The 115,343-nt window shown below is 59.9% G+C and carries 87 protein-coding genes and 5 pseudogenes (1 of these 92 cut by a window edge); 39 read left to right on the forward strand and 53 right to left on the reverse strand.

Annotation, left to right across the window (positions count from 1 at the left end):
- Positions 1-83, reverse strand: the start of a protein-coding gene (locus tag LB568_RS15495; RefSeq protein ID WP_224730588.1) for a PfkB family carbohydrate kinase. Its footprint begins 868 nt before the window's first position; only the first 83 of its 951 coding nucleotides appear in the window; its start codon is at positions 81-83; the stop codon falls past the left edge of the window.
- Between the two features lie 510 nt (positions 84-593).
- Between LB568_RS15495 and LB568_RS15500 the strand changes: the two genes are divergently transcribed.
- From LB568_RS15500 to LB568_RS15515, 4 genes are all read left to right on the forward strand, one after another.
- On the forward strand, positions 594-1,424 hold the full coding sequence (locus tag LB568_RS15500; protein ID WP_224730589.1) for an alpha/beta fold hydrolase: 831 nt from the start codon (positions 594-596) through the stop codon (positions 1,422-1,424).
- A 3-nt stretch (positions 1,425-1,427) separates the two neighbouring features.
- Entirely contained in the window at positions 1,428-1,949 is a 522-nt protein-coding gene (locus LB568_RS15505; RefSeq protein WP_224730590.1) for a hypothetical protein, read from the forward strand.
- Positions 1,950-3,966: 2,017 nt separating this feature from the next.
- Positions 3,967-4,287, forward strand: coding sequence for a thioredoxin (trxA, locus tag LB568_RS15510; RefSeq protein ID WP_064995677.1), 321 nt, complete (start codon positions 3,967-3,969; stop codon positions 4,285-4,287).
- A 278-nt stretch (positions 4,288-4,565) separates the two neighbouring features.
- The gene (locus LB568_RS15515) at positions 4,566-9,695 is read left to right on the forward strand and encodes a shikimate kinase (protein WP_064995676.1); all 5,130 of its coding nucleotides are present in this window, start codon (positions 4,566-4,568) and stop codon (positions 9,693-9,695) included.
- A gap of 583 nt (positions 9,696-10,278) precedes the next feature.
- Here the strand turns inward: LB568_RS15515 and groL are convergent.
- The 3 genes from groL to LB568_RS15530 form a co-directional block, all read right to left on the reverse strand.
- Entirely contained in the window at positions 10,279-11,943 is a 1,665-nt protein-coding gene (gene groL, locus LB568_RS15520) for a chaperonin GroEL (RefSeq protein ID WP_086081374.1), read from the reverse strand.
- Between the two features lie 61 nt (positions 11,944-12,004).
- Positions 12,005-12,301, reverse strand: a complete 297-nt coding sequence (gene groES, locus LB568_RS15525) for a co-chaperone GroES (RefSeq protein WP_064994876.1) — start codon at positions 12,299-12,301, stop codon at positions 12,005-12,007.
- Positions 12,302-13,972: 1,671 nt separating this feature from the next.
- Complete coding sequence (locus LB568_RS15530; protein ID WP_064994871.1) at positions 13,973-14,695, reverse strand: Crp/Fnr family transcriptional regulator; 723 nt, start codon at positions 14,693-14,695, stop codon at positions 13,973-13,975.
- A 1,240-nt stretch (positions 14,696-15,935) separates the two neighbouring features.
- Here LB568_RS15530 and LB568_RS15535 point away from each other — a divergent pair.
- Positions 15,936-16,181: a DUF982 domain-containing protein gene (locus LB568_RS15535; RefSeq protein WP_041163934.1), complete on the forward strand. Its 246-nt coding sequence runs from the start codon at positions 15,936-15,938 to the stop codon at positions 16,179-16,181.
- A 1,037-nt stretch (positions 16,182-17,218) separates the two neighbouring features.
- Here the strand turns inward: LB568_RS15535 and LB568_RS15540 are convergent.
- A complete protein-coding gene (locus tag LB568_RS15540; RefSeq protein ID WP_064994870.1) occupies positions 17,219-17,527 on the reverse strand; it encodes a hypothetical protein in 309 nt (102 codons plus the stop codon).
- Positions 17,528-17,942: 415 nt separating this feature from the next.
- Here LB568_RS15540 and LB568_RS15545 point away from each other — a divergent pair, with 415 nt between their 5' ends.
- The 4 genes from LB568_RS15545 (at position 17,943) to LB568_RS15560 (ending at position 22,630) form a co-directional block, all read left to right on the forward strand.
- Entirely contained in the window at positions 17,943-18,236 is a 294-nt protein-coding gene (locus LB568_RS15545) for a calcium-binding protein (protein WP_224655969.1), read from the forward strand.
- A gap of 635 nt (positions 18,237-18,871) precedes the next feature.
- Positions 18,872-19,093 (forward strand): hypothetical protein, encoded by a 222-nt coding sequence (locus tag LB568_RS15550; RefSeq protein ID WP_318013086.1) that lies wholly within the window; start codon positions 18,872-18,874, stop codon positions 19,091-19,093.
- A gap of 295 nt (positions 19,094-19,388) precedes the next feature.
- Entirely contained in the window at positions 19,389-19,616 is a 228-nt protein-coding gene (locus LB568_RS15555; RefSeq protein WP_084016088.1) for a YodC family protein, read from the forward strand.
- Positions 19,617-19,618: 2 nt separating this feature from the next.
- Positions 19,619-22,630 (forward strand): DEAD/DEAH box helicase, encoded by a 3,012-nt coding sequence (locus LB568_RS15560; protein WP_064994868.1) that lies wholly within the window; start codon positions 19,619-19,621, stop codon positions 22,628-22,630.
- Positions 22,631-22,808: 178 nt separating this feature from the next.
- Here LB568_RS15560 and LB568_RS15565 read toward each other — a convergent pair whose 3' ends face one another.
- The 3 genes from LB568_RS15565 to LB568_RS15575 are packed head-to-tail and all read right to left on the reverse strand — an operon-like array spanning position 22,809 to position 27,470.
- A complete protein-coding gene (locus LB568_RS15565; protein ID WP_064994867.1) occupies positions 22,809-23,888 on the reverse strand; it encodes a hypothetical protein in 1,080 nt (359 codons plus the stop codon).
- A 9-nt stretch (positions 23,889-23,897) separates the two neighbouring features.
- On the reverse strand, positions 23,898-26,321 hold the full coding sequence (locus LB568_RS15570; RefSeq protein WP_064994866.1) for a caspase family protein: 2,424 nt from the start codon (positions 26,319-26,321) through the stop codon (positions 23,898-23,900).
- Positions 26,322-26,372: 51 nt separating this feature from the next.
- Positions 26,373-27,470, reverse strand: a complete 1,098-nt coding sequence (locus LB568_RS15575; protein WP_064994865.1) for a CHAT domain-containing protein — start codon at positions 27,468-27,470, stop codon at positions 26,373-26,375.
- 512 nt (positions 27,471-27,982) lie between these two features.
- On the opposite strand from LB568_RS15575, the gene LB568_RS33670 reads away from it, so the two are divergent.
- Positions 27,983-28,954, forward strand: a complete 972-nt coding sequence (locus tag LB568_RS33670; protein ID WP_064994875.1) for a CHAT domain-containing protein — start codon at positions 27,983-27,985, stop codon at positions 28,952-28,954.
- 882 nt (positions 28,955-29,836) lie between these two features.
- Here LB568_RS33670 and LB568_RS15585 read toward each other — a convergent pair.
- Positions 29,837-30,443 (reverse strand): annotated as a pseudogene (locus LB568_RS15585) (carbamoyltransferase C-terminal domain-containing protein); the annotation flags it as partial.
- 203 nt (positions 30,444-30,646) lie between these two features.
- On the reverse strand, positions 30,647-31,219 hold the full coding sequence (locus LB568_RS15590; RefSeq protein ID WP_064994874.1) for a periplasmic heavy metal sensor: 573 nt from the start codon (positions 31,217-31,219) through the stop codon (positions 30,647-30,649).
- A 1,022-nt stretch (positions 31,220-32,241) separates the two neighbouring features.
- Here LB568_RS15590 and LB568_RS15595 point away from each other — a divergent pair.
- Positions 32,242-32,442 carry an IS110 family transposase gene (locus LB568_RS15595; protein ID WP_224655973.1) on the forward strand — a complete coding sequence of 67 codons (201 nt, stop codon included), beginning with the start codon at positions 32,242-32,244 and terminating at the stop codon, positions 32,440-32,442.
- 869 nt (positions 32,443-33,311) lie between these two features.
- Here the strand turns inward: LB568_RS15595 and LB568_RS15600 are convergent.
- Complete coding sequence (locus LB568_RS15600; protein WP_064994862.1) at positions 33,312-33,512, reverse strand: ATP-binding protein; 201 nt, start codon at positions 33,510-33,512, stop codon at positions 33,312-33,314.
- Positions 33,513-33,883: 371 nt separating this feature from the next.
- On the opposite strand from LB568_RS15600, the gene LB568_RS15605 reads away from it, so the two are divergent.
- Positions 33,884-34,597 carry a GntR family transcriptional regulator gene (locus tag LB568_RS15605; RefSeq protein WP_064994861.1) on the forward strand — a complete coding sequence of 238 codons (714 nt, stop codon included), beginning with the start codon at positions 33,884-33,886 and terminating at the stop codon, positions 34,595-34,597.
- A gap of 643 nt (positions 34,598-35,240) precedes the next feature.
- On the opposite strand, the gene LB568_RS15610 is transcribed toward LB568_RS15605, so the two are convergent.
- Positions 35,241-35,432 (reverse strand): hypothetical protein, encoded by a 192-nt coding sequence (locus LB568_RS15610; RefSeq protein WP_013533545.1) that lies wholly within the window; start codon positions 35,430-35,432, stop codon positions 35,241-35,243.
- Positions 35,433-36,144: 712 nt separating this feature from the next.
- Complete coding sequence (locus tag LB568_RS15615) at positions 36,145-36,456, reverse strand: dihydrodipicolinate synthase family protein (protein WP_140688030.1); 312 nt, start codon at positions 36,454-36,456, stop codon at positions 36,145-36,147.
- Here LB568_RS15615 and LB568_RS33780 point away from each other — a divergent pair.
- A pseudogene (locus tag LB568_RS33780) lies at positions 36,380-36,564 on the forward strand (hypothetical protein); the annotation flags it as partial. The gene LB568_RS15615 and the pseudogene LB568_RS33780 overlap by 77 nt on opposite strands.
- A 31-nt stretch (positions 36,565-36,595) precedes the next feature.
- Here the strand turns inward: LB568_RS33780 and LB568_RS15620 are convergent.
- A pseudogene (locus tag LB568_RS15620) lies at positions 36,596-37,734 on the reverse strand (trans-sulfuration enzyme family protein); the annotation flags it as partial.
- Between the two features lie 110 nt (positions 37,735-37,844).
- Here LB568_RS15620 and LB568_RS15625 point away from each other — a divergent pair.
- The 5 genes from LB568_RS15625 to LB568_RS15645 all read left to right on the forward strand — a co-directional run bounded on the left by LB568_RS15625 (position 37,845) and on the right by LB568_RS15645 (position 44,291).
- Positions 37,845-39,350, forward strand: coding sequence for a PLP-dependent aminotransferase family protein (locus tag LB568_RS15625; protein WP_064994856.1), 1,506 nt, complete (start codon positions 37,845-37,847; stop codon positions 39,348-39,350).
- Positions 39,351-39,565: 215 nt separating this feature from the next.
- On the forward strand, positions 39,566-40,288 hold the full coding sequence (locus tag LB568_RS15630; protein ID WP_176479568.1) for a B3/4 domain-containing protein: 723 nt from the start codon (positions 39,566-39,568) through the stop codon (positions 40,286-40,288).
- A 478-nt stretch (positions 40,289-40,766) separates the two neighbouring features.
- Positions 40,767-41,387: an FMN-binding negative transcriptional regulator gene (locus tag LB568_RS15635; RefSeq protein WP_064994855.1), complete on the forward strand. Its 621-nt coding sequence runs from the start codon at positions 40,767-40,769 to the stop codon at positions 41,385-41,387.
- A gap of 565 nt (positions 41,388-41,952) precedes the next feature.
- Entirely contained in the window at positions 41,953-42,795 is an 843-nt protein-coding gene (locus LB568_RS15640; RefSeq protein ID WP_064994854.1) for a TIM barrel protein, read from the forward strand.
- 821 nt (positions 42,796-43,616) lie between these two features.
- Positions 43,617-44,291, forward strand: a complete 675-nt coding sequence (locus LB568_RS15645; RefSeq protein WP_224655970.1) for a transposase — start codon at positions 43,617-43,619, stop codon at positions 44,289-44,291.
- Between the two features lie 209 nt (positions 44,292-44,500).
- Here the strand turns inward: LB568_RS15645 and LB568_RS15650 are convergent, their stop codons facing one another.
- The 8 genes from LB568_RS15650 to LB568_RS15685 form a co-directional block, all read right to left on the reverse strand.
- The gene (locus tag LB568_RS15650) at positions 44,501-47,677 is read right to left on the reverse strand and encodes an efflux RND transporter permease subunit (protein ID WP_095790674.1); all 3,177 of its coding nucleotides are present in this window, start codon (positions 47,675-47,677) and stop codon (positions 44,501-44,503) included.
- A gap of 80 nt (positions 47,678-47,757) precedes the next feature.
- Positions 47,758-48,933 carry an efflux RND transporter periplasmic adaptor subunit gene (locus LB568_RS15655; protein ID WP_086081372.1) on the reverse strand — a complete coding sequence of 392 codons (1,176 nt, stop codon included), beginning with the start codon at positions 48,931-48,933 and terminating at the stop codon, positions 47,758-47,760.
- Positions 48,934-49,071: 138 nt separating this feature from the next.
- The gene (locus LB568_RS15660; protein WP_064993564.1) at positions 49,072-49,809 is read right to left on the reverse strand and encodes a sulfotransferase; all 738 of its coding nucleotides are present in this window, start codon (positions 49,807-49,809) and stop codon (positions 49,072-49,074) included.
- A gap of 116 nt (positions 49,810-49,925) precedes the next feature.
- Entirely contained in the window at positions 49,926-50,714 is a 789-nt protein-coding gene (locus LB568_RS15665) for an ABC transporter permease (RefSeq protein WP_064993578.1), read from the reverse strand.
- Between the two features lie 3 nt (positions 50,715-50,717).
- Positions 50,718-51,632 carry a nodulation factor ABC transporter ATP-binding protein NodI gene (gene nodI / locus LB568_RS15670; protein WP_064993563.1) on the reverse strand — a complete coding sequence of 305 codons (915 nt, stop codon included), beginning with the start codon at positions 51,630-51,632 and terminating at the stop codon, positions 50,718-50,720.
- A 222-nt stretch (positions 51,633-51,854) separates the two neighbouring features.
- A complete protein-coding gene (nodC, locus tag LB568_RS15675; protein ID WP_064993562.1) occupies positions 51,855-53,207 on the reverse strand; it encodes a chitooligosaccharide synthase NodC in 1,353 nt (450 codons plus the stop codon).
- A gap of 14 nt (positions 53,208-53,221) precedes the next feature.
- On the reverse strand, positions 53,222-53,863 hold the full coding sequence (nodB, locus tag LB568_RS15680) for a chitooligosaccharide deacetylase NodB (protein ID WP_064993561.1): 642 nt from the start codon (positions 53,861-53,863) through the stop codon (positions 53,222-53,224).
- Entirely contained in the window at positions 53,860-54,450 is a 591-nt protein-coding gene (locus tag LB568_RS15685; RefSeq protein ID WP_064993560.1) for a NodA family N-acyltransferase, read from the reverse strand. The genes nodB and LB568_RS15685 overlap by 4 nt, the downstream gene beginning before the upstream one ends.
- A 299-nt stretch (positions 54,451-54,749) precedes the next feature.
- On the opposite strand from LB568_RS15685, the gene LB568_RS15690 reads away from it, so the two are divergent.
- Positions 54,750-55,733: a LysR family transcriptional regulator gene (locus tag LB568_RS15690; protein ID WP_064993559.1), complete on the forward strand. Its 984-nt coding sequence runs from the start codon at positions 54,750-54,752 to the stop codon at positions 55,731-55,733.
- Here the strand turns inward: LB568_RS15690 and LB568_RS15695 are convergent.
- The 5 genes from LB568_RS15695 to LB568_RS15715 all read right to left on the reverse strand — a co-directional run bounded on the left by LB568_RS15695 (position 55,721) and on the right by LB568_RS15715 (position 59,770).
- On the reverse strand, positions 55,721-56,218 hold the full coding sequence (locus LB568_RS15695; RefSeq protein WP_064993558.1) for a hypothetical protein: 498 nt from the start codon (positions 56,216-56,218) through the stop codon (positions 55,721-55,723). The genes LB568_RS15690 and LB568_RS15695 overlap by 13 nt on opposite strands.
- 234 nt (positions 56,219-56,452) lie before the next feature.
- On the reverse strand, positions 56,453-57,190 hold the full coding sequence (gene fabG / locus LB568_RS15700; protein WP_064993557.1) for a 3-oxoacyl-[acyl-carrier-protein] reductase: 738 nt from the start codon (positions 57,188-57,190) through the stop codon (positions 56,453-56,455).
- 285 nt (positions 57,191-57,475) lie between these two features.
- Positions 57,476-58,684, reverse strand: a complete 1,209-nt coding sequence (locus LB568_RS15705; protein WP_064993556.1) for a beta-ketoacyl-[acyl-carrier-protein] synthase family protein — start codon at positions 58,682-58,684, stop codon at positions 57,476-57,478.
- Complete coding sequence (locus LB568_RS15710; RefSeq protein ID WP_064993555.1) at positions 58,685-58,966, reverse strand: acyl carrier protein; 282 nt, start codon at positions 58,964-58,966, stop codon at positions 58,685-58,687. It abuts the gene before it with no gap.
- A 213-nt stretch (positions 58,967-59,179) separates the two neighbouring features.
- Positions 59,180-59,770, reverse strand: coding sequence for a NodA family N-acyltransferase (locus LB568_RS15715; RefSeq protein ID WP_064993554.1), 591 nt, complete (start codon positions 59,768-59,770; stop codon positions 59,180-59,182).
- A gap of 157 nt (positions 59,771-59,927) precedes the next feature.
- Between LB568_RS15715 and LB568_RS15720 the strand changes: the two genes are divergently transcribed.
- Positions 59,928-60,845, forward strand: coding sequence for a LysR family transcriptional regulator (locus tag LB568_RS15720; RefSeq protein ID WP_064993553.1), 918 nt, complete (start codon positions 59,928-59,930; stop codon positions 60,843-60,845).
- A gap of 14 nt (positions 60,846-60,859) precedes the next feature.
- Here the strand turns inward: LB568_RS15720 and LB568_RS15725 are convergent, their stop codons facing one another.
- The 3 genes and pseudogenes from LB568_RS15725 to LB568_RS15735 all read right to left on the reverse strand — a co-directional run.
- The gene (locus tag LB568_RS15725; protein WP_064993577.1) at positions 60,860-61,699 is read right to left on the reverse strand and encodes a TIM barrel protein; all 840 of its coding nucleotides are present in this window, start codon (positions 61,697-61,699) and stop codon (positions 60,860-60,862) included.
- A gap of 162 nt (positions 61,700-61,861) precedes the next feature.
- A complete protein-coding gene (locus tag LB568_RS15730; RefSeq protein ID WP_064993576.1) occupies positions 61,862-62,926 on the reverse strand; it encodes a LacI family DNA-binding transcriptional regulator in 1,065 nt (354 codons plus the stop codon).
- A 181-nt stretch (positions 62,927-63,107) separates the two neighbouring features.
- A pseudogene (locus LB568_RS15735) lies at positions 63,108-64,514 on the reverse strand (dicarboxylate/amino acid:cation symporter); the annotation flags it as partial.
- 1,286 nt (positions 64,515-65,800) lie between these two features.
- Here LB568_RS15735 and nifA point away from each other — a divergent pair.
- Complete coding sequence (nifA, locus tag LB568_RS15740; RefSeq protein ID WP_064993575.1) at positions 65,801-67,561, forward strand: nif-specific transcriptional activator NifA; 1,761 nt, start codon at positions 65,801-65,803, stop codon at positions 67,559-67,561.
- A gap of 368 nt (positions 67,562-67,929) precedes the next feature.
- Positions 67,930-68,148, forward strand: coding sequence for a hypothetical protein (locus LB568_RS15745; protein ID WP_064993551.1), 219 nt, complete (start codon positions 67,930-67,932; stop codon positions 68,146-68,148).
- 418 nt (positions 68,149-68,566) lie between these two features.
- Here the strand turns inward: LB568_RS15745 and LB568_RS15750 are convergent, their stop codons facing one another.
- From LB568_RS15750 to nifB, 10 genes are all read right to left on the reverse strand, one after another.
- On the reverse strand, positions 68,567-68,767 hold the full coding sequence (locus LB568_RS15750) for a hypothetical protein (RefSeq protein ID WP_176479567.1): 201 nt from the start codon (positions 68,765-68,767) through the stop codon (positions 68,567-68,569).
- A 46-nt stretch (positions 68,768-68,813) separates the two neighbouring features.
- Entirely contained in the window at positions 68,814-69,335 is a 522-nt protein-coding gene (locus LB568_RS15755; RefSeq protein ID WP_064993549.1) for a hypothetical protein, read from the reverse strand.
- The gene (locus LB568_RS15760) at positions 69,332-69,532 is read right to left on the reverse strand and encodes a hypothetical protein (RefSeq protein ID WP_064993548.1); all 201 of its coding nucleotides are present in this window, start codon (positions 69,530-69,532) and stop codon (positions 69,332-69,334) included. The genes LB568_RS15755 and LB568_RS15760 overlap by 4 nt, the downstream gene beginning before the upstream one ends.
- Positions 69,533-71,152: 1,620 nt before the next feature.
- On the reverse strand, positions 71,153-73,051 hold the full coding sequence (locus LB568_RS15765; protein WP_064993547.1) for an ABC transporter ATP-binding protein: 1,899 nt from the start codon (positions 73,049-73,051) through the stop codon (positions 71,153-71,155).
- Complete coding sequence (locus tag LB568_RS15770) at positions 73,051-74,913, reverse strand: ABC transporter ATP-binding protein (protein WP_064993546.1); 1,863 nt, start codon at positions 74,911-74,913, stop codon at positions 73,051-73,053. Before LB568_RS15770 ends, LB568_RS15765 begins: the two co-directional genes overlap by 1 nt.
- A gap of 86 nt (positions 74,914-74,999) precedes the next feature.
- Positions 75,000-75,884 (reverse strand): SIR2 family NAD-dependent protein deacylase, encoded by an 885-nt coding sequence (locus LB568_RS15775; RefSeq protein WP_064993545.1) that lies wholly within the window; start codon positions 75,882-75,884, stop codon positions 75,000-75,002.
- Between the two features lie 39 nt (positions 75,885-75,923).
- Positions 75,924-76,136 (reverse strand): putative nitrogen fixation protein NifT, encoded by a 213-nt coding sequence (nifT, locus tag LB568_RS15780; protein WP_064993544.1) that lies wholly within the window; start codon positions 76,134-76,136, stop codon positions 75,924-75,926.
- The gene (locus tag LB568_RS15785; RefSeq protein WP_064993543.1) at positions 76,136-76,453 is read right to left on the reverse strand and encodes a nitrogen fixation protein NifZ; all 318 of its coding nucleotides are present in this window, start codon (positions 76,451-76,453) and stop codon (positions 76,136-76,138) included. The genes nifT and LB568_RS15785 overlap by 1 nt, the downstream gene beginning before the upstream one ends.
- A 76-nt stretch (positions 76,454-76,529) precedes the next feature.
- A complete protein-coding gene (locus LB568_RS15790) occupies positions 76,530-76,724 on the reverse strand; it encodes a 4Fe-4S dicluster domain-containing protein (protein ID WP_013533512.1) in 195 nt (64 codons plus the stop codon).
- Positions 76,725-76,755: 31 nt separating this feature from the next.
- The gene (gene nifB / locus LB568_RS15795; RefSeq protein WP_064993542.1) at positions 76,756-78,237 is read right to left on the reverse strand and encodes a nitrogenase cofactor biosynthesis protein NifB; all 1,482 of its coding nucleotides are present in this window, start codon (positions 78,235-78,237) and stop codon (positions 76,756-76,758) included.
- Positions 78,238-78,630: 393 nt separating this feature from the next.
- On the opposite strand from nifB, the gene LB568_RS15800 reads away from it, so the two are divergent.
- Positions 78,631-78,831: a hypothetical protein gene (locus LB568_RS15800; protein WP_064993541.1), complete on the forward strand. Its 201-nt coding sequence runs from the start codon at positions 78,631-78,633 to the stop codon at positions 78,829-78,831.
- A gap of 164 nt (positions 78,832-78,995) precedes the next feature.
- Here LB568_RS15800 and LB568_RS15805 read toward each other — a convergent pair whose 3' ends face one another.
- The 8 genes from LB568_RS15805 to LB568_RS15840 all read right to left on the reverse strand — a co-directional run bounded on the left by LB568_RS15805 (position 78,996) and on the right by LB568_RS15840 (position 85,968).
- The gene (locus LB568_RS15805; RefSeq protein WP_064993540.1) at positions 78,996-79,295 is read right to left on the reverse strand and encodes a ferredoxin family protein; all 300 of its coding nucleotides are present in this window, start codon (positions 79,293-79,295) and stop codon (positions 78,996-78,998) included.
- A gap of 12 nt (positions 79,296-79,307) precedes the next feature.
- Positions 79,308-80,615 carry an FAD-dependent oxidoreductase gene (locus LB568_RS15810; protein WP_064993539.1) on the reverse strand — a complete coding sequence of 436 codons (1,308 nt, stop codon included), beginning with the start codon at positions 80,613-80,615 and terminating at the stop codon, positions 79,308-79,310.
- An 11-nt stretch (positions 80,616-80,626) separates the two neighbouring features.
- Positions 80,627-81,736 carry an electron transfer flavoprotein subunit alpha/FixB family protein gene (locus LB568_RS15815; RefSeq protein WP_064993538.1) on the reverse strand — a complete coding sequence of 370 codons (1,110 nt, stop codon included), beginning with the start codon at positions 81,734-81,736 and terminating at the stop codon, positions 80,627-80,629.
- A gap of 18 nt (positions 81,737-81,754) precedes the next feature.
- A complete protein-coding gene (locus tag LB568_RS15820; protein ID WP_013533507.1) occupies positions 81,755-82,603 on the reverse strand; it encodes an electron transfer flavoprotein subunit beta/FixA family protein in 849 nt (282 codons plus the stop codon).
- A gap of 174 nt (positions 82,604-82,777) precedes the next feature.
- On the reverse strand, positions 82,778-83,158 hold the full coding sequence (nifW, locus tag LB568_RS15825) for a nitrogenase stabilizing/protective protein NifW (RefSeq protein ID WP_064993537.1): 381 nt from the start codon (positions 83,156-83,158) through the stop codon (positions 82,778-82,780).
- Between the two features lie 51 nt (positions 83,159-83,209).
- Positions 83,210-84,256, reverse strand: coding sequence for a pyruvate carboxyltransferase (locus LB568_RS15830; protein ID WP_224655971.1), 1,047 nt, complete (start codon positions 84,254-84,256; stop codon positions 83,210-83,212).
- Positions 84,253-85,470: a cysteine desulfurase NifS gene (gene nifS, locus LB568_RS15835; RefSeq protein WP_064993536.1), complete on the reverse strand. Its 1,218-nt coding sequence runs from the start codon at positions 85,468-85,470 to the stop codon at positions 84,253-84,255. Before nifS ends, LB568_RS15830 begins: the two co-directional genes overlap by 4 nt.
- Positions 85,471-85,647: 177 nt before the next feature.
- Positions 85,648-85,968: a HesB/IscA family protein gene (locus tag LB568_RS15840; RefSeq protein ID WP_064993574.1), complete on the reverse strand. Its 321-nt coding sequence runs from the start codon at positions 85,966-85,968 to the stop codon at positions 85,648-85,650.
- 317 nt (positions 85,969-86,285) lie between these two features.
- Here LB568_RS15840 and LB568_RS15845 point away from each other — a divergent pair, with 317 nt between their 5' ends.
- A complete protein-coding gene (locus LB568_RS15845) occupies positions 86,286-87,347 on the forward strand; it encodes a hemin-degrading factor (protein ID WP_064993535.1) in 1,062 nt (353 codons plus the stop codon).
- 689 nt (positions 87,348-88,036) lie between these two features.
- On the opposite strand, the gene LB568_RS15850 is transcribed toward LB568_RS15845, so the two are convergent.
- Positions 88,037-88,234: a hypothetical protein gene (locus LB568_RS15850; protein WP_064993534.1), complete on the reverse strand. Its 198-nt coding sequence runs from the start codon at positions 88,232-88,234 to the stop codon at positions 88,037-88,039.
- A gap of 368 nt (positions 88,235-88,602) precedes the next feature.
- Here LB568_RS15850 and LB568_RS15855 point away from each other — a divergent pair, with 368 nt between their 5' ends.
- The 6 genes and pseudogenes from LB568_RS15855 (at position 88,603) to LB568_RS15880 (ending at position 95,056) form a co-directional block, all read left to right on the forward strand.
- On the forward strand, positions 88,603-89,820 hold the full coding sequence (locus LB568_RS15855; RefSeq protein WP_064993533.1) for a cytochrome P450: 1,218 nt from the start codon (positions 88,603-88,605) through the stop codon (positions 89,818-89,820).
- A gap of 41 nt (positions 89,821-89,861) precedes the next feature.
- Positions 89,862-89,984 (forward strand): annotated as a pseudogene (locus tag LB568_RS15860) (ferredoxin); the annotation flags it as partial.
- Between the two features lie 153 nt (positions 89,985-90,137).
- A complete protein-coding gene (locus LB568_RS15865; protein ID WP_064993573.1) occupies positions 90,138-90,722 on the forward strand; it encodes a nuclear transport factor 2 family protein in 585 nt (194 codons plus the stop codon).
- Between the two features lie 375 nt (positions 90,723-91,097).
- Entirely contained in the window at positions 91,098-92,699 is a 1,602-nt protein-coding gene (locus LB568_RS15870) for an SDR family oxidoreductase (protein WP_064993531.1), read from the forward strand.
- A 265-nt stretch (positions 92,700-92,964) separates the two neighbouring features.
- Positions 92,965-94,017 (forward strand): LLM class flavin-dependent oxidoreductase, encoded by a 1,053-nt coding sequence (locus LB568_RS15875; protein WP_064993530.1) that lies wholly within the window; start codon positions 92,965-92,967, stop codon positions 94,015-94,017.
- 436 nt (positions 94,018-94,453) lie between these two features.
- Positions 94,454-95,056 (forward strand): nitrogen fixation protein NifQ, encoded by a 603-nt coding sequence (locus LB568_RS15880; RefSeq protein ID WP_064993572.1) that lies wholly within the window; start codon positions 94,454-94,456, stop codon positions 95,054-95,056.
- A 13-nt stretch (positions 95,057-95,069) separates the two neighbouring features.
- Here LB568_RS15880 and rpoN read toward each other — a convergent pair whose 3' ends face one another.
- From rpoN to LB568_RS15895, 3 genes are all read right to left on the reverse strand, one after another.
- Positions 95,070-96,419 (reverse strand): RNA polymerase factor sigma-54, encoded by a 1,350-nt coding sequence (gene rpoN / locus LB568_RS15885; RefSeq protein ID WP_084015736.1) that lies wholly within the window; start codon positions 96,417-96,419, stop codon positions 95,070-95,072.
- A gap of 170 nt (positions 96,420-96,589) precedes the next feature.
- Positions 96,590-97,123 (reverse strand): peroxiredoxin, encoded by a 534-nt coding sequence (locus tag LB568_RS15890; protein WP_064993528.1) that lies wholly within the window; start codon positions 97,121-97,123, stop codon positions 96,590-96,592.
- A 1,878-nt stretch (positions 97,124-99,001) separates the two neighbouring features.
- A complete protein-coding gene (locus LB568_RS15895) occupies positions 99,002-100,222 on the reverse strand; it encodes an MFS transporter (protein WP_064993570.1) in 1,221 nt (406 codons plus the stop codon).
- Between the two features lie 578 nt (positions 100,223-100,800).
- On the opposite strand from LB568_RS15895, the gene nifH reads away from it, so the two are divergent.
- The 9 genes from nifH (at position 100,801) to LB568_RS15940 (ending at position 110,659) form a co-directional block, all read left to right on the forward strand.
- Positions 100,801-101,694, forward strand: coding sequence for a nitrogenase iron protein (gene nifH / locus LB568_RS15900; protein ID WP_064993527.1), 894 nt, complete (start codon positions 100,801-100,803; stop codon positions 101,692-101,694).
- A 91-nt stretch (positions 101,695-101,785) separates the two neighbouring features.
- Entirely contained in the window at positions 101,786-103,288 is a 1,503-nt protein-coding gene (gene nifD / locus LB568_RS15905; RefSeq protein WP_064993526.1) for a nitrogenase molybdenum-iron protein alpha chain, read from the forward strand.
- A 132-nt stretch (positions 103,289-103,420) separates the two neighbouring features.
- Entirely contained in the window at positions 103,421-104,962 is a 1,542-nt protein-coding gene (nifK, locus tag LB568_RS15910) for a nitrogenase molybdenum-iron protein subunit beta (protein ID WP_064993525.1), read from the forward strand.
- Positions 104,963-105,025: 63 nt separating this feature from the next.
- Positions 105,026-106,528: a nitrogenase iron-molybdenum cofactor biosynthesis protein NifE gene (nifE, locus tag LB568_RS15915; RefSeq protein WP_064993524.1), complete on the forward strand. Its 1,503-nt coding sequence runs from the start codon at positions 105,026-105,028 to the stop codon at positions 106,526-106,528.
- On the forward strand, positions 106,525-107,907 hold the full coding sequence (nifN, locus tag LB568_RS15920) for a nitrogenase iron-molybdenum cofactor biosynthesis protein NifN (protein ID WP_064993523.1): 1,383 nt from the start codon (positions 106,525-106,527) through the stop codon (positions 107,905-107,907). The genes nifE and nifN overlap by 4 nt, the downstream gene beginning before the upstream one ends.
- Entirely contained in the window at positions 107,882-108,370 is a 489-nt protein-coding gene (gene nifX / locus LB568_RS15925) for a nitrogen fixation protein NifX (protein WP_084015734.1), read from the forward strand. The genes nifN and nifX overlap by 26 nt, the downstream gene beginning before the upstream one ends.
- 14 nt (positions 108,371-108,384) lie before the next feature.
- Positions 108,385-108,864: a NifX-associated nitrogen fixation protein gene (locus LB568_RS15930; RefSeq protein ID WP_064993521.1), complete on the forward strand. Its 480-nt coding sequence runs from the start codon at positions 108,385-108,387 to the stop codon at positions 108,862-108,864.
- Positions 108,857-109,675 carry a response regulator transcription factor gene (locus LB568_RS15935; RefSeq protein ID WP_064993520.1) on the forward strand — a complete coding sequence of 273 codons (819 nt, stop codon included), beginning with the start codon at positions 108,857-108,859 and terminating at the stop codon, positions 109,673-109,675. The genes LB568_RS15930 and LB568_RS15935 overlap by 8 nt, the downstream gene beginning before the upstream one ends.
- Before the next feature lie 291 nt (positions 109,676-109,966).
- The gene (locus tag LB568_RS15940; RefSeq protein ID WP_224655972.1) at positions 109,967-110,659 is read left to right on the forward strand and encodes a universal stress protein; all 693 of its coding nucleotides are present in this window, start codon (positions 109,967-109,969) and stop codon (positions 110,657-110,659) included.
- Positions 110,660-111,175: 516 nt separating this feature from the next.
- On the opposite strand, the gene LB568_RS15945 is transcribed toward LB568_RS15940, so the two are convergent.
- Complete coding sequence (locus LB568_RS15945; RefSeq protein WP_064993569.1) at positions 111,176-113,143, reverse strand: acyltransferase family protein; 1,968 nt, start codon at positions 113,141-113,143, stop codon at positions 111,176-111,178.
- Positions 113,144-115,343 lie beyond the last annotated feature (2,200 nt).

A 115,343-nucleotide genomic window follows, 5' to 3' on the forward strand; every position in this document is an offset into this window, starting at 1 on the left:
GCGTCACCGCTGAACGGTTTGTCGACCTCGAACCTCAGGTCGGCATTAATGCTGCCCAGAGATAGAACCAGCGGCTGTGCCAAACTTCAAACTCCGCTTTTCGGGTTATTGGCTGGTATGATCCACAACCCTGCTTGCTCGCACGATCACCCGGTCGGATCCGTCGTAATGAGCTTTGCTTCGCGTCCGCGAGCCTCTGCGTCGACCATATCTAAGACGCCCGAGACCGCGGCGTTCGCTCGACCGCAGATCGTTGCCAAAACTGGTCCCGGGCGAGAATGGTTCCGCAGCGACGTTCTCGGAGATCGGCTCTTGTCCCAGGCGACCGTCTCACGGCCGGATTTTGGACGACCGCGTTTGGCGGATTCAGTTGAAGTGCTGCGGCACAAGCGCAGATAAAGCCGCAACAGGACGCGGCCTCGGTGCTGTCTCCGCCGGCTCAACCGGTCGAGTAGAATCGGGAACGCAGGCCGATCCGGTACGTTGCGGTGACATCTGCCTATCGATGATCTAGGCCGTCGACAAGTCGGGCAGAGCTTCTCGACGCCGATAGCTCGTGGTTTTCCAATCGCAGGTTCAGAGGCTTCCTGGTGATGGCGCAATGGAGTTTAGTTGACCGGTTCTCGTTTGATGGACACTCGATCGCTTGGGGCGCGATCGGTGAAGGGCCGCCGGCAGTTGTCATCCACGGCTCGCCTTTCTCCTCGTACGAATGGCGCCGGATCGCTTCTTGGCTCGGGCGACACCGGCGCGTCTTCTACTACGATCTTCTGGGCTACGGCCAATCGGCCAAACCTGATGCGGACGTCCTGCACGGCGCCCAGAACAGGTTGTTCGCAGCGCTCGCGAACCATTGGAATGTCGACCGGCCCGACGTCGTCGCCCACGACTTCGGCGGTTCGGCGGCGTTGCGAGCACATCTGCTGGACGGGATCGACTACCGCAGTCTCGTGCTGATCGATCCCGTGGCGATCAGCCCGCAAGGCTCGGCGCTCGTCCAGGCGGCAAAGGCGCATCAAAACGCGTTCTCCGGTTTGCCTGGCTATATCCATGAGGCGATCCTGCGCGCCTACATTGGCGCCTCCGTGAAGCACGCCCTACGCGAGGAGGAGATGCGTCCGTACCTTGAGCCTTGGTTGGATAAAGAAGGGCAGAAGGCCTTCTGGCGGCAAATTGCGCAAATGGACGACAAGTACTCGGAGGAGGTGGAATGGCGGTACGGCGAAGTCCGATGCCCTGTCGCCATCTTGTGGGGCGCCGAGGACGAATTCATTCCACTGCAGGACGGCGAGGAACTCGCCCGCCGTATCCCGGGCGCGTCGTTGACCACGATCTCCGACGCCAAGCACCTTGTTCAGGAGGACGCGCCCGAAGCAATCGTCGCCGCCGTTCTGGACTTTTGGAGCGGGCTGGAGGTGGCGTAGGCCATGAACGCAGCGCAGACAGTTGCACGGGGCGCTATGTTGAATTCCGTTGGCTCAACTCAATACGCGCCCTGCCACCAGCACCGCAATGGTGCGGCCGGCGCCTTAATCTTCGGCAACGCCTTGGTGCATCACCGCTTTGCCGGAGGTCACAATAGTCGCCACGACTTTTCGAAGGTTTTCCCGGCAGCTGGTTGCGCGACCGGCCCGATCCGACGCTTCGATCTCCGCCATTACGCACGGGCTGGCGTCGCGTTCGCGGCGACGTCAGCCCATGCGTTTGCAGCTGCCGCCGTGCGTGAGGCCGTTGCCGCCGGGCTGGGCGCGGGTATCGTCTCGAAGACGGAATTTCAACCGGATGAGCGCCTGAGGCCGCTGCGGATTGCCGATCACAAGCCGTTCACGGAGTCATTCGCGGCCTGTCTGAAGGGGCGACAAGAGCTTCGCCCGATCAAGGCATTTATGAAACTCGTGTCTGAGCTTGTGACTCTGGGGCCCGTCCAGGAAAGTGTTGCGGATATCTGATGACGCTTCGGTGAGAAGAGTGACGGCACTTTTTCAAGTGCTGGGAAGGCCGAAATGGGAATCGAATTGATATTACAAGTATATGAAAAATATGGATAATACTGCCAAAACAGGCAATGGTGCCCAGAGGCGGAATCCAAGCAGAGAAAATAGCACTTGGTTTCTCAATTGCATAGTTATGAAGCAGCAGCAGCGCTGACCAACAAAAATACCAACAAAATATTTCTGTGGATTGGTTCGGTTCCCGAACATTGCCTTTCGGTCCGACGCCGCCGCACCCTAGATGCAGTCGAGCATCGCAGCGACTTATCACCTATCCATCGACAATCAAGTCACATGTATTTGCCATGCGATGTTTGCAACTTGGACAGAGTGTCCCCTGCGGACAAAATTCCTGAACGACTGCTTCGCCCTCATCGCAGCCATTAAAGTGAGTTTTGGTCACCTGGACGCGGACACTTAGACCAAATTCGGCAATGGAGGGCTCTTACCTGGGATGTCGAAGTGCCTAACGCCTCACTCGAGCCGTACTTTCCCTGACGGTCAACCTGATCGCCAACTCGCATTGCGATGGTGATGTGATCGGCAGCAATTCGGCCCATGTCGCGTGCCGCACTGGACTCTGTTGCTGGGCCACAGACCCGATCGACACTCGGAGTATGACCGTTTTCTGTTCGACTACCATCAAATCACGGGCGAACTGCCAACCGCATGCTCGAACTGTTTGAACGCCACGGTCGCGTGACCAATCGTTTCTCGGTGCTAAGCACGGACGATCATAATCAGATACACGCGGCGTTTTCGCCCGAGGACCTGATGGGGTCGAATTCATCCTGCGGGGCAAGGACGGGCCGATCGCAAAGGCTTTCACCGGGCGCGCACGCGCGCGGAGGAGGGCGTCCGGCAAAGATGCCGCAATCGCCGTGCCGGAGGGCTGTCCCACGACTATCGCCTGTGTTTCTGGCTCTCTGGCAAATATGCGGCAGGGACGTTTACAACTGGTGACGCCGGTAACGAACGCTGGCCTCTCGGGTACCGAATAATGTCTCAACGTGTCTTCAGCACGCCCGACGAGTTCCGGGAGGGTCTCGATGGCATCGTCGACGAATATGCTCGAAAACCCGCCTCCCAACCGGCCAATTCGCTTCCGCGGAGACCTGCAACACGAGGCGGGGGACCACTGCTTCCATCTCCGCTCACGGAACATTCAGCATCGAGTGCTCGACGGGGTGGTTCCGATTTCCATTGTCATCTAATCGCGAGCGGGAACTGTACAGCCTCGGAGCTGATTATGGGGGTCACGGATGCAGCGAGCGTCCTTGCCATCGCCGACCTGCTCGATCAGCTATACGCGGCTGGGGTGATCGAAGAGGATCTCGACGACATTTCGCTTGGCAGAACGGGATGACGGGCGCGGGCCGCAGGCCGCGAGCTTTTTTGTCGCAACGCCACTGCCCTGCGTTCCACTCCGATAAAGCGGGCTATCGCGGCCGGTCCTCGACGAAATCGTGGTGCTCGCCGACGGCTTCGCCAATGACAATGGCGCCAAGCTTACCGGACCCCTCTATGCCGTGGGTTGGCATTGAAGTCATTGGCAAGCCAAGCCGGCGTGGCGTTTCCCCTCGCAGATCATCTGGTCGCACCGTCCGTTGCGCTGTCACGTCATGGTTATCGTGCGCGATGCCGTCCGGCGACAGGGGCAGACTATCTGCCAGGCCTTGCCGCGGGCTTCCAATTGTAGATCGTCGCTTCGGAGATCCCATGCTTGCGAGCCGGTCCAGCATGTCCGATCTATCCACATTACGAATGTAACCCGTTTCGACGTTGACCCTTCAGAACTTTGGATCTTCATTGCAGGACACGCTCCAATCGGCGCATTCGATGTTGAACGAAGGTCCATTTGCCGCTGGCAAAACTTACATCATCTAACTCGGGCTCAGTCAAAGTGGAAACAGCGTTCGGCTAAGCCGGAAACCGTCACATTTGATTCAACAATTCTTCGGTCAAAGGAGCAGCCATGGCTACCGTGAAAGTCGATATCGATAACTTCCAGTCGGAAGTTCTGGAATCCGCAGCACCCGTCGTCGTCGATTTCTGGGCCGAATGGTGCGATCCCTGCAAGATGATTGCTCCGAGCCTCGAGGAAATCTCCGTCGAGATGGAAGGCAAGATCAAGATCGCCAAGCTTAACATCGATGAAAACCCGGAACTCGCCGCCCAATTGGGCGTGCGCTCCATTCCGACGCTTGCGATCTTCAAAGGCGGCGAAGTGGCCGATTTCTCGGTCGGCGCCAAACCGAAGACAGCTCTTTTGAACTGGATTTCGAACGCTGCCTGATCGAGGTCGCTCAAATGAAGAAACCGTAGATCCGCCCCGTGGGTTCATAGTGATTTATTGGCATTTGTACAGGGCTCAGCCCTTTGTGCTTCCGCTTTATGCCGGAACGAACGAGTGGCGAGGAAGCTTTTCACTGGGGCGTTGTCGAGGCAGTTGCCGTTGCGTGAATGCCGCAGCTTTCACGCATGCCGTTGCAGGTTCGCGTGACCGCACTCAACCAATGACGCCCTGTTGTTGACAGGCTTAGGCGATGCGTCTTGCTGGATCGGAGAGGGAATATGGGCAGTACCGGAGAGTTGGTCGGACAAGCAGGGCGTCCTGATAGCGAAGAAGGCCCGCACCGCGTCTCCGACGCAATGTCGGACCAGCAGAAGACGCGCGAAGAGACGCTTGCCAGCGCCGGCGCGGTGGTTGCCCGCGACGGCAATCTCGACGGATTTTCGGATTCAGAGTTGGCCAATTTGGTGAACGGCTTCAGCAGATGGCCGGACCAGCAGGAGACGCGCGAAGCGACGCTTGCCATCGCAGGCGCGGTGGTTGCCCGCGACGGCAATCTCGACGGATTCTCTGATCCAGAGTTGGCCAATCTGGTGAACGGCTTCAGCAGATGGCCGGACCAGCAGGAGACGCGCGAAGCGACGCTTGCCATCGCCGGCGCGGTGGTTGCCCGCGACGGCAATCTCGACGGATTCTCTGATTCAGAATTGGCCAATCTGGTGAACGGTTTCGGCAAGTGGCCGGAAGAAGAAAAAGCACGCAAGGCGATCGTTGCCATCGCCAGCGAGCTCGGTTCCAAGGGCCGTCGCTTCAGTGCTTTCGGCACGCCCGCACTAGTCAGGATCGCCAATGGCCTGTCGCGGGGTATCGAGGCGGGAGAGACCGCCGGCGAGGTCGCCGAACCGGCCTTGCTGAAGGACCGGCTGCATCAGCTGGCGCACTACCTGCAATATGCCGAGGATCGGCTCCAGCAGGCCGATGTCCATGCCGTCGCGGGTATATTCAAGGCGTTGGGCAAGGCGCAGTTGTTGGATGATCTGGGTATGCTGGCACAGCCGGGGCTGGACAGGCTCGAGGTGTTACGTGCCGCTCCCGGGTTTAAGCTCGACAACAACCTCGAGACGATGGGCAATCTTTGCAGCTCCCTGCTGCCACTAGCTCGCAGCCCGAAGCCGGCGTTGCGCTGGCACCGCAAGTCGACGCTGAACCTGCTCAACGCCATCCAGCCGGTGGTGGAACACAAGATAGATGCCTATCTCGCAGCAGGCCAGGCCGAGCGTACCAGCGGCGCCAATGCAAGCCGCCGCCCGGCGCTTTCGATCCATCAGGTGCTCAAGACCCGGGCGGTGCTGGAGACGCTCTACCGGCGGCCCTATGTCGACGGCGACGAGCTCGCCTTGCGGGCCAGGCAGGAAGAGCTGCATGGCAAGACTAGGCAGATACTGAAGAGCGCCCGCACCCTCATCGACGCCGACCTTTCCTACAAGAGCTGGAACGTGATCGCCTCTATCGAGGCGAAGGAACCGCTCGAAGCGCTCGACACCTTCATGGCGCAGAACGCATCGATGATCCAGGCCCAGCATGCAGCCGCCAGCTTCGATGTTCATCGGGTGCTTCAGGCCATGGACCAAGAGCCGAGACCGCCGCAAGGCGATGCCGGACTAATGCGGCTGCCGGTGGTCGACATGCAAGGCCAGCCGCTGGCCAGCGAAGCCGAGTTGCGCTATTCCATTTTCCATCGCTTGACCTCGGGCGCGGTGAACGTGGTGGCGGTGCAGCTAAAGGGAACTCCGACTGGCGCCATGTTGACACGCACGGTGGCCGTGGAGGGCGTGCCCTACCGCATGGACCTGTTCGGCGGCAGCAAACTGAAGCCGCCGCAAAGGAGCCTTAACCAGCTTGCCTCTGACCTGCCCTTCACGGCCGCAGAGGCCCCAAGCGGCAAGCTTTTGGCGATCCCCTATGCCGAGACGGCTCCGGGTACGGCCTTTGAGCAGCTGTCGCGGGCCTGGGCGCCGTTCAAGGAAGCCTATTACTATACCCAGCGCCGCGGATTTGCCGCGCCGCCGGGCATCCCCGACGTTGGCCCGCATGATTATGCGCTGGAAGGGTGCTTCAAGCTGTCCCTTCTGCCCGACCGCCCCGCAGGCGCGGTGCATCCCTTCCGGTTCGAGGGGCGAGACGGCGAGATCGCCTTGCGGCCGCATGACGGCTGCGGCTTCATCAGGGCGTCGCTGGCCGAGCGCATGCCGTCCGTTGCCCGGGCTCGCCACGACGCTCCCGAGCGGATGCCTGCCTTTGCCGATAAAAGGCAATCGGCGGTACCGCCCACGGCGCTGCAACATTATCCGCGCAGCGTCGAGGTGGCACAGGAGACCCGCGAGAAGGCTCTGGCGTGGCTCGAAACCCATCAAAGCCTCACCACCGAGGAGCTGTTTCGGACGGTCACGGGCGGGCATATCGAGGGTTCGAACGCTATCGCCGTGCCGTCCAGTGACGAATGCCTGTATGTGCCGACGGGCAAGAGCAAGACCTTGACCCGTGACGCTGGCGTACTTGTCGGACGCTCCCCCTATGACAAGCCCAACCTGCGCCCGTTCGCCGCCGACCGGGTCAGGTCGGCGCGCGATGGCGACCGCACCGCGGCGTTCCTGGATCGGTGCGTGGCCTTCCAATACAGCTTCAACGTCGCGCACAGATCGGGGGCTAGGCTTGCCGCCGACGATCCGACCTTCTTTGCCAAAGGCGTCTTGATCGTTGTGCCCGACGAAATGTGGCCGGCGGACTTCGCCGACCGCGGGATGGTGATGTCTGCCGAGGACGTAAAGTGCCATTCGCGCTGGCTGGAGGAAAAGGACCGGGTTAAGACCGACACCGCGCTCGAGTGCGTCGGCATCCTGCAGGCGACGGAGGTGTTCGCGCCCGGCTCTTTGGTTGCGGTTCCGACCGTCCAACAAAAAATGCTCGACGGCGATTTTGATGGCGATGCCGTCATCATCATCGGCGACCAGCCTCGCCTTTACGAGCATGTGCGCCAGTTCGACGCGCAGCTGCAGGCGCGCGGCATCGCCTCGATGAAGCCGCCGAAGTCGCACACGCCGGCCATTGAGAAAGGCGGCTACCAGTTCAGCCGGTCCAAGCAGATCCTGTCGGCCACCGGGCTGGTGCTGGAGACCTACAGCTGCCTGCAGCGCAACGTGCTGGCGCAGCCGCTGGAGGCGCAACGCTGGTTTGCTGAGCGTGCCATCTTCGGCACCTACGAGGGCATTCATCAAGAGCTCAAGGCCGACATCCGTGCATTGTTGCAGGAAGATCGGCCGAATGGCCAGACCCTCCATGAGCTGATCGCCAGGGCGGGGGAAGACAGCAAGACCGCCCGGCATCCGGTGGCCTGCGAACTGGCCGCGTTGCTAGTGGCCGAGCTCCAGGACTGGAACCTGCAGCTCAATAGCGAGCCGGCTCATGAGCAGTCGGACGTCAAGCAGAAGTTTGCGCGATCCGTGGCCTCAACCGGCGCGAAGCCTGCCGTCAGCGCCGAGGCCGCCGCGCTCTTCCCGAAACTCAGCGAATCCTATCCGGCAACCGCTGATGCCAGGAAACGCGTCGACTTCCTGCTCAACCGCTATCAGGCGCGCATTGATCCGCGGCCCGACGGCTACAACCCGGTCGATCTGCATGAAAGCGCGATCAATCTGTTGAGCGTCGGCATCAAGGTCGGCACGGACGCCTACAAGTCCGAAACCGGTGCGCGAGTGTTCATGCAAAAAACCACCGAATTGCAGCGGCTCATAGAGCAGAGGCCGGGCTTCAAGTCGGCGCCCTATGTCAAGTCGCAGGCGGCAAAGCTCCAACAGGGCCGGTTCGACGTCGATGGCAGCCTGGCGGATCTGAAGGACAACCCCACGCTGGCGGCGTCGGTCATGGAGGCCTCGATCAGACTCGCCGTCGAAAACCGAATACTGCCCAGCGCCTTAGCAATTCCGGCCTACGACGACCCCGCCAGCAGGATAGCGCCGAACAGCGAACAGGCCCTGGAGCGCGCCAGGCTCGAAGCCGCCCTCGCCCAAGCGCAAGAAAGCGCGATTACCGAAACTGTGCATGCGGTTGCCGAGCTTTTGCGGCAGGACGGCATCGAGGTGCAGGTGCCGCATCTTGATCAACGGTCGCGTGGGCAGATCGGGACAGCCAACGAGTTGACCGGCCAGGGCGTGAGCGCGGCGCCGGATGCCCAACTGGTCACCAGTGCAGTGCGCCATGTCTTTGAGATCCCGGACGAGGCTTTTACGCGCGCCTTCAGGAAGGCGGCACTGGCCTTCGAGGAGCGTGACTGCAGCGAGGTCGAGACCACCAACTGGTTCATCAGGATGGACACGCAGGGGTTACGCGGCGTTCACACGGCGTTCAGAACCGCACAGAACTATCGCTTCGAGGTCGAGTTCCATACGCCGGCCAGTTACCGGGCCGAGCTCGCGCAGCGCGCGCAGAGCGAATGCGAGCTGGTCCCCATTCCCCGTGGTGCCTGGGACATATTACACTGGGGCTCGTCAGGAGAAAGCAGGTCGAGGGCGGCAGGGACCTCCAGGTCGCCCACCGTCGCAAGACAACAGAGTGCGGTCATTCTCTCGCCGCATGCCGGCAAGATCGTCGCGGCCCTCGGTACGAGGCCGGTCGTGCTCGTCGGCATGCCGGCGAGCGGCAAGTCGAGCATCGGCCCCCGCCTTGCCAGGGAGCTGGGGGTGGAGTTTGTCGACATCGATAAACTTATCATCAAAGGGCACGGCGATATTAAGGATATATTCGAGCGCCGTGGCGAGCCCTACTTCAGGGAGCTGGAGACTAGAGAGCTCGCCGAGCAGTTGAAGAAAGGCCCCATGGTCATCGCAACCGGCGGCGGCGGCTTTGTCAAGCAGCCCAATCGAGACCTGATCCGCGAGAAGGCGGTGTCAATCTGGCTCAACACCGACCTGGATGAGATCGGCAGGCGCCTCCACCTGCAGCAGCGCTCCACGGGCGACACCGGCCGGCCGCTGCTGCAAGGCCCCGACATCAAGCAGCAGCTCGAAAACATGTTAGAAAAGCGCGGGCCAGACTACCAACAGGCCGATATCAAGGTGGTCCCGACCTTTAGAAAAGACAAGAAGAACGCCGGCATTTGCGTGGAGGCGCTCCACGATTTTCTGTGCAGCAGGGAGAGAGAAGCCGCCCTGACGCCCGCTGCCGAGATGTCACATGTCTCCGGTGCTTCCGGCACAGTCGTGGAAACCATCCAGGCGCCGGCGGCACCAATGAGTCAAGGTGAACTGCCGCCTCTCGACACCCTCACCGCCGACCCGCAGCCTTTGCTGGCCGGCAATAACGCACGAGCGGATTTAGCATCTTCCATGAGAAGCAGAGAACGCTCAAGTCGATGACAACAAGCTTTAGGCGACAACGATCAGGTCCTTTCGCAGGTTTGGTGCAGGGGGCGGGTTCGCGCCGAATGCTAACAAAAGTGGGAATCGCATGCATAAAGTCGTCAGAAGCCTCTGGCCGAGTCGATCTGGTCCTAGATGACACAGGAGATTCGTTGACCGCCCAATGGCCCGCCCTTCACAGCAGTGATGCGGCAGCAGGGCTTCGTTCGCGGTCTGGCAAGGTCTCGAGATGACAGGCTGCTTGTGCTTGGGATCGAGGTCATGGCCGAGGGCGTGGAGACAGAGGCAGACCGACAAATTCTGCACAGCTTGGCTGCAGAACCGCTCAGGGCTTCCTGTCCCTATGCCCCAATCACTTGAATTTGCAGTAAAAGAGTACGCGAAAGAGTTGTGACCGGTACCAGCTGTTGCTGACTGCATCAAGAAGAGCGTCAAAGGACGAGATGGGTGCTGGAAATGGACATGAGGTAATAGGCGGTATCAAGCGGCCAGTACGACGATGTAGCTGTGGTTCCGCGAAGTTGTGCAAAAAAAGGGCGGCATCGCTGCCGCCCTTTCCGTATTGCGCAGGTAGCGTGGATTAGAAATCCATGCCGCCCATGCCGCCCATGCCGCCCATGCCGCCGCCGCCCATGCCGCCAGGCATGCCGCCGCCAGCCGACTCCTTCTTGGGAGCCTCCGCGATCATGGCTTCGGTGGTGACCAGCAGGCCGGCGACCGAGGCCGCGTCCTGAAGAGCCGTACGGACAACCTTGACCGGATCGACGATACCCATGGCGATCATGTCGCCATATTCGCCCGTCTGGGCGTTGTAGCCGAAGGTCGCGCCCTTGTTCTCAAGGATCTTGCCGGCAACGATCGAGGCTTCCGCACCGGCGTTGGCCGCGATCTGGCGGGCCGGAGCCTGCAGCGCGCGACGAACGATGTTGATGCCGGCGGCCTGGTCGGAGTTGACGCCGACAGCGTTGATGCTCAGCGAAGCGCGCAGCAGCGCGACGCCACCACCAGCAACGATGCCTTCTTCGACGGCCGCGCGGGTCGCGTTGAGGGCGTCATCGACGCGGTCCTTCTTTTCCTTGACTTCGACTTCCGTCGCACCGCCGACGCGGATCACCGCAACGCCGCCGGCGAGCTTCGCCAGACGTTCCTGCAGCTTCTCCTTGTCGTAGTCCGAAGTGGTCTCTTCGATCTGCTGCTTGATCTGGGCAACGCGGCCCTGGATCTCGGCCTTCTTGCCGGCGCCGTCGACGATGGTGGTGTTCTCCTTGGAGATCGACACCTTCTTGGCGCGGCCGAGCATGTTGAGGCCGACGTTCTCGAGCTTGATGCCGAGGTCTTCCGAGATGACCTGGCCACCGGTGAGGATGGCGATGTCTTCCAGCATGGCCTTGCGGCGATCACCAAAGCCCGGCGCCTTGACGGCAGCGATCTTCAGGCCGCCACGCAGCTTGTTGACGACCAGCGTGGCCAGGGCCTCGCCTTCGACGTCTTCCGAGATGATGAGCAGCGGCTTGGAGGTCTGCACGACGGCTTCGAGAACCGGCAGCATGGCCTGCAGGTTGGAGAGCTTCTTCTCGTGGAGCAGGATGTAGACGTCCTCGAGCTCGGCAACCATCTTGTCGGCGTTGGTGACGAAGTAGGGCGAGAGATAGCCGCGGTCGAACTGCATGCCTTCGACGACTTCGAGTTCGGTCTCGGCGGTCTTGGCTTCTTCAACCGTGATGACGCCTTCGTTGCCGACCTTCTGCATCGCTTCCGCGATCATCTTGCCGACCGACTCGTCGCCATTACCGGCGATCGTGCCGACCTGAGCAACTTCCTCGGAGGTCTTGATCTTCTTGGCGTTCTTGATCAGCGTCGCGACGACTTCGGTCACAGCCAGATCGATGCCGCGCTTCAGGTCCATCGGGTTCATGCCGGCGGCAACGGCCTTGTGGCCTTCCTGGACGATCGACTGCGCCAGAACCGTCGCGGTCGTGGTGCCGTCGCCGGCGATGTCGTTGGTCTTCGAAGCGACTTCGCGGACCATCTGCGCGCCCATGTTCTCGAACTTGTCTTCAAGCTCGATTTCCTTGGCGACGGTGACGCCGTCCTTGGTGATGCGCGGGGCGCCGAACGACTTGTCGATGACGACGTTGCGGCCCTTCGGGCCGAGCGTGACCTTCACCGCGTCGGCGAGGATGTTGACGCCGCGCAGCATGCGTTCGCGGGCATCACGGGAGAATTTGACGAGCTTCACAGCCATTTTTTTGCTCCTGGGCAATTCGGCCTAAATTCAGATTGGATGTGATGAAAGGCGACGGCGGTCAGCCGATGATGCCCATCACGTCGGATTCCTTCATGATCAGAAGGTCTTCGCCATTGAGCTTGACTTCGGTGCCCGACCACTTGCCGAACAGGATGCGGTCGCCAGCCTTGACGTCCAGCGGGACCAGCTTGCCGGTTTCGTCACGAGCACCGGAGCCGACAGCGATGATCTCGCCTTCCTGCGGCTTTTCCTTTGCCGTATCCGGGATGATGATCCCGCCCGCGGTCTTGGATTCGGATTCGACCCGCCGAACGACCACGCGGTCATGAAGCGGGCGGAACTTCGACTTTGCCATTTTTTCTTCCTCGGTGAGAGCGGTGAGAAACACCGTCCGGCCACGCCGGACAAACTGCAAAGCCCGGCTTTGCCGGACCGTTGTTAGCACTCACCGCGAGCGAGTGCTAACAACGGGAGGATTAAGGGGTAAGCCGGAGATAGTCAAGACGAAAGGGCAGGCGCATGAGCAAAATCTTGATCCAAAGCTCTCAGGCAAGGCGACCACTTTGAACACTCCTGCTGACTTCGTCATTTGGCATTCTCGGCAGCGCGTTTCGACAATTTATGTTCGCCTACCATTCCCAGCGGCTTTGGAGTGCTAAGAGCCTGTGAATTTCTTTGAAGATCCGTTGCAACGCCTGCGCGCTGCGGGGAGTGCTGATCAGGCAGCGAGACTTGCGAACTTCTTGTGCCAGGAGGCATTCGGATTGAAGGCCGTATCTCGCTTGTGGTTTGCTCAAACCCAGGACGCAGGGGTTGCTGCCGCTTACTTACATTTTGTCGGCCAGCCCGCTACGGCTGTCGCCGCATCACCGCACCTGCACACGGGTGCGCCTCGCGAGGAAGTTCATTCGGGAACAAACCCACTCGGAGTGCTGGTAGTCGGCAAGTGGTTTTGTTGCTGCCAAGCTCATCAGGTGCGCTCAATCCGCCGCGGCACCCCCCGTCTCACAATGGACTATGGCGCGTTTGATCCACACCAGAGCCGCCCCGGTAGGATCGGCTCCGTCGGTCAGACCAGACGGTGGCTGACTTTTCTAAACTCCAACCAATCAGGGGCGCCTCTAAACTCCAACCAATCAGGGGCGCCAGGAACAGGTCTGGGAGTGGGTCGCGAGTGACATCCGTACGCGAGGCAGCGCGCCTCCTCCAAGGGTGAAGATGCTCGCAGCCGAACTTGATCTGCCACATGCCGGCTTTGAAGTTCGTCGAAGCGAGAATAACCGTTGCTGGCGAAGTGACCCTGCATTACACCTGTGTAGCTTGGCATAGGTTGGGGACAGATTGTCTAAATAGTCCTGCGGGGCCGAGGGCCGACTTCCTCGAACCCGTCCGAGTAGAAATCGACGTGCGTTTCCATTTTGGTTGCGCGGGTGCTCCAACCTCAAGTCGCTTCCAACCACGAGCGCGGCTTTCCCGCACAGCGACCTCGAGCAGACAAGGGGCAATCATTGGAGCGCATCTCGGGTCGAACATACAGCTCCGAAATCTGGCCGGACTTGCCTCCTGCATAGATCGCCGTGCACTCATTCAGTACGACTATGCCGGCCGGCTCGCCACATTCATTTCGTTGGCAAGCACTGTCGCCGCGCTTTGTTTGACGAAGTCGGGCGTGGGCGCTTTCCCGCCAGAGAGTTCATCGAGTAGCGCGTGAATGAAACGGGCGCCCGTTTCTGCGTCCAATAAGTTGGCCCGTCCAGTAGATACGGAAGGCATGGTTTCTCCCCCTCCTAGGGGGCGGCGTCCCGATTCGTGCTGCCAATCGCAAGGTGCGCTGGCAAAAAATGGAACTGCGAATCCGGCTATGATGGAGGGCTGCTCTCCTGTATGCAAGCCATTCTTGGGATTTGCAAAAACCGTCGCCCGCTCGTCCAAGCCAGGGATCTCTACACCATCTGACCGCGCGCGAAGCAAGATTCTGCTTAGCTGCTAGCGAGGACCGAGCTTGCGGACCCCACAGACCCCATGGTCAGCGTCGGGCGATTTCCCCAATCAGCCGAACATATTCGCCTTCTGGTTGCCCATAGATACCAGCTGCTTGGGCAACGAGGCCTTGGCGGTCTCGAATGACGATTTCACCTCGTCGCGAACGGATGAGGCCACGGCCCTCGAGCACTTGGAGCCCAACGGTGACCCCCGGCCGCCTTACGCCGAGCATAACAGACAAAAACTCGTGAGTGATCGTAATGCGTTTGTCGTGCATCCGGTCGTCACACATCAACAGCCATCGCGCCAGACGCTCTTCAAGGCTCGCTCGTGCGTTCATTAGGGCCGTATACGTAGCCTGAATGTGGAGATAGTGGACATAGCGCAAAAGGAAGGGATGCAACGTAGGGCTGTCCACTAGAGCCGCCTTGAATGGCTGAACTCCGATTCGCACTGCATTGCCTGCCAATTGCACGTAACAATCGTGCGCGGCATAGTCGGCACCCATCACCAGCGCGGGACCAGTCATTCCCTCTAAGCCAATGAGGCCAACTTCGGCATCCTTGCCGTCCGGAGTCATCGCGACAACAGAGCCGATGCCTTCCTCAAGGAAGTAAACGGCCTCTATCCTTGAACCGGCAGTCTCCAACGGCATTCTCAGATCAAGGGCACGTCGCTCAAAATGCGGCTCCAAACGCGCGAGGTCATCCGCGCTAAGCCGTCGCAGCAATTCATTTTTGTAGGAAGCATTCACTGGATTGGTCATGGCTCAATCCCACTTGGGGCAAGAGCATTCCAATCTCCTTGCCGTCCGCGCCCGTAAAAACGTGCAGACGATCTCGTGACAATACGCCCCTTGGTACGACAATGACAGCGGAATGCGAATCGATGCACGGCGAGCCCCCGCCGCGTGATTACAAAAGACGCGAAAAGTATGTCAGAGTGGGAAACGTACCAAACTCAGCTTTGTACGAAACCGACATTCTGAGGTCCCAGCTCTTTCCCGTTACCTGTCGTCCTAGCGCGCCGATTCCCTTGAGCTTCGTGAGAATCGCACGAACTCCTGATTTAGAGCCGGCGCGCTTTCAAATCGTAACTGTTCACTGAGAACGACACCTCGCGCTCGGGGATGCCGCTAGATGTAACCGCTCCCCAATGCCGCAGCGCGTCCGGTCGGCCGCGGTGGGGGGCGGAGGATTTTTGTTGTCCTTCGCCGATCGCTCGGATCTACGATTGCTCGGAAAGTTGCGTCGGCGGGACGTCAGCAACACTCAGCGTGTCCGATCGAAATGCCCTAGTGGCGGCTGTCGGATTTATTCTGTACGGGGACACGTTTGAGGATCGACTGATGTCAGCCCGGGGCCGTCTGGTCCAATGTCGCGCGGATAGCGCCGATTCCCAACTCGTCGATGATCATGTTGTGGTGACTGGCCGTCACCACATCCTGCAGGATGGGCGGCCGTTCGGACTTGCCTTTGTTCGAGCTCAGGTTCCGCTGATGACGGAGCATGAGGTACTTTGGCGAATTCTCCCGGCCAATCTACATTCGCGCTGCCGCGAGACTGTTGTGCAGGCTCGGCCTCAATGTGCCGCACCGCACTTCCGTGGTTATCGGGCGTCCGCGACGCATGGGCACGGTCCGAGATCACGAGTGCTGTAGGCACTGGCTAGCATGCCGCGCCCGGCTGTGAACGAGGCGACATGACATTGCCGTGTATACGCAGGTGCGCGCGCCGGGGTCGCTTGCTTTTAGCGAACTTGCATGGCTGTATGGTTTATGAAAATGGCCGGGGGGCTATATGACCATATACCTGTTTCTCAATAGTGTCGCTGCATTCGGCTTGGTTATCCCACTCTATTTTATTCAGCGCGAACCGACCATTCTCGAGACTTTACGGCCAGGCAGGGGGTCGCCTGGGACCGAAAATTAGCTGCGGTGATTCAGGCGGATTTCGGTTGAGGAAAACAGTGCGGCCTGTCGTCGCCGGGTGGAGGGGAGCGTGGCGATGGGCTTAAGCAGATTTGAGAGACCAGTCGTCGTTCAGGTCAACCGTAACAGCTCTGAACGCATCGTGCTTGAGGTGAATGACGCGGCAACTATTTTGATGCGGGATCTTCGTTCTCAGACCAAGAAGCGGAATGCAGCGATGGATGCCTGTCTGCACGTGTTGCGTGGTGAGGCTCATCCGCCAACTGCAAGGCGGGCATTCGTTGCGGCCGCGCTCGAGGCGAAGATTCTACGCGGCGATTAGACCAGCGCGAAGGTCGGCCGGATATCCATTCAGGTTCAATCCTCCTCCCGATCGAAGCATAGAATGGGAAGTCCCTCTGCGTGATCATGGCGCGACCAAGCAGGGTGGCGCGGAGCATGCCTCCGGTGATCTAGGTTTAACAGCTTCCAACGCCCGCAGACTTGGCTCAGCTATTGAACAGAAATGCCGCCTGGAACTCCCGAAGGGCGCCTCGAGCGGTGCAGAGGGTTCATTTGAGGATCACCTGGACGCATGGTGGACACCCTCGCGCCCGACACCGCCTGCTTCATACCACCAACGGAGTTGCTTTGAAGCATTCGCTCGGTGTTGATCCCAACTTCCCTTGTTCCAAAGCTTCCGCCACAGGACAGATACGGTTCTTGGGCGGCAACCCCGTAAATCGTGCAATTTGGCGTGACGCACGACCTGCTCCCCATCCTCGAAGCGAATGACGGGAGCTGAGCGGCCTTGAATTTCTCTTCCTGAGCCACTGTCATGTCACTGGCTATCTGTGGAAGAAAGTACCGTCCCTGCTTAAGCGGCGAACGATAGACGGGCAAGGCGGGTCGCGAACTGATCCAGGGCAGGGTGATCCACCGCCACCCCAGATAAGTAGACGGCCAGACTGCTGCTAGGAAGTCGAACGCTGGACACGCGTGGCCACCGACGGAGCGTCACGCGCCTTCGTGCGCCTTCTTCGGATGGATCCTGATGTCAGCCTGCTGGCGCGGGCCCCGGACGGTCTGATCGCCGTCTTCAACCTCGAAAACGGAGAGCAGTCGTGGCAATCCCTCCTTACACAGCCCCTTCGCGCAATGCCTATGATATCGTGATCATTGGTGGCGCGGTAGTCGGCTCGCCGATGGCGTATTGGCTGAGCCAGGATTTTTCTGAGTACAGTCACAACCAAAGAGGCTCGTGACGGTACTTTTTTGCCCTTTAAGGCACTGGAAAAAGGGATTTCCTGCTGCCGAGCCTTGAAATTGTACTGACGGTACTTTTTCAGGAGACCATTGGGCTGCTGACGGACGCCGCCCTTAAAGCGCTGAAAGCAAAAGAAAAGGGCGCACGTCGTCGGTAGCGGCTGACGCCGGCAGCGCGGCGACGAAGAGTTTCATCTGCGAGACCGCGTTGATCGGATCGGCGTCGGAGAATTGCGTCCCGTCGGTCGAAAAGCTGATGTCCTTGAAGTGCCAGTAGCGATGCATGTTCTTGTCGGCATAGCCGATGTTCTGCCCCGTTGGCGTGTCGTCGTCCTTGGTGTAGCCGTGGGCAGGGTCTTTGATGTCATCAGCCCAAACCGCCGCATGAACGAAAGCATACTGCGCCTTCTTGTCGTCCGGCACGCCGGCGACCCAGCTCTGATAGTCGGGGTTCAGTTTGATCGGGGCACCGGCCTTGGCCTTCGCCTGTGCGCTCAGCTTTGATTAGGCCACGGCGGCGATCTGCATGGGGCCGCCGTCCCACCAGGCCAAGGCGGGAGCCGATGATAGGATCAATGAAAGAACGGAACCAAAGACGAGCGCGCCACGCATGTATTCCTCCCCAGAGCCAACATCGCTGAGACGACACGGCAATGACGACAATGGTGCCTTCACGGAAGGCCGAAACCTCTTCTGGATTCGACAGCAAGAGACAAATAGCGCATGATCCTTCTTGGGTTGGGGAATTCATTCATGCATGTGCACGAATTTTCGTGCGTGTTGTCCGTGGTACTTATCTCGGGCTGCGCAGCCGACTATTTGAACAATTACGATTTCGGTGACGCTCGCCGCTGGCGATGCGTACCACGCCAACATGCTTTTGCAGACGGTCGATCCATTCAATCCCAACAGCAACAACACCCATATCGAGGGCGACGGCGTACGCGCCGCAGCAATCGTCAACAGGTATCGAGGCGTGGCCGCAACTGCCGCAGCTGTGCCATCTGGCGGTGCTGATTTGGACTGCGCAGGCGGCAAGGGAAACAATCCGGTCGCACCCCATGGGGTGAAAATCACCAACGGTGATCCTAACGGACTAGATCGCGATCGCGACGGCATCGGGTGCGAGTGAAAGCGGCCAGGACGGTGGAACGATCTCGCTACGACAATCGGTCCGACAAGTGGCTGAAACGCACCGGAGCCAAGCAATATCGCCCGCGCCGGTGGGCTGGCATGCCTTTGCGAGTGATCTACGTGACGGTAGCCGCGGCTTCGGCTTTGGTGGCGCAGTTCTTCATGCAACACAGCGGCTCATTGCCCGAGGTCACCTACTGAATCTGACCAAGCCGGCTCCAGCGCCGATTGCCGGTGTCGCCTCCATCATCGATGGCGACACGATCGAGATCCATGGGCAGCGTGTCCGCTTCAATGGCATCGACGCGCCCGAGAGCCGGCAATACTGCGACGACGCCAAGGGATTCGAATATCCATGCGGGCGCCGTTCCGCCGAAGCGCTGGACGGCTTCCTAGCAGCCTCGAGGCCGGTCAAGTGTACGTTCGGGACTTGGTCGCTACGGCCGGTTTGTTGGTGACTGCAGGCGCGCCGACGGTCGAGCGTCGCCGCCTGGATGCTCGAGCACGGCCAAGCGCTCGATTGGCCAAAATACAGCGATGGCGCCTATGCAAAACAACAGACCAAAGCGAAGGCGTCGAAGACCGGTCTTTGGGTCGGAACGCTTCTGCCGCCATGGGACTGGCGGGCGCAGCATGGCGACGATGCGCAAGCGCCGCCGGCACCGCTTTTGCGATTGGCAACGGCAACTCCGGCTGCAATATCAAAGGCAACATATCAGCAAACGGCGGCGCATCTATCACGTGCCTGGACAGAAGTACTACAACGTCACCAAAATCACCGAAGCCAAAGGCGAAAGATGGTTCTGTTCAGAAGCGGAGGCCATGACAGCGGGCTGGCGGCGATCGAAGCGCTGATCGGTTTGCGGAAGCATATTCCGTTCGTTTGACTGATTTGGTTGGCGTCTCGACGGAACGGCGGAAACGTCTATGTTGCAGACCTATTTGTGGACTGCACTCGCTGACGCATATGATTGCCGCTTGTTTGATGGGCGGCACCGCTGTCTATGCAAGTTCGCCCTCGCGACCGAATACACTCAATCCGTAAAGCCTTGGTGCATCACCTGTTGATAATTGCTCCAAAAACGAGTCGCTGGAGTGCCTACCGCAAAAAAATGTTACGATGGGACAAATCACGAACAAGGAGATGAAAATGTCTGAATTTGCAGCGGGTGATGTTGTTCAACTGAAATCCGGGGGTCCTCAAATGACTGTTGAGCAAGTAGGCAAGACGAGCATGACGGACGAGGACGGCGTGTGGTGCGTGTGGTTTGAAAAAATCGGAAACAAGCAAGTCGTTCAAAGAGAAACTTTTCCGCCCGTGGCGCTGAAAAAATACGAACGCCCCGCCACCGGATCGATTGCGGTGCACAGAGCCTAACCATGATCCGCGCAGCGTTTATCGGAATCAACAAACATCTTGATCCGCTTGCGCGGGAACTGAGCGGCGCTGTGGGTGATGCTTCGACTATGTGCGCGGTGCTGTCGGATTCTATTGACCGGTTTCAGCCAACGCTTATCACTGACCACGACGCGACTTATGCGAGGGTTTCGGCCATCTTTGACGATGTGCTCGACGGTGCATCAGAAGATGACGTCGTCATCCTGTTTTTTGCCGGCCACGGCACGCAAGACCACCGATTAGTTTTAACGGATACGCGCTCTGACGACGTTCCGGGAACGACAATAGACATGACGGAGATTGCCGCGAAGTTTCGGACTTCGCGAGCGCGCGCTGTCCTGCTTTTGCTAGATTGCTGCTTTAGCGGTGGCGCGCCGGCACGCGTTCTGGATGTCGGATACATTCCGCGCGCAGCGGGGATGCCGCTCGCCGAAGTTGGTGGACAGGGCCGTATTCTTTTCGCTGCATGCAATCCAAACGAGGAGGCCCTCGAAGACCCCCAAACACGCCACGGTCTTTTTACGAAGGCGATTTTGGATTGCATACTGGAGAGTGATGGGCCGGTGAGCGTGGTTGCGATGGTGGACCGCGTTGTGCAAATGGTCCGCGCCAACGCAGCCCGATTCGGTTACGAACAGACTCCGGTGATGTTCGGTCATGTCGAAGGAGAGCTAACCCTGCCGAAAGGTATGCGCGGTAAATGCTACCGCGCGCTCTATCCCGAAAGGGGCACGGTCACTGTTTCAGGTCCAATTGGGGAGCTTTCGGCCTACGGAATTCCTCAGAATGCGCTGAACGCTTGGAGCGATCGTTTCCCCGCCGGTCTGAATTCATTGCAGATCGCCACTGTGAATAGCCATGGCGTGCTCGATGGAAAATCTCTTCTCGTCGTAGCGCCGACAAGTGCCGGCAAAACGTTTGTCGGCGAGATGGCAGCACTGAAAGCAATCGGCGAGGGAAAGAAGGCGGTTTTCCTCCTCCCTTACAAAGCGCTGGTCAATGAAAAATTCGAAGATTTCTCTGCGCTCTATGGCGACCTTTTGAATCTGCGCATCGCCCGATGCAGCGGCGATTGGCAAGATCAGGTTGGCGACGTTCTAAGGGGCAAGTACGACATAGCCTTCTTCACTTATGAGAAGTTTTTGGCTCTGTCAGTTTCCTCTCCGCACATCCTTCACCAAATCGGTCTGGTGGTGATTGACGAAGGACAGTTTATCACAGAGCCGGGTCGTGGGATGGTTGTGGAGCTAATCCTCACCAATCTTTTGAGCGCACGCGAGCGGGGGATTGCACCTCAGTTGGTGACCCTGAGTGCGGTAATCGGCGACACAAACAACTTTGAGCGCTGGCTTGATTGTGAACTTCTCCTTACGACCGAGCGTCCGGTTCCCTTGACAGAAGGTGTCATTGATCGGAGCGGCGTGTGGAAGTTGCAGCGTCCTAATGGTGAGGTGGAGGTCGCGCAGTTGTTCGCACGCTGCGAGATACGGCAGCGCCGGGATAAGCCATCTTCCCAAGACGTTCTCGTACCGCTGGTTCGGCATCTCGCCGGTCAGGGCGAAAAGGTCATCGTCTTTCGTAACGCGAGAGGACCATCCGCCGGTTGCGCGGAATATCTCGCGGCCGAGTTGGGTTTGCCGCCAGCACAAACAATCGCGGACATGCTGCCGGGAATGGATCGTTCGGATATGTCCGAACGCCTTCGCCGCGCGCTCAACGGCGGCGTTGCCTTTCACAACGGTGATCTTAATCGCGAAGAACGCATGATCGTGGAGAGAGGCTTTCGCGACCCAAACGGTGGGATTCAGGTTTTGGTGGCGACAAGCACCGTAGCTGCCGGCGTAAACACGCCGGCTTCGACCGTCATCGTGGCGGAAACGGAATTTCGCGGAGTGGAGCCGCAGCCTTACACTGTCGCTCAGTATAAGAACATGGCGGGCCGTGCAGGTCGCCTGGGCTACGAGACAGAAGGCAAAGCCATAGTTCTCGCCGACACCGGCATGGAGCGAGAGAATCTCTTCCGGCGCTACGTTCAGGGACGTCCCGAACGCATCCAGTCTTCCTTCGACGAAAGAAGCCCGGGCACGTGGGTCGTTAGACTTCTGGCGCAGGTAAAGGATATTCCAAGCAATGCAGTTGTCGATCTGGTGGCAAACACCTATGGAGGATTTCTTGCCTCGCTGAGAGATCCCGCCTGGCGCGGCAGCATGTCAACCCGGCTCCTCAATTTGATGACGAGGATGCAGCACGATGGGTTGATTGATGAGCGCGATGGAAGGCTGAGGCTAACGCCTCTAGGGCGCGCCTGCGGCGAGTCACCCCTCAGCTTGGAATCCAGTATGCAGGCTGTTGAGCTGCTACGCCAATTGCCGCCGGATTCGATAGGACTAGAGACGGTTCTCGTTTTATTGGAAGCGCTGCCCGAACGCGATGAAGACTACACGCCTCAAACAAGACGCGGTGAGCCGCAACGGCAGCAACAAGTTTCGCAACGCTTTGGCCAACATGTGGCGCGTGCCCTATGGCATCGTGCGGAAAGCGATGTGAAATATTACGGTCGCTGCAAACGTGCGCTCATCGTTTCGGACTGGATCGAAGGCGTTACAATCACGGATATTGAGACTGGCTACACCACCAATCCGTTTTCGCCCATTCGTCATGGCGACATAAGGGGTTTTGCTGACGGTACCCGCTTCCTGTTGGACTCGGTGCTCCGAATAGCTGCGATCGTTCTTGGTCGAGCTGATGATCCCGATGAGGTGAGTACTTTGCTTAAACGCCTTGACCTTGGAATACCCGGCGCAGCCTTCTCCTTGACTGAATTACCTATCGTCTTAGCGCGCGGCGAAATCCTCGAGTTGTGGAAAAACGGATATGGAAGTCGAGAGCAAGTCGAACATGCAACCGAAGCCGAACTCGTATCCTTGTTGAACGCGAGAGGGAATATGTTGTACGCCGCATTGCACGAGGAACTTGCTATCACTGGGTCCTGAACAGCCTTCGTATGGCTGCGGTCGATAGGAAGGCAGGGGTTGCGATGGCTTTTTCACGCCCGCTCCAACCTCATTTGGCCAACAGATCGCGATGCGGCAACATGGCATGTAATGATCATCACAAGACCGATGACCGTGCCCAGATTTTGCCCTGAGGAAGAGAACGCGACCACTCCCCTCAGATAGAAATGACCAAGCCCTGCTCGCCTTGGGCAGGAAACACGCAGTGGTAATTGAAGCGGCGCATTGTCTCGGGGTCGTTCCAGATCGTGGTGTTCTCTTGCGCATAATTGAAATAGAGAACCTTTTGACGCACCGGGTCATTCACAAGGATTCTTGCGATAGTTTCGGGATCGGGGTGGTTGTGGCGCGAGCCATCCGTCGAAAAGGCGAATGCCGTGCAATCGAGAATCCTAAGAATCTCTGGCGAGGTATTGGCCTTGCTGCCGTGATGGGAGACTTTGAAGCAAGCGAGGGGATAGGGTTCGGCCTCGCTCGCTCCGAGCTCCCGCAAAGCGCGCTCCATGATGCCCGGATGGGCATCGGCGCCCAAAAGGACGCGGCGACCGCCGAACTCGGCAATGAAGGCGATGCTGCTGCGATTAGGCGCGGCGGTGTCTTCCTTGAAGCGTTTGGAGGCGAGTTGCTCGACGTCCAGCCCGGACAAGGGCTCGCGGCCTGAGCCAGGTTCGCCCATTCCGTGGTCAGGGTCGAATGGGCGGAGTCCATTGGCTTCAAGTTCGTCCATCCAACGCGGGATCAGCGCGGCAAGATCTGCATCGTTGGGCGAGAGTAGGCGAATCGCGAGCCCGGCGAAGCTAATTTCGCCACTTGCCTCCGGGCTCCCACGTGAGGCTATGCGGCTGGCGAAGCGGGAGTTCCATTTCCAATTGAACTTATCGATGCCGGACGAAAGCTTTTCGCCCTGCTCGGCGTTGAGTGGCTCGGTTTCGAGACCCGCTGTAATGCGGTCACGCGCTTCGACAAGCTGATGGTAGGCATTGAACCACACCTCTTTGGGATTGAACGGCGCCGCCGCCTCGCGCACCAAAGGCATGGCTCCTTCGATGTGATCGGCATCGATGTGGCTGATTACGAAGAGTTCGCAGTTGCTCATCTCCTTTAGCGCAGGCCGGGCAGTGCCGTAGTCCTTTGTGCGGCCGAGATCGACCAGGGCGTGATACGAATGGTCCTCATCGCCCCAGGCGAGGACAAGCGCATCGCCCTCAGACGCCGGATTCATGGTGAGTGTGAACATTGAGCTACCTCATGGAGTAAGCTTGACCACTGTGAAGGCCTGTTGCGGATCGACGCGAGCCGCGACCCGCCGGACCAGCCCTCGCTCCTCTGAAGACTCCTCCTGCGACCCAGGAACCGATTCAAGACCGCGGGCCAGCCAGTCGCAGGTGAGCGAGAAAAATGGCACGCCGCGGCTGAACCCTTGTTCGAGCAATTCGGAGATACGATCGAAGTCGGGCGACCTCTCGGTCATCAGGCGACGCGCCAGGATAATAGGCCCGTCGGGGATTTGCGGAAACCGGTTGGTGATGTTCTCGAGCCATTGCCGTGGCACAAGCTCCGATGCTCCGGCTCCCACTGCGATTAGAGCACCCGCCACGGCCGCAAGCGGGTTGGTCATCTTGCTGCGGACGGCCTCGCGGACCTCTCCTTGCATGACCTTGAGAACCTCGGAGCCACGCTCGAAGTCGCGCGAAGCGAGGAACGCCAGCAGGCCGGACCATCGGTATGACTCGACGATGCCCGACGTCGCGGCTCGCCCTTCTGCTGGAGCGGCGGCGACGATTAGGTGAGCGGACCATTCGTTTGGGTCGCTCGGCCGGCCCAACTGCGGCAGAAAGGCCGCTTCGATGCGGGTACCGAATCCAAGGACGGCCCAGAGCGGCCCGCTGCGCTGCGTGTAGGCGTCCTCGAAGACCAGAGGATTGTGCTCGGGCACATCAAAGCGAAGAAAGTCCCGATCGCCCGCTGCCTCCCGCAAGGCGGGTGTTCGCGGGCCTGCCGCACCTAGGCGGGCTGCGTCGCGCGGCTTGGCCATTACCCCGACGAGTTCGGAGAACGAGGGGGCCGGCATTGAACGGGCGACACTGGTGACCGTCGGTCCCCTAGGGTTGAGAGGCTGCTGTGGAAATCGAGGTGCGCTGACCGCGTCTGGCCCCTGGGATATTGAGGTGCTGGCAAGAAGCGCGCCGGCTAAGGTCGCATACCCCAGCCATTCATGCAGGGAAGGGCCGCTGACAATCAGGCTATGGACACTCGCGCCTTGCTCGGCTTGGAGTTCCCTGCTGACGCTCGTCCCGTCGGGAAGCGTAATGACGGCGCTGTAGGCACCCGGCTCGACGTCAAGGCGCAGCTTTTCGCGAGTGCCGCCGACTACTGGTTTCAGTGGACCGGGGTTGTTGCCGTCGCGCCGCGACAATGCGACGACGAAGCCGGCCCCTACCTCCGCTGCGGCAGTAAACTCAAAAACCAATTCGGCGCCGGGGCCGCGACGCGGGACTGGCGAGGCGGTTTCGACGGTCGGTACCGCTCCGATTTCGACGAATGCCACGGGAGCGCGAGGGGTAAGTATCTCTGACCCAAGAGCCTTGCCGTCCCGATCAATTGAAATCGTCACTGTCTTCAGTTCTTCGAGGTCAAACTCCGCGAAGAAGGGCGCGGCCTCGCCCGCAGTTTTCGTAGACACGACCTCCCGATGGTCTGAGATGACGGTGCGACAGCGTGGCCATCGGGCTCGATCGGAAAGACTGACATAGGTTTTCACCCGATCAAGGCCGCCAGGATAGGTGATCGCAAAGCTTCCAGCGGCTCGGCCCGCCGGCGTCTGCAACGACCCGTCTGGTCGAGCAAAGAGCCTTAGAAACTGAGTGAGCCGGTCAACGAGAATGCCGGGTCGAACCGGCCAGCGTGCCCCCGACACGTCGGCCGCGGCACCGTTGAGCGCTCGGAGCAAACTGTCGGTGAAGACAGTTGTCTTATCGCGCCGACCGTCGGCCTCCTCATAGAGGCTAGTTGAGCAGAGCGCCCATTGGTGGCGCGTTCCACCGTGGTCGTCCCGCGCTCGTGAAAGCGAGATCAGCTTGGTGCCGAACTCCTCTTCGGCAGGCAGCCCCAACGAGGTCTTCAAACGGCAGCAATCGAACAATAACAGCTGCGACGTCGGCACAGCGTTCTCGAGCGCTGTAATGAACTGCTCGATCTCGGTCATTCCGGCGGTCTGCTCAAGCGGGTCTGTGTCGTAGTCTTCAAGTAAGAAGGCTGTCCTCCGACCGAAGCTCTCGCCGTGGCTTGAAAGGAACAGCACCATCACGTTGTCCTTGTGCGTATTGGCCCGCTTGACCCAGTCCTTCACTGCAGCCTTCACCTCGGCAAACGTCGCTCGTGGCACGGTTACGCTTGCATATTGGGCGCCAGCCTGCCCAGGGGGCGTTTCAGAGAGGGCCAGTGCAAGGCTCCCGAGCGGCCGCTCCGGGTTGGTGAATCCGGCCTTCTGATCGAGAAACCAGTCGGCGATAGCGCGTGCCGAGATCGGCGGTGAAGTAACCGGCTTCAGCTTCTTGCTCTGAAACGCGCCGACGCCAATGATCATCACATGGGTCGCGGGCCGTCGGTCGAAAGCGGTATCCACAAAGACGAGACCCTTGTCGCGTTCAGCGTTGTCGTCGCTACTCATCAGTCCCCCAGTTCCATTTTGGTCCGGACGCGCCGGCACGAACTATCAGTCTCAGGCGGCTGGCGTTTGCCCCTTCACCAACACAACCTGATCAAGGTCTATCCCCGATCGTGACAACGACTCGAGCAAGGAGGCGTCGTCCAGCAGCAAGGCGTCCTTGAGGCCAAGTCTGGCCTGCTGCAAAGCCATCCCCGCCGGCTGTCCCTCAGCGATCGCTGCATAAAAACGCACTGCGAATACCCTGGCGCCAATATCCCCGACTTCACCACGCATTCCGATAATAACAGGGACCGTTTCGAGCAGCGCTTCGGCGCCGACGAGACTGTCGCACGCATTGAGGACAACGAGAATCGGTGGCGTTGTCGTTGCCGCCAGCAGATCGGCAATCCACTGCAGCGGTATCGGTCGTGCTTGAGTACTGTGGACAAGCCCGTCGTCAAATAGCAAGGCGCCCTCGGCGGCATGACCCGAAAAATGGATAACATGCGGACGTCGTTCGTTTGTCCCATCGATCAGATCGGCGAACGTCGCTGCCGGAAGATGCTCGAGATCGATGAGATCGCGATGCAGCGCACTCTTGAGTGCCTTGAGAACGTCCCGCACCTCACGGTCGGTCTGGAGCCAGCGGCCCTCCTCGACGACTGACCCGTCGTCGCGCTGGTAGATGCGTTCGGTCGCTTCGGGATTGGCTGTGACGTAGAGGACTCGGAGCCGTTCGGGTTTGGGCTCGGGGATACGCGCGAGATGCGGGGCCGACTGCAGGAGCCCGTGAACCTGACGCGCGTGAGTGAGTTCCTCACGTCGGCGCTTCTTGTCGGCGCGCTCGCGTTCCTTGCGCAGGTCTTCTTCCGCGCTAGCGATCGCTGCCTGCTTCCTCGCTTGGTCCTTGGCGTTGCGACCGATTTTCTCGGCGACCGCGGCAGCCTTCTTACCGGTTTCGGTGGCCTTGTGGTCGAGTGACACAGCCGAGCGGAGATAGGAATTGATCGACGACGCATTGCGGGACCGCGCCGCCGACTGACGCTTCGAACCGGCATCTTTCCGCGCCAAAGCAACTGTTGCCTCGTGCCCGGCGAGTTCCTTCCGAAGCCGCCCTTCCGATTGCTTAAGCCGAGCGAGTTCGCTGCGCAGGCTATCGATGCGCGACATTGTCTACTCCGAAATCAGAATGGGTGCGGTCGAGCCAAGAGCAAGGGCTGGCCGGGGGCAATCAAACCGTGGCGCCTGAAACATCGGACCTAGGCCTCCTCGCTTCCCTGGCTCGCGTTTCTGAGGACAAAGTTCAAGTAATTCCGCTCAGAAGGCGGCAGAGTTGGCTGGTTCATGCAATTCTCCATCACTGCTCTTGAACTGGAAGCTAAACCGTATGAACTTGCCTACCAATTGTCGACCCACGAGGCGACGTATGGTCGATCAAGGCGACGGGGTATTCTGCTGAAAGTTCGTGGCGACCGAACAGCGTTCGAGCGGGCCGCGGCATTGGCGCTAGGAAGCGCAGCTCCGCCGAGAAGATCCCAGCGATCCCATCGGCAGGTGGTGGCGGCAGCGGATCGCAAGAGACGTCGGCTCGAATCGGTTCAGGCGAACACAGCTCGCTTTAAGGTTAAGCTCGCGCCTCACGACGGGTACATTGCTCGGCATGCGCTGCATTGGGGATTAGCGTGGCTAAGACGGAAATCGACGCGAACGGAAGTGGGCTAAAAAGCCTTATTGGCTCGCTCAAGGCCAGGGCGAAGCGTACCGCTGGACACTACCGTAAGGAAGACACGGGTATCACGCCCGAAGAATGGCCCAGGGACGCGGAGGTCGAGCTGATTGAAAGCCTTGTGCGGGAGAAGGCCAGACGGGTGACCGGAGGGGATTCCAGCCAGCAGTGGAAGGGGTGCCGTGAGTTCGCGCAGGCGATCAGAGATTCGCGCAACCCAACTGTCTCGCGTGAACATTTCGGGACGGAGGAAGCGCAGCGTCGCTACGAACGCGCAGAAGCCGATTTCTTCGATGGTATCGCGCTCTGGGCCGACAGTACAATGGACTATGTGACCTATCTGAGCGCACTAGCTGTCGAGACGGCTACGAAGCTCCGGATACTCTTTCTAGCGGCCAATCCCTCGGACAGAACTCGGTTGCGGCTCGACAGGGAATTGCGGGACATTCGAGAAGAGCTGGCAACGGCAGGATACCGCGAGCGGTTTGACCTCCAAGCACGCGGAGCAGTCCGTGCCAAGGACATGGTGCGGGCACTGCTTGAGCTCGAACCGGCCTATGTGCACTTCTCCGGCCACGGTACTGCTGATGGTGCAATCTGTGTGGAAGCATCCGATGGCACGAGCCACGAAATCGACCCCGACGCGTTGGCCGCGCTGTTCGCGGCGGCGGGCGAGAAAGTCCGGTGTGTCCTGCTCAACGCTTGCTTTTCTGAAAACCAGGCTCTTGCGATTGCCCGGCATGTCCCCTTCGTCATCGGCATGCGCACGACAATCAGTGACGAGGCGGCGATCGCGTTCGCCACCGGTTTCTACCGAGCACTTGGTGCCGGAAAGGGCGTCCCGGTCGCATTCGAATTGGGGATTGTCGAATTGAAACTGTTTGGCATCGCGGAGCACGAAACGCCTGTTATCGTGCAGTGTCCTTAGCCGGGTGTTCGCTTCTACAAGCCGCTTGAGCTCCCACTTGCGCAACACGATTTGAATGACCTCCGACCGCCCACTTTCATCTCTGCAGCAATGCTGATGAGCGCATCCTCAGTTGCGAGGCGCTTTCTAGCTCTTCAGCAAAGGATTTGCGCGTCACTGTCGGGTTTGGAGCCGTTCTCTGCGCAGTTTTGCTCTCTCCAACTCAGCGGCGATGAAGGGTGTAGCGTGTCTATCGCGCGCCTAGTGTTCTCACGCATCTCGAGGACGGTCGCGGCGCAGCGACAGTCAATGGCGGCTTTCAGTCAACCGCAGCGGCGGGCTTTTGGCCCAACCGAACTGTTGCCAGCGCAAAGCAATACGCGAAAGTCGCATCCTGTCAGGATTGCGGAAACCAAGAGGAAGCGCAAGCTTCGGGATATCGAACCTCGTTCATCCGTCCAACGTTGCTAAAGTGGCTTACGTCGGCCTTCGGCGCATCGGGAGGCGTCGGATGCTCACCCCTGAGGTATGGCGGGCAACGAACCTGACCGGTCAGTTCTTCCATTGAACGTTATTGATGCATCCGCGGCGGGTTTCAGACACTGGACCTGTCGCCATTTTCCTACGAGCGATTTCGTGCAACGAACCGTTCCTCGATGAGGCTGTGATCTAGACCATTCAGGCCGCCGGATACTCTTGCGATGACGCCAACTACGACGTTGAAATGATCGGTCGCATGTCACCCCGGCGGCTCAGGAAGGAGACGGCACGCTAGCCTGTGTGCCCACGTGACCTTATGTGGTGATCGACGCCAGCCAAGGAACAGCTCCATGGATGTGCGACCCGATGATTGTCGCAGCCGCGCTCAACGCCGGCGATGCAGGAACCTTGGCTGCGGCTCGGTCAGCCCTCGAATTGACTTGTCTTGGTCAAAAGCAACCCATCGCACCAAACGTGGTCTACGCAGCCCCACTCACAGGCGGCAGCAGCATCCGGAAAAAAACCACGTCCATTGAGATTTGCACTCGTGTTGCAGAGCAGCGAAATGCCCGTGAGTTTCTCGTACTCTATGAGAAGTTCTGCAAATTGGGTGTTCGGAAGCTCTTGAAACCGTCTGAAGTCGCGCAGTTCCGTCGAGATGGACGACCGCCGGGATTATTTCTTTCCACTCTGAACGGGTTCGGTGGTCGAACAGCATGTAAGGATCCGGCGTGCCGGGGTCAAACATGTCAGGTGCACGATCCTCCAAGCATATTGGCGCTACCGGCCGGAAGTGCTCTCGCACTTTGATCTTGTTGAGATGGTCCTTCATTTCCGGCGAAGTCGCAGCCGCCAGAATGCTTCTGCCTCCCAAGGCACGCGGACCAAGCTCTGCGCGGCCTGCAAGGAACACCACAGGCTTGTTGTCGGCGAGCAAACGGGCAAGATCTTTCAGACTGAAAGCAGCAGATTGCCAACCGGGGGGAATCTTGCCACGGCCCACATTCGGCCCGCTGTAGACTGACCAGTCTGACATCGAGAATTACGGCTTGGGGGGTACTGCCGCGCGATGTCGGCAATGCCCCCCCCCGTGTCCGCCGTTAGCACACGAAACCCGTAACCCGTCAGATATTCCGCGAGCATGGCGGACAGCCGCCTGTCTTCATCGACGATGAGGACCTGGTCCGCCATGCTCGTTTGTCCGCTCCGTTCGAACCTGTGCTCGTACAGAGCTTATCCGCGATCTTCGAGATCCCCGAAATCGTCGAGCAACTGCTCAAGCTGCTCGGCCGTCAACACCTCGGTGGCATCCAGCAGATCGGTCGTCAGCGCGCGCAAAGCCTCGCCGGCCCACTCGACAATCTCGGCGCGCACCTCCTCCACTGCGTCGGGATCGAGGGTTGACGCGCTGAGCAGCTCGGCGAGATCATTGTGCGCCTGGATTAAGCCCTGCTTGATGAGGCGAATATGGTTATGGACCTGGTCGGTGATCGCCGCCAACTCTTCTTCCTGCTCGGGCGTGATGTCAAGATCAACGAGCTTGGACCCTAAGTCATGCGCGCAGTAGCCCGTCCCATGGCGGAGGCCGGTCTGCATGTGCATGTCGGGTCCGCCGTGGCCGCCGCCGACGTCGAAGCGCTGCACGCCTCCGTAACCCTGGCTGAGCGCGCCAGAGACGCCGACGCTGGCAAGCGTGACGACCGCAATGCCGCCGATTGCGATGCGCTTGCCCCAGTTCTTCGACTTCGGAGTGCGGGAGAAATGTTGACGAAGTTTCTGCCACGCAGAGGGTTCAGTTTGGGGCATGAACATATTCCTTTGAATGTTGGTCGAGTGGAATGCCTGGATCAGTAGAACCGGCATTTGCAGCAGATAGGTTTGTGCCAGTTAGAAGGCAAGAGAATATAAGTATATTTCTAAATATATCCGACTATTTTTGCGCGAAACGATGCAATCGGGCATGTCGCCTACAGTTGAAGAGGCATAAGAGCCTATTGATAAGATAGTCTGACTTATTGTTCAACTTCTGGATTGATGTGATAGCGTCAGGAGCCGCGGCGACTCCACGTACCCCTTATGACTGCTGGGCCTGAGGGTGGCCCGTCATCCGATAAGCAACGGCCGAGGGTTAAGCCAGCTGGCCGGCGCAGTGCCTCATGCACAAGAGGCGGGCCATATGTGGATATTCACAAGGAGCGGATTTCGATCGCGGTGGCAGCGAGCTGACGCGGCGGATCGCTGGAATATTTCGGCGAGATTCCCAATGACACTGATGCCATCAAAAAGCTCTGCAACCGTCTGGGCATTCCGGCAAGCCGCTAGCGTTTGGCTAGGAGACCGGCGCGTGCGGTTATGGCCGTTATCGCCAACTCACAAGCCTGAGTCATCGCTGCGACGTGGTGGCGTCATCGCTGATTCCGAGGCGGCCGGCGATCGGGTGAAGATAAACCGTCGGGATGCCACCATGCTCGCCCGCCGCAATCGGGCCGGAGAGTTGACCCCCGTCTGGGTGCCCATAACGATCACGAAGCCATTCGCGACCTGATCGCCTGTGTAGCCCCGTCGTGCGACAGATATTGACGCGAGCGCATGAACGTCTTCGCGATTTCTGCTGCGTCACGGGCATAAGCAAGAGCGTGGGGCGGCCTGGCGAATGGCTTGCTGCCGATTGCTTTTGACATTGGCCTTCGAACATCCCGCTCAGCAGGTCGGATTCAGGACTACGTCGATGCCGTCATGATGCGGAACGGCGCCTGCAGCAGGTCCAGTAACAGATACTCAGCCGATCCCGGAATGAACCGGCGCTCGGTGGGTGATGCCTGCAGGCAATACGCGGTATCGCGTCAGCCAATGCCGTGGTGCTGGTTGCGGAAGTCGGCGACTTCACCCGCTTCTTCAATCCACGCCGGCTCATGGCCTACTTCGGCCTGGTCCCGGCGAGCAATCGAGTGGCGAGACCGTCTGGCGCGGGCCGCATCGCAACGGCCGGCAACACCCATGCCCGGCGCGCGCTGGTCGAGGGCGCCTGAGCTTACAGGATCAGACCGCATCGGCCGGCGCAAGGTCGACCCGATCGAAGCGCTGCCACACGTCGTTCGCGATCGGGTCGTTCCAGACGCGCCGGCGCGTCCAGGCAAAAATGCGGCCCGTCAGGGCGTCAAGTCCGCCTCTTGCACCTGATATCCGCAGTCCAAGTGCCTCGATCGCCGATCGAGTGGCGGGCCAATTTCTACGCCAAAGGCCGTTGTCAGCAATCATGACGGTGGAAGGAATCTAGCGCTTGGTGCCCGCGTCTGGTGTCGACGATGATTTTGATCGCGCACTCGATCTTCTTTAGGACTAATTTGCGCATGTACATGAAGCCAGTTCCCGCTGCGGCGAAGGTCGTGGCGCATGCTGCGCGAATGCCTCGCCGGCATGGCATCGTTCGTCCCGGCCGAAGACGAGCCCACGTCGACCCCGGAGCGGATCGCCGAGGAAATCGTGCGGCGCGTGTTTGCGGAAATGTCAGCGCTGCCCAGAATTGCCTTGGCTATCGGACGTGCAATAATGACGAGTGGAGCGTAGAGGATTACCCGCAATCGCGCGCCCCATGAACACCTCGGCTGGCCACTTGGATCAGATTCTCCACAATGGAAGGGCGGAAGGTGACGGGGGCAGGCACTGCAGGCAGCGAACGACGTGATGCTAAGTACGCGGACATTTGTTCACTAATATACCATGGGAAGTGAATAGAGGCGGCGCTCTGGCAAAGTGAGGCTGCGACACGCACTGACTTCATAGGAGACGCAGCGGCTTTGCTTTCGCACTGGAGCGCTGCGGTGAGCGAGCCTGTCGAGAATGGCGGCGGCCCCTGATATTTAGCTCGGCGATGATGCCATCTGGCAACAGGCGGTGATCAGGGTGGTTTGCGTCGATAGCGTTTCTCGACGATTTCGAACAGATGGAAGTGCTGCTCCTCAATGAGGGAGTGCGTTCCGAAGTCGTCGAGGATGAGGAGCCGCACGCGCGTGAGCTTGTAGATGAGGCGGCGGCAGCGGCCATCAATGCGGGCGAACGCAAATCCCTCGGAGAGCCGTAAAACGCGCAGGTAGAGCACGGAATGATCGAGCCGTGCCGCCTGACGGTCGAAGGCGCAGGCCAGCCATGACTTTCGATCCCGGTCTGGCCGGCGACGACCAGGTTCTGGTGCGCCTTAAGCGAAACTTAACGAAACAAGAACGATACCGATGGCATGGCGAAGCTCGCTGAGGCCAGCTTCAAAGCGGCCGCTTTGGCTCACCGTTTGATGTGGCGGCGAGGTTCAAATGTCCCCGTGGGGCAAAAATGTCACTTGCGCGCACGAGGATCAGCCCCATCTAACCGGCTCCCCCGGGTTGTAAGGGCAGATCGGGCGGGCGAGGGACACCAGGAGTGGGGCTGCAGCCCAAGCTTCTTTGAATAGCAGAAACCATTCTCCCAGGAGAAGGCATGTATAGGCAGCACGAAGATACACCAGGATGGGATCGGTCCAAGGCCAATCGACTCTATAAAGCATTGAAGAAACTTATCGTCGATTTTAAGGTGCCCCCCGATACGCGACTCGACCCACGTCTAATCAGCGTTACCCTGAAAACGAGCGTTACCCCGTTACGCGAGGCATTGATTCAGATCGAAACCGAAAAGTACATCGTCGGATCTCCTCGCAATGGCTACTACACAAGAAAGCTGGATACAAAGCAATTATCAGATGAGTATGGTGTTGCCAACGCAATACTTCAGGGTGTTTTCAGGGAAGGCCCAGATGAGCATTCCAAGCCGTGGTCGACGCTTCCTACGATCCCCAGCTCTAACGACTGTATTTTGTTTGGGGAGTTCCTCGAGGTATTTTATGAGAAGATCGCAGAGGGTGGAAACAATGGAAAAATGCTGGATCTCGTTCATGAGTTCAACATCCGAACGAGATATGTACGTCTTTTGGATTTGCAACGGCCGGAGCGTCTATCATGTATTATAACTGATATGAGACAGCTTGTAGAGCTTCTTGACAAGCAAGACAAAAATGGGGCGATCGCAAATATTGGTCGGCAATTCAGTGCGACAATTGAAACCGTCCCCGAGCTTGTGCTGGAGGGTAATCTTCGTGCCGGGGATACGAAAGAGAGCTGGTTGAAGACATTGCAGTCGAATTTCGACGAGAGCTGACCGGCGGTTTCCACTGAGATGTGGCTCTGGCTCACTTTTGCTGCTGTTGCTGCCGGCGCTTTTGCGGATTCCCCGGAGGATTAACTAATGCAACATCGACTTGCCCGCGCGAGCCTCGCGCCTGACGGATTGGCGCGGTGATTGATGTGAAGGTTATAGCGAACACCGCTCAAAAGCTTCGATCGCGCCAATTTTCGGGAATTTTTCCAGACGGGGGCCAGCCGGAGCGTTCAAAGTAGATATGTGCGTCGGCCCGCTGGCCCGCTCCTCGTCGTACGGACGAGCACACGCTGGTGCTGCTGCGGGGGCTTGCACCGCATACCCGACGCCGTCATCGCCGGCATTCTCAACAAACAAGGCCGCCGAACGGCGTACGGCACCGCTTCGGCGCGCCACGCCGAGGCTCGCCGGCGCACGCCCCCTCGTCTGGCGACAGACGTCACGGTCTCGCCCGAAAGGAAACTCTCCTCAGCGCTTCGGACAGGACCTTGGCCCAATCGACCGCGTGGTCCCCGGCCATGGGGTTCGCTACCTGCCCGGCATCGTGGATGCGCGCCCCAGGCCTTCATGGCTATTACCCATCCGGTTATGCCTGGGGAGCAGGGAGGATTTGCTCCACAGGTCAATAGCTAGGGCGATCGTCTCAGAAGCGACGCACATCCGGAAATGGTAGCACCTCCGCCTGTTGGCGGGGCTGTTTGAATTCTTCGAAGGCGACCGCCTCAATTATAGCGTCCAAGGCTTCACGCCCCGTCTGGCTCATCGGGTCATCACCACCAAGATAGTGGTACGCCCGATCTAAATGCACCCGGGCCGCGGAAAAATCGCTCTTCATTTAACCTCTCAGTAGCCGCCGCGTCAGCCCTCTACGAGGTCAGTGTCGCGCAACGGTGAACATACATAGGACAATTTGATTTAAACTTGACACAATCAGGAGGAGTAGCATGCTCGGACGATGACATTTTGCCAGAACTGTGCCGCAGTGAGAGCTGGCCTCGCAAGCCGCTGAGCAAGGATGTGGTCCCGAGGGACGGGAGGTGCTGCGCTCCCTCGGCACACACGGTGAGCTCGCTGGGTAGGGGTCGAGAGCTGTAATCCGTCGGTGGTCAGCACACCACTCGAAAGCGGGGCTTACGATTGGGGCACCTGATCCTAAACGGGCCGGGACTTCGGCGACCTGGTACTTCGCGGCAGCGGAAACCGGCTTGATTGGCCGTGGGGGCTGGGCGGAACAGATTTCGAGGAGCTCTGCGATAGCGTAGACAATGCGAAGGCTCGAGAACGTTTTAAAAAGCTCCCACACCGGGCCAGCGTAGCGTCTAACCCGTGTACTTCTGTGTGGTCGCCGTGCCGAGCCGCTCTGACGATCCCCAGGCAGGGCTCCGGCAAGATGCCACCGAGGACGCTGTACCATGCATCGGCGCCCGCGATCAGGGCCGCCGTGACGTTCCAGTCGCCGCTGTAGCCGATTGAGAATTCTTTCGGCAATATTTCTTTCTGGTACGCAAGTTGGCCTTCGATAGCATCGCCCCGGTCCGCTGAGTTTTTCATAGCGAGGATCTCAGGCAGCTGTCCCAGACGCGGATGAGTGCTGGCGTGAAGCGAAAATGCGTGTTTGCAGGATCGTCGTAGATCACGATCGGAAGGCCACTTTCGCGCGCCACTGTCGTAAAAATGCTCGAAAACCTCGTCCTCAGTGAGCGGACTGTAGGACAAAGCGGCGAAAATCCCGCGGCTGCGCCGAGGGCCTTCGCATCACTTGCATATTTTACCGCTTCATCGGTGCGCAAAGCGCCCACGTTCGCCTGCTTGAGATCGGTGATCAAATCGGCGCCCTGTGCAGCAAAGGTGGATTCCATCGGCCTGCTCGGCAGCACCGGCACTTACATGTATCTGTCACGCGAGGAACGCCGTCGGGCTTTTCCGAGGCGCTGGACGAAACGGGTGGACGAGTCCCGCTCGCGGTTTACGCCAAGCGATAGTGACGGCAGCGACGGCGTCTTCAAGTCCTACCCACAGGCGCATGAGGTCGTCGCCGACTGCTTCAGGCAAATGCGCGTCCTTGCAGATTAACTTGCGCGAGCGGGTCAGGCTTGCCGGATGATAAATGAGACGGTCAGCATCGCCAAGGCTGACTGCCCTGGTGATCAACGTGAGACCGTCCATCATACGGCGCGCGCCCTCGAACCCCGTTTGGAGAGCCAACATGCCTGAGCCGTTCGACATCTGTCTGCGCGCGATCTCATGGTCGGGATGAGAGCGGAGAAACGGATAGCTAACCCAAGCCACAGCCCGGTGCGTCGAGCGCCTGGGCGACCGCGAGCCCAGAGGCACTGTGACGCTCCATACGCAGCGTGAGTGTCTTCAGCCCGCGCAAGATCAGGAACGCGGACATGGGCGAGAGCGCTGCCCGGGTCGGATAGCGCAGGCCAGTTTCGCGCAACAGGTGCAATGTCTTCGCATCGCCGAGTATGACACCGCCCCGCGCATCGCCATGTCCGTTGATGTACTTGGTCAGCGAATGGATCACGATGTCAGCTCCGAGTTCCAGCGGACGCTGGAGGGCGGGCGAGGCGAAGGTGCTGTCGACCGCGACCTTCACGCCGCGAGAGTGGGCGTGTTTGGCAATGGCAGCGATGTCGAGGATACGGCTCAACGGGTTGATCGGCGTCTCGAAGAAAACGAGCCGAGTCCTTTTCGGTGATGGCCCCCTTGAGATTACTGGGATTTGACAGGTCGAGGGCAACGACCTTAGTCAAAATGCGGCAGGCCCTGTTCGACCATGGCGAGTGCATTGGCATAAACGGTGTTGTGGACGATGAGTTCGTCACCTTGCGAAAGCAGCGAAAGGATCAGCGTGCCGAAGGCCGCCATCCCCGAGGCGAGTACCAGCCCAGCATCGGCTCCTTCGAGATTGGCGAGCCGCTTTTCGAGGACCCCAGTCGTCGGGTTGTATTCGCGTGCGTAGAAGTCTTCCGCCAAGGGCTGCGGCGGCTTCGTTTGCTGCCACGCCTTCAAATCTAGGTCGATGTAAGAAACACAGGCGTCTGAACGGAATTGGAAAAGCCGGCCGGATCGTAGCCGTGATGGATGACCCGGGTGGCAAATGCGAGGTCGACCTCGTTCCGGAATGGCATTGATATTGCCTCGTTTTCAAGCGGATCTTCGGCGCTGGCCATCGGCTTTAGCCCTCTTGATTTCGGGGACAATGCCGTCACACTAACTCAGATGGAACGTTCAGTTGGCGATGAAAGAAATGGTCCAGCCTTCTCCTGCCGCTTCGACAGCTCGCCCTCAAGGTCTGGGCGCGCGCCAGATCTGCGAAGCTCTTCGCGAGCAGATCCTGGGCGGCATCTATGAAACGGGCAGCCAACTGCCGTCGTCCCGGGGCCTCGCAAATGAACTCGGTGTGTCGCGAACCACGGTGACGGTGGCATATGACCAGCTGGTCGCCGAGGGTTTCATTGAGGTCATCCAAGGCGCAAGACCTCGCGTTGCAGCTTCGCTAGTCGGGAGTAAAGCGACCAGCGCGGTGCCGAAACGGACTGGCCCGATTCACCTTTCCAGTTACGGCGAGCGACTGCGCGCCAGTCCGCCACGGTCCGACTACCTCCCCAACCGTCTCAAGGTCGATTTCCGCTACGGCGACCTCGCACCATCTGATTTCCCTGCACTGACGTGGAAGCGCGCGATGAACGCGGCGATGTCACAAAGTACCGGAAGGCTGGCCTATCACGATCCACGCGGCTCGCATCGCTTGCGCCAGGCGTTGCAGGGATATTTGTGGCGCGCCCGAACGCTTAGCTGCCGGGTCGAGCAGATCCTCGTCGTGAGTGGATCACAACAGTGCCTGGACCTTTGCGCGCGTCTGCTGCTGGATCCTGCTGACAGCTTCGTGATCGAGGATCCCTGCTATAGAATGGCGCGCCTGGTCTTTGCCAGCACAGGAGCCACTCCAGTGGCCGTCGCCGTCGATAGCGAGGGCATGAAGACGGAGCTGCTGCAGGAAATTCCGGCGCGGCTGGCCTATGTCACCCCGTCGCACCAGTTCCCGCTCGGCGGCGTCTTGTCGATTTCGCGGCGCTATCAGCTTCTCGAATGGGCTCGGCGCAACGACGCCTATATCATCGAGGACGATTACGATGGCGAGTACCGGTACGACATTCGTCCGGTGCCCCCGTTGCACAAGCTGGAAGACCGCAGTTCCGTGATCTATGTTGGGACGATCTCCAAGACACTGTCGCCGATGCTGCGCATCGGCTACCTGGTGGTTCCGGCCGAGTTGCAAGATGTCTTTGCGACGGCCAAGCAGCTTCTCGACAGGCATTCTCCGGTTGCCGAACAGGAGGCCCTGGCCTCACTTATCGAGAGCGGTGGTTATGAAAGCCATGTGCGACGCGTCCGCCGTCTCAACGGCGAGCGTCGAGAGGCGCTGCTTGCCGTCCTTCAACGCGCGTTCGCAGACAGTATTGTCATCGAGGGTGCTGATGCAGGGCTGCATGTCGTCGTCTGGTTCAAGGATCTTTCTCGCTCGCTGGAGGACATCCTGGTTGAAGAGGCGCGGCGGGTCGGGGTGGGCATCCATCCGATTTCATCACTATACATTCGAGATGAAGGCCGTGCTGACCGGATTGGACTGGTGATGGGCTATTCCGCCCTGACCATTCGGCAGATCGAGAATGGCGTTCGGCTCCTTACTGGCGCTGTTCAACGGGTAAAAAGCCTTGCGAGCACTCGGCAACATCCTCAATAACCGGCCTGACGGTGCACAGGCCTGGCTCGTGACCCCAGAGTCACGCCGGCAGCGATCGCAGACTGGATCAGCAAGACTTGCCATGACTGGCCCTGTCGCCCAGTCAGGGTCCAGGGCAGTACTCTGACCCTGCGACCTGGCGAAGAGAGTTCTCGACGAGACTCCTACATCCAGTGGAAGCAAGGCGCCGTGCGGCCGGCTTAAAGGAGAAAGCGTTGATGGATTTTCCGCTGATCGACGAGGAAATGGCAGAGATCGCACCTGACTTTCGCGCTATCAGCATTCTTGTTGATGCACAGGACAGTGCGCGAGGCGTCATGGCTCGAGACGTGTTGGGAGAGGCTTGCGATTTCGTCCGAGCGGGAGGACCCGCCTGGGGAGAAGCGCACTTAGCCAATTGGGCGGAGGCATACGTCCGATTCGGAGCAAAACCAAACCGGACGCCGTGCTCGGCGCACGCATTGAAAAAACGGGTGGAGAGGGACGGCCGCATCCCATCGATAAATCCTGTCGTTGACCTCTACAATGCAGTGAGCCTGCGTTTCGCAATACCCGTCGGCGGCGAAAATTTCGATGCATACGTCGGTAAACCACGGCTGACAATTGCGGAAGGAACGGAGTGCTTCCACACTGTTTTGAATGGCGAAGCGGTCGTCGAACAGCCTTCCAAGGGGGAGGTCATCTGGCGCGACGATCTGGCAGTTACATGTCGCCGCTGGAACTGGCGGCAGGGCACGCGCACCCGGTTGGAGACGGTGGGCGGCCGCATGTGGTTTATTTTGGAAAGCTTAGCAGCGATGCCGGAGGGAGCGCTCGAGGACGCAGCTAAGATGCTCGTGAGCGGTCTGAGAGAGCTTGCACCAGGGTGTAAGGTTTACGAACAGGAAATCACCACCGCAAAAGCCTCGGTCGCCAGTTCCGCCAGGCGGGTCGGTTGAGGAACGTGCCATCCCTGTCATCGCGGCTGAGCTGGCCTGCATGCGCGGCCTGATAGGCAGGCCGGCAGCACGGAAGCCTATCAGAGATGTCGATCGAGAGGCGTATGCTCACCCGTCGGGGGAGCTCTCCGCCTCCTTCGAAGGCTAACTTCCCGAGCAGATCGGTACGCAGCCATATCTGCGGGTCGCGAGCTTGCCGCCGACACCGCCAGCGGCTCGGCGGCACATGCTGTGTCCTAATTAATTTTGCCAACCCGGGAGGACGGCGCCAGCTCGGCGTCACACAGGTCCTGCTGGGCTACGCAAGCTGGACACACGGCCCTCTACGACTGTTGGGCCACTAAGATAGTTGGCCCGATGATCTGGGCTCGCCAGGTCACTTCACCAACTGGACGACTTCATTTGTAATTAACTGGCTGTTTCCTGAGGGTCAGATTGCCGGTATCCCGACCTGCAGCGCACACACGGAGTTCCCCCGATGTACACCCCTCCCGCCTTCCGCGATGATGATATGGATTTCCTGCGGGCGAGCGTCCGCGCATCTCCTCTGGCGAACTTCGTCACCGCGACGGCCGAGGGACTCTTCGCCTCGCCGCTGCCCCTCTTGCTTGATGAAAGCGAGGGCGAGCACGGCGTGATCTACGGCCATCTCGCCAAGGCCAATCCACAGTGCCGTGTTCCCCCGCTGGGCGACGGTCTGGCCATCTTCATGGGGCCGGAAGCTTACGTGACCCCGGCGTGGTATGCGACCAAACAGGAAACCGGGAAGGTTGTGCCTACCTGGAATTACGTCACCGTCCACGCCTATGGCCCGGTCGAGTTCTTCGAGGACACCGGGAGGCTGCTGGAGGCCGTGAATCGCCTGACCGACCACCAAGAGGGTGAGCGCGTCTCGCCCTGGGCGGTGTCGGATGCGCCGTCGGATTTCGTGCAGGCCCAACTCCGCGGAATTGTGGGTCTGCGCATGTCGATCACGAGGATCGAGGGCAAGCGCAAGATGAGCCAGAATCGGAACGCGGCCGACCGTGCCGGAGTGGCTGCGGGCCTCGCAGCGAGCGAGCGGGCATCTGACCGTGAGGTCGCCTCCTTCATCCCTTAGCAACATAAACTTCGTTGGTATCGACCACCATGACAAATTTGACGCAACTCGCCCCACGCCTTGCCGCGGCTTTTGTGCTGGCGATAACGCCTGGTGCTCGGCGACTCTATGTTGTCGCCCGCAGTCTCGCCGGCGGTCGCCCCGATTGCGTTCAATACGCTCGCCGACGCGTTGGCCTTGTGCCCAGAGCCATTAAAGGCCGCACAGCAGCGCGTCCTGGATTGAATCAGAGCCTGAGGGAGAGGTCGGGGAGGCCCTATGATTGCACTGGCCGTCCACCTCGCTACGGCGGAGCAGCCGGCCACATCAGTTTGGCTCCGGAGCGGTTCAGCATCCTTGCGGCCTGGTACTCACTCTGCAGAAGCGGCTGGGTAGGCTGGATCCATCTTCGGTCATTTCGCTTAGCAGATGAATGTCTCAAGAGGCGCGGTGGTACCCGTTGCGTGAAAGTCGGCTCACAATGATAGACAATCCTATGAATAGAGAGCGGGTGACTTCGACCGGCTCGCCTCCCTATGCCGAACATTTCGGCCTTGAAAATCGAGAAACGGCCAGTGAGCCGCGAATGGCGGCCGCCTTGATGAAAGAACGCCACTCCGTGCGCCTGGCGCCGCTTCGGTTTGCGCTCGACCATATGGCGACACCTGGGCTTGACGTCATGACGTTCCTCGCACTCGCCCGCGATCTCGGTCTGACCGACGTGCAAGTCCGGACTAATCCTTGCAGCAAGGCTGTTGTGCGCGGCAAGCCGTCGGCGGATATCCGGGCTGCCGCTGCCGAAGCGGGAGTCACGATTATCTCAGTCAACGCCTTGCAGCGATTCGACGAGTGGACTCCCGCCCGCAAAGCCGAGGCCAGCAAGCTCGCCGATTATGCGGCCGCCTGCGGCGCCCAGGCGCTCATGCTGGTGCCGGTGAACGACGGTTCGCGGTCCGCCAATGCCGAGCGCCAAGGCAATCTCCGCGTCGCCTTAAAGGCGCTAAAGCCAATACTTCAGTCGCGGGGTCTCGTTGGGTATATCGAGCCGCTTGGGTTCCAGACCTCCTCACTTCGGTCGAAAAAAGAAGCGGCTAGCGCCATTGCCTCGGTTGATGGCCAGTCCGCCTTCCGGCTTGTCCACGATACATTCCACCACACGCTTGCCAGCGAGACGTCCTTCTTCTGCGACTTGACCGGTCTCGTGCACATTTCGAGCATAAACGATCCAACCTTCTGGATTCGCCCGGATCGCATCCTGGGCGGCTCGGACAATTGCAGCCAAATCCGGACGCTACTCGATGGCGGCTATTCGGGCCCCTTCTCCTTTGAGCTTGTGGAGGAGGTCCATGCGTTAAATGACTTTGCAGGCGCATTTGCCGCCAGCATCGATCTCATCCGACGCGGGCTTCTCAGGCGAGTTCCGGTTTGAGGCGCGGAGGCAATTGAGCGGAGAAGTCATTGGAGATCGCTCCTGTGCCCTGATCATGCAGGTGCTTTGCGGGTCGCCATTGTTTCAAGACTGGCCATGGACCGCCTTGGGCGGCCCTGCCAAGTAGATGGGTCGGCAAGGCGAAACCTTGGATCTGGTGCTGAGGGGGCGGGCTATCGAAACTTTTGTGTTAGACCATGTCTGATTGAGGGGCGAACATTAGCGTAGCCCGATCTAAGTCAAGCGAGCTTGCGCCCAGCCGATTTGGGGTTTCTTCAGCACTGCCTCGCAACGTCCGGGGTTCAGCTCAAAGACATCGATCGTGTGTCGTTCCACGCTGCCGAAGCGAATGTAACCCCCGCTCGATAAAGGCCTCGAGCCCGACGCTTCAATCCCTTTCACGCCAACCCCCCCCTACGCCGCTCGCTCACTGCCGCGCTGTTGAGCGCGCGCTCGCGAGCGGCTTCTCCCGTCGAGTTACACCGTCCCGGCACGTGACCCGCAGAACTGACAGACAGATTGGATCGGCTCTTGAGCAGTTCCTTTCAGTTCGTACCCCTGCCGTCGATGCACAATCAAAGACACGATAGATAGTTTTTGCATGCTGCGGACTCCGCCACCTGGTCGATATCGAGAGATGGCATAGTGCCTACTTGCTTCTAGGTACTCGCAGGAATCGTTATGGTCCGCGGTGTACGTCACCAACAGGTCTTGCTCGGGCGGTCGGATGCATATAGCTCGACTGCAGAAGAATCGGCCGGACCTTCACCCGTCGCCTGCCGCGACTTCCAGCGCAATTCGTTTTCAACAAGGAACTACCTATGAGGCGGCAGCCCCCGGCATTCACGGTCGAGATAAGACAGAAGCGCAGTTCTCAAAAGCGAAGTGGTTCCATCTGGAGCGGTGTCGATCTTACCGCAGCAACGGCCGAGACAAGAAGAGAACTCGAGGAGATGGATCTGCCAAATCATCGACTTGTTGACTCAAGCGTCGTAGCGCTTGATGCTGAACACAGGCACAAACCGCGAGCGGAGCATCTCATGGCAAATTCCCTGGACGCTGAACCAGTAACAACTACAACCCAACCGGCAGCCAAAGTGGAGATGCCTGAAAAGAAGAAGGCCAAACGGTCGCCGAAGGCGAAGGCTGAGCCTAGGCCAGCTGCTCGGAAGAATGCCAGCGCGGCGTCTAAGGCGGAGGAAGCACCAGCAGCGACGACCGGACGTAAGACCTACTCTGAAAAGGAGCGCGCCGAGATGCTCGCCCTCATACAAAAGTCTATCAGTGGCGGCGCCACCCACAAGAGCGCCGTAAAGCAGGCCGGCATCTCGGAACAGACCTACTATCAATGGAAGAAAGCTACGCCGCCGGCGCCGGTTGGTGACGATCTGAAGGACCTCGTCGCGCTTGAGGAAGAAAACAAGCGACTGAAGAGCCTGCTCGCGGAACGCCTGCGCAAGGAGAACGCGGAACTGAAGAGGAAGCTCGGGCTTTAGTAATCCTGAATCGCGGATCGGAGCGCCAGAATTCTTGTCCGACGCCCGCTATCCGAGAGGTCGTAGTTTACGCGTCTGCGCTTCCCAAGGACCTGAACGCAAGTCGAAGAGCATTTGCGTCAGGCACTGCCCACCGTATTGCGGGGCAAACAAGCAAAAGGCCGCCCGTTGTTCCGGGCGGCCTTTGCCATTCAAATCATGCAGCGTGCCTATTCGGCGGCTTTCGGGAAGGCGATCGCTGGTTCCGGACCGGCATCCGCTTTTTGCGCATCCGACGAGATCTCACCCTTGCCGCGCCGGTACAGCCGGCTGAACAAGCCGCGCCGTGCGCCCGGCTTGATCTTGGCGCGGGTGAACACCATCAGCATCGAGGGTGTCACCACCAGCGTCAGCACCGTCGCGAAGGACAGGCCGAAGACGATCGCCGAGGACAGCGAAATCCACCATTGCGTCGACGGCGCGTTGATCGTCGTCTCGTGGTGGAAGATTTCCAGCCCAAGGCCAAAGGCGATCGGCAGCACGCCGAGAATGGCCGATACCGCCGTCAGCACCACCGGGCGCGCGCGCTCGCGGCAGGTCTGCAGCACGGCCTCCATCTTGTCCCAGCCCTCTTCGCGCAGCCGGTCATAGGTGTCGATCAGCACGATGTTGTTGTTCACCACCACGCCGGCCAGAGCGATGACGCCGATGCCCGACATGACGATGCCGAACGTCTCGCCTGTTATCAGCAGTCCGAGGAACACGCCGATCGTCGCCATGACCACGCAGGACAGCACCAGCCAGACGCTGGTGAATTTGTTGAACTGCATCAGCAGCACCAGGAAGATCAGGAAGATCGCCGCCCCGAAGGCCTTGCCAAGGAAGGCGCTGGCCTCGGCGCTGTCTTCGTTCGAGCCGGCCAGCTTCCAACGTATGCCGCTGCCGAGATCCATCCCGGAGACGGCCTTGGTGACCTCCGCCTGCACGGCCGCGACCTGGGCGCCTGCGGCAACGTTTGCCTGGACGACCACCGTGCGCGCGCCGTCGATACGGTTGAGGATACCGACCGTCGGCTCCGGCTTGCGCACGACGAAATTCGAGATCGGCACCGAGCCTTGCGAGGTCTGCACCCTGAGCTCGTCGAGCGTCGACAGCGTGCGCCGGTCTTCCGGCAGACGCAGCCTGATGTCGACGGCGTCGTCGGCGCCGGCAGGCCGGTATTCCGAAAGCTTCAGCCCGTTGGTCACCAGTTGCACCACTGTGCCGACAGCGGTTGGGCTGATGCCATATTGCGCTGCCTTGGCACGGTCGACCTCGAGCGCCCAGTCGACGCCGGGCGGCGGGAGGCCGTCGGAAATGTCGATGACGCCAGGCACCTTGCCGATGCGTGCCGCAACCGCGCGCGCTTTGTCGTCGAGCCCCTTGGGGTCGACGGCCGAAAGCCTGATCTGGATCGGCTTGCCCGTCTGCGGGCCGGCTTCCGGAACGCGAACCTCGACGTCGACGCCTGGAATGCCGGCCATGACGCCACGCAAATCGTTCAGGATATCGTTGGCCGATTTGCGCTCGCGCCAGTCGATGAATTCATACTGGATGACGCCGACGACGTCCTCGGACACATCCTGGCCGCCGCCCTGCGTCTTGCCGACACGGGTATAGACAGACTTCACGCCCGGCCAGCCGAGCAGCCGGTTTTCCGCCGTCTTGGTGGCCGCGTCCATTTCGGCAAGCGAAAGATTGCCGCGGGCGTGGACATAGAGCAGGCCGTAGTCAGGCTCGACATTCGGGAAGAATTCGACGCCGGCGCCGAATTTCGAATAGGCGTAGCCCACGCCAAACAACAGCGCCACGGTGAGGACAAGCACGGTGATGGGATAATGCACCGCCTGCTTGACCACGGCCATGTACCAGCCGTCGCGATTGTCGTCGGGGTGATGGGCGGGCGCCTTGGCGAATATGGCGCCCAGCGTCGGTGCGAAGACCAGCGCATAGAGCATCGAGGCCGAGAGCGTCACGATCAGCGTGATCGGCATATATTTCATGAAGTCGCCGATGATGCCCGGCCAGAACAACAGCGGTGAGAAGGCGGCAATGCGCGTCATCGTCGCCGCGATGACCGGGCCAGCCATGCGCTTGGCGGCAAGCGCGAACGCTTGCTCCTTCGGCATGCCCTCGCTCATGCGTCGCTCGGCGAACTCGGTGACGATGATGGCATCGTCGACCAGCATGCCGACAGCCAGGATGAGGCTGAACAGCACGATCATGTTGATCGTGTAGCCCATCATCGCCAGCAACAGGATGCCGATCAGGAAGGATGAGGGGATGGCCAATCCGATCAGCAGCGAGGCACGACCCGACAGCGCGTAGAGGATGACGATGAACACCAGGATGACGGCGATCATGACGTGGTTCTGCAGATCGCCGAGCAACTGGTTGACGAAGACCGACTTGTCCTGCGTGTAGGTGACGTTCATGCCTTGCGGCATCGTCTTGACGTAGGCGTCGGACACCTCCCTGACCTTGGCGAGCGTGTCGATCAGATTGGCGCCGATGCGCTTCTTGACTTCGATGGCGATGGCCGGCTTGCCATTGAGGCGCGTGATCGTCGTGGCATCGGCGAAGGTCGAGCGGATCGTCGCGATGTCCTTGGCCTGCACCACGGCATTGGGGCCGGCGACCACGGGCAAGGCCGCCACGTCCTCGGGCGTCTCGATCAGTGACGGCACCTTGACGGCGTATTTGCCTTCCGAGCCTTCGATATTGCCGGCGGCGACCAGACTGTTGGAGGCACCGACAGCGCCGATCAGCTGATCGAGTTGCAACCCGTAGGACGACAGTTTCATCGGATCGATGACGACTTCGACAAGATCGTCGCGCGAACCCTGCAACGAGCCCTCCAGGACGCCTGGCACTTCCTCGATGCGGTCGCGCAACTCGCGCGCCGCGGCGGCTAGCACGCGTTCGGGCAATTCGCCCGACAGGGTGACGACGAGGACGGGGAATTCGGAGATGTTGACTTCGGTAACGACCGGCTCTTCGGCCGCCTGCGGCAGGTCGGCCTTGCCGTCCTGGACCTTGGAGCGCGTGTCCTGCAAGGCCGTCGCCAGATTTGTCTGCGGCTGGAACTCGACCAGCACATAGCCGCCGCCCTGGAAGGCGGCCGAGCGCATTTCCTTGAGGCCTTTCAGGCTCTTCAGCTTGCTTTCCATCGGCCGCAGCAGAAGGCGCTCCGAATCCTCCGGCGAAATGCCCTGATAGATCAGGCTGATATACATCATCGGAATCGGAACGTCGGGCTCGGCTTCCTTCGGCGTCGACTGATAGGCGACCCAGCCGGCGAGCAGAAGGAAGACGAGGACCGAAATGGTCAGGCGGGCATTGTTGATTGCGAGTCTGACGATATCCATGGCTAACGCCTGTTCTTGAATTTCACGAGCTGCGTCGCAGCCAAGTGTCCCCGCCCGGGGTCTGTCCGCCGTACCCCATGCTACTGCGTGCCGGCGGTCGCTTCGCCCAGCAGTTTCTGGATGGTTGCCTGGTCGGCTTCGACCGGCTTGACCTCATCGCCTTCCTTCACCAGTTCCTGGCCGGCAACGATGATGCGCGCATCGGCAGGGATGCCGCCAAGCACCAAGCCGGTCGGCGTGTCGTCGACGAGGTCGATGGGGAAGAACGCAACCTTGTTGTCCTTGCCGACGGCACGGATGCCGAGGTCGCCCTTGTCGCCGAGCGTCACCACCGAGCGCGGCAGCAGCACCGCATCGGTCGGCAGCGCGCTGAGTGCGATTTCCGCCGTCATGCCGGCCGGCACGGAGCCGTCGGCATTGGGGACGGCAACCTCGACGCGGAAGGTGCGGGTCGCCGAAGAGGCGTCGCGGCTGATGTAGCGCACGGTGCCTTCGACGGTCTGGCCGCTGACCAGCCGTATGGTGGCCTTGTCCCCGAGTTTCAGGTAGCCGAGATCGCGCTCGCTGACTTCGCCGCGGGCAATCACCGGATCGAGCTTGAGGATGGTTGCCACCTCGCCGCCCTGCATGATGGAACTGCCAAGTTCCACCGGCACCCGGTCGATAACGCCGTCGAAGGGCGCCTTCACCTCGTTGCGGTCAAGTTCGGCCTGTGCCGTTTCCAGTTGCGACTGCGCCGAGGTCAGGTTCGAGCGCGCGGTGTCGAGCTGCAGCTTCGGCAGATTGCCGGTCTTCATCAGCCGCAAGGCTGCGTCCAACTCGGCCTGGCGCTGCACCACCAACTGCTTTGCATTGTCGACCATCGAGATCTTTTCTTCCGCCGCAAGCATCAGCACCAGATCCCCCGTCTTGACGTGATCGCCTTGCTTGACAGGCAGCTTGTCGATGACACCGGCGACGCGCGTCGCCAGCACCGCCCGCTTGTCGGCTTCGGTCAGCCCGGAAATGCGGATGGCGCGTGCATAGGTCTTGCGTGGCGGCGTCACCACCGCAACGGTGCGCAGCGGTGCCTTCGGCTCGGCTTCAGCCGTCTTCGGCTTGGCCGCGTCCGGCGCCTTGGCCTGTTCGGCTTCGGCTGCCTTGGCTTTGTTGGCGGCTACGCTGCCGACCGACGAAAACTCGCCTGTCGCCATCCACGCCGCGAAACCAATGAGCACAACAATGGCTGCAAGCTTGTGAAACCTGATGTTGGGCATCGTCATTTTTCCACCGCGGGTTCACCTCTGTATGAGGCAAGCGGTCCTCGTTGATGCCGGAGAAGCCAACCCAGGGAAGCGACCACGATCAGATGGCACAGAAGCTAGGCTGCGACCGTGAACCGAGAACGGCGCCAGTCAGAGAGTCCCCGCTTCAAAGAACCGGGCGTAAGGTCCATCCGCGAAGTGGAGCTGCAACTCATCAAAATTCTGCACGGTCTGGTCTAGCGCTCGCGTTTCCTGGCGCTGAAGGTTGGCTGGATCAGATAGCTCGATGGTCGGCGCGCCCAGGAAATCCCAAACCTTTCCTAAGCAAGCAGCGGGCTCGTGAAGGAGGCTCTCGTATTCCACTACGAGCAGCTGGCTCGACGTGAAGGAGTGCTCAATGCGCGCGTGGAAATCGTCCGCGGCTTTGAAGTAAGCCTCACAGTCAGCGATTGACAATCGGACGCGCGGTGGCCGAGCGGCGTCCGAACTGAATTTCAGCCATTGCCCGCTTTGTCTTGCCTGTGCAAAGGACCGTAGCGATTCTAATATATTTCGAGTTACGAGAATGACTTTGAGGGCTGGCCAACGAGTCAGTTCGGCAAAAAAAGCTGGGCGTTCGCGAAATTGGGGTTCATTGATCTTGCAGCCGACATGCGTCACTTTCTTGTAGTCTGGCGTGGGATAGCGCAAGTAGGCTTGTTCGAGGAGCTCACGATCGGTGCGTAGCAGGCGATCCTTCCCGGGCCAATTGGCATCATACTCATTGAGCAGCTCACCGTTGCTTAGTACCGTCGGATGCTCGTTTAGCAATTCCTCGAGATAGTGTGTGCCAGTCCTTGGCATCGCAAGGATCACAAAAGGCTGAGGCGTAGGCGTGGGGTGAGTCATTGCTATGTGTTTCCAGCTAGTAGCGGTCGCGAGGGTTTAGGGCAGACCAGGGCACAACAAGCTCGGCTGCTATGTCTTGAACTGGACTCAATCCTCTCGTGCCGGTCGCAGCAGCATCAACGCATCAGACGTCGACGAAACAGCGCAGCAGAGAGGAAAAACGGCAATACGGCGTACATACAAAGTGCGCCGATATGCAGCCCGACGTTGTCTGCCAAATGGCCGAGCATTACCGGACGGATCAGGTCGATAGAGTTCGCCAGCGGGGAGAAGGCCGCGACGCGCTGAAAGGCGCCTGGCAGTTGGCCGACTGGAAAGACCGCACCAGACAGGAACAGCATGGGTGTGATGACGAGCGTCTGATAGAATATAAAATAGTGGTAGCTGGGCGCGAGCGCGATGACGACCATTGCGAGGCTGGCAAAGGCAAAGCCGGTGAGAGCGACCACCGGCAGCACATAGGGCACGGACGTCCACGCCGCATAGCCCAGCGTAGCAGCAACAATGGTAATTGCCGTGCCTGCGAGAAAGGCCTTGGTGGCTGCCCACGCCAATTCACCGAGAACGATGTCGCCCAGCGTGAGTTGTGTATGCAGGATTGCTTCCCAGGTGCCCAGGTCGCGCATGCGACTGAAAACCGCGTATATTGTTTCGAAGGTCGATGCGGTCATCGCGCCTGTCGCGACCATCCCGGCTGCCAAGAAGGCAATATACGAGGCGCCTTCAACCTGACCCACCATTAGGCCAAGACCAGTACCGAGCCCGAAAAGGTAAATTAAAGGATCGGCGAGAGTACCGAGAAGAGACGCAAATGCGACCTTCTTCCACGCCAGATAGTTGCGGCGCCACACCGCAATCCAGTTCCACGCGTTGGCGGGCAGTGCCGCCGCAAGATCTTCACGCATCATTCACTTCTCCATCTCGCGTCCGGTTAGCCGCAAGAAGACGTCCTCCAGACTTGGTGGGCGCTCCAGAATCCGCAGACCTGCGCGCCCGCGAAGCTGGCCACGCACCTGCTCTGGATCGGGCGCATAGCAAAAGAGTGTCTCGCCGCTTACCTCAATGCGCTGAACGTACGGCTTGATTAGCGAAGTCAGCTCCTGCGGATTGCCGCCAAAGATCTCGATCACATTGCATCCAATATGTTCGTCTATCAACGCATGAGGGCTGCCCTCGGCAATCTTGCGTCCCCGCTCCAGTACACACAGCCGATCGCATAGCCGCTCAGCCTCTTCCATGAAGTGGGTGGTCAAAATGATTGTCTTTCCGCTCGCCAGCAGAAAACGGAGCCGCTCCCAGATCAGGTGGCGGGCGTGCGGGTCGAGGCCGGTAGTTGGCTCGTCCATTATAAGAAGTTGTGGGTCGTTGATCAGCGCGCGTGCCAACGTTAGACGCCGCTTCATGCCGCCTGACAGCTGGCCGACACGTGAGTCCGCCTTGCTCTCAAGGCGGGCAAACTCGAGGAGAGATGGAACGACCTCTTGAATCTTCCGTGTGCTCATGCCGAAGTATCGCCCGAACACCACCAGGTTCTCGCGGACCGTGAATTCCAGGTCCAGGTTGTCGAACTGCGGAACGACACCTATGCCCTTGCGGGCCAAGCGACTTCGAGCCGGCACCGGCACCCCGAGCACCGTGATCTTACCGGAGTCAGGCCGGGTCATGCCGAGGAGCATGCGGGCAATGGTGCTCTTGCCTGCACCGTTCGGCCCCAGCAGGCCGAAGCACTCTCCCGTCCCCACAGTGAAGGACAACCCTTTCACAACGAGTTTGCTGCCAAATGACTTGGTTACCTGGTCAAGGTCGATTGCTACATTGGACATACGTCTATCTCAGGCTGAAAACAGGCCAATCGGCCGGCCGGCAGCTTACTTTCGAGGTTCTGGTCCAGAGCAGCTGGTACCTGTGCTGGTCCTTGAGGAATGAGAGAAAGCGATTGTAGCAGCCGCGCAAAAAAGGGTCGAAGGCTACAGTCGCTTTCGGCTGGTTCTCGGTCTGATCGTTGATGTATGCCTAAGCTCACGACGTATTCTCTACCCAAGTGCTCAGTCGGAGCTGTGAAGAACGCCAGGCTCAACCAGCTGTGCAGAATCGCGCGAACGATCAGTACGATTCGAGCCGGCAATTCCCGGACTGCCTGTACCATTTGCCCTGGTGATCGGGTTTGCGACGATGATCGGCTTCTTGCTCCCATGGGGCTGGATGGCATTTTTGCGCGACAGCCAATCACTGTTGCTCAAGGTGCACAACGCATAAGCTTTCAAGGGAAGTAGGAGAAAGATGTTGATGAACGTGTGCAGAGAAAAGCCGAAGAACCGGACTTGGCGTGCACGCAAAGCTATCACGGTGCATCGAATGATCGTCATGCCGGCAATGATGATTGCCGTTGGCCAAGGCACCGTATTTGCCAATGCGAGCTCTGCGAGCCCGGCGAGTACAGCGACCGCGAGCAACAATGGACCGAGATTCTGTCCAATCACGTCCAACGTGAGGTAGCGATCGAGGCCCGGCAACAGGCGCAGTGCCAGCAGCGTGTCGCGGAAAGTGCTTCGTGCCCAGCGTAGTTGTTGGCGCAGATAGGGTCCCATCTTGTCCGGAACGACTGTCGCCGCGATGGCGTCCGGAACGTACTCGGTCCGAAAGCCTGCTTTCAGCATCAGGATGGTAAGATGGCGGTCCTCGCCGAAGTCGCTAGGTTTGCCCCTAAACAGCTGAGTTTCGTATTGATCCAGCAGCGACATCAGACAAGAGCGGCGGTACATTGCACAGGGGCCGCAACAGCACATGACCGCACCAAAGCGGGCCTGCGCTGCCCGTTCCTCGTTGCAAGCGAGCCAGTACTCCATGTCAATTAACCGGGTCAACCAAGTGTCGCTCCGGTTGGATGCCGTCAGCTGGCCCATGGCGGCGCCGATCGCTGGATCCCGCATCCTTGCGGTAAGTTTCGCGATCACGTCGGGCTCGAGAGTCGTGTCAGAGTCGACGCTGAGCACGAAATCTCCAGACGAACCACGGATCGCGGCGATCTGTGCTTTACGTTTGCCGACGTTGTGGGGGAGCTGAATAAAGGTGAATCTGGGGTCGTCTACGTAGGCGTGATGCACCGGCATGAGGGCGTTGCGATTTCCAGAACCGTCATCAACCACATAGACGTGCAGCTTTCCGGCGTATTCCTGGTTTGCAACCGAAGCCAGACAGGCCGAAAGTGTGCGCGGCTCCTCGTTGTAGCAGGGGATAATGACATCCACGCTCGGCCAAAGGTCGAAGGCGAGCAAGTCGTCCGAGCTTGAGGCAACGTGTCCCGGCTGCGCATAAACCGCTTGCATGCCTTTATAAACGGTCGAGAGCAGCGCGTAACACGAAACGGCGACGGTACTGGCTGTGGTAAGCGGGTCCATAGGATCTCGTTTGTTCAATGATGTTGAGGAAGGGGTCGGACTGTGAATCCGCGGTCGTGCAGCGCTGGGATCAGGCGGGACAGCGCCATAACGGTCTGGTCGCGTGGATTCCTTCGAGAGCAGTCACACCCGTCGTGAAGGAGCACAATCGCGCCCGGGCGGACCCCGGCGAGAACTGCATCGACAATCAAGTCCGCGCCGGGGCGAGACCAGTCTCGCGGATCGACTGACCAATGCAGGGGTGCCAATCCAGTGCTCGCCGAGACTTTGAGAGCTTCTTCGGTCCAGCTCCCATAGGGCGCACGAAAGTACCGCAGCGCAGCTTGGGGGCACGCCATCCTGATGGCGCTGTTCGCCTCAACTATTTCACGTTCAACTTCGCCGGGTTCGCATCTGGACAGGTCGCGATGAGTCATCGTGTGATTGGCCACTTCATGCCCATCCGCAATAATTCGCCGGACAAGCTCCGGCCGGTCTACAGCCGCGTCACCGATCAGGAAGAATGTCGCCGGTGTCCGGTGTTGCGCCAGCACGTCGAGGACCTCCGGTGTCCAAACGGGATCGGGACCGTCGTCAAACGTGAGATAGACGCTGCGCTCTTGGGTGCCGTCTGCGCAGTGACTGGACATTTCACATATGCGGTCCAGATGTTTCATAGCTCCGGACCGTTCCGCTCGATGAAGGTGCCGGACGGCCACTCGTCAATCGACCGCCCAATCGGCGAGACAAAGAGGAGATCGTCCTCCAAGCGCGTGGGCGGCAGGTCGGGATGCATGTCTGCCAGGGTCGAGCGGATGCGAACGTCCGGCACAATCTTCCCAAGCCCCACCTTGCAGAGCCTCTGGATGTGATTTCGCATTTCGTGCCGAACCTGGCCGAAAGCGAATGGAACGCCCATCTGCTGCAGCGCCGGATACAGACTGCGCAGGGACAAGCTGATGCCGAGGCCCTCAAGATCCCTACGCACCCCGTACAATCCGAGTTCGGCCACCAGCACGTCGATTTCGCCAACTTTGATGAACCGGCGCAGTAGACCGAGATGTGCCGCTACACCGTGCGTGTCCCTACCAATTGCGCGGAACTCTGGCCTCGCGCCGAACCAACTGCGGCCGCCTTCGAATCGCATTGCGGAGAAGGTGCCAGTCCCTCCATAGGTTTTGTGCAAGAAGTCTGACAGCTCGACATGCTCATGCAGTTGCAACTCGTTTTCCCAACACAACCTCCACTGCACTTCAGAGCGCATGGAAAGACCTCTGTCCGTTCCTGTTTTCCTGAGGTAAGCGCCTAATGACGGGGAGCTTGTCGCGTCGAGCCGGCGCGATATGGCTTTCGCAGGTCACCGGTGAACTTTAGCCGCACTGGACATGCGATCCGGTCGACACCGGAAGGCGTACGCCAGAAATGCTGTCCGGCACCCACGCAAGCATCAAGTTCCTTTAGGGCTTGCTTACATCTCTTGTGAGGTCCCTATGCGACGTTCAGCAAAACTGGTAAAATCGTTTGTTTCGATGAAAGGTATCCACTCTATGGATAGCCGCACGCATGCGTTTCAAGGGGCTTGATCTCAACCTTCTCGTTGTGCTGGACGCATTGCTGGCCGAGCGCACTCTCTCGGCGGCGGCACGCCGCATAAACCTAAGCCAGCCGGCCATGAGTGCGGCTGTCGCCCGGCTGCGCGACTTTTTCGGTGATGAACTGTTCAGTATGAACGGTCGAGAGCGCATCCTGACCGCACGAGCGATTGCACTTGCCCCCGCAGTCCGCGACGCTCTCCTGCGTATCCAGTCCTCGATTATTTCTTCGGATCCGTTTGACCCGGCTCGATCCGATCGACGCTTTAGGATCATTATTTCCGATTTCGCCACGCTCGTTTTTTTTGAAAAAGTCGTGGAGCGTGTCGCTCGTGAAGCCCCCGCCGTCACGTTCGAATTGCTGCCACTCGATGACTACCCAGACGAGCTCCTCCGGCGCGGCGACATCGACTTTGTAATTCTTCCGAATATGTTCATGTCGGGCGCGTTTCCAAGCGTGGCGCTTTTCGATGAGAAGCTGGTATGCGTGGGCTGTGCCGCCAACAAGCAGCTGCCACGGCAGCTTACATTTGAGAGATACCTGTCGATGAGGCACGTCTGCGTCAGGTTCGGACGTTGGCGCAAGCCCTCTATCGAGGAACTGTTCTTGCTCGAGCACGGCCTAAAAAGACGTGTCGAAGTCGAGGTGCAGGGCTTCAGCATGGTGCCGCCAATGGTGTCCGGCACAGCTCGTATTTCGTCCGTGCCCTTCCGGCTGGTTAAGCACTTCGAAAGAACGTTCCCCCTTAAGGTCGTCGAACTTCCACTGCCGCTTCCCGTTTTCACCGAAGCCGTCCAATGGCTGGCCAACCACAACGGTGATCCAGCCAGCATCTGGATGCGGGAGATAATGGTGCAGGAAGCATCCCGACTTGCTACTCCTGCGAATCCACGCGAGGCCCCCAGCGCTCCTGGATTTGTGTCGGCCGTTACCGCCCACACTCATGTTGCCTGAGGCGACAGATCGTCAGCTGATCGGCAGGTGTTGCGCTTGCAGACTGTGAGACGCCCGGAGCGAGGAGCGGAGCTCGAAGTGCATGTCTCTGGTCGGTACCTCATCCGGTTCGCATCTTGGCTGGCCTTGGTCTGAGGCCCATCGTGGGTTATGCCAGGGTTGCGGTCGATGCTCGCTTCGAAGCTCTGGTTGGAGTTGTCCTGCCATACGCTTGGGTGCAGAAGAAGTTCTCGATCAGATGACGCTTCCAGATCGAGAGGCGGCGGCAAGGCGCGCCTCGGATCGTGCTGGATTGCGATCCTGGCGCCGCGCTCGTTCAGATCGGCAATGATGGTGTTGATGTTGAACCCCGTGTCGGCGATCGGATCGCCGAAGGCGACGCCCTCGATGCGCGGGCGAAACCCCGTATCGAAGCGGCCTCCTGACGGGGGACGAAGCACACAAGTGCCGAGCGGATCGGTGAGCGCAAGGATCTTGGTCGCCATGACGACCCTGGAAAGGCCTGCGCCTGGCTTTGAGACCCCTGTTGCGCTTCCGCGGCACGCGTATCAAACTCATCGCACGGCCATGGGTGCAGCCGTGGCCGGGCTGCGGGATGAACCGTTTACGACAAGCGCCGCGGACGTTTGATCCGCATGCAGCAGCACATGCCCTGCAAACCCCGGCGGTGAGACCTGTCGCGCGATGCCTACGACAAGGTAGGCTCCGGTTACCCGTGCTCAGATCATGGCCATGCCGCCATTGACGTGGACGGTCTGGCCGCTGACGTAGGCTGCTTCATCGGAGGCGAGGTAGGCAACCGCGGACGCGACTTCAGCGCTGGTGCCCATCCGCCGGGTCGGGATCGCCGCCATAATCGCCTCTTTCTGCTTGTCGTTGAGCTTGTCGGTCATGGCCGATTCGATGAAGCCCGGGGCGACGCAGTTGACGGTGATGTTGCGGGTGGCGATCTCCTGCGCCAGAGACTTGGAGAAACCGATCATGCCGGCCTTGGAAGCTGAGTAGTTGGTCTGGCCCGAATTACCGGTGATACCCGAAACTGAAGTGATGTTGATGATGCGGCCGTGGCGGCGGCGCATCATCGGGTGGGTCAGTTCCCGGGTCAGCCGGAAAACGGCGGTCAGGTTGACCTCGAGCACTGAGTCCCAATCGGCGTCCGACATGCGCACGAACAGGCCGTCCTTGGTGATGCCGGCATTGTTGACCAGGATGTCAACCCCTTCGAGATCGGCCTCCGTCTTCTGGCCAAGCGCCTTGACCTCGTCGCGGTTCGACAGGTTGGCCGGAAACAGCTTGACCCGGTCGCCCAGTTCGTTGGCCAGCGTCTCCAGCTTTTCGATGCGCGTACCATGCAGGCCGACAATGGCGCCCTGCGCATGCAGTATCCTGGCTATCGCCTCGCCGATGCCTCCCGATGCCCCGGTGACGAGCGCCTTGCGGCCCTTCAATTCGAACATATCTTGTCCTCTTCTCTTCAGGCCGGCGAATTCGGTTTCGCCTGCCGGAAGTCTCGGCTCGATGGATGGCTTCCTGGGCGCTCCCGATCCGCGGCGACGTAATATTTTATCCAGCCAAACGGCCTTGGTGAGTTCACGCACCAATTGGGTTGCGGCGGCATCGGCCGCACGACCAGACGCGGCTCGACCGATCTGACCACCTGGAGCTGACTGGTGGACACTGGGAGAGCGTTCAGACTGTCTAGCAAGGCTCGCGGAAGGACTTTGCGGCGACATGGACGCTCACTATACGTGCTTGAACGCTAGAACTGCGTTCGTGCCCCCCATGGCAAACGCGTTGCTCATGGCCACACGCACCTTACGCTCGCGCGGCACGTTGGGCGTGACATCGAGATCGCAATCGGGGTCTGGCTCGCGATAGTTGGCGGTCGGAGGTACCACGCCCTCCTGAATCGCCATCACACAGGCGATCATTTCAATCGCGCTGGCTGCACCTAGGCAGTGACCGTGGGTGGATTTGGTGGAAGAGACGGACATCGAATGAGCATGCTCACCGAAGACTCGCTTGATCGCCGCCGTTTCGATTTGATCGTTGGCCTTGGTGCCGGTGCCGTGCGCGTTCAGGTACTCGACGTCCTCTGGATTCAGTTTCGCATCGGCAAGGCAGGCGCGCATCGCGCCTTCCGGCCCGTGAACTGCCGGCGCGGCGATGTGGGAGGCATCGGCAGACAGACCGATGCCCGCGACCTCGGCAAGAATCTTTGCACCCCGGGCGGTAGCATGCTCATAGCTTTCCAGTACGGCCATGCCCGCACCTTCGCCCAGCACCACTCCCTTCCGGTCCGCGGAGAAGGGCCGGCAAGTGTCCGGAGCGAGCACGCGCATGGCTTCCCATGCCTTCATCATCATGTACACGAACGCCGCGTCGCTGCCTCCCGCAAGCATCACGTCGGCCCGGCCATACTTGATCTGGTCTACGGCCGAGGCAATCGCATGATTGCCCGATGCACAGGCGGTGGTGACGGCGAAGACCGGCCCGCGAAGGCCGAGGCTCATGCTGACCTGGCACGCAGCCGCGCTCGGCATCGCCTTTACTCCCGAGAACAGTTCAACGCGGGACGCTCCCCCCAAAAGGACGTCGCGGTAGCCTTTCTCGGTCGCATCGAAGCCGCCGAAGCCGGCACCCACTATTGCGCCAAAGCGATGGGCATTGCCTTCATCGCAGGAGAGTCCGGACTGTCGCATGGCTTCGCGTGCTGCAAGCACGGCAAGCAGGCTGAAACGTCCCATGGAGAGCAGCTGCCGAGGCTCAATGTCGTGCTCAGGCAGCGTCTTGATCTCGGCGCCGATCGCGCCCTCCAGTCCGTGAAGCTGTGCATTGACAATGGGACCGATGGCCGATCGGCCCTCGCGCATGCCTTTCCAGATGGACCCGACATCGGTGCCCAGCCCGCACAGCCCGCCCAGTCCAGTGATGACGACCCGGCGATCCATTCAAGCCGCCTTGTTGAGCAAGCCGCGGATGGCTTCCACCATGTCCCCGACAGTTTGGAGATCAGACCACGCATCGGCCGAGTTCATCTCGATCTTGATGCCGTACGCCTGCTCGAGATCCCAGAGCACGTCCGCCAACCCCAGTGAATCGATCCCGAGCGCAGTCACTTCGTTCGCAGTGGTTATTTCGCCGACGGATGCTGCAGTCGTTCCCTCGGCGTTCTCCGATTCGATGCGCTTCCTGATTATCTCAATGACTTCCGTTATAAGTTGATCAGACATTTGTCTCTTTCCATTTCAGCTTGTTTTTACGTGGCGCGACATAACTCCTTGAGCCGCGCGCATCGGGGAACCAGCCATCAAACTTCTGCAACTGAAGAAGCTTAACGCCCATGGAGCCGGATAAGTCCGGCTGGCCTGCGGCGCAGGCCGCGATGGCGAAGAATCTTGCTGGGAGGCCGTAGCCACTCGGGACGGATATGCAGCCCCGAAGCTTCACAGCTCCGGACCGTTGCGGTCGATCAGCGTGCCGGAGGGCCATTCGTCCATGGAGCGTCCAATTGGCGATACCAACACGAGTACGTCATCCAGGCGCGTGGACGGCAGGTCGTGATGCACATTTGCGCGGCTCGAACGGACCCGGACGCCTGGCACAATGGTGGCTATGCCCTCTCTGCAGTACCTCTCAACATGGTTACGCATGGCGTGCCGAACCGTGCCGAAAGCGAAGGGAACCCCCATCTGCTGCAGGACGGGATATACGGCGCGCATAGAAAAGCTGATTCCGAGCTTCTCAAGATCCTGACGAACGCCATACAGGCCCAACTCAGCCACAAGAACATCGACGTCGCCAACCTTGATGAAGCGGCGCAGTATTCCGATGTGTGCCGCTACGCCCTCAGGGTCGCTGGCAATAAGGCGGAGTTCGGGTCTTGCGCCGGCCCAACTGCGGCCACCTTCGAATGGCTTTGCGCCGAAGACCCCGTTTCGTCCATAGATCTTTCGGAAGAAATCGGAGAGCTCGACATGGTCGGCCACTTGCAAGCTATTTTCCCAGCATAACCTCCACTGCACGGCAGAGCGCATGGAAGAATTTCTCCTTTCGGGTTGTCCTTAAGACGCTCATCACGGCATAGAGGCAGCGGTGATCGGTGCGTCAGGTGTTTGTCCATGCGAGATTTCAGCACAATGATAAAATCCTTTGTTTCGATGGAAGGTATCCACTCTATGGATAGCCGCAGAAATGCGTTTCAGGGGGCTTGATCTCAATCTTCTCGTCGTGCTGGACGCATTGCTGGCCGAGCGCAATCTCTCGGCGGCGGCACGCCGGATCAATCTCAGTCAGCCGGCGATGAGTGCGGCCGTCGCCCGACTGCGCGATTTTTTCGGCGATGAACTGTTCAGCATGAACGGCCGCGAACGTATTCTGACGTCACGTGCGGCAGCACTTGGCCCCGCAGTTCGCGACGCTCTGCTGCACATCCAGCGTACGATTATTTCTTCCGATCCGTTTGACCCGGCTCGATCCGATCGTCGCTTCAGGATCACTATTTCCGATTTCGCCACGCTCGTTTTTTTTGAGAAAGTCGTGGAGCGTGTTGCCCGGGAAGCCCCCGCCGTCAGTTTCGAATTGCTGCCTGTCAACGATAGCCCCGATGAGCTCCTCGGGCGCGGCGACGTCGATTTTGTAGTTCTTCCAGATTTGTTCACGTCGAGCGCGCATTCGAGCGTGGCCTTGTTCGACGAGAGGCTCGTATGCGTCGGCTGTCCCACGAACAGGCAGCTGAGACGGCAACTTACATTCGAGAGATACCTGTCGATGAGGCACGTCTCGGTCAGGTTCGGACGTTCGCTGATGCCGTCCGTCGAGGAATGGTTCTTACTCGAGCATGGTCTTAAAAGACGTGTCGAGGTGGCCGTGCAGGGCTTCAGCATGATCCCACCCATGGTGTCCGGCACGGCTCGTATTGCGACCATGCCCTTCCGGCTGGTTAAGCACTTCGAAAAAACCTTCCCCCTTCAGATTGTGGAACTTCCGCTGCCGCTTCCTGCTTTCACCGAAGCGGTCCAATGGCCAGCACTCCATAATACCGATCCGGCAAGCGTCTGGATGCGCGAGGTAATGATGCAGGAGGCAGCTCGCATGGCTGTTCCGCTGTGACAACACGCGAGGCTTTACACGTCCATTTCGCTTTCTACCTCTTCGACCAACTGCTTTCGCGTCGACAGCACGCGCTGGATGAAATCAATACTGGCGGCAAGCGCGCCAGCGAGCTCGTCAATCGTGCACACTTCCTCTACCAGTTCGAACGAGAAGGGTCCCGCATAGCCATGGTCAAGCAGCGCCTGGATCTGACTGGCATTGTCAGAACCTCCAAGAAGGCGATCCGGGCAAATCCAGAACATCGGGTCGTTCACGCCTGAAATGTGCGCCAGTCCGGTAAGCTCGCCAAACAAGGAGGCCTCGCCGGCGAGCGTGTGGTGGAACGTATCGTGCATCAGGCGAAACACGGTCTGGCCGTCAACCGCGGCAATCGCCTCGACCGCTTCCTTCTTTGATCGGAGCGAGCAGGTTCGAAAGCCCAGCGGCTCAATCAGGCCGACAAGGCCGCGCGATTGGAGGACCGGCTTGAGCGCGTTTAGAGCGAGGCGGAGACAGTCATGGCGCTCGCCAGCGCTGGCGCGCGAGCCGTGGTTGACTGGCACCAGCACGACCGTCTTGGCCCCGCACGCCGCAGCGTAGTCGGCCAGCTTGCTCGCCTCCGCCCGGCGGATGGCAGTCCAGTCGTCGAAGCGCTGCAAAGCGTTCATCGAAATTATCGTGACGCCGGCTTCGGTAGCGGCCGAGCGGACCTCAGCAGCCGGAATGGCGCGTGCAACAGGATTGCTGAAACGATGGTCACGGATTTGAACATCGGTCAGGCCCTGATCACGCGCAATTGCGAAAATTGCACTGACGTCGACAGAAGGCGCCGCCATGTCTTCCAGCGCAAAGCGGGGAGATACCTGGCGCATGGGCTTGGCTTTTCCTTCAAAAAGTGCGGCGCCAGTCTTGTCTGGCTTCTCCGCGCGCCCCACCGCAGGCGGATGCACAAAGCTGATTGGAGCAGGCTAGTCAATCGAGCGATTCTTGCATTTATGATAGAAAATTGGCACGCACTGATAGAATCACATCATTCAGATATTCTCCGGCACATAGATATCGAACGGCAGAAATGTCTGGCCCGATGTCTCCGCCGTGCCGTTCTTGAGGGCGCGGTCCATCAGCAGCATCAGCTCCTGGCAAAGTCGGCGCAGTGGCGTGGCGAGCGCCATCGTGACGATGTCATCCGCGAGAGCCGCCCGTGACTCCGGCGTGATTTCATTCACGATCACGACGAGATCCTGACCGTTGCACTCGTCCCGGAGCGCGGAGATGGCACCCTCCATGCCACCGCCGGCCACGTAGAACCCGACGAGCTCAGGTTCCCGCTGCATAAGATGCAGTAGCGCCTCGTAAGTGATCTGTCGTTTCTCAAAGTTCAAGAGCGTATCGAGCACCTCGAATGCTGGCTCGTTCTCACGGAAATAGGAGCGGAAGCCGCTTTCCCGCAGCTCATGACTCTGGAAACGGTGGCTGCCGACAAACACCGCCACTTTGCCAGGCCGTTTAGCGGCTTTGGAGAACATCCAAGCTGCCGTGCGCCCGACCCTGTGGTTGTTGAGACCTACGTAGCCCTCGCGCGCGCCAGCGGCGAAGTCAGAAAGCAGCGAGAAAACCGGGATGCCTTTTGCCTTGAGCTCCTCGACTGCCGCCGTGATCTTAGGGTGGTCTGGCGCCACCATGCCGATCGCGTGACAGCGCCTACCAAGATTCCTGAGGCTAGCCGCCAGCTCCCCGGGCGAATGCGAAGGCGCGAATTCGATAACCGGAGTGCCATGGAAGGTCTCGGCCGAAGTAACCGCTGCTTCGACCTCGCGCGCGAAATCTTGGTAGAAATGCTGGGCCGGCTTTCTCAGGATGAAGCCTAGCCGGTACTGCGGCAGGTCCCGTTGCAAGCGCTGTTTGATGAGACCCGCCGCATGATAGCCGATCGCGTGGGCGGCTTCATTGACCAGCCGCGCGGTCCGCTCCCGCACCGGAAGACGATCGTTCAGGACGCGATCGACCGTTGCTACGCTCACTCCGGCTTCGCGGGCGAGATCGGCAATTGTGGGGCGCTTGGCCGTCGCGCCAATTCTGATCGGCTGTCCCTGTGTCATCGGCCCGGTCCCGGCGACGGTTCCGGGCGGCAACGTGAAGATTTCGACATGCTCCACGATCGGCAACCTATCCAATGAACAGCGCTCAAGGAGCAACCGAGCATTCGTCGCTCTCGGTTTCGTTTGCGTAAGGCATCCATGTTTCTTGATTCACCGCATTGGCGCTTCTGATCTTGTGTCTCGCGACGCGCTGTTTAGAGCCGCGAGCCGATTGTTTCGTGCTGATGACAGCGCGGCGACTTGATTGGTCGCGCTGCAGCAATCTTGCTGGGGCGGGGTGGCCGGTTTAGTCTCTCGGCAAGCTCCCGCAGAAGGCGGCTTTCATGCGCGCTTCGTCCAATTCGCCTTCCCAGCGGGCGACGACGAGCGCAGCCACCGCGTTACCCACTACATTCGTCAGCGCTCGGCATTCGGACATGAAGCGGTCCACACCAAGGATCAGAGCCATCCCAGCAACGGGAACAGTTGGTATTACGGAAAGCGTGGCGGCCAACGTGACGAAGCCAGCCCCCGTAATACCTGCGGCACCCTTCGAGGAAAGCATCGCGACGACCAACAGGAGAATCTGATCGGCAACCGACAAATGCGTGTTCGTTGCCTGGGCGATGAAGAGGGCGGCAAGCGTCATATAGATATTGGTACCGTCCAGATTGAAGGAATATCCCGTCGGGATGACGAGACCCACGACGGAACGCTTGGCGCCTGCCTTCTCCATTTTCTCCATGAGCGAGGGCAGCGCAGCCTCCGAGGAGGACGTTGCCAGGACCAGCAGCAGCTCTTCCTTGATGTATCGCACGAGAGAAAAGATTGAGAAACCGTTGTATCGGCACACCGCGCCAAGAATCCCGAACACGAAGACGAATGCGGTGAAATAGAACGTCGCGACCAGCATGGCGAGGTTGGCCACTGAACCGATGCCATATTTGCCGATTGTGAAGGCCATGGCGCCGAAAGCGCCGACGGGCGCGGCCTGCATCAGGATGCCGACCAGCTTGAACACCGGCGCGAGTAGCGCTTGAAGCAAGGAAAGCACAGGCTTGCCGGTGTCTCCGGCCATCGCCAGAGCGCTGCCGAACAGAATCGAGAAGAACAGGACCTGCAGGATGTTGCCTTCGGCGAAGGCACCAACGATAGTTGACGGGATGATGTTCATGAGGAAGCCGGTCACCGACTGATCGTGGACCTTGGCCACATAGCCCTGCACGGCCTGGCCATCGAGCGAGGCCGGATCGATATCGAGGCCAGAGCCGGGTTGAACGACATTGGCGACAATGAGACCGACGATCAATGCGAGGCTCGAGAAGGTGAGGAAATAGATCATCGCCTTGCCGGCGACCCGGCCGACCTTCTTGAGATCGTTCATGCCCGCAATGCCGGTCGTTACGGTTAGAAAGATCACAGGTGCGATAATCATCTTCACGAGCTTGATGAAAGCATCGCCCAGCGGCTTCAGAGCCTCTCCGGTGCCCGGATACAAATAGCCGACTGCGACACCGAGGGCGATGGCGGTAAGCACCTGCACGTACAGTTGGGCGTAGAAGGCCTTGCGGGCTGGGGGACCGGCGCTTCGAATCGGTGGAGCCAACAGCTTTTCTCTCCCTGACCGGATCGGGGTGGGCCTCCTCCCTTCCCGCGCTTCTCCATCGCGGCGCTCCGGTCGAGCGCTGCTGTCGTTTCGGCTGCAAGCGTCGTGCCAAGTGGAAATCCCGCGCCCAATCGTGCATGTTCAGACGCTCGGTCACCCGGTGTCCCCGAGGTTTGTGCGGGTTTCCGCACTGGCTGCCTGATCCTGGGCGAAATCCCGCACTTAGGCTCGGCATTGTGCCGCGTCGAAGCAATACGGTCCGGTAGAAGAAAGAGGATTGACAGGGCGCCGTGCAGTAATTGCTTTGCCTGGCAGAGCGGCCGCCGGTTGTGTCTCTGGCGCCCCGATGTCCCCGCTTCCTTGTCGTATTTGCGACCGACCGCCACCGGAGTGGAGGATCACCTACACGAGCGTGCTCTGGCCGCGCTCCCGCCGAAGCAGAGCGTCTCGAAGGGGCCGTCGACAGACCGATTGATCCCGCGGGTCCTGGCGCAACCGTGTGATTGAGGAGATGCTTTGCAGCACGAACACTGAAGCCCGCACGACGACAACTTCGCGCCATGGCACGCGCCAGCCTGCTCTCGTGGGAATGGCATCAAATAGCGAGGAATGAACGATTGTCGCGGTCACTCAGCGAGCCGGAACCAGGAGGACGTCGGCAGCGATTGCCGGCGATAGAAGCGCGCAAATGCGTCGGCTCGCTCAGCGCGCCAGGCACCCTCGAGACGCCGGGGCAAACATCTTTGCCGTTCCCATCGATCTCCTAGAATCTGAATGATGGATTCTATCATAGCCTCTCTCATCCTTTCAGAAATGCAAGGAAGTTCGGTTGATTGGCCACATCGTTCCGAGCAGCTGTTGACTGCCCATCTCGTTCCGAGCAGCAGTGGTGGCCACCGGAAGAGCCTGTAGAGCGCCCCGATTCACTAAGGATAGTCCAGCTATGCATCGAGCATCGCCTCCCGCATTTTTCGTGCCTGCCTTTCATCGGACCCTGACCGAAGCCAAAAACCGAGACCTACTTTTCGTCTTATGCCTCCTGCGGAACTCCGGCGTGCTGCCGCCAACCCCGCGTCACGATTGTTTCTATCGACGTCCCAAGCACTCGTGGCTCCGACGCGCGAGCAAGTGCGCCAATCTGCGGCGGCCTACGGGGCGAAGAAACTCATGCCGGTCCCGGCCAACGGTGGCTGGGGCGCCGATGCCATTTGACCAGGGCCTCTACGCCCGGCGACGTCGCAGGCCCACATGGCGCGGCGTTGCTGTCGCGGCCCGGAATGGAGGATGACATGCTAAATCATGACAACAATCGCCAATCTGAAGAAAGTGCTGAGCAGACGCCGTCATGCTGCCCATCGCTTCACGACGCCAAAATGGAATCCGCTACTCTGCCGTCACGTGAGAGCGAGCTTGCCGGCGTAGTGGAAATATTTACTACAGCACTTGCCGCCCCCTCCGCGCTCGATGTCACGTTGACAAAGGTCGTAGATATTCTGCGATCGTTTCTGCCGATGCGGCACGGCATCATCTCTCTCTTAAACAGTCATGGCGAACTGGAAATCTTCGGCGCCGGCTCGAGCGAGAGCCGCCGTGTGCCGCGGAACGCGATCGACCACATTATGAGGGCGGGCACGCCCCTGGTCACCGAGAACATCGCCTTTCATTCGGCTTTCACCGCCGCCGACACGGACGTGCTCGGGGTCTCCAACAACGCAGCAGTGTCCTTCATCGGCGTTCCCATTCGCGTCGATGCGGATGTCGTGGGCACACTGACCATCGACCACGTACTGGGCGAAGACCCAAGAGCTTGGCTCGATCACAACCTCTATCTGCTCAACCAAATCGCTAATTTGGTAGGTCAGACAGTCAAGTTTCGTCGCTCCCTAGGGGGCGGTCGCCAGCAACCCATGGCCCAGCACGACTTGCAGCCAAAGCAGAACCAACCGGCGCGGCAGCGTAACAAGATTCACATCGAGGGGATGATTGGCGACAGTTTGCCGTTTCGCGATCTGATTGAGAATATCCAGGTCGTAGCCAAGCTCAAGATTGCGGTTCTGTTGCGAGGCGAGTCGGGTACCGGGAAGGAGAAGGTCGCCAAGGCCCTCCATGATTTGTCGCCGCGCGCCAAACGCCCCTTCATCAAGGTCAATTGCGCTGCGCTATCCGAGACAGTCCTGGAATCCGAATTGTTCGGTCACGAGAAGGGCGCATTCACAAGCGCGTTCAACTCGCGCAAGGGGCGCTTTGAGCTCGCCGACAAAGGGACGCTGTTCCTGGACGAGATCGGCGAGATCTCGCCATCGTTCCAGGCAAAGCTCTTGCGTGTGCTGCAGGAGCAGGAGTTCGAGCGCGTCGGCGGCAACCAGACCGTCAAAGTCGATGTTCGGATCATCGCTGCCACGAACAAGAACCTGGAAGAGGCAGTTGCCAGAAATGAGTTCCGGGAGGACCTCTATTACCGCATCAATGTGTTTACGGTGCGGGTGCCGGCGCTGCGCGAAAGGCGCAGTGATATTCCGCTCCTCGCAGCCGAGTTTCTCAAAAATTTCAATGATGAGAACGGCGTTACGATGACCCTCGATCCCGGTGCGGTTGAAGTGCTGATGAACTGTGATTTTCCCGGCAACATTCGCGAGCTCCAGAACTGCGTGTATCGGACAGCCGTTCTGGCGATGGGGGCATCGATAGGGAGAGGCGACTTTGCATGCTGCCAAGGCCAATGCTTCGCAGCGGCGCTGCATAAGGTCAGATCCGTCAGCCTGGCGCTGCAATCGCGTCCGATGTTGCCGGCGCCAGGGGGTGCGGCCATAACGCCGGCTGCTGCCGGTACGTCTCCCTCCGTCGCAGTCCCGCCTGAGACTACAGGGGAGCCGCCACTCAGCAGGATAGCTCACTTGAACGGTACGAGAACGACCGGTGCTGAAGCTGTCATCGCGGCCATGGAAAGATGTGGCTGGGTCCAGGCAAAGGCGGCACGCCTGCTTGGACTGACGCCGCGCCAGATTGGCTACACGCTGAGGAAATACGGCATTGAGATCAAACGTCTGTGAAGAATCAACCGAACCAGATGAAGCCTTGGTGCTTTGGCGCCTTGAGACGAGCGATGTGGGGTCCCCGCGTCGCCATTTCGATTCGATCGACCCAGGCAAGAACATGGGGCCATGACGCTTTGCTACCTAGCAATGAGATTGGCGGGCAGGAGGCCAATTTCAAGCTGTTTCGACCTGGTTGGCCCCAACGACAGGTGGCCGTTATGTAAAGCAAAATAGAACGAGGAACCGGTGACCGGTGCTACCACCCGATATGAGCTCTGTGCGCTCGCTATCCTTTTTGGTGTAGAACACGTCCATGCTAAAGACTCCTGTAAATTGCGGGCCCGCCTTTAAATTGCGGGCCCGCCTTTTCGCAGGAGCCCACGATGTCTTTTGAAAGGAAAATCTGGAAGGGCGTGCCGACCAAGATCGAAGAGAACCCTTGGCAGGCCGCACACCTTATTGACGAGGACTTGTACGATGGATCGGTGATCGCAGAGCAATGGATCGTTGCAGCGGCCGACTGGCGGTTTGGGCCTGAACAGGTTCGGTGCGTCGGAGCCGGGTCCCAGGCGCCCGGTAGCGGGAGCATCCCGGCGAAGTAGTTCATCTCGACATCAAGAGCTGGGCCGGCCTTGGCCTCGTCGGACATCGCATCACCGGCGGCAAACGGGCGTAGTCAATCGCCTCCTCGGCATCGGCGGGATTCGTCCATGTCTGGATCGACAATGCTCCGTGTGTGTCCGCTTTCGTCCAGGTCATGTCCGACAAGCGCAAGGTGTCCGCGGTCCTCAGAAGCCGCTGGTGTGGTTTGCCCGCTCTTGCTGATTCACGCCTGATGTTGGTCATTCATCTGACGACGTTGCTTGCGCCGGCAAGGGAAAGGTCTCGTCAATGCCAAACACAGGGTACGCACGAAGGGTGACCCTCACAGCTGCGATGTCCGACGAGTCACGCGAACTCCTGATCCAGGCGAAGACCCGACCACTGTCTACAGAGTGATTGAAGCAACGCCTCGGGGCCTTAACTGAAAGATTCCTCCAGCTGGCGGCGCAAGAACAATAGCGCCACGACTGAGACCGGTACGCCGGCGAACTGGATGGCCGACGTCGCCAGCAGCGCGATCGCTACTAGCGGCGCCGGCGCTGGGCCGCCGAACCCGTTGATGATCAAGCGGATCAGGGCTGCCTCGCGCGGCTTGTGCCGCGTTGGTTTGTACCCCATCAGACTCCCTTCATCCTATTGTCACGGCCGGCAGCTGCGACGATAACTAGCCCGAAATCTTGAACCTCCTGCCGACCCACGACAGCCACTTGGCCCGCCTGGGGTGGCGCGGGGAAGGGCAGGGCGCTCCGTGCATCAGGGACACGACCGGGAGCCCGGAGTGCGAATCGAACTTGCAGGCGATCTCTACAGCCTGCTGTGAGGTCCCGCCGGATTCGAGAATGGCCTCCGCGTAATGGGAGCCGCTGCCGACAACAAAATAGGGGCTTTCGAGCATGCCGGTCAGTGTCCAGGCGCCAGACGCCACTTGAGCGCGCCCGTCGGGATGAACGACCAGCAGACCGACGTTGGAGCCTTTTACACCCTCTGGCGTGTTGTGAACGTCAGCGCCAGCGGCGTACCAGTCCAGAATGGCCTCACCGGCGCCAACCTGGGGAGTCGTTGCGCCAATCAGGCGTCCATCCGGAAGACGGCGGATTTTGAGCTTGGAGCCGATTGACCCCAGGCCGGCGCCGTAGGCACGGCTGTCGGCGGCCATTACGCCGTGTTTGTAGGCGATCGTCGTCACAGCCACGTCCCCTCGTCAACCTTGCTCATGGCCGCGTCGGCCGAGCGTACGATCTCGACAGTGTCGACGCCGGCAGCGACCGTTTTCGCGGTTAGTTCCTGGGGCTGGAGCCCTCGATTCTTGACGACTGCCCTGGCCTCGGTCACGCATTGGTTGGCGATCTTGTGGATCTCCCGGTCCAATTGTGCGGTATCCATCTTTACTCCTGCTAACGGTTTCGAATTCCTTGCTATTTCGGTAACGGTCACGCAATCCTCGTGCCAAGGAGAGCGCCGACAACAGCAAAATGCCGGGCGTGCAGGTCACTTGTCGATTGCGCAGTCGTCGCCGGCTGGCGCGTGTGCAGGTTCACGTGGTTTTCGTCTCTGGGGTGCTATCTGAGTTGGCCCTTGCTGGCGGAGGCCAGAGCGCCGTGGCCACGTTGCGCGAGGGGATGTGCCGTGCCCCGAAGGTCTCGTATTCGTAGCGCTGAGGTATCATCGAGCTCACAGCGGTTTCCGGTGAGATAGGCGTCGGGATCGGCCAGAAAAGCGAGCGCCTGCTTGCGCGAGATCGTCAGCTCGCGCCCAGCATTTAGATGGAGACGCCGGCGAGACGGAGCGATCGCATCTGCGGCACTCGAGAGGAAAAAGGCGAGCGGATAGCGCAATTGGTGCTCCTGCCATGGTCGGGAACGCCCCGCCCTTAACGAAAGGCCGGTAGTCGGACCGCATTCGCCGATGCTGCACAACACGTGCCGTCTGCTGGATTGACGCGATCTTGCGAAGGAGTGCTCGAACTATGCCCGAAAATGAGTTCTCACGCTGACGCCCGCAGACTTGCCGGCCTCATCCCGGTGAGACGTAGCCTGCCGTCGCCGAACTTGGAAAAGGCGGGCTGGCCTCGATATTGGCTGACGGCTGTGTCGAGTGTCCAGCAGGCAGAACCTAGAAACTGGCGATGAACACGGCGAAGACGGCCAGCTTCGGCAATGATGGTTGAGCGACGCGGCTACTGGAACGCGACTGGGGCGAACGTAGACTGGTCGCGGGTTCGTCGATTACGCTCCCACAAACAGCGGGGAGGTGCCTTGCACCAGACGGCTGGGCGCCGGGTCCGCGGGATCAATGGCTGCCGAACCGACTCTAGGCCGAATGGCCTCCAGCGGTCTCGTGCTCAATCGCGTCCCACTCGCTGCCCCACTTTTCCGGTATCCGAGTACGATAGCGGTCTATGATCGCCATCCGACACGGAGTGTCGGATTGTCGGGTCCGCGACAAACCTCTTCGTTCAGGCACTTTCTTGTCTAGGGCTTAGGCTAACCGCTGGAAACGAATGTCGGGTCGATGGGTGAGTTGATACGATTTTTGCGAGCCTTGGTGTGGAGCAGGAAGAGGTGGGATCTTGGAAGCGTGGACCGTCGATGCCACACGCTCGGCGCGCGGCAGCCGGTTTGCCTCGACCAGAGCCACACGCTGTTGCGGGACAGTATGCTACCGAGGAAAAACCTGAAGTGACCGCAGATCAAACATCATCCGCTGGACAGTTGCCCACCCGTCGGGGCTTATGGCCCTGCGTCAGGTCTACAGCGTTTCTTCAACGCTTGGAGGCAGATGGTTGCCGCCGTTTTCTGGATCGGTCTCGTTCGCACGGCTTCTTGTCCAGGGCTTGCTGGAGGCGAGGCAGCGTTCGTCTGATTGGAAACGGATTAGGGTTATCCCGCTCATCATACGGCCGTCACGCGGTTGGCTTCCTTGAGTGCGAGTGGTTTTCTCTGCCCGCTTCATCCGCGGCGTTCGCCGACGCGCCTAAAGCGGATACTGCCGGCGATGCTTGCATCAGGTACGAGAGGCGGCTTTTACGGTCGCATCAGCTTCCTCTTTGGGAATGTCGTCGAAGGATGAGTAGTTCAGATCGTACAGTTTGGAATAGAGCCCGCCCATAGCCATCAGTTTGTCGTGGTTGCCGGTCTCGATAACCTGGCCGTTCTGAAGTACGATGATCCGATCGGCATAGCGGATTGTGGCGAGCCGGTGAGCGATGACGAGGCCAGTGCGGCCTTCCAGGAGTTTTCTCAGAGCCTTCTGGATCAACATTTCCGTGTAGCTGTCTATGTTGGCGGTGGCCTCGTCAAGAACCAGGATCTTGGCGTCGGCAACAAGAGCGCGGGCGAAACTGACAAGCTGACGCTGGCCGAGAGAAAGGTTGCCGCCGCGTTCGCCGAGCTGGGTTTCATACCCGTTGGGAAGGCTCGTGATGAAGTCGTGGGCTCCGACCACCTTAGCGGCCTCGATCACCCTGTCGCGCGTGGCCTCGGTCTTGTGATAGCGGATGTTCTCGAAGACTGTCCCGGTGAACAGGAACGGTTCCTGCAGTACCATGGCGATCTGGAGGCCGAGGGATTCCTGGGTGAGGTCGCGCACATCGCGTCCGCCGACCAGCACCTGGCCTTGCTGAACATCATAGAAGCGGTGGACGAGGGCCATTGCGCTCGATTTACCAGAGCCGGTCGGCCCGACCAAGGCGACGGTCTCGCCGGGATTGACCTCGAAAGATACGTTGCTCAGCACCGGATGGTTGGGATCGTAGCCGAACGTAACGTTCCTGAACTCAACCGAGCAGTCCATTTCCGCCGAAAGTACCCGCGCGTCGCGTTTGTCCTGCACCTCGATCTGGACGTCCAGCACCTCGGTCAGGCGCTTGCCGGAGGCCATCGCTCTCTGCATGACCGAATATTGCAGGGTAAGTGAACGAATTGGGTCAAAGAAGCGTTGGATATAGAATATGTAGGCAACCAACGCTCCTACTTCGATGGGACCATTCATGGAGCCGCCGACCACAATTACGACAGCCATGGCGAGGCCTGTGAGGCCATCCACGATCGGCACCATTATCTGTGTATACCTGGCAGCGATCAGGTGGGTTGTGAGGTCAGCATGTGCCTTGTCGTCATACAATGCGAAGTTTACCTGCTGGCGGTCCATGGACTGAACGGTGCGCACGCCGTGAATGGCTTCGGCCAACGCGCCGTTAACAACTGAATTGGTGTCTTGTGCAGCAGTGAAGGCGTCGCGAGCACGCGGCAGCCAGACGATGCGGATAACCAACAGGACCGGCAAGACAGAGAGCGTCAGAAGGCCGAGCCTGAAGTTGACGCACAGCATAACGACAATGATGCCGAAGAGAAGCGTTATGTCGCCTACAGAGTAGATTGAGCTTTCGAGGAATTCCTGGATAGAGTTGACGTCGCCTTGGAGGCGGGACATCAGGCGTCCGATCTCGGTCTTGTCCATGAAGGAGAGCGATACCATCTGCAGATGCGCAAACATGGCGCGGCGGATGTCGAAGAGGACGTTTCCGGCCATTTTCCCGATCACGGCTTCCTGTGCGTAAGCGGCGCCGAAATTAACCAGAATGGCGAGCGCAAACGCGCCGGCGGCCTCAAGCAGTGCGGAGCGATCAACGCCTGCCGGGGTTATGGCCTCGTTGATCGCGTAGCGGATGATCAGCGGGATGAGAAGCTGCGTGCCAGTGAAAATCAGTAATGCGGCGACGGAGACGGCTGCCGTGGCCTGGTAGGGACGAACGAAGGCCCAGATGCGCCGAACGATCTTTTGGTCAAAGGCCCGGCCGAACATCTCCTCCTCGGCGCGATGGGAACCGACGACCGCGCGCGGGGGACGTCTGCCGCCGTCATTGGGTTCGATTTCGATTTCGCTGGCGTGCTCCTGGGCCATCAGGGCGCGCCCCTATACTTCGTCACAATGTCATCTCCCGGGCGCAACTGCAGATCATGAAGGGCCTTGTAGCGTCCTTGCTTGGCCAAAAGCTCTTGATGGGTACCACGTTCCACGATCTTGCCGTTGTCGACAAACAGGATCCGGTCGGCGTGCTTGAGCGAACTTAGCCGGTGGGCGATGATGATCGTCACCCTATCCTTGGCGAAACGCCGTATCGCCACGCGAATGCGCTGTTCGGTGGCGGCGTCGATCGCGGCCGTTGAGTCGTCGAAAATGACGACTGATGGACGCAACATCATGGTGCGAGCTATGGTGAGGCGCTGCCGCTGACCCCCTGACAGAGAAGTGCCCCGTTCGCCGACGACCGTCTTGTAACCTGCGGGGAGGCCCAGGATGTAGTTGTGCAACTGGGCGGATTCGCTAGCGCGCTCGATCCGCTGTTCCTTTGCCCAAGGGTCGCCATAAGCGATGTTGTTCTCGATCGTGGTAGTGAACAGGAATGCATCCTGCTGTACGACAGCGACCGCCTTGCGAAGCGTGGCGAGGGTGACCCCACGGATGTCCTGCCCGTCAAGCATGATGGCGCCCCCAGTGACGTCGTAAAAGCGGGGGATCAGGTGAGCGATTGTCGATTTGCCCGAACCCGGCGGACCCACGATCGCGATCGTCTCGCCCCTACGGGCACAAAAAGTGACATTCTCAAGAACGGCCCGGTTTCCGGTGCCGGGATATGCAAACGAGACATTGTCGAAGCGCAGAGTGCCTTCACCGATCTCAAGTGGTCGGGCGGTGGGAACATCCCTGATCGTATTGTCCTGATCGAGCAGACCGAAGAGGCGCGAACCGCAAGTATAAGCGCGGGCGAAGCCGTTGACCATCAGGCCAATCTGCCGGACGGGCATTTGCAGGATCGTCATGAAGGCCAGGAACATGGTGAGCGTCCCAACGCTGATCTGGCCGACGATGACCTTGTTGCAACCGATCCAGAGGACCAACCCCATGGCGAGAAAGAAGGCCAGGGTCATCGCCGACGTATTTGGCACGTACACGTCAACCTGCTGGTGAGCGACTTCGAGCGCGTTTTTCGACGCGCGGTCGAACTTTGCCATCTCGTAGGCCTGTGCCGAAAAGGCCCGGACAACGCGGATACCCGCCAGATTTTCCTCCATCACACGGCCGAGGACGGAAAGCCGCTCCTGCAGGTTGAGCCAGATGGCGCGTAGCTTGACCTGCGTGATCGACGATCGCCAGGCTACGAAAGGCACGAAGCTCAGCGCGATGAAACCGAGCAGCGTGTCGGTTGAGATCATCCTGTAGCCGCCGATCCCGATCAGCATGGTGAGCAGAAGCAAGCGAACCAGGGCGGTGGAAAAATACATCCGCACACCATCGAGATCGAGGATGCCGAGGGTGATCAGGTCGCCTGAATGCACCCGGTCGTGAAAGGAAAAGCTGAGGCGCTGGACCTTGTCGTAAAAAGCCAGCCGCAGTTCGTACGCGACGTGATGTCCGACGGCCTCGGCAAAATAGTTTTGCGCCATCGTGAAAAGGCCGCGTAGCGTACTCGCGGCGAGCAGCAGGAGAGCCGGAACCCACAGCGCTTGTTCTGCAGCCGCCCCCGTGGCACCGCCCCCGAGGACTACCTTGGTCTGGTCGATAGCGTCGCCGAGAAGCTGGGGAATGAGCACCTGCAGGATTACGGCTGCGATAGTCGACCCGATCGCAAGCGCGGCTTGGCCCGGATGCCTCAGATTCATGCGCGTGATGCGCAGCAGCGTGCTCAAGCCCCGGCCCCACCCGGCCGCTTTCACATGCGCGGACGATTTGAGAGAGGTCGTGCCAACAGCATCACTGCTCACGGTGTGTCCCTAACTTAACTTAGCGCCTTCAAAAACAAGCCATCGACTCACACCAACGAAGTCCTCAAGTTGACCAGGGCATTGGCTCAAGTCGTTGACCCGGCGAGTTGCGCCACGGCATCGCTGTCTGGCATGTCAATCACCGTGATCCCGCTTGCCCCAAGGAAACGCGCTTCGTTTCTGGTCAGCGTTTTCCCGTCCATTATCGCGTAACGTGGGCCTTCTGAGCGCTTCATGATCTGCCTGGCGTAAGTGCGCAGCATCTGATCGTTGAAGCGGCAGCCGAGGAATAAAAAGCCCCGGTCGGTGCGCCGTTCCTTGACCACGTCAGGGATAGGGGTCTGGATGTCGATCTCGGTCAGGGCTTCGACATAGTCGGAATCGGCTATGAGGAAATTTGCGGCCGGCCTGATACTGCCATGAGGCGCGTAGAGAACCGTCCTTGTCGCTGCTCCGGGCTCGAGCTCCGTCCCGAACAAGTCGTAGGTTCTGGTCCAAATGTCGCGAGTTTCGTTCGCCCGGGTGACGCCTTGTATCTCGGCGACGTCGGTTCGGCCGGCCTCAGCCAGCGCCGCCCTCATGGCGCCTTCGTACCAGCTGTCGACGATGAGGGAGAGCGGGAGCTTTGCGAGCCAGTTGTGGAGGAGCGTCGGCGCCGTCGGCCCCGCGAATATATCTGCCATCCAGGCTTGAAGTGTGCGGCGATGCCGGCGCTGCTCGATGAATTGCGCGACCGACCACATGTTGGTGCGGATCTTCGAGGGAGCTGTGGCCCGGGTGTTGAGTGCGGCGGCGACGGCCTCCGGGGTGCACGGTACAGGCGGCTCCGCTGAGCTTAGCCGCAGCAGACCCGGACCGAGATACGGGATCACGTGATCGGAAATGAGCGCTTGTCTGGCCAGCTCAAGCAGCTTTCGGGCAAAACTGTCGCGGACGACGAAGAGGTGGCCCGAGGTCGGGATCGTGTTCATGCTCGTTTCCTCTCCACGCCTCCTGATTGAGGCGAAACGTCAGTCGTCGTCCGAAAGCTTTCTTGCCTCGACGGTGATCGGCAGACGCGTATTCGGGGGAAGATCGGGTAGGAGAAGGCGCCAGCCGTTCCTGAGCGTTACGACCCCACCCCACAAATCTTGGTTCTCGAACTTGATAATCGCCTCTTCGAGATCTTTTTTGGGGACGTACGCGGACAATCCGGCATCGGTCCTGCGGATCATAACTTTCATCAGGCCGTCCCTTGCTTCGCGTTTTCTTCGGCCCTACCGGCAAGGTCGGCCCTGTCGAGGCTCATCAATTCGCGCGCTCGCATGCCAACGACCGTGCCACGGTCGATCCATTCGACGGCATAGATGAAGAACTGCTGTAGAAAGGTGCCGATGTCGCGCACATAACCCTCTTCACCCTTGCGCACGAGATTTTCGCCGATCTCCCTGCCAGGATAGGTGCCGTCATTCTTTATGTGACGAGTGGCGCGGACCCGCTCTCCCGGCCTGAATTGGGGAGGCCTGCGGATTTCGACCTCCTGTTCGCGTGCGAGCCGCATGGCGGTTCCTTGTTTGTTTGAGGCCAGAGTTGTTGATGGGGCGCGCAGGCTTTCCCGGAAGCAGCCCTATGCCGGGTCAGGCGGGAACGCAGGTCTTCGGCACCGGGCATACCGAGGCACATTGTTGCGTGTCGAATTCTCCCTGGCATTCTGTGCACTTCTGCGGCTCGACCACGTAGCTCTCGCCTTTGAACTTGATCGCACCGGACGGGCATTCGAATTCGCAGGCGCCGCATTGCGTGCATTGGGATGCGATGATCTTGAAAGCCATTTTGACTCCTGTTCGAGTGGAATGAGACGGCTCAGGCGTTCGCCGCGAGTGCCGGGACGCCGGACTCGGCGGCGTAAATCGCGCCGATTGCCGTTTCGATATAGTCATGGCCATAAGCGTCGGTTGCTCGGATACCGGCGTCCGCCAACTTATCCTTGGGGCAGTTTCCAATCTTGGCGCAAAGCACGATGTCTACGCCTTCCAGCGCGGCGATGACGCACTCGAGAGTGTCGTTCTCGCCCCACCCGCCGAGGCAATACTGCTCAACCTTGCGGTGCCCGACAAAGTTGATACCTATCGGCGAGGCTTCATACACCTGGAATTCCTTGGCATGGCCGAAGTGTTCGTTGACGCGGCCGCCGCCCCTAGTCGCCACCGCGACGACCAGGGACTTGCCGGAGCCGGCTGCCTTGACCATTCCAATCGCTTCGCTCCTGGCCGCCAGGTGATCACGGCGCTCGTCCGCGACCAGCTCCCGATAGGCTTCGCGCTTGCCGGCATCATAGGTGAGCTCGCCAGGAATCTGGTCGATCGTGAATTCCTGGCCACGATCCTCGCCGAGCAGGCCGACGGCATCTGCCCGGCACTGCCGGCAGTGGCGCATCAGCTTGGCGCCGCCTTGAAGAAGATCCTGAAGAGCCGTCATCTCCATTGCATTTGGGCCGCGCTGCCCGGTCAGTCCGTAGTACGTGCCGTGAGCCGGGTCTGAAATCAGGGGCATGACGTTGTGCAGGAACGCGCCGCGCTGCTTGACCTGCTTGTTCACCTCAACCAGGTGCTGGTCGTTCACCCCGGGGATCATCACTGAATTGATTTTGGTGAGGATGCCGCGCGCGCTCAGCATCTCCAAGCTCAGCATCTGTCGCTCGTGCAGGATCCTGGCGGCTTCGATGCCGACGTAGCGGCGGTGGTCGTAAAAGATCCAGGGATAGATCTTTGCTCCGACTTCCGGATCGACCATGTTGATGGTGATCGTCACGTGATCGACATTCATGTCGGCAAGCTCGGCGACATGGTCCGGCAGCGCGAGCCCATTGGTAGAGATGCAAAGCTTGATGTCGGGGATTTCCCTGACGACGCGTTCGAACGTCGCCTTTGTCTTCTCCCAGTCGTAGCAGGCATCGCCCGGTCCGGCGATGCCCAGCACGGAAAGCTGCGGCACTTCGTTGGCGACCGCGATAACCTTGCGTACCGCCTGGTCGGGCGTCAGCTTTTCCGAGACAACCCCAGGCCGGCTTTCGTTGGAGCAGTCATATTTGCGATTGCAATAGTTGCATTGGACATTGCACGCAGGCGCGACAGCGACGTGCATGCGCGCGAAATAGTGATGCGCCTCTTCAGAAAAGCACGGATGATCCTTGATCTTGTCCCAGACAGCCGGATCCAGATCGTCCGGTCTTGTCGACGACCCGCAGGAGGTAGATACGCAGCCACCCGAATTCGCGCTCGCCAGCAACTGGTCGGAGAGCTTCGTCTCGGTCAGGCTCTCAACCGAAATTGCCGGTGCGGACATCGAACGGCTCCGTTGCGGGTTAACGTCGCAGTTCAAAGCGCAAGCGCAATGCCAACTCAAAAGGCGGCACTATGATCGGCAATTGGCTTTCGCGTCGGATATCATGAGGCTGCTCCGACATAAATTTGTCGGACCTCGGACAGCGGCAGCCGCATAAGGTGAGGAAGGCGACTACGGCCGGACATCATTGAGAGACAGAAATCGCGTGTCGATCCCTTCACCCGTGAGCGCCTCGGCACAACGTTCTCGACCGGTCTCCGGCGAAGATGTCGATCTCGGCGACTGTGAACTCATCGGCGGTGAAGGTGTCGCCGCATACTGTGTCGGCATGGTTCCAGCTGGGAGATGCGTGCCTCCCCTTTACTCTCGTCCAGACGCCCGCCTGGGCTCCTCATGATCGCGATCAAAAGCGTGATCATCGTCAGAGACCCGAGCAGCTTGGCCTTGGCACGGACAGTTCCCGCGCACCTGGCGCAGGGGTATGGTCTTGTTCTCGACATCGTGAGAACGCTGGAATTTCTTCATCTCGATGTCATGTCGGCGCAAAGCGTATCTGACCTGCCGCGTTCGTTAACCCGGTCCGGCGGTATGTGAGCCCTGGAAACACTCAGGAGTTGTGGTCCAATGCTCCTCCCAAGTAGCATTCATTCAATTCTGGAAGCACACTGTTCACCCGCCCCCTTTGCGAGGATGGCGCCAGAAGCGGTTGGCGCTTGTGGTAACTTCAGGAGTACACACGTGCCCTATGCAAACGCGGATCATCCGAACTTGAAGAGGACACCGAAGCCACCGCGCGGATAGTTCCATTCGATCTCGCCGCTGGCCTCGCACAAGATGCGGCAGGTGCCGCACTCCATGCAGCCATCAGCGGTGATTTCAACCTGACCTTTGTCGTTCGACTCATAGCATTTCGCTGGACAGACGTGGGTCAGCGCGACCAGATTCGCGCTTGGTTGCTCGTGCGGTCGCACCTTTATATGCGGACGGCCGGAGTCCACCAGATAGCGGTTCTGGTAAAGCTTGTCCTCTACACGCAAGTTCGTCACTGGGTTTGTCATGTGGTCAGTGCCTCACCGCCACGCCAATGCCAGGCGGATAGCGTCCCTGACCAGACCCAACCGCGATCGCGCCTTGATGAAGGCTGCGGTAGTAGCCCTTTCCTTCTCGATCTTTGGCGTGCCGTCGACCCGCATGAAGTTCTGCGCGGCTTTCGACATTAGCCGCGGGTAGGTCGTGAAGAAATTAGCGGCGTTATTATGGAGTAAGGCTGGCATGTCTTTGTATTTCCGCAGGTCCTTCACCACGAAGGATTCGTCCAGCATCGTCTTGTAAAGGGCGAGGTTCCGTTTGGTCATAGGATCGTTGCGTCTCTTGACTTGGATGATAGCTTCAGCCGCAATGCGACCGGAGGTCATGGCGAGGTTCGAACCCTCGCGGTGAATGGCGTTGTTCAATTGCGCAGCATCGCCAACAACGACCCAACCGTCGCCAAAGAGCTGCGGAATTGCCTTGTAGCCACCTTCAGGAATGAGATGCGCCGCGTATTCCTTCACCTCCGAGCCGGCGATCAGCGGCCGGATCGAAGGATGGTTTTTTAGCGCCTCCAGGAGGGCGTAAGGGCTCTCCATCTTCGCGGTGAAATCCGAGACGAGGCAGCCGATGCCCAGTGAGATCGATTCCTTGTTGGTGTAGAGGAACCCGAGCCCGGCCATGTCGTGGGATATCGTGCCGACTGCCTCGATCACGCAGCCTTCACTCCCTTTGACGCCGAACCGCTGCTCAATGACCTCTTCGGGCAAGAAATGCATTTCCTTGACGGCCAGCGCCACGGCTTCGGGCGTCAGCATCTTGCGCAGGCCGCCTCGCGTGCCAAGCAGCCCGCAGACACCTTCTGCAAGAACAACGACGTCCGCGTAGATCGCTCCGCCAGCCCGATCTGTCCGCACCCCGATCACCTTGCCCTTGTTGTCACGCACGAGTTCCGTCACGGTCGTCTCGCACAGAAGCGTCGCGCCGGCCTGGCGCACCCTGCGCGAAAACCACTTGTCGAACTGGGCACGGATGATGGTATAGCGATTGGGGCTCACCTCGTTGAAGTCCTCCGACCGATAGTGAATCCCGGTGTGGGAGGTCTCGTCCATGACCCATAGCCGCTGTTCGACCAGATGCCGCTCCAGAGGTGCATCATCGCGGAAATCCGGGATGATCTTCTCCAGCATGTTCGCGTACATGATGGCGCCCTGAACATTCTTGGAGCCCGGATATTCACCTCGCTCCAACTGGAGTACCTTCAAGCCGTCGCTTGCCATCGTGTAAGCAGCTGCGTTCCCGGACATGCCGGCTCCGATGACAATCGCGTCGAATTCTTCGTTGATCATCTCGATCTCCCTTAGCTCGCAAGCTTGTCGCGGCTGTGCGGTGACAGCCGCCGGGTGAAGGCCTCGGTGAGCGCGGGGAGGAAGCGGACCGCATCGGTGACGATCCCGAGGTGAGCGAAATCGAAAATCGGAGCGTTCGGGTCGGTGTTGATGGCCACGATGAGATCGGCTGCCTCAACCCCAACGCGGTGCTGGATCGCGCCAGAAATACCAGCCGCTATGTAAAGCTTCGGCCGGATTGTCTTGCCAGTCTGGCCGATCTGCCGATCCGCCGGCATCCAGCCCTTTTGGACCAGCGGCCGCGAACAGCCAAATTCGGCGCCAATCGCTCGCGCGAGACTCTTCACAAGCTGCAGGTTCTCCGCCCCGCCGAGGCCGAGCCCTCCCGCAACCACCACATCGGCATAGGCGAGATTGGCTGTGCCTGACTGGCTATCCGGCAGGAAGCCGAGGATTTTGGTGACGATCTCATCCTCGGCCAGTGAAAGCTTGTGCGCGATGACGCGCCCGATCGCTCTGTCCGCCCGCTGCGGCATGGGCATGACCCTCGGTCGCACCGTCGCCATCTGCGGCCTGTAGTTCAGCGTGTATATCGTGCATAGCAACGAACCCCCGAAAGTCGGACGGGTCGCGGCAAGCGAACCGTCGGCATCCACATCGAGTTCGGTGCAGTCGGCCGTGAGCCCTGTTAGCAAGGTCGTCGCGACGGACCCGGCGAGATCCCTGCCGAGCGTGGTCGCTCCGAGAAGCAGAATCTCGGGTTTGTAAGTATCAACCAGATCGGTCATCGCCTTGGTGAAAGGCTCATTCCGATAGTCGGCGAGCAGCGGCGACTCGACGAAGTAGACAAGGTCGGCGCCATAGGCGAAGGCTTCGGCGACCGCGTTCTGGGTGGCTTCTTCCGGCGGTCCGAGCACAACGCCACAGAGCTGGACGCCAAGTTTGTCTGCCAGCTTGCGGCCCTCACCAAGCAATTCGAAGGACACGGAGTGGACCTGGCCGCGTTCAAGCTCGATGAAAACCCAAACGTGCCGATAGGCCCTGAAACGCTCGGGCAGTTCCTTCGTCATCCCGGCACGGCCGGCGGGCGGGCGGGGAGTGTCTGGGTTCGCGCTCGACATATGGTCTGCTCCTTGCCGTCAGGCGCCGTCGAAGGCGAGTTCCGGTTCCAGTGCCGGCTGGCGGGTGAAAATTGCAACAATCAGTTCGTCGGCGAGGTCGCGCAGCGTCTTCTCGGCCGTGTCAATTTGCGCTGCCTTTTCCGACCGCGCCGTAGGGGCGAAAACGCGTCTGACGACCGTCGGCGAGCCACGCAAGCCGCACTTGGTGAGGTCCTCAATGCCCGCCTCGGCCGCACTCCATTTCACAACCTGCCTCCGCGCAGCGCTCAATGCGTCTTCGATCGAGCCCCGACGCATCTCGTTGGTGCCTTCCAGCATGGTGATGAGGCAAGGCAGCTTGCTCTTCAGCGTCTGCGTCCCGCCCTCGCAACGACGCTCCACCGTGATCTCGCGCGCAGCAAGATCGATGGTAGCGATTCTCGCGACATAGGTGAGTTGGCTGAGATCGAGACGCTTGGCGATGCCGGGCCCGACTTGCGCGGTGTCGCCGTCGATCGTCTGCTTGCCCGTGAAGACCACGTCCGGCGTGCCGAAGGTTTCGCCGATCTTCGCGATTGCCTGGGAGAGAGCAAGTGATGTCGCCAGTGTGTCGGAACCGGCAAAATAGCGGTCGGTCAAAAGCACCGCGCGATCGGCGCCGTAGCCAAGCGCTTTGCGCAGGGAGTCCTCTGCCATGGGCGGACCCATGGTGAGCACGGTGACCTCGCCGCCATAAGCGTCGCGTAGCCTGAGAGCTTCTTCGAGGGCGAATAGGTCATAGGGGTTGATGATGGTCGGCACACCCTGGCGCATGATGGTGTTCGTCACCGGATGGACCCGTATCTGTGCCGAGTCCGGCACCTGCTTAATGCTGACGACGATGTGCATTGGCGTTTCTCTACGCTGTTATCCGGCGGGCTGGCGGTGCGAGTTCTTGGCTGCATCATTCGTGCCAAGTGCTTTGCGGCCCTGTTCCCCTTCGGGCTGCTCACTACGGATGGCGCCGTTGCGATCCCGAACTTGTCGACTTCTTGACATTGTCGCGTCGCGTCTATGTCGCGATCATTCCCTGCCGAACGGCTTCAGGACGGGATCGAAAGGAACGAAGGCGCGGCGTGTCGTGCAAGCTTTATCCGGATCGTGATCTTTGAGCACCTTGAAGACCCGGTGCGTGAGCGGCGAGGAAACCGCGAAGTCCCCGTAAGCCCGTTCCAGCAGGGCGCGCACGCGCGCGGCGATCACCTGGTCGGGCAGACCGGAGAAATCTTCCTCAGCAAGATATTGTCCCACACGCTTCATGATATGGAGCCGTGAAACGTCGAGCACCTTCGGATCATAGGAGACGCCAAGGACAGAGAAGAACTCCTCCGCGGCCGACACTCCTTTCAGTCGCGTAACGATATCGGTGACATCGATGGGACGGCCGTCAGCGGAACAGGTCATTACATTCTCCCTTGTCGGAAAACTGTTGGGTCAAATACGAAAAACTCTGATCTACAGCCGCGAAAATCCGCAGTTTGATGCACGAGGTGGGCTGAGCCAGCGAGGCAATCGGTTGGTCGCAAGGCTGGGCACCCCGGTGCCCGGGCGTGGCGAACAGGCGCCATGCGCAGCGCCGAGCAGTGCGAGATGGGCTCGATTATTGCCGCATTGGCTCTCGATCTGCCCGGGCTCCGACCTGAATGGGACCGAGGTCTTGTTGCTGGCATCTATGAGGAGATCGGCCAGACGCGGCCGGATCATGCGCCTTGATCTCCGGAGGGTTTTGGAGGTCACAGCCCCGACGATCGGCTTGGTGGCGGCTGTCGGTCGGCGTGACGCCTGCGCGACCTTGGCTGCCAGGGCAGGCAATGCGGTCAGGTCGATGCCAGCATCTGCGTGCTGGAGGACAGCTAACGCGGCGGCCACCTCTTCCAGCGCGGCATTGCCCGCGCGCTCGCTGAGTCCAAGGACGGTGGCCGAGGCATGGCGCGCGCCGGCGCGGATCGCCGCCAGCTGGGCGACAAGCTCGAAGGTCGAAAAGGGGTCGAGAACGCCGGCTGTGCCAGCCAGCCTCACGCGCCTTGCGCCGGCGCGCGCCGCCATCATGATAACGCGCCCGAGATGATCCCGGTCGGCCCGTGAAGCATCCTCGCAGCCAACGGCGACGGAGGAGCCGCTGGCGGCTGCGCGCCCGACCATATGCTCGATAAGCTGGAGCGCTCCCGCCTGATCGAGGCCGAGCTTGGTGGCAAGTTGGATGTTCGATGCAGGAAACGACAGATTGACGGCCCGGACCGCGCCCTCGATCGCTGCTTCGAGATCCGGTGAGGTCATCCGGCACCAGGCCGTGAGCCGCACCGAGAGGCTCCGCGCGACCACGGCGCGAATTGCGTCGATCTCGTCGGCGCCCATTGCCGGCGTGCCGATCTTGATCTCAGCGACGCCGGCTGCTGCAAGCGACTCAGCGATCTCAAGTTTTTCCGCCACGGTGAAGGCAACGCCGGGTGCCTGCTCGCCCTCGCGCAGAGTCGTCTCCTTGAGAAAGACCTGACTTCTCATGAATGGTCGCCCGAGCTTCCGGCGCTGAGACAGGGACCGCATTGAAGGTCTTCGGCACTCCGCCCTTCCGGCGCAGAACTGAGGGACTCGCGCAGCTTCTCCACGATGGCAGGCAAGACCTCGAGCACCCGGTCCACGTCGTCTTGGTCGTTGTCACGCGAGAACGAGAAACGGACCGCCCCATGTGGGATGTTCATCGCCCTCAGCACATGGCTCGGCTGTGCACAGCCAGAGGTGCAGGCGGAGCCTGAGGAACAGGCGATACCCACGCGGTTGAGGAGATGCAGGATTCCATCACCTTCGATACGTTCGAAGGCGATGTTTGCGGTGTTCGGCAAGCGCTCGAAGGGATCGCCGTTGACGAAGGTGTTTGGTACACGCTGAAGAATCCCGTTCTCCAGCCGGTCGCGTAGCCACTTTATCCGTGTGGTCTCATCATCCATGAATTTCAGGGCGAGTTCGGCTGCCATGCCGAGCCCAACTATGCCGGGCGTGTTTTCGGTTCCCGCACGCCGGTCTCTCTCTTGGTGACCGCCTTTGATCAGCGAGTGGAAGCGCACACCGCGCTTGAGGAAAAGTGCGCCGACGCCTTTCGGTCCATGCAATTTATGGCTGGAGAGCGATAGCATGTCGATAGCGGTCGATTTCAGGTCCATGGGGAGCTTGCCGACCGCCTGCACGGCATCGGTGTGGAAAAGGGCGCCGACTTCCTTCGCCAATTCGGCGAGCTTTGCGACGGGGAAGATCGTACCAGTTTCGTTGTTGGCCCACATGATCGAGACGATTGCCACGTTTGAGCTGAGGGCTGCCCGGTAAGCGTCAATGTCGAGCCGGCCATGGTGATCCACCGGGATCCTGTGCACCTTGACCCGGCGCGTCTGCTCAAGATGTGCGCAGAGCGCCAGCACTGCGGGATGTTCAACGGCGGACGTCACGATCTCTGTCCGGTCAGGCATCACCTCGAGCGCCGAAAGAATGGCCGCGTTGTCGCTTTCCGTCCCACCCGAGGTGAAGGTGATCTCGTCATCAAACGCCGCGCCGATCAGCGCCTGCAGCTGCCGCCGCGCGTTTCTCAACGCGGCGCCGGCAAGGGTGCCAAGACCGTGCGCCGACGAAGGGTTGCCGAATTGATCCGTAAGGAAGGGCAACATCGCTTGAACGACCTCGGGATCGACCCGTGTCGTTGCGTTGTTGTCGAGATAGAGAACTGTCATGGGTGTGGTCTCCAATCGAGCGGAATGACGTTAAGCGCAAGGATTCATCGCGCTTGCACCCGCCGTTGATAGCCGAGACGATCCAGAGCCGGTGCAGCACCCACAAATTGATTTAGACAGGCGCCGCCGTCGCGATCGACGAGCTCACCTCCCGGGCCCTCTCTCCTGCTTCGACGATCAGCTGAAGGACTTGCCGCATGAGCACTTCGCTCGCGCGTTTGGGTTATCGAAGACAAAGCCGGAGGATTCGAGCCCCGTGACGAAGTCGACGGTCATGCCGGCGACATGCGGTTGGGAGCCGGCGTCTAAGAACACCTTGATCCCATCTGTCTCGAGGATCGCGTCGCCCTCGCGCGGGACGCTCTCCAAGCCGATTGAGTATTTGAAGCCGGAGCAGCCGCCGGGCTGAACCATGATGCGAAAGCCTTCCGCGGGGTCAGTAGCGGCGGAAAGAGCGGTCTTGACCGCGGCAACGGCCTTGTCGGTGAGCGTAATCATGGCTCGCTTATCCTCGTGCGTGACGATTTTGCGGATCACCATGCATGGTCCGTGCCAATGGGAAAAGCGGCGCTGGAACAGTGCGACATCGCTAACACTGCCGCGATTCCGGTTCGGAATTGCTGCGAAGGCGTCCGGCAATCGACACGTATTGTCGGATTTGTCGCGTCCGCCACAGGGGCTGGGCCCGAGTTCCCGCTGAGCTGGCACGTAAGCCAGTTTCCGAGATGCTTCGGCAAATTGGCACGAGTTTTGAGGCTCCCTTTTGGCGAGGACTAACGCTCCTGACCGACAGTATGGGCAAGCAGAGGTAAGACATGCACCAGCGCGAGAAACCTTCGCCAGAGAGAATCCGGCGGGCACGCGAAGACAGCCCCAAAATCCGCGACCGCGATCTCGCTGGCCAATTGGGCATCTCGGAAGCGGAGCTCTCCGCGGCACATTGCGGTTTTGGCACGGTGCGCATCGAGCCACGCGTCAATGTTGTTCTAACCGCTCTCAAGGCGGTCGGCGAGGTAATGGCGCTGACCAGCAATGATAGTGCCGTGCATGAGAAGATAGGCATCTACGACAAGGTGCTCACCGGCAGCCATCACGCCATGGTGCTCGGCAATGACATTGATCTGCGCATCTTCCCGAAGGTGTGGGCGCATGGCTTTGCCGTCGAGACACGCGAAGGCGGGGAGATCCGCCGCAGCCTGCAATTTTTCGACGCCGCAGGCGAGGCAGTGCACAAGGTGCATCTGAGGCCGTCCTCAAACCTCTATGCCTATCAAAGACTGACAGACGAACTCCAATCCTCGAACCAGGAGCCGATTGTATCGGTTAAGACGAGGTCAGCCGAAAACGAGGCAAACATTCCGGACCAAGCCGCTACCATCGACGACCTGCGGGAGCACTGGAGCCAGCTGACCGACGTACACCAGTTCTTCGGCATGCTGAAGACGCTGAACCTCAGGCGCCGCCGGGCGGTCCGCATGGTCGGCCAGGACTACGCCTGGCTGCTTGACAATGCTGCCATTGGCGGCATGTTCCATCGTGTCGCCGAGGACGAGATGCCGATCATGTGCTTTGTCGGCAATCCTGGCTGCATCCAGATCCATTCCGGCCCGATCAAGTTGGTCAGGCAGATCGGGCCTTGCATCAACGTTCTCGACGCCACTTTCCACCTGCATCTCAGGACCCAGCACATCCGCGAGGTTTGGGCCGTGCGCAAGCCGACCAGGGACGGCCACGTCACGTCACTCGAAGCCTATGGCGCCGACGGCAATATGATCATCCAGTTTTTCGGGACGCGCAGGGAAGGCGAACCCGAGCGCGACGACTGGCGGTTACTGACCGAGAACCTGCCGCGCTTTCCCAATTCAACCGCCGCTTGAGGTAGGACCGACGCATATTGATTTCCGTTTTCGCTCGGCGTCCGCGCCGCTACTCTGGATTCTGCTGACCACCTCTGCGCCTGCCGAGGCCAACGAGAGCACAGCTGTCTTTTGCGACCCGTCGCGGATCGCCTTGACCGTAGTCTCCAGCCCCAGGGCGCTACACCCGTGGCGAGCCAGCCATCGATGGTTCCGTTGCGATGTCCCAGAACCGGAAGCTGCCCCTGGTCTAATGCGTCAGCTGTACGTCGATCGAACGTCCAACATCCCGGCCCTGTACGGCGCCGGGTGGCATCAAGTGGTCGAGGTGAAATCGATCGGTCCCTTCGTCCAGTTTCCAGAGGGATGGGTCCACAAAGGCGTGCTCGAATGATCCATAAGGTCGGCAAGGCCCGTCGGCGTCCAATGCCAAGTCCGCAAGGGTAGCGTGCGAGATGGATGCAAAGCTGAACGCCGCCCGAAGCAGACCGTATCATCAAAGAACGCCAGCGCATCCTGTTCGTGCTATCGGAGCAGGGCGGTTAGATTCTCGGCCCGGGGCGGCGACGCAGCAGTCGAAGGCCTGGTTGCCGGTACGACGAGTGCGGTCGAGGATTTCTCCGGCGGGCAGCAGCTGTCCGACGAGGCGATCGTCACCGCCAGGCGAGGTGATCCTGACGCAGAAGAATGTCGGGGCGGAATCTTCAGAGCTAATTTGCGGCCTCGCGATAGCCTCGGCGGACGTAGGCCTTCTTTTCGCCGTTGGCGGCGTCGGCGGCCCCAAGCTCCAGCTCCGCCGCTCGGCGGCAAACCAGCAAGGGATCGGGGCCGGAGCCTTCTTCACGAGCGCGCAGGCTCATCATGGTCAGTGATCGTTCCTGCGAACCAATCGCTGTCAGCAAATCCACCTTGCCTGCGAACCGTCGATTACCACCGCAAAGCCGCTCGCTCCCTACAGCGCTTGTGGAGAGCGCGCTCGCGAGCGGCTTCGCTACCGCCGAGCGACACCCGGTCTGGGAGGGACCTCGTTCGATCCTTAGGCAGCTTCCACCAGGCTCCTCGTTAGCTTCTATGCGCACCGTTGTGATGTCTGGAACGGACAAGAATGTCGAAAGCCCTACCAGGCGTAGCCCCATACCGGGTCGCCACGACGATATATGAGCGGGTGCCAACGGTGCCCCTATTCGGCACGCGATTTGCTCAATGTCATCTGAGGCGATGTCGGCAGTGCGTCACGCAGTTCAGCGGCGTAAACGCCTGAACGCAGGAGGACCAAATGGTAGCCAACCCGGTTCCAGATCATGTCCCCCCGGAAATGGTGGGCGACTTCAGTCTTTTTACCTCGCCAGGCATGTCCCCGACGCCCAACGGCGATCCGCACGCAGCAGTCGCTTGCGTGCATGCCGGGCCGCCGATCTTTTATTCGCCTTGGAACACGCGGGCCGGACAGGGTACTTGGGTCATCACTCGGGCGGCAGATCAGCGCCGGGTGCTGCAGGAGACCGAAGTCTTTTCCAGTCATCGCAGCATCTTCGCATCTGCATTGGGCGAAGACTGGCCGATGATCCCGCTCGAACTCGATCCACCGTACCATGGAGTCTTTCGCTCACTGCTCAATCCGCTGCTTTCGCCACAGCGCGTAGCGGAATTTGAACCAACTATCCGCGAGCGAGCGATAACGCTCATCGACAGCATCGCCTCGCGGGGCACGAGCTGCGACGTGATGAAGGATTTCGCCTTTCCCTTCGCCGTCAACATCTTCCTTCGCTTTCTCGGACTGCCGGATCACCGTCTCGATACATTTGTCGGCTGGGCGAAAGATCTGCTCCACGGCGACGATGTGAGACGGCCGGCGGCTGCTCGGACTATTGTGGCGTTCATCGACGAACTAGCGGCGATGCGCCGCAAAGAGCCCGTCGACGATTTCATGAGCTTCATCGTGCATGCACAGGTCGAGGGTCGCGGGTTGACGGACCAGGAGGTCCGTGGCATTGGCGTGCTTACCTTCGTTGCGGGACTCGACACCGTCGCTGCAGCCATTGGCTTCGACTTGGCCTATCTCGCGCGCAACCTCGAAGATCAGGAATTGCTGCGGAACGAACCGGACCGGATTGTGCTCGCAGCCGAAGAGTTGCTGCGCGCCTATCCGAGCGTTCAGATGATCCGCGTGGCACGGAAAGATATCGATTTCAAAGGCGCGCCGATCCGCAAGGGAGACTTTGTTTCCTGCGCCACGATGATTGCAAATCGTGACCCTGCGGAATTCGAGGCCCCCAACACGGTCGATCTGACGCGAGAGGGCAACCGCCACGCCGCCTTTGGCTATGGTCCCCACCGTTGCCTTGGCTCTCATCTCGCCCGGCGGGAAATTGTCATTGGGCTGGAGGAGTGGATGGCGCGCATACCGCCCTTTCGGATCAAGGAGGCAACAGCACCCATCACCCATGGCGGCCATGTGTTCGGGATCGAAAATCTGATTCTGGATTGGGCTTGACCAAGGCCGCCCGGAACTGGGCACAGACGTGGGAAGTAGCCGTGCGCATTATCGTTCACAAAGCCAGGTGCCAGGGTCATGCGCAATGCTCGGCGCGAGCGCCGGCAGTCTTCAAGCTGGATGAGGCGGGCTACATCCTACCTGGTGACATTGATGTTGCGGATGGGGAGCAACTGCTTGCGGCAGATGGGGTGCGATCCTGCCCCGAACTAGCGCTGGAAATAGACGATCCGCCTGCTGCGCGCATAGTAGCCCAGGCCACGCGCAAACGGAACAATGCGCTCCCGGAACACCTCAGAACGACGGAATTTTCGACTATGGACCCCGCAAAAACTACCGAACTACTCGACCGTGAGGCGATCCGCGACTGCCTCTATCGGTACTGCCGCGGGATAGACCGCGCCGATGAGGCAGCGCTGCGTAGCGCCTACTGGCCTGATGCACATGACAATCATGGGGCCTATCGCGGCTCGGCCGAGGGCTTCATCCGGTTTGCGCTCGGTGTCTTCAAGACCGGACCGCGCAACATCCATCAGATCACGAACGTCCTTGTCGAATTCATCAAACCGGCTCAGGCCGCAGTCGAGAGCTATTTCACCGCGCTGCAACGCGGACCGGACAAAGACGGAGAAATGCGCCAGATGCTGCTAAGCGGGCGCTACTGCGATCTGTTTCAAAAGAGGGCAGGCGAGTGGCGGATTGCCGATCGGACCGTCGTCTACGATTGGCTCGAGGAGCAGGTCCCAGCTGCGGTGCTTGAGACAGAACGGTTCGGCCTGCGACAGCCGATTGGAGCACCGTATCCGAACGATCCGGTCTACGCGATCGGAAAGCATCGCGTTGCTTCTCGCGATAATGCGTCCCCAGCTCCGAACGGGAAAACCACATCGGTGGGACGATAATTTATGACAACTCTGCTACGCCACAGCAAGCTTAGCGATACCCTGCACGCTAAAGATGCGGCCGCCAGGGTAGCCTTTCTGCCCCGCGACAGCGTGACCGCGACAGCGCTCTGGTCTGAGGCCACGAGCGCGCCGAGGCCGGTCTACATCGATTTGCTGGACTTGGCAGAGCCGCTCATCGAGGCAAGCCCCTGTGCTTGAGGCGTCGGACACACATTCGACTATCCGACCGAGAGTTGGATCGCAGCCAATGCGGACGACGCCTGTCTGGGAACGCACGCGACCGGCGCCAGCACAGGGTGCTCTACGGGGGCGCACCATTCCGCCGCACCACGTCGAGGGCAGAGATTTCAGAGACTCCTGGAGAAAGTTCCCATGAAGCATGCAGGACGGGTCGTAATCATAACAGGCGCCGTGGGCGGAATCGGCCGTGCCCTGGTCGATGTTCTTGCGGCAGATCAAGACACTATTGTTGCGGTGGACCTTCCTGGGACCGGCGTGTTTGAACTGGCCCGCGATCTCGGCGAGCAGCACCTTGGCCTCGAGTGCGATGTCTCGCGAGAGGGAGATATCCTCGCGCTCTATGGCCGGGTCGAAGCACAGTTCGGGCAGATCGACGTCCTCATCAACAACGCCGCGGTGGGACCCAATGTGGCTGCCACTGTCGACACCGATGTCGACGCCTTCCGACGCCGCCTGGCAGTAAACCTGATTGGGCCGTTCGTCATGGCGCGCGAGGCGGCGAGGCGCATGAGGCCGGGAGGTGCCATCGTCAACGTCGCTTCGATGTCGGGCGTGGCCAGCAATCCCAGACGCCATGCCTACGCAGCCTCGAAAGCAGGCCTGATCTCGTTGACAAAGTCGCTTGCATGCGAATGGGCTTATCGCGGCATCCGCGTGACGGCGGTAGCGCCGGGCTGCGTGCGCACGCCTATGACTGCAGAGCTGGAACGAGCAGGCAAAATGGACCTCTCGGCGATGCGCCGTCGCGTGCCAATGGGGCGCATGGCTCGGCCCGACGAGATCGCCCGGGCTGTGCGTTTTCTGGCAAGCGCACAGGCGCACTACGTCACGGGATCCGTGCTGGCGGTCGACGGCGGCTGGATGTCATTCAACCAACCTGGGGATGCCTGCCCTGAGGTGGAAGGCGTTCCCCTAAGCGAACTCTCCTGTCCGGCCCAACGCGCCGACGCGCGAGTGGTGCTCGTCACGGGTGGTGCGAACGGTATAGGCGCCGCCGTTGCTCGCCGTTTTGCCGCGAATGGTGATACCGTAGTGATCGCCGATAAAGACCGCACCGCGGCAACTCTCCTGGCTGCATTGCTCGGCGGAAAGAACATCGCGAAATCGGTAGATGTGGCCGTCGAGGCCGAGGTGGTGGCGGTGTTTGAGGAACTGAGGGAGCGCTTCGGGGGCGTCGATATCCTCGTCAACGGTGCTTCTGTCGTCGACACTTTTGTGGCTGGGATCGAACAAATGCCTGCAGACATCGAACGTGTCCTGCATGTCAATCTCACTGGCGCCTTCGTTTGCGCGCGTGAAGCGATCAAAGCAATGCGCCCGGGCGGCGTGATCCTCAACCTCGGATCGATCAACAGTTTTCTGCCCTTCGCGCCGCGTCACGCCTACGGTGCCTCGAAGGCGGCGATGGACATGCTGACCCGATGCATGGCGGCCGAACTGGGGCCCGCCGGCATTCGCACAGCCACCGTCGCTCCTGGCTATATCCGCACTCCCGCCATTAGCGAGTTGGCGAAAACCGGCCACATCGACTTGGCAACGATCGGCCGACGGATCCCTTTGGGCAGGATGGGAAGGCCGGAAGACGTTGCAGATGCAGCGTTTTTCCTGGCTTCCTCCGACGCCTCATACATCAACGGCTCGATCCTCTATGTGGACGGCGGCTGGACCGCGTTCGGTGACGCAGGAAACGCCAGCGAACTCTACGACGAATGCTTTGCGGAGGCGGGTGTTTGAACGTCGACCATCGCTACGCTACCGGGCGCCGTCCATGAAAGCGGAGACCTGGCTTGGAACGCGCCCGCGGCGCGGCCCCGATCCAAGATGTCGGCGGGGCAACGTCCCTCGGCATGGGGACAAGCTCTCGCGCGTGCCGGCAACCATGGATCCGGACTGCTTATCGTACCACTATGCCCCTGCCAGGCGCCCGATCCGAGGCAATCGCGTGTCTCGGATGAGCGCAGTTCCAAATCCGCCAACCATCAGCAAACAAGGAAACATAGTGGAATTCGCCACCTTCATCCTGGCCGCCCAACGTGGGTATCATCAATCCCCCGAGATCGTTATCCGAAACTCGATCGAACAGGCCATCGCTTCGGAACAGGCCGGCTTCGGCACAGCCTGGTTCGCAGAACACCACTTCAACAACTACAGCCTGATCCCTTCGCCATTGATGATGGTGGCCCACTGCGCCGGAGTGACGAGCACCATTCGCCTCGGCACTGCCGTCTGCGTGCTGCCGCTCTACAAACCGCAGCGCCTGCTCTCCGAGATCGGCTTCGCCGATATCCTTGCGAACGGTCGCCTGGAACTCGGCGTCGGCTCTGGATACCAACAGTTCGAGTTCGAGCGCTTCGGCGTCAGTATCGATGAGGCGCCGGCGATCTTTTCGGAACATCTCGATATCCTTTTGAAGGGTCTCAACCAGAACATCTTCGAGCACGATGGCCACTATGAGAAAATACCCCCGACGGCGATTTCAGTATGCACCGTCCAAAGGCCGGCACCGCCCATCTGGATGGCCGGCGGGCCGGCCCGCATGAAACGGGCCTACCGAGAGGGTCACAATTTCTTTGTCACCGCATTCCACGACGGCCTGGCGAGCTTGAGCACGTTGCGCGGAGCAATCAAGGAGGCGGCGGCTTCCGAGGACAGGAATGTGACGGACGCCAGGATATCGCTGTTGCGTTGCTGCTACGCCAGCGATGACGAGGAGGAGATCAACAGCTATCTCGACAACGCCCGTTTCCAGCGCCGCCTGTCCGAGGCGCTGCATCAGCGCCGGCAGCAGAGCCACGACGGCTATCTGCTGCAGGAAACGCCCACCCAGCAGGATCTGTCCTTCGGGGCAATGCGCAACAACCTGCCGATCGGCAGTGTGAATCGCGTGATTGATCGCTTGCTGCAAGAGATCGACATTCTGAAGCCGGATCAGATCGCAATCCAGACCCAGTTGGGGGATTTCGACCAAAAGCTAATGCTGCGCCAGATCGAACTCTGGGGAGACAAGATCATTCCCGCAATCAACAAGGCGCTGGGTTATGCGCGCGTTTGAAATCATAAGGGGGCCAACTTCGTGGCCGCAGCTTCTTTTTCGTTCCACTCGGCATAAACGGATTCAAATGGCACGTTCATGAACGGAACTTGGCGTGGGTTTCGATGAGTGGCGCTGCCGTCACCTGGACGGCCCCAGATGGGGTTCCCCACTATCTCGCCTGCCGACGGGCGAGCCTTCACGGCTAACCGTCGCTTCAGGACCTGCTCGCGCCGTCAGCCAAATTCACGGCGTCGTGTCCTGGGTGAAATTCTCGCCTGCCCGACAGGCTGCAGGACGCGTTTCAAGGCGAGGCTCAATTGCATGATCAAGGCGGTCGATTTCCCCGACCGCTCATTGGGCACGAGCCTGCGCACACGTGTGCCCGAAAGACTGACTGACCCGCGTTGCGCTCGGCAGAGTGCTGCGTGAAGGCACAGACCAGGAGAACGGAACCATGTCCGGTCAAAACGATGCGCATATCGGCACCGGCCAATGGCCGACGATCCAGCCGGAGAAGGAGTTCGACGAACATGTGCTTGCCTGCGTCTTCTCCTGTGCGCTCAAGGAGGTCGAGGCTGGCACGACAGTGGCGGAGTCAACAGGCCTTTCGCTTGCCGAGCTGCGCGAGGTCTTGCCCCGCGGTTTCCCTGGTACCGCGATGGCAGCATTCGCCTCGGCAAACGTCAGCGATGCTGAGCCGGGTGTAGAGGAAGAACTTCTGCGCGGCCTGCTACTGGCACATGCCCGGGCGAGTCATCCGGCGAGCGCCCGCTTCGCTAAGATCCTCGCCCGGCGCGCCATGCATGATGGCCATCTGTGGCAGGACCTTGGGCTTCCCGACCGGACCGAGCTCAACCGCCTTCTGGCCACACACTTTCCGACGCTGGCGGCCGGCAACACCCAAAATATGAAATGGAAGAAGTACTTTTACCGCAAACTCTGCGAGGCCGAAGGGTTTTCGCTGTGCACTGCGCCCAATTGTCGGGAATGCAGTGATTTCGAAAATTGCTTCGGCCCCGAGAAAGGCGAATGTGAAGAACGCGTCACACCGGTTTAAACGCCGCTTTTCGTCACGAGGCCCTGAGGCCTTGATTACCGTTGTGCCACAAGCGTTTTTCCCGGCGCCGCTGTACGGAGGAGGGGACATTCATCGCCTCGCGATATTTTGCGACGGTGCGGCGAGCGAGATCGATACCGTCTTCCTTGAGCCGGTCAGCGATTTCATCGTCCGAAAGCACGTTCTCAAACGATTCTTCGGCGACCATTGCTTTGATCCTATGGCGGACAGCTTCGGCGGAGTGCGCGTCACCGCCTTCGCAAGAAGCGATCGCGACAGTGAAAAAGTACTTGAGCTCGAACACTCCACGTGGGGTGTGCATGTACTTGTTCGACGTTACCCGGCTTACAGTCGACTCGTGCATGTTGATCACGTCAGCGACCGCCTTGAGATTGAGGGGTCGTAGGTGGGCGACGCCATAGTCCAGAAAGGCATGCTGCTGGCGCACGATTTCGTTCGAAACTTTGACGATCGTCTTGACGCGCTGATCGAGACTGCTGATTAACCAGAGCGCATTCTGTAGGCATTCGTTGAGAAATGTCATCTCTTTCGATTTTTTGGCGACTCGGCGTGAAACTTCCTTGAGATAAGTGTGTTTGATCATCAACTTGGGCTGCGTGTTCGGATCAGGCTCGATCTGCCATCCACCTCCGGGCGAGGGAGTGGCCCAGACATCCGGCACGATGCATTCCGGCGCGCCCGAGTGGAATGCGTTTCCGGGCTTGGGGTCGAGCGCACGGATTTCCTGCAGCATGTCGAAAAGATCTTCGTCGTCGACGCCGCAACGCACCTTCAAAGTCCGATAATCGCACCGCGCAAGCACGTCAAGGTTGGCAATCAAAGCCGCCATGGCCGGGTCGAACCGGTCTCGCTGGCGCAACTGTATCTCAAGACATTCGCCGAGAGATCGTGCGAAAATCCCCGGCGGATCGAGGTGCTGCAAGATACCCAAAACTCGTTCCACATCGGCCAGCGGGATGTTTAGCTTCCCAGCCAGCTCCGAAGCACTTGCCCCAAGCAAACCAGTGTCATCCAGATGTCCCGCAAGCACATTAGCAATCAGCCGCTCGTGCGGCGTGAAGGCGGTGAAGGAAATCTGAGAAGCGACATGGTCGTGCAGCGTTTCTGGTAAGGCGACAAACTCCTCGAAGGCACGATGATCGCCAGGCGCGGTGCTCGATTTCCCTTGCCTGGGCAGATCCCGGGACATCTTCGCATACTCCAGAAGGGGATTTCTCTCGAGCTCCTGGGCCACGAACTGATTCAGTTCGGGAATGTTCATTTGAAGCAGGCGAATCGACTGGATGAGTTGAGGCGATAATCCCAGAGACTGTTTCTGAAGTAGGCTCAATGACGGTTGCATGGTCACTTATTCCTGTCTAGAAGCTCTTGACTGCGGCTGGTTTCGATCTCTCACAGGGTCGACGCCTCTCATGCGCGTCACCTTTGAATGACCTTCCCGGACGCGCCGCTTTAGAGCTTTGCCCTTGTGCAAGTGGCGTCCAAACGCAGCTGCACATCCTCGGCACCAGGTCATGCAGCGTCCTTCAATGTTTGAAGGACGTTCTGCGGGGATGAGACGCCATAAGGGTCGGTCCCGCAGTTGTCGGAGAAACCTTCCTCCTCAAACCACTGCTCCACCACGCCATTATTGACCAGAGCCGCGTAGCGCCAGGAGCGCATACCGAAGCCGAGATTGTCCTTGGCAACCAGCATGCCCATTTTGCGGGTGAACTCGCCTGAACCGTCGGGGATCAGCTCGACTTTCTGCAACCCCAAGGACTTCCCCCATGCATTCATGACAAAGGCATCGTTGACGGAGAGGCAGTAGATCGCGTCAACTCCTTCCTTCTTGAATTCCGCATAGAGATCTTCGAAATTCGGCAGTTGGTAAGTCGAACAGGTCGGTGTGAAAGCACCGGGCAGCGAAAACAGGATGACCCGTTTGCCGGCAAAGTAGTCGTCGGATGTTCTTTTTTCCCAGCGGTAGGGATTTGGCCCCTGGACTGAATCATCGCGGACACGCGTAAGAAACGTGACGAAGGGAACCTTCTTTTTACCGGTCATCAATTTTCTCCTTGAAGGGAGGTGGCACTGGATTCTTGCAGGGGCTGGCGCAATACCGAGCTGCGGGTCTCGTGCATGGCATGATGCCGACGGCGCTCCCGATGCTTTCTCCATTCGGGTGTATGGGAACGGCCCGGCTCCAGGTGTTCTTCACCCGAACCGCATCGACGTGGGCGATTGGGGGACGCGGCTCCGGATTCGTGGCAACGGCCCGGCTCCAGACCTTTCTCACCCGAAAGCCATCGATATGAGGGATGAGGGCACCTTCTAGCGCCGCGATTGGTCTGGCCGCGACTAGGGCGCCGGAGCCGGCATGGATCACCCACTCCTCATACCCGGGGTCAAAATGCTGGCAACCGGACATGACCAGGAGCGGGATGAGCATATGCGTCGCAAAAGTGATTCTCCGCGCCGCAGAGCGGCGTGGCTGAACTGGTTCAGCGTATTGGCTGGACTTGCCTGTTTCCGGCCGACGTGGGCTCGGCCGAAATTTTGAGAAGCCTCTTGGCCACTGACATGCTGATGCAAACCGATTTCCGGCAAATGCGCGAGCATCATCTGGCGTCTCGGCATCGGACCCCAGTTGCAAAGCCGCTTCGGAGGACGGATCTCCGAACCGGACGACGTCCCGATCTTCAGCGAAGACGGCCACCGTCGCCTTTGTCCATCGTTTGGAGCTTGGGGCGTCAGCCATGGTAGTCACCTTCTTCCTGGTTTGATGGGCTCTAAGCACAAGGCTGCAAGCGGCATGCCATTTCCAATGAAGCTGCTCCTGCACCAGCGCTATCGCTTCGGTACGACGTCTTCGCCAACCGGAGGTGCGCGCCAGAGCCGTCACGTCATCACACCGAACAAAAGTCCTGTGTAGAGAGGGTATTCACCCGTCCGGCGCCGGCTGGCAAAGGACGGGCCAGACAGGGCAAGCCCAGGCAATACCCCGCATCGGCCGGCACAGCGATTGCACAGTGTGTTTGCCCTGGCGTGTTTTTACGTGCGACTAACGTGAACGCAGGCCGGCAGCGCCACGATCCGGATTCGATAAGGATCGCTTTCGACTCGGCTACGATCTTTACACGCATGGTGTTCCTCTCGCCGAGCGTCCCTATCGAAATCCATTGTGTCGGAAACTGGACTAGAATTGTCGCAAAGCCGACCCAAAGGTCGCCAAGAAGCGTCCGCTGTTTGCGGGAACCGGCAGAACGCAACGGAGCGCCAACCGGGCACGCAAATAGCCAACAATCTTGTCAGTGGGACGTCTGCAAATTTCGAGGAGAGCCTCGGCTGCCCCTAGCGAGGCTTGATGCAGGAGCGCATTGATCTTCCGCTCCAACTCAACTGAAAGGATTTCTGTGATCCATTCGATCGCTATGCCTGGCAGGCACTAAATCGGCATTTCAAAACCGATGATTTGACGGGTCTCGCTAGCTCGCGCCGAAAAAGTTTGCTGCCCATTTGTGCCCGACGTTCAAACGGTTGAAGAGCAGATTGCGCCCTTATCTCCCAAGCTCGTCGGCGTCCACCAGCGGGACGAGGTCGTTGCCATGAAGTTGTCGGACATAGTCATTCGAGAGGTGAGACCGTCGTTGCGCTGACACCCTTGCAATATCAGGACATCGATGTCGGCGAAGATGGGCTGCGCAACCTGACCAAGTCCGCCCGGCCGAGCGCTGATCGCTCGCTGTAGTCTCGGTGCAGGCCGGCAAGGCACCGGCGCTGGTCCATGCCCGTTGAAGAGCCGACGTGGAAGAGGCAGTACCGCGATCCAGGCGGCCATCCTAGGCGAGACGAAGGCCTGGATCGAAAAAGTATCGTGCGCAGACCGCGTCGCGCGGCTGGTGCGAGTCCACCTCGACGGCGAGCTTCTCTCCCACCAGGCGGTTAGGTTGCGTGTTTCGGGTCGAATACGAACACTGTGAGTGCCGCGAGCAATGTGGCAATTGCGGTGTAGGCAAAGACACCCGTGACGTGGTCGGGATCCTTCAGCAGCAGTCCGCCGAAAATCGCGCCGGCTGCGATGGCTACCTGGAACGTTGAGGTCATCAGCACGGCGGCGCTTTCGGCCTGCTCGGGAACCGCACGCAGCAGTATCCAAGTCTGCAACCCCACCGGCACCGCGCCGAAGGCAAAGCCCCATACGGAAACCGCAATCGCCGAGGCAAAGGTCGATGCTCCAAACTTCAGCAACGAGACAGCGGCTATCGCCATAAGGAAGGATGGCAGGGCCGCGACTGCCTTGAGACTGTGTTTGGCCAGGAATGCTCCGGCAAAACTGCCGAAGAAGCCGCTTATGCCAGAAAGGAGCAACAATATCCAGATCCCGTTGGTACCGAGCTTGGGAGTCGTCTCGAGGAAGACCCGAATATAGCTGAAGCTGGTGAAGTGCCCAGAAGCGACCAGCAGTACGACCAAAAGTGCGACCTTTATGGTCGGATCTTTGGCCGCATCCAGCAGACTGCGGAATCCAGCCATTTCAACCGGAGGCAGCGTCGGCATCGTTAAAAGCAGCACCAGCAGCGTAACAGCATTAAGCACTGCGGTGAGCGTGAAGGCCACTCGCCATCCCAAGCTGCCGCCGACGACGGCGCCGAATGCAGGCACGCATACGAGAGCGACCGAAACGCCGGCGAGGATGATTGACATGGCGCGCGGCAGAAGATGATTTGGAACGAGCCGTATCGCCAGCGATGCCGAAATCGACCAGAAGCCTCCGAGCGCAATGCCGAGCATAACGCGTGCTGCCAGCAAAACCGGCAGCGACGACCCGACTGCCACCAGAAGGTTGGACAGGATCTGAAGCAGCATCATTGCCCACAGGACGGTCCTGCGGTCCAGGCGCTTTGCAATAATGGCCATCGTCGGCGCTGAGATCGCCGCAGCAATGCCCGTCGCTGTGATCGCATATCCAGCCGCATCCACTGAGATGCCGAGATCGCGCGCTATCAGCGTCAGCACGCTGGCTGGCAGACACTCTGCCGCCACCAGCCCGAAGGTGCCCAAAGCAAGCGAAATGACCGCACCCCATGCGGGAGGAGATAGTCGATCCGGCGTTTCTGGGCCGTGCAGAACAGTCTCGATAAGACCCGTCGCCGATTCGGTCATGAACATCCTCGCCCAACATGGGTTGGCTGCGATGACCCGAACTAAAGGCAGAAGCGCGCCATCGCTGCCCGACATCTTGTGACAGTAGGGCGTGCAATTTCGGTGCCGGTTCTCCGTGCCCGACGGGGGTGTCATCGTCGGCAGACGTCTCATCAGGCTGTTCTATGCCGACCTCGGCGTCCGTCTCGAACCAGCCATGCGCGCCAGCAGTTCCGAGCCCGGATGTCTGATGTTCCGTGACGGGACGACGCGAGCCGGTCGCTATGACCGCCGCCTTTAAGCAGCCAAAAACCGGCTCTGACTGAAAGGACCATTTCCGGTGGCTCGAACCTGACGTTTTGTGTCGGGCATTGTCGGGTCCGCTACACGGCTTGTTCCAACAATAATCTATCTGCCAGCGAGCACTTGTTAGCGCACAAGCTAACTAGCTAGAGCCAAAAGGAAAAATCCCGCTTTGGCTGTCCTTCGAAAAAGTTGGCACGAAACTTGAGACCTCGTTGTGAGGCGGCAAGAGCTGCCCATCGGCATTTGTGTCCCGGGCAGCCGCGACGGATGAAACCAAGGAAGGAAACCTATTAATGTCACGTCTGCGTCAGATCGCCTTTTACGGCAAGGGCGGCATCGGCAAGTCCACCACCTCCCAAAATACGCTCGCCGCTCTCGTCGACCTCGGGCAGCGAATCCTCATCGTCGGCTGCGACCCCAAAGCGGATTCCACCCGCCTGATCCTGAACTCGAAGGCTCAGGATACTGTCCTGCATCTCGCGGCACAGGAAGGTTCGGTGGAAGACCTCGAGCTTCAGGACGTGCTCAAGGTAGGCTACAGAGGCATCAAGTGCGTGGAGTCCGGCGGCCCGGAGCCGGGTGTAGGCTGCGCCGGCCGCGGCGTCATCACCTCAATCAATTTCCTTGAGGAGAACGGCGCCTACGACGATGTCGACTATGTCTCCTACGACGTGCTCGGGGACGTGGTTTGCGGCGGTTTCGCGATGCCGATCCGCGAGGGCAAGGCGCAGGAAATCTATATCGTCATGTCCGGGGAGATGATGGCGCTCTATGCCGCCAATAATATCGCCAAGGGCATCCTGAAATATGCACATTCGGGCGGTGTTCGGCTCGGCGGACTGATCTGTAACGAGCGTCAGACCGACCGTGAGCTTGACCTGGCCGAAGCACTGGCTTCCAGGCTCAACTCCAAGCTCATCCACTTCGTGCCGCGCGACAACATCGTCCAGCACGCCGAGCTCAGAAAGATGTCAGTGATCCAATATGCGCCCGACTCCAAGCAGGCCGGAGAATACCGCGCGCTTGCTGAGAAGATCCATGCGAATTCTGGCCAGGGTACCATCCCGACCCCGATTACCATGGAGGAGCTCGAGGACATGCTGCTCGATTTCGGCATCATGAAAACCGACGAGCAGATGCTTGCCGAGCTTCAGGCCAAGGAAGCGGCAAAGGCGGCAGCCCAGTAACCGATATTGGGCGCCCTCCTTGAGGTGGCACGCCTTGCAAAGAACGGCGCCTCGTCGGTGAGGCGTCACCAGACACCTTGAAAGGGGTCCCATGAGCCTGGAATACGAGAATGATGGTGCTCTCCATGCGAAGCTTATTGAGGAGGTGCTATCGCAATATCCGGACAAAGCGGCGAAGCGCCGCAAAAAGCATCTCAGCGTCGCAAAGAGCGGGGACCAGGCCGGCGGGGAAAACGAGATCCTTTCCGAATGCGACGTCAAATCGAACATCAAGTCCATTCCGGGAGTGATGACCATACGCGGCTGCGCCTATGCCGGCTCAAAGGGCGTGGTCTGGGGTCCGGTCAAGGATATGGTCCATATCTCGCACGGCCCCGTCGGTTGCGGCCAATATTCCTGGTCACAGCGCCGCAACTACTACGTCGGAACAACGGGCATCGACACGTTCGGGACAATGCAGTTCACATCCGATTTCCAGGAGAAAGACATTGTCTTCGGCGGTGACAAGAAACTGGAACAGATCATCGATGAGATCGAGCTACTGTTCCCGCTGAATAACGGCATCACGGTGCAATCCGAATGCCCGATCGGTCTCATTGGCGATGACACCGAGGCAGTTTCTCGCAAGAAGGCCAAGGAGTACGAAAAGACTATCGTGCCGGTGCGCTGCGAGGGCTTCCGCGGCGTCTCGCAATCACTCGGCCACCATATCGCCAATGACTCCATCCGCGACTGGGTCTTCGACAAGAAGGACGTCGATTTCGAGGCCGGTGCTTACGACGTCAACGTGATCGGCGACTACAATATTGGCGGCGACGCGTGGGCCTCGCGCATCCTGCTTGAGGAGATAGGATTGCGCGTGGTCGGCAACTGGTCCGGTGACGCGACACTCGCCGAGATCGAGCGCGCCCCGAAGGCCAAGCTCAATCTCATCCACTGCTACCGGTCTATGAACTACATCTGCCGGCATATGGAGGAAAAGTATGGCGTCGCCTGGATGGAGTACAATTTCTTCGGACCGTCCCAGATCGAGACCTCCCTGCGTAAAATAGCCAAGCATTTCGGCCCCGAAATCGAGGAGAAAGTCGAGAAGGTCATCGCCAAGTACAGACCGCTTGTCGACGCGGTCATCTCAAAGTACCGGCCACGCCTCGAAGGCAATACCGTCATGCTCTACGTCGGCGGCCTGCGCCCCCGCCACGTCATCACAGCTTACGAAGACCTCGGCATGATCATCGTTGGCACCGGCTACGAGTTCGCTCACAACGATGACTATCAACGCACGGGCCATTACGCAAAGAATGGCACGCTGATCTATGACGACGTTACCGGCTACGAGTTGGAGAAGTTCATCGAGGGAGTTCGCCCCAACCTGGTTGGCTCTGGCATCAAGGAAAAATACCCCGTGCAGAAGATGGGTATCCCGTTCCGTCAAATGCACTCCTGGGACTATTCGGGACCTTATCACGGCTATGACGGCTTCGCCATTTTCGCGCGCGACGTGGATCTTGCGATCAACAATCCGGTCTGGGGCCTCTACCAGGCACCTTGGAAACAAAGCCCGTCCCGTGGGCAGGCGATGGCTGCCGAATAGATGCCCTGTCCCAGGCCTAGTCTCCCCAGAGAGACGATGAACCCTCGCGGCTTGTGAGCCTCGGGAAACCGCAAACGTCTCCACGTACCTGAGCTGCCGTATGGCGCGGCCAGATGGAAAGAGGTAATACCAATGCCGCAGTCGGCCGAAAAGATTCTCGACCACGCTCCGCTGTTCCGCGAGCCGGAATACAGGCAGATGCTCGCCGGGAAGAAGCTGAATTTCGAATGTCCGCACCCGGATCAGATCGTTGCCGATCAGGGTGAATTCACCAAGACCTGGGCATACCGCGAAAAGAACCTCGCCCGACAAGCGCTTGTGATCAATCCCGCCAAGGCCTGCCAGCCGCTCGGCGCTGTGTTCGCGGCCGCGGGCTTCGAGCGGACCATGTCCTTCGTCCACGGTAGCCAGGGCTGCGTGGCCTACTACCGCTCTCATCTATCGCGCCATTTCAAGGAGCCTGCTTCGGCGGTTTCCTCCTCGATGACCGAGGATGCGGCAGTATTCGGGGGCCTGAAGAACCTGGTCGATGGGCTCGCCAACACCTACCAGCTTTACGACCCGAAGATGATCGCAGTCTCGACGACTTGTATGGCGGAGGTCATTGGCGACGACCTGCACAGCTTCATCGAGAACGCCAAAGACGAAAAGTCGGTGCCGCGCGACTTTGACGTGCCCTTCGCCCACACGCCGGCCTTCGTCGGTAGCCATGTCGACGGCTATGACGGCATGCTGAAGGGCATTCTAGAGCACTTCTGGAAAGGCCAGGAGCGCACGGAAACCAAGGGAACCATCAACCTCATTCCGGGCTTCGACGGCTTCTGCGTCGGCAACAACCGGGAACTCAAACGCCTGCTCGATATGATGGGTGTGTCCTACACCTTCATCCAGGACGCCTCTGACCAGTTCGACACGCCATCGGACGGGGAATACCGCATGTATGACGGCGGCACCAAGATCGAAGAGGTGAGGGGGGCACTTGACGCCGAGGCAACGCTTTCGCTCCAGCACTACAACACGCGAAAAACGCTGGATTATTGCGGGCAAGTTGGGCAGGCCACGGCTTCCTTCCATTATCCGCTGGGCGTCCAGGCGACCGACGAATTGCTGATGAAGGTGTCGGCGCTTTCCGGCAAGGAAATCCCCGAGGCAATCCGACTGGAGCGCGGCCGACTGGTTGATGCCATGGCCGACAGCCAATCCTGGCTGCACGGCAAGAAATACGCGATCTACGGCGACCCGGACTTCGTGTACGCCATGGCCCGCTTCGTCATGGAGACCGGCGGCGAGCCGACACATTGCCTGGCAACCAACGGCTCCTCGGCCTGGCAAGCCGAGTTGCAGGAACTGCTTGACGCCTCGCCCTTCGGCATGGACGCTCAGGTCTGGGCGGGTAAGGACCTTTGGGCGCTGCGATCGCTTCTCTTCACCGAGCCGGTGGACCTGCTGATCGGCAATTCCTATGGCAAGTATCTGGAGCGCGACACCGGCACGCCGCTGATCCGCCTGACGTTTCCAATCTTCGACCGGCACCATCACCATCGCTTTGCGCTCATGGGCTACCAGGGCGGGTTACGCGTGCTGACCACGATCCTCGACAAGATCTTCGACAAGCTCGATCGCGAGACGAGCCAGACGGGCGTGACGGACTATTCCTATGACCTCACCCGCTAAAGCACACGGCCAGCTTTTCGCCCAGGCTGTTCATTGCCCGAATGGACTTTGGAGACTGACGCAATGACCTCGCTCAGTGCCAAGATCCAGGACGTTTTCGACGAGCCTGCATGCGACAAGAACCGTGGCAAGGACGTCAGGGCGCGCAAGGAAGGCTGCGCACGGCCGCTGACGCCGGGAGCGGCAGCGGGCGGCTGCGCGTTTGACGGGGCCAAGATCGTCCTGCAGCCGATCACTGACGTTGCCCACCTGGTGCATGCGCCGCTCGCCTGCGAGGGAAATTCCTGGGACAACCGCGGTGCAGCTTCGTCCGGGCCAACCTTGTGGCGCACAAGCTTCACGACCGATCTTACCGAACTCGATGTGGTGATGGGGCGGGGCGAGCGGAAGCTCTTCAAGGCGATCCGCGAAATCAAGGAAGCCTATGCGCCCGCAGCAGTCTTTGTCTATTCGACCTGCGTGACGGCGCTCATCGGCGACGATATCGAGGCCGTCTGCAAACGCGCCGCCGAAAAGTTCGGCCTGGCCGTGGTTCCCGTCAACGCGCCGGGCCTGGCTGGCTCCAAGAACCTGGGCAACAAGCTTGCCGCGGAGGCGTTGCTCGACCATGTCATCGGCACGGTGGAACCCGACGACGCCGGCCCGTATGACATCAACGTCCTTGGTGAATTCAACCTTTCCGGCGAATTCTGGCTGGTCAAGCCGCTCCTGGATCGGCTCGGGATCCGGGTTCGCGCCTGCATTCCGGGCGACGCGCGCTATCGCGACGTAGCTTCCGCGCACAGCGCCCGGGCGGCCATGGTGGTGTGCTCGACGGCCCTCATCACTCTAGCCCGCAAGATGGACGAGCGCTGGGACATCCCGTTCTTCGAGGGCTCTTTCTATGGCATCTCGGATACGTCGGAAGCACTCCGCAACATTGCTGAGCTCCTGGTGAGGAAGGGGGCCGATCCGGAGATCCTGGACCGCACGGAGAGGCTGATCGCCCAGCAGGAGGCGATTGCATGGAAGAAGCTCGAAGCCTACCGGCCGCGGCTCCAAGGCAAGCGCGTGCTGCTCAACACCGGTGGTGTGAAGTCCTGGTCGCTCGTCCATGCGCTGGTGGAGATCGGCATGGAGATCGTGGGCACCTCGGTCAAGAAATCCACGCTCGAAGACAAGGTGCGCATCAAACAGATGCTCAAGGACGACAACGATACGTTCGAGCAGATGTCAGCGCGCGACCTTTACGCCATCCTCTCTGGAGGCAAGGCCGATATCATGCTCTCGGGTGGGCGCACGCAATTCGTCGCGCTGAAGGCCAAGATGCCCTGGCTCGACATCAACCAGGAGCGCCAGCACCCTTACGCCGGTTATGACGGCATGGTGGAACTCGTACGCCAGATCGACCTCGCCATTCACAACCCGATCTGGCGCCAGGTGCGCGAGCGACCCCCGTGGGATGGTCCGATCCATGGGTACGACGCACTGCCGGGCCCAAGCGACGACGCCGAGAACCTGCACGCTGTCCAGGAAACCGCCGGCAAGGCGCCGACGATTTGCGTGAGTGCTGAGGAGATCCGATGACGCGTATCCTTCCCCAGACAAAATCAGCCGCGATCAACCCGCTGAAATCGTCACAGCCGCTTGGTGCCGCCTTGGCGTTTCTCGGCATTGACGGCGCAGTGCCGCTGTTCCACGGCGCCCAGGGCTGCACCAGCTTTGCCCTCGTGCTGTTCGTGCGGCATTTCAAGGAAACGATTCCCCTACAGACGACCGCGATGGATGAAATAACAATCATCCTCGGCGGGTCGGACAATCTGGAAGAGGCGATCTTCAACCTCAAGACCCGCACGACGCCAAAGCTGATTGGGGTCTGCACCACGGCCCTGGTGGAAACCCGTGGCGAGGATTGCGCAGGCGACATTTCGGACATCAGGCTGAGACGGGCGGAAGAACTCGCGGGTACCGAGATCGTGCTGGCCAACACGCCGGATTTCGCCGGCGCCCTTGAAGAGGGCTGGGCCAAGGCTGTCACCGCCATGATCGAAGGCATTACAAAGCCTGGGGAGCGGGCGCGGCAGTCAAAGAAGATCGCGATCCTTCCTGGCTGGAACCTCACCGTGGCTGACCTCGAGCATTTGCGCGAGATGGTCGAAAGCTTTGGCCTGCAATCGGTGATCTTGCCAGACCTTTCAGGCTCGCTCGACGGTACCGTGCCAGACCACTGGGTCCCCACCACCTATGGCGGAACGAGCATCGAGGATATCCGCGAGCTCGGCACGGCCGAGCACTGCATCGCGATCGGCGAGCATATGCGCCGCCCGGCCGAGGTTCTCTACAAGGCGACCGGCGTGCCTTACGTGCTGTTTCAGTCGCTGACCGGATTGAAGGGCGCCGATCAGTTCGTTTCGCTGCTGTCGGCTATTTCTGGCCAGCCTGTGCCGGCAAGCGTCCGCCGTCGGCGGGCGCAACTGCAAGATGCGTTGCTCGACGGACATTTCCACTTCGGAGGCAAGAAAATTGCGATCGCTGCTGAACCAGACCAACTCTATCAATTCGGAGCGTTCTTCGTCGACATGGGCTGCGCAATCACGGCGGCCGTCACGACGACCGGTATGTCGAAAATTCTGGAAAAGGTACCGGCGGAGTCGATTCAGGTCGGCGATCTCGGCGATCTGGAATCACTTGCAAGCGGCGCTGATCTTCTGGTCACCCATTCACATGGACGCCAGGCCTCGAAACGCCTTGGCATTCCGCTTATGCGCATCGGCTTCCCCGTCTTCGACCGGCTTGGCAGCCAGCACAGGCTCTCGATCCTCTATCAAGGGACCCGTGACCTGGTCTTCGAGGTTGCCAACCTGTTCCAGGCCGGCCGGCGTGCGCCGACGCCTGATGAGCTCGATCCATTCCGCAAACGCCAAACGCCAGGTGAGCCCGATGCGTCGCTTCTCACTCGTCACTGACGAGGTTCACCGTCCGATGCGTGAACGACAAGCAGGCGCTTTGCGGGTGGCAATCGCTACCCAGGACGTCAAGCAACTCAACGCCCATTTCGGGTCGGCCAAGCGCTTTGTCATCTACGATATGACGCGCGAGGAGTGGGAGCTTGTGGAAGTCATCGAGTTCGACGACGTCTCCGACGAAAGTGGGAAACATCACTCCGAGAGGGATGACCGCATCACACCGAAGATAAAAGCGCTGAAGGGCTGCCACCTCCTGTTTTGCCTGGCGATCGGTGGACCTTCGGCAGCCAAGCTTGTTTCGGCAAAAATCCATCCGATCAAGGTGCGGCATACTCAGAGCATCCAAGAGGTGCTGGTTCGCACGCAGCTGATGCTCAGGACCTGCCCTCCACCTTGGCTGCGCAAGGTCCTGGCTGAGGCAGGCGTCGCGAAACAGAAGCCGTCCTTTGAAGACGAGGACTGAAATGAGGAGGCGAAATGTTCGACCCTGCCCTTAGCCTTGCTGTCGATGAGGACGAGGTGGCGCTTGCCAGCCCGTTTCTCAAATGCCTCGTGCGGCTAATACGTGCTCAGGACTCCTACGGCGCGTGGGAAGGCAAAGCGGACCGCGAACTGCTGGCCGCCTTCATCATCACCAAGCAACAGCGCCGTGCGATCCCGATCATAGGCGATCCCGACCCGGACGTCCTGTGGAGGCTAGATATGTTCTACACCGCCATTGGGCTTGCGATCGAGGAGCGCTGCGGCCTGATGGCATCGCCGATCATGGAGCTGAGCCGTGAAGGCTTTGGGCGCGTGCTTTTCACGACTGGGCGGCTGGTCGCTCTGTCGAAGACGCTGCGCGACGTCCACCGGTTCGGCTTCGAGACGTTGCGGAAGCTCGCCGGGGCCGGCACGAAGCTGGTCAGCGACGCAATCGCAGCCATCGAAACCTATCCCGAGGTGGCGCGTGCGTGATGAAGCAGGTTTCGAGCCCAGGGGCCATGACAATCTTCAGCAGCCGCGATGGCCAACCGTCGCAGCCGACGCCGTCCAGGCGGATCAAGCTCCTGAAGTAACACCGATGAAGCCACTCATCCTGATCTGTTCGCAAGATGCCGAGCTTTATCTGTTGCTCAGCCACATACTGGAGGTGGACGGCTTCGCCACTGAGCCGGTAAGGAGCGCCAAGGAAGTGCTTGCATTGGCCGACGAACGCGAATTCCAGGCCGTCGTGCTGGACTGCGGTCCGGCGAGCATAACCGGGGCCCCAATCTGCGCCCGGCTCAAGGGGGAGCCCCGGACCGCCGACCTTACCGTTATTGCCCTGATCGCGCCGGGTGCCGAGGACCAGCACCTCGATCTCCTCAAGGCTCGCATTGACGAGAGATTTGTGCGGCCGATCGTCCCGGCCAACCTGCTCGACTTTCTACGGGCGAGGCTGGCGCTGCCGAAGCGGGGCGCACATGGCGTTGAAAACGGCGGCTGGCTCACCTTTGGTGACCTCGAGATGAAGGTGGATGCCCGCCGGATTCGCGGCAATGGCCACGACATTCACCTCGGAGTCATCGAGTTCAACGTGCTGCTGCTTATGATGGAGGCTCCCGGCAAGGTCTTCAGCCGGAAGGAGCTTATCGGCACGGCTTGGGAGAAAAACATCCATGTCGAACCACGCACCGTCGATGTCCATGTCAGCCGGATCAGAACAGCCCTCAAGAAGGCTTGGCCCGGCGGCGGCATTCTCACTGTCAGGTCGGCCGGCTACTCGCTCCAGATGCCGGACGGCTGAATCAGTTGAGGTGTAGTGCCACTCCCTTTCCCTCGCGCTGTGAGTCGGTGTTGCGGCCTGCCGCTAGACTAAACGAGATACTCAGGAAGAAGCAGGCAAATGGGTTTTAAAAGCGTACTCTGTGTGACGGACGCAGACCATTCCGATCATGACGTCGAAACTGCTGCCGGCTTGTGTGCTGAAGTCGGTGCGCATCTTTCCGTACGGATAATACCGGCTCTGATGCTCGTTTTGTCATATCGGCCGATGAGAGATGGTGTCCCCGAGTGGCCCACGGGGCGTGGACAGGCAATGGCCACATTGAACAATCAGTTTCGGCAAGACAGATTTACACTGGACGTGCCCAGACTGGAAAGACGCTCCGAGAAGATCCAGGAACTGCTGAGGGCAATGTGCCTTTCCTATGATGTCGATACGGATTATTGCAATTTGACTGGCGTGGGGGAGGTGGTGCGACAGCGGGCACTCTGCGCCGACCTGACCATTGTCGGCCCCGCACTTCTCAACGACAGTGTTGTCGGACCTGTCGTCATCAACGGCAGCTTATTTGATACGGGAAAACCGGTGCTTATTGTGCCCAAGCGCGCTGAGGCGACCCTGTGGCCAAGGCGCGTCCTGGTCGGTTGGGATTCGCGACTCGAGGCATCCCGTGCCGTTCGGGAAGCGCTGGGTCTCCTATGCGCTGCTGAGGAAGTTCGTGTTGTCCTGGTGGGTCCGAAGGCGAACCACAAAGGGTACGGCGCGAAACCTGGAGCCGATATTGCTGCCTATCTCACGCGCCACGGTGCTCGGGTGTCGGTTGACCTGTTGCCAAGTGCTGGCAAATCGGCGGCCAAGGTGCTTGCGCAGCACGCAATCGATACATCTGCCGACATGATAGTCATGGGCGCTTATGGCAGCCGTCGCCTGCGTGAGCGGCTCTTCGGCGGCGCAACGAAATGGATTGTTGACAAGCCGACATTGCCGCTGTTTTTGGCGCGCTGACCGGCTCGGGAGTTGCACCGATGCCGCTCGAAGCTTTAGTTCACTTGGGCGAACTATTCAGATATCGGGAAAAAGATCGCGGCGGCGCGAAGCTCCTCGAGGCAGTGCACGAGGCCTGACCGAACAAAATGCTCCGGTCTTGAGTTGCTTGTCGAACTCTCGCCCGAGACGGCCCCAAAGGCCGTGCAGCGGCGCTGCTCGAGCTCATCGAAGCACGGCCGCGGCAGATTGGCCCAAGACGAGAAAGGTAGCTTGGCTTAATTCAGTTGAGAAAGACAGTCGTTAGCTTGGTAGACGAGTTAGGACCTATTGCTGCGGCCAGCACAGCCGTTCGCTCAAGGCAATGCTCTTTGCAGCGCCAGGCATAGGCTGCCATTGTTCCCGGCTGCCCCATGTCGAGGGCAATTGCAGCTTCATATAACTCAAGACGAGTGCCCTCAGGCAACTTAAGGTAGGGCTTTCGCCGCAGCTCGTGATGACCTTTAGCTGGCGCCGGACGGAAGCAGTGTGCGATCCTCACTGCCCCGGAAAGCCTGCCTTAGCCGAATTCATGGCTGACGAAGAGATGAGCTTGGCGAAAATAGGGGCAAGGATATGCCGGCTCGCCGGCGAAAGGTGGATCGCGTCAAGGTAGAAGACGTCTTCACCTGATCTCAGCGGGCAGTTTTGCTGCCCACACAGAGCTGGGACTATGGGAATGAACTGTACGGTTCGCGGCAGCAGATCCGCGAGCATTCGATTGTTCTGCCAGGACATCTCGGCCGGCATGGTAGAGCACGGCGCGTCGCCCTTCATGAAGTCGGCACGGACGAGGCAAGTCAGCACATCGATGGATGGTTCCGGCGTGGGTCCAACCACGGCGGTCTTGATGCCATGGGCCGCCAGTGAGGCAGCGGTCTGTTCTATCGCGGACGTGAAGTTGGCATTGGAAGTCTCCTGCGAAGGCCAGCTTCCGTCTGTCGAGAGGAAGCTGCCTCCACGCCCCGAGTAGGCGTTCCAGCGGCCTGCCAGGATCACGAGTGTGATGTTGGGATCGGCAAGCACCGATTGGAGCGCGGACGCATTGAAGGCCGGGCAATCCGCTCTCAAGGGACTGGCGGGAAGCATCGTCATGTCGGGAAAAGGAGCGCACCCCGCCTTTGTGATCTGTCTGACGCGCACGCCTGTCGTCCGGGCCGCCTCGTCTAAAGCAGAGGCAAGATGGGCAGCCTGAGAATCGCCCCACAAAACGACCCTCGGAGCGATATTGCCGAAGCCGAGGATGCATTCGCCCGTCTTGGGAATGAGCCCGCCACGCTGGAGGCAGGAAGAGGATTCGAACTTGGCTCTTTCCGCTCTGAGCGCTTGAACAGAAGGACCGTCGTCAGGACCCCGGCTTGGGAAGCCGGAGCTGTAGATGATAGCCAGGGATAGACAGCAGACGCCGGCCATTGTGCCGGCGGTCGGTACCATCCACTTCCAGCCTGTGGCCCTCCGGCGAAACGGGCGCTCGACAAAGCGCCAGGAGAGTGCTGACGCGAGCAGTGCGGCGAGTACGACCGCGACACGTTCAGAGACGAACAATTCGCGATTCCGATAGATGCCTGCAAAGACCAGCAACGGCCAGTGCCAGAGGTAAAGCGAGTAGGATGTGAGCCCGATGAAGGCGGCAGGCTTGATCGACAGCGCTTTCGAAACCATCGTGTCGCGGTGAAAGCCGGCCGCGATGATGAGCGCCGCTCCAATGCAAGGAGCAAGCGCGTATAGGCCGGGAAATGGCGTATCCTGATTGAGCAGGAAGAGTGAAGCGGTGATGAGCGCCAGACCTGAGGCAGCGAGGAGTTCCGCAATCGTTCGGGTTGGCCTCATTGCCTTAGCAGCAGGCAGCGCGATCAGCCCGCCCGTGAGCAGTTCCCAAGCGCGTGTCGGAAGCATGTAGAATACAAAGGGCGGATCGCTCTGAAGCCAGTGCTGAGCGGCGGTGATGGAGATGATGCCCAGCGCCGCGACGATGACTGCCGCCCACGGTCTCAGCCATCGCATCATGAGTATGACCACCAGAGGCCAAAGGAAATAAAACTGCTCCTCGACGGCCAGCGACCATGTGTGCAGGAGAGGGAGCGAGGTCGCGGCTTCAGTGAAATAGTTGGTGTTGACGTAAAAAAAGAAGTTGCTGGCGGAAATCGCAGCGGCAATGGCGCTGTTGCCGAAGCCGATGAACTCACCCGGCGGCAGCACAAACCACCCCATCGCAAAACATGCGGCCAGCATCGCGAACAGGGCAGGAAAAATCCGTCGGACCCGGCGGTGATAGAAGTCCAGCAGCGAGAATTCGCCCCTGTCGGTGCGCTCGATGATGTCAGACGTTATCAGGAAGCCGGAGATCACAAAGAAGACGTCGACCCCAACGAACCCGCCGCTGACCGCTGAAAAACCAGCGTGATACAGGACAACCGGAACAACGGCGACGGCCCGCAGACCGCTGATATCCGCTCGGTACTTCATGCAGCTGATCGTCCTCAGAAGGTTCCGAGCAGCGTTTTTCATGGTCGTTACGCATCGTAAAATCGATAGTTTCGATGAAGTGCATCTACCGTATGAATGCGGGCCATCGCGTGCGACTAAGAACCGAACCAGACCGGACACAAATCGCGCAACGCAGAATCCCGCTCGATCAAAGTGAAAGACGGTTTTTCACTAGAAGGCGAACCCGTCCGGTCACCGGCCACTCCGGCTTGTCAGCGTGCGCAGTGGTGCGCCGATGGTACGGGCGCCGAGGCAAAGACCGCCACTCCAGCGCGCTACATGAGCTTGAGATCGTCAGTCGGATCGATCAGCTGCTGCCTTGCGTCAGCTCGACTTGAATTGGTGTGGCTCTTGTTCATCTCTTCCGCGGTCCTTGTGCCCACCTAGCGCATGTGCGCAGTATCCACCTTCACCGCGCCCGTGATGTCGATCGGCGATTGCCGCGCGGCCGTTGAACAGACGAAACCTATAAGCGCGGCTGGACGGCCAGTCAGAAACAGCACGCTGCCGGATTGGCCACCTACCGCAGCTGCAAAGCAGGCCAGTCATCTCTCAATCGACTGGCTCGCCCGTGCCACGTGGGGCAGTTCCGATTGGGATGATCGGCATCGCCGATCGTACGGTTTCTCATAAGTAGATCGGGCGTCGAGTTTGCAGGCGAGTTGCGCAGGCATTCGTTATGGAGCTCTGGGGTTCGGTTGTTGATCGCATGCGAGGCGCACGCATTCACATCGTAGATGGGCTCCATCGAAACAATCTATTTTACGGAGAGTAACGGACATGAAAAAGCGTTGCTCGGGAGGCGACGCCCACCGGAAATCTCTCCAGGTCATGCGCAAGGCGGAAGGTGGAGCGGCGTCCTCCTTCTGATGCCTAGGGTTCATCACTCAATTTCGTCGCTCGCTTCCTGGATCCATCCCGCAGCGTCACGAGCCTGATCATTTGTGCTCGCGACCGGCGGACCCGTTCGGCGCGACCGGCAGACGATCTGCATTCCTCCAAATCCGATGCCGTGCGCGAGCTTCTCAACACTCCGGACGGATTTTCGGCGAAGGTGAGCTATCTCAAACGGTATGCCGCCACGCTTCGCTGCGGACTTAAGGGCGCAATGGATGTCGCCGAAGCCGGATCGTGGGTTGGACCCGAGGGTGCAAAGCGGTCTTGGCGTATGAGATGCATGAACGAACTGCAGCCGCTATCTCGATGACGATACCTTACTGAACCAATCGCGCGACGAGGATTGTCTGGCCAGGAACAACGTTCCGACCTGGTGGCCGCGCGCTCCTTGCCGCGATTTGGCGTGTGCTGGCGTCTTCAACGCAATCGCTGCTGATCGCCTCGAGCCGCTGTCGGCTTCCACCGTAATCGACGGCGGCTGCGCCGGCGGAGATGTAAGCTCGAGCGCAGCGGTCGGACGAATGGCCCACGTCATCGGCATTGACCTCGACGAAGGGAGCTTGTGCTGGCGCGCGAAGAAGCTGCCGCGCGCACCTTAGTCGAGTGCTAATGGGAGCGTCATGCGACGTAAGAATGCTATGCCTATCAGATCATCATGGGAGAGATCCACGTCGCATGACACATGAGACATTACCGGATTCCCCGGACGGCGCCCATCTGAAAAAAACGCTAGAGTTGGTCAAGCTGGTGCTGTTCCGAAGGGCGACAAAGTGCAAACCTTCAAGGCCTGCCGTTCAACGTCGGATACTCGACACGATCACAAACCCGCTGTCAGTTGGTTCCATCAAAGTTTCCTCCTGGCACGTCGATTGAGGGAACATTCCGAACACATCAGCGCACGTCCTGCCATGATCAGGCTAAGCGAACATTTATTCGGGATCGGAGCTACCCTGTTAGCTTACCGGTAAGAGCACCGGGACAAATCTGCCGCCGGTGCAAGGTTTCCCACCTCAACGTCGGATAGCCGACACGATCACAAACCTGCTGCCAGTTGTTTTGATCAATTTTCCTTCTGGCACGTTCGATGCAGGGAATCTTCTGAACACATCAGAAGGATGTCCTCCTATGGTCAGGGTCACTGAAGAATGCTGTTGCCGCACTGGGACCGCGCTTCGGCTGATCCACAACCGGTCAGAAGTGGGCGCATCACCTTGGAGGCGAGCGACTGCGCCCGCTTCACACGCCGAATAAGGTCGGTAAGCATCCGCTGAGCGAGACGCTA

The sequence above is a fragment of the Mesorhizobium sp. B263B2A genome, from assembly GCF_020165775.1.
GTDB classification, from domain to species: Bacteria; Pseudomonadota; Alphaproteobacteria; order Rhizobiales; family Rhizobiaceae; genus Mesorhizobium; species Mesorhizobium opportunistum.

What these genes read in the sequence shown, in the direction of transcription:
- LB568_RS15500 (WP_224730589.1), top strand. Translation starts at nt 594, where the DNA reads ATGGCGCAATGGAGTTTAGTTGACCGGTTCTCGTTTGATGGACACTCG.
- LB568_RS15505 (WP_224730590.1), top strand. Translation starts at nt 1,428, where the DNA reads ATGAACGCAGCGCAGACAGTTGCACGGGGCGCTATGTTGAATTCCGTT.
- trxA (WP_064995677.1), top strand. Translation starts at nt 3,967, where the DNA reads ATGGCTACCGTGAAAGTCGATATCGATAACTTCCAGTCGGAAGTTCTG.
- LB568_RS15515 (WP_064995676.1), top strand. Translation starts at nt 4,566, where the DNA reads ATGGGCAGTACCGGAGAGTTGGTCGGACAAGCAGGGCGTCCTGATAGC.
- groL (WP_086081374.1), bottom strand. Translation starts at nt 11,943, where the DNA reads ATGGCTGTGAAGCTCGTCAAATTCTCCCGTGATGCCCGCGAACGCATG.
- groES (WP_064994876.1), bottom strand. Translation starts at nt 12,301, where the DNA reads ATGGCAAAGTCGAAGTTCCGCCCGCTTCATGACCGCGTGGTCGTTCGG.
- LB568_RS15530 (WP_064994871.1), bottom strand. Translation starts at nt 14,695, where the DNA reads ATGACCAATCCAGTGAATGCTTCCTACAAAAATGAATTGCTGCGACGG.
- LB568_RS15535 (WP_041163934.1), top strand. Translation starts at nt 15,936, where the DNA reads ATGGGCTTAAGCAGATTTGAGAGACCAGTCGTCGTTCAGGTCAACCGT.
- LB568_RS15550 (WP_318013086.1), top strand. Translation starts at nt 18,872, where the DNA reads ATGGCGACGATGCGCAAGCGCCGCCGGCACCGCTTTTGCGATTGGCAA.
- LB568_RS15555 (WP_084016088.1), top strand. Translation starts at nt 19,389, where the DNA reads ATGTCTGAATTTGCAGCGGGTGATGTTGTTCAACTGAAATCCGGGGGT.
- LB568_RS15560 (WP_064994868.1), top strand. Translation starts at nt 19,619, where the DNA reads ATGATCCGCGCAGCGTTTATCGGAATCAACAAACATCTTGATCCGCTT.
- LB568_RS15565 (WP_064994867.1), bottom strand. Translation starts at nt 23,888, where the DNA reads ATGTTCACACTCACCATGAATCCGGCGTCTGAGGGCGATGCGCTTGTC.
- LB568_RS15570 (WP_064994866.1), bottom strand. Translation starts at nt 26,321, where the DNA reads ATGAGTAGCGACGACAACGCTGAACGCGACAAGGGTCTCGTCTTTGTG.
- LB568_RS15575 (WP_064994865.1), bottom strand. Translation starts at nt 27,470, where the DNA reads ATGTCGCGCATCGATAGCCTGCGCAGCGAACTCGCTCGGCTTAAGCAA.
- LB568_RS15590 (WP_064994874.1), bottom strand. Translation starts at nt 31,219, where the DNA reads ATGCCCCAAACTGAACCCTCTGCGTGGCAGAAACTTCGTCAACATTTC.
- LB568_RS15605 (WP_064994861.1), top strand. Translation starts at nt 33,884, where the DNA reads ATGTATAGGCAGCACGAAGATACACCAGGATGGGATCGGTCCAAGGCC.
- LB568_RS15610 (WP_013533545.1), bottom strand. Translation starts at nt 35,432, where the DNA reads ATGAAGAGCGATTTTTCCGCGGCCCGGGTGCATTTAGATCGGGCGTAC.
- LB568_RS15615 (WP_140688030.1), bottom strand. Translation starts at nt 36,456, where the DNA reads ATGGAATCCACCTTTGCTGCACAGGGCGCCGATTTGATCACCGATCTC.
- LB568_RS15625 (WP_064994856.1), top strand. Translation starts at nt 37,845, where the DNA reads ATGAAAGAAATGGTCCAGCCTTCTCCTGCCGCTTCGACAGCTCGCCCT.
- LB568_RS15635 (WP_064994855.1), top strand. Translation starts at nt 40,767, where the DNA reads ATGTACACCCCTCCCGCCTTCCGCGATGATGATATGGATTTCCTGCGG.
- LB568_RS15640 (WP_064994854.1), top strand. Translation starts at nt 41,953, where the DNA reads ATGGCGGCCGCCTTGATGAAAGAACGCCACTCCGTGCGCCTGGCGCCG.
- LB568_RS15645 (WP_224655970.1), top strand. Translation starts at nt 43,617, where the DNA reads ATGAGGCGGCAGCCCCCGGCATTCACGGTCGAGATAAGACAGAAGCGC.
- LB568_RS15650 (WP_095790674.1), bottom strand. Translation starts at nt 47,677, where the DNA reads ATGGATATCGTCAGACTCGCAATCAACAATGCCCGCCTGACCATTTCG.
- LB568_RS15655 (WP_086081372.1), bottom strand. Translation starts at nt 48,933, where the DNA reads ATGCCCAACATCAGGTTTCACAAGCTTGCAGCCATTGTTGTGCTCATT.
- LB568_RS15660 (WP_064993564.1), bottom strand. Translation starts at nt 49,809, where the DNA reads ATGACTCACCCCACGCCTACGCCTCAGCCTTTTGTGATCCTTGCGATG.
- LB568_RS15665 (WP_064993578.1), bottom strand. Translation starts at nt 50,714, where the DNA reads ATGCGTGAAGATCTTGCGGCGGCACTGCCCGCCAACGCGTGGAACTGG.
- nodI (WP_064993563.1), bottom strand. Translation starts at nt 51,632, where the DNA reads ATGTCCAATGTAGCAATCGACCTTGACCAGGTAACCAAGTCATTTGGC.
- nodC (WP_064993562.1), bottom strand. Translation starts at nt 53,207, where the DNA reads ATGGACCCGCTTACCACAGCCAGTACCGTCGCCGTTTCGTGTTACGCG.
- nodB (WP_064993561.1), bottom strand. Translation starts at nt 53,863, where the DNA reads ATGAAACATCTGGACCGCATATGTGAAATGTCCAGTCACTGCGCAGAC.
- LB568_RS15685 (WP_064993560.1), bottom strand. Translation starts at nt 54,450, where the DNA reads ATGCGCTCTGAAGTGCAGTGGAGGTTGTGTTGGGAAAACGAGTTGCAA.
- LB568_RS15690 (WP_064993559.1), top strand. Translation starts at nt 54,750, where the DNA reads ATGCGTTTCAAGGGGCTTGATCTCAACCTTCTCGTTGTGCTGGACGCA.
- LB568_RS15695 (WP_064993558.1), bottom strand. Translation starts at nt 56,218, where the DNA reads ATGGCGACCAAGATCCTTGCGCTCACCGATCCGCTCGGCACTTGTGTG.
- fabG (WP_064993557.1), bottom strand. Translation starts at nt 57,190, where the DNA reads ATGTTCGAATTGAAGGGCCGCAAGGCGCTCGTCACCGGGGCATCGGGA.
- LB568_RS15705 (WP_064993556.1), bottom strand. Translation starts at nt 58,684, where the DNA reads ATGGATCGCCGGGTCGTCATCACTGGACTGGGCGGGCTGTGCGGGCTG.
- LB568_RS15710 (WP_064993555.1), bottom strand. Translation starts at nt 58,966, where the DNA reads ATGTCTGATCAACTTATAACGGAAGTCATTGAGATAATCAGGAAGCGC.
- LB568_RS15715 (WP_064993554.1), bottom strand. Translation starts at nt 59,770, where the DNA reads ATGCGCTCTGCCGTGCAGTGGAGGTTATGCTGGGAAAATAGCTTGCAA.
- LB568_RS15720 (WP_064993553.1), top strand. Translation starts at nt 59,928, where the DNA reads ATGCGTTTCAGGGGGCTTGATCTCAATCTTCTCGTCGTGCTGGACGCA.
- LB568_RS15725 (WP_064993577.1), bottom strand. Translation starts at nt 61,699, where the DNA reads ATGCGCCAGGTATCTCCCCGCTTTGCGCTGGAAGACATGGCGGCGCCT.
- LB568_RS15730 (WP_064993576.1), bottom strand. Translation starts at nt 62,926, where the DNA reads ATGACACAGGGACAGCCGATCAGAATTGGCGCGACGGCCAAGCGCCCC.
- nifA (WP_064993575.1), top strand. Translation starts at nt 65,801, where the DNA reads ATGCTAAATCATGACAACAATCGCCAATCTGAAGAAAGTGCTGAGCAG.
- LB568_RS15745 (WP_064993551.1), top strand. Translation starts at nt 67,930, where the DNA reads ATGTCTTTTGAAAGGAAAATCTGGAAGGGCGTGCCGACCAAGATCGAA.
- LB568_RS15750 (WP_176479567.1), bottom strand. Translation starts at nt 68,767, where the DNA reads ATGGGGTACAAACCAACGCGGCACAAGCCGCGCGAGGCAGCCCTGATC.
- LB568_RS15760 (WP_064993548.1), bottom strand. Translation starts at nt 69,532, where the DNA reads ATGGATACCGCACAATTGGACCGGGAGATCCACAAGATCGCCAACCAA.
- LB568_RS15765 (WP_064993547.1), bottom strand. Translation starts at nt 73,051, where the DNA reads ATGGCCCAGGAGCACGCCAGCGAAATCGAAATCGAACCCAATGACGGC.
- LB568_RS15775 (WP_064993545.1), bottom strand. Translation starts at nt 75,884, where the DNA reads ATGAACACGATCCCGACCTCGGGCCACCTCTTCGTCGTCCGCGACAGT.
- nifT (WP_064993544.1), bottom strand. Translation starts at nt 76,136, where the DNA reads ATGAAAGTTATGATCCGCAGGACCGATGCCGGATTGTCCGCGTACGTC.
- LB568_RS15785 (WP_064993543.1), bottom strand. Translation starts at nt 76,453, where the DNA reads ATGCGGCTCGCACGCGAACAGGAGGTCGAAATCCGCAGGCCTCCCCAA.
- LB568_RS15790 (WP_013533512.1), bottom strand. Translation starts at nt 76,724, where the DNA reads ATGGCTTTCAAGATCATCGCATCCCAATGCACGCAATGCGGCGCCTGC.
- nifB (WP_064993542.1), bottom strand. Translation starts at nt 78,237, where the DNA reads ATGTCCGCACCGGCAATTTCGGTTGAGAGCCTGACCGAGACGAAGCTC.
- LB568_RS15800 (WP_064993541.1), top strand. Translation starts at nt 78,631, where the DNA reads ATGATCGCGATCAAAAGCGTGATCATCGTCAGAGACCCGAGCAGCTTG.
- LB568_RS15805 (WP_064993540.1), bottom strand. Translation starts at nt 79,295, where the DNA reads ATGACAAACCCAGTGACGAACTTGCGTGTAGAGGACAAGCTTTACCAG.
- LB568_RS15810 (WP_064993539.1), bottom strand. Translation starts at nt 80,615, where the DNA reads ATGATCAACGAAGAATTCGACGCGATTGTCATCGGAGCCGGCATGTCC.
- LB568_RS15815 (WP_064993538.1), bottom strand. Translation starts at nt 81,736, where the DNA reads ATGTCGAGCGCGAACCCAGACACTCCCCGCCCGCCCGCCGGCCGTGCC.
- LB568_RS15820 (WP_013533507.1), bottom strand. Translation starts at nt 82,603, where the DNA reads ATGCACATCGTCGTCAGCATTAAGCAGGTGCCGGACTCGGCACAGATA.
- nifW (WP_064993537.1), bottom strand. Translation starts at nt 83,158, where the DNA reads ATGACCTGTTCCGCTGACGGCCGTCCCATCGATGTCACCGATATCGTT.
- LB568_RS15830 (WP_224655971.1), bottom strand. Translation starts at nt 84,256, where the DNA reads ATGAGAAGTCAGGTCTTTCTCAAGGAGACGACTCTGCGCGAGGGCGAG.
- nifS (WP_064993536.1), bottom strand. Translation starts at nt 85,470, where the DNA reads ATGACAGTTCTCTATCTCGACAACAACGCAACGACACGGGTCGATCCC.
- LB568_RS15840 (WP_064993574.1), bottom strand. Translation starts at nt 85,968, where the DNA reads ATGATTACGCTCACCGACAAGGCCGTTGCCGCGGTCAAGACCGCTCTT.
- LB568_RS15845 (WP_064993535.1), top strand. Translation starts at nt 86,286, where the DNA reads ATGCACCAGCGCGAGAAACCTTCGCCAGAGAGAATCCGGCGGGCACGC.
- LB568_RS15855 (WP_064993533.1), top strand. Translation starts at nt 88,603, where the DNA reads ATGGTAGCCAACCCGGTTCCAGATCATGTCCCCCCGGAAATGGTGGGC.
- LB568_RS15865 (WP_064993573.1), top strand. Translation starts at nt 90,138, where the DNA reads ATGGACCCCGCAAAAACTACCGAACTACTCGACCGTGAGGCGATCCGC.
- LB568_RS15870 (WP_064993531.1), top strand. Translation starts at nt 91,098, where the DNA reads ATGAAGCATGCAGGACGGGTCGTAATCATAACAGGCGCCGTGGGCGGA.
- LB568_RS15880 (WP_064993572.1), top strand. Translation starts at nt 94,454, where the DNA reads ATGTCCGGTCAAAACGATGCGCATATCGGCACCGGCCAATGGCCGACG.
- rpoN (WP_084015736.1), bottom strand. Translation starts at nt 96,419, where the DNA reads ATGCAACCGTCATTGAGCCTACTTCAGAAACAGTCTCTGGGATTATCG.
- LB568_RS15890 (WP_064993528.1), bottom strand. Translation starts at nt 97,123, where the DNA reads ATGACCGGTAAAAAGAAGGTTCCCTTCGTCACGTTTCTTACGCGTGTC.
- LB568_RS15895 (WP_064993570.1), bottom strand. Translation starts at nt 100,222, where the DNA reads ATGACCGAATCGGCGACGGGTCTTATCGAGACTGTTCTGCACGGCCCA.
- nifH (WP_064993527.1), top strand. Translation starts at nt 100,801, where the DNA reads ATGTCACGTCTGCGTCAGATCGCCTTTTACGGCAAGGGCGGCATCGGC.
- nifD (WP_064993526.1), top strand. Translation starts at nt 101,786, where the DNA reads ATGAGCCTGGAATACGAGAATGATGGTGCTCTCCATGCGAAGCTTATT.
- nifK (WP_064993525.1), top strand. Translation starts at nt 103,421, where the DNA reads ATGCCGCAGTCGGCCGAAAAGATTCTCGACCACGCTCCGCTGTTCCGC.
- nifE (WP_064993524.1), top strand. Translation starts at nt 105,026, where the DNA reads ATGACCTCGCTCAGTGCCAAGATCCAGGACGTTTTCGACGAGCCTGCA.
- nifN (WP_064993523.1), top strand. Translation starts at nt 106,525, where the DNA reads ATGACGCGTATCCTTCCCCAGACAAAATCAGCCGCGATCAACCCGCTG.
- nifX (WP_084015734.1), top strand. Translation starts at nt 107,882, where the DNA reads ATGCGTCGCTTCTCACTCGTCACTGACGAGGTTCACCGTCCGATGCGT.
- LB568_RS15930 (WP_064993521.1), top strand. Translation starts at nt 108,385, where the DNA reads ATGTTCGACCCTGCCCTTAGCCTTGCTGTCGATGAGGACGAGGTGGCG.
- LB568_RS15940 (WP_224655972.1), top strand. Translation starts at nt 109,967, where the DNA reads ATGGCCACATTGAACAATCAGTTTCGGCAAGACAGATTTACACTGGAC.
- LB568_RS15945 (WP_064993569.1), bottom strand. Translation starts at nt 113,143, where the DNA reads ATGAAGTACCGAGCGGATATCAGCGGTCTGCGGGCCGTCGCCGTTGTT.